The organism is Aliidiomarina soli (genome assembly GCF_003986975.1).
Classification (GTDB): domain Bacteria; phylum Pseudomonadota; class Gammaproteobacteria; order Enterobacterales; family Alteromonadaceae; genus Aliidiomarina; species Aliidiomarina soli.
Map to the genome: position 1 here is coordinate 230,687 of NZ_PIPO01000002.1, position 115,343 is coordinate 346,029.

At 50.3% G+C, this 115,343-nt stretch carries 95 protein-coding genes, 1 tRNA gene and 1 pseudogene (2 of these 97 running past the window's edge); 40 read left to right on the forward strand and 57 right to left on the reverse strand.

Annotated features, from left to right (window positions below; genetic code table 11):
- The 5 genes from CWE14_RS04715 to CWE14_RS04735 all read left to right on the forward strand — a co-directional run.
- A protein-coding gene (locus tag CWE14_RS04715) for an efflux RND transporter permease subunit (RefSeq protein ID WP_126798343.1) crosses the window boundary here: on the forward strand, positions 1-1,525 show its final stretch. It extends 1,649 nt beyond the left edge of the window; the window shows 1,525 of its 3,174 coding nt (coding positions 1,650-3,174); its start codon lies beyond the left edge, outside the window; its stop codon occupies positions 1,523-1,525.
- Positions 1,518-2,900 carry an efflux transporter outer membrane subunit gene (locus CWE14_RS04720; protein WP_126798344.1) on the forward strand — a complete coding sequence of 461 codons (1,383 nt, stop codon included), beginning with the start codon at positions 1,518-1,520 and terminating at the stop codon, positions 2,898-2,900. The genes CWE14_RS04715 and CWE14_RS04720 overlap by 8 nt, the downstream gene beginning before the upstream one ends.
- A gap of 116 nt (positions 2,901-3,016) precedes the next feature.
- Complete coding sequence (locus CWE14_RS04725; protein WP_126798345.1) at positions 3,017-3,322, forward strand: antibiotic biosynthesis monooxygenase family protein; 306 nt, start codon at positions 3,017-3,019, stop codon at positions 3,320-3,322.
- 126 nt (positions 3,323-3,448) lie between these two features.
- Positions 3,449-4,582, forward strand: coding sequence for an efflux RND transporter periplasmic adaptor subunit (locus tag CWE14_RS04730; RefSeq protein WP_126798346.1), 1,134 nt, complete (start codon positions 3,449-3,451; stop codon positions 4,580-4,582).
- A gap of 5 nt (positions 4,583-4,587) precedes the next feature.
- Positions 4,588-7,746, forward strand: a complete 3,159-nt coding sequence (locus CWE14_RS04735) for an efflux RND transporter permease subunit (RefSeq protein WP_126798347.1) — start codon at positions 4,588-4,590, stop codon at positions 7,744-7,746.
- Positions 7,747-8,294: 548 nt separating this feature from the next.
- On the opposite strand, the gene CWE14_RS04740 is transcribed toward CWE14_RS04735, so the two are convergent.
- The 5 genes and pseudogenes from CWE14_RS04740 to CWE14_RS14760 all read right to left on the reverse strand — a co-directional run.
- Complete coding sequence (locus tag CWE14_RS04740) at positions 8,295-8,654, reverse strand: hypothetical protein (protein WP_126798348.1); 360 nt, start codon at positions 8,652-8,654, stop codon at positions 8,295-8,297.
- 328 nt (positions 8,655-8,982) lie between these two features.
- On the reverse strand, positions 8,983-12,120 hold the full coding sequence (locus CWE14_RS04745; RefSeq protein WP_126798349.1) for an efflux RND transporter permease subunit: 3,138 nt from the start codon (positions 12,118-12,120) through the stop codon (positions 8,983-8,985).
- Between the two features lie 10 nt (positions 12,121-12,130).
- Complete coding sequence (locus tag CWE14_RS04750; protein ID WP_126798350.1) at positions 12,131-13,360, reverse strand: efflux RND transporter periplasmic adaptor subunit; 1,230 nt, start codon at positions 13,358-13,360, stop codon at positions 12,131-12,133.
- Positions 13,357-14,604 carry a TolC family protein gene (locus CWE14_RS04755; protein WP_126798351.1) on the reverse strand — a complete coding sequence of 416 codons (1,248 nt, stop codon included), beginning with the start codon at positions 14,602-14,604 and terminating at the stop codon, positions 13,357-13,359. Before CWE14_RS04755 ends, CWE14_RS04750 begins: the two co-directional genes overlap by 4 nt.
- A 524-nt stretch (positions 14,605-15,128) precedes the next feature.
- Positions 15,129-15,218, reverse strand: a pseudogene (locus tag CWE14_RS14760) (cation diffusion facilitator family transporter); the annotation flags it as partial.
- A gap of 258 nt (positions 15,219-15,476) precedes the next feature.
- On the opposite strand from CWE14_RS14760, the gene CWE14_RS04765 reads away from it, so the two are divergent.
- The gene (locus CWE14_RS04765) at positions 15,477-16,025 is read left to right on the forward strand and encodes a YqaA family protein (RefSeq protein WP_241972324.1); all 549 of its coding nucleotides are present in this window, start codon (positions 15,477-15,479) and stop codon (positions 16,023-16,025) included.
- A gap of 16 nt (positions 16,026-16,041) precedes the next feature.
- Here CWE14_RS04765 and CWE14_RS04770 read toward each other — a convergent pair whose 3' ends face one another.
- Genes CWE14_RS04770 through CWE14_RS04780 form a run of 3 tightly spaced genes read right to left on the reverse strand, consistent with a single transcriptional unit; the run spans position 16,042 to position 20,259 of the window.
- Positions 16,042-16,746 (reverse strand): hypothetical protein, encoded by a 705-nt coding sequence (locus tag CWE14_RS04770; RefSeq protein ID WP_126798353.1) that lies wholly within the window; start codon positions 16,744-16,746, stop codon positions 16,042-16,044.
- 58 nt (positions 16,747-16,804) lie between these two features.
- The gene (locus CWE14_RS04775) at positions 16,805-17,491 is read right to left on the reverse strand and encodes a response regulator transcription factor (protein WP_126798354.1); all 687 of its coding nucleotides are present in this window, start codon (positions 17,489-17,491) and stop codon (positions 16,805-16,807) included.
- The gene (locus CWE14_RS04780; RefSeq protein ID WP_241972325.1) at positions 17,488-20,259 is read right to left on the reverse strand and encodes a sensor histidine kinase; all 2,772 of its coding nucleotides are present in this window, start codon (positions 20,257-20,259) and stop codon (positions 17,488-17,490) included. Before CWE14_RS04780 ends, CWE14_RS04775 begins: the two co-directional genes overlap by 4 nt.
- Positions 20,260-20,351: 92 nt before the next feature.
- Between CWE14_RS04780 and CWE14_RS04785 the strand changes: the two genes are divergently transcribed.
- Entirely contained in the window at positions 20,352-21,005 is a 654-nt protein-coding gene (locus CWE14_RS04785; protein WP_126798355.1) for a potassium channel family protein, read from the forward strand.
- The gene (locus tag CWE14_RS04790; RefSeq protein WP_126798356.1) at positions 21,002-22,360 is read left to right on the forward strand and encodes a TrkH family potassium uptake protein; all 1,359 of its coding nucleotides are present in this window, start codon (positions 21,002-21,004) and stop codon (positions 22,358-22,360) included. The genes CWE14_RS04785 and CWE14_RS04790 overlap by 4 nt, the downstream gene beginning before the upstream one ends.
- A 75-nt stretch (positions 22,361-22,435) precedes the next feature.
- Here the strand turns inward: CWE14_RS04790 and CWE14_RS04795 are convergent, their stop codons facing one another.
- A complete protein-coding gene (locus CWE14_RS04795) occupies positions 22,436-23,449 on the reverse strand; it encodes a zinc-dependent alcohol dehydrogenase family protein (RefSeq protein ID WP_126798357.1) in 1,014 nt (337 codons plus the stop codon).
- 112 nt (positions 23,450-23,561) lie between these two features.
- A complete protein-coding gene (locus CWE14_RS04800; protein WP_126798358.1) occupies positions 23,562-24,308 on the reverse strand; it encodes an NADPH-dependent F420 reductase in 747 nt (248 codons plus the stop codon).
- Positions 24,309-24,410: 102 nt separating this feature from the next.
- Here CWE14_RS04800 and CWE14_RS04805 point away from each other — a divergent pair, with 102 nt between their 5' ends.
- Positions 24,411-24,773 (forward strand): winged helix-turn-helix transcriptional regulator, encoded by a 363-nt coding sequence (locus tag CWE14_RS04805; protein WP_126798359.1) that lies wholly within the window; start codon positions 24,411-24,413, stop codon positions 24,771-24,773.
- 31 nt (positions 24,774-24,804) lie between these two features.
- Here CWE14_RS04805 and CWE14_RS04810 read toward each other — a convergent pair whose 3' ends face one another.
- On the reverse strand, positions 24,805-25,257 hold the full coding sequence (locus CWE14_RS04810) for a DMT family transporter (RefSeq protein ID WP_126798360.1): 453 nt from the start codon (positions 25,255-25,257) through the stop codon (positions 24,805-24,807).
- Between the two features lie 9 nt (positions 25,258-25,266).
- Positions 25,267-25,701, reverse strand: coding sequence for a DMT family transporter (locus CWE14_RS04815; protein ID WP_126798361.1), 435 nt, complete (start codon positions 25,699-25,701; stop codon positions 25,267-25,269).
- A gap of 96 nt (positions 25,702-25,797) precedes the next feature.
- On the opposite strand from CWE14_RS04815, the gene CWE14_RS04820 reads away from it, so the two are divergent.
- The 3 genes from CWE14_RS04820 to CWE14_RS04830 all read left to right on the forward strand — a co-directional run bounded on the left by CWE14_RS04820 (position 25,798) and on the right by CWE14_RS04830 (position 30,152).
- Positions 25,798-26,736, forward strand: coding sequence for a LysR family transcriptional regulator (locus tag CWE14_RS04820; RefSeq protein ID WP_126798362.1), 939 nt, complete (start codon positions 25,798-25,800; stop codon positions 26,734-26,736).
- Between the two features lie 137 nt (positions 26,737-26,873).
- Complete coding sequence (locus CWE14_RS04825) at positions 26,874-28,817, forward strand: hypothetical protein (protein ID WP_126798363.1); 1,944 nt, start codon at positions 26,874-26,876, stop codon at positions 28,815-28,817.
- Between the two features lie 435 nt (positions 28,818-29,252).
- Entirely contained in the window at positions 29,253-30,152 is a 900-nt protein-coding gene (locus CWE14_RS04830; RefSeq protein WP_126798364.1) for a LysR family transcriptional regulator, read from the forward strand.
- Here the strand turns inward: CWE14_RS04830 and CWE14_RS14875 are convergent.
- The 6 genes from CWE14_RS14875 to CWE14_RS04860 form a co-directional block, all read right to left on the reverse strand.
- Positions 30,070-30,495 (reverse strand): aldehyde dehydrogenase family protein, encoded by a 426-nt coding sequence (locus tag CWE14_RS14875; protein ID WP_420837095.1) that lies wholly within the window; start codon positions 30,493-30,495, stop codon positions 30,070-30,072. The genes CWE14_RS04830 and CWE14_RS14875 overlap by 83 nt on opposite strands.
- Before the next feature lie 212 nt (positions 30,496-30,707).
- On the reverse strand, positions 30,708-31,346 hold the full coding sequence (locus tag CWE14_RS04840) for an isochorismatase family protein (RefSeq protein WP_126798365.1): 639 nt from the start codon (positions 31,344-31,346) through the stop codon (positions 30,708-30,710).
- 410 nt (positions 31,347-31,756) lie between these two features.
- On the reverse strand, positions 31,757-33,208 hold the full coding sequence (locus CWE14_RS04845) for an aldehyde dehydrogenase family protein (protein WP_126798366.1): 1,452 nt from the start codon (positions 33,206-33,208) through the stop codon (positions 31,757-31,759).
- 118 nt (positions 33,209-33,326) lie between these two features.
- Complete coding sequence (locus CWE14_RS04850) at positions 33,327-34,406, reverse strand: MBL fold metallo-hydrolase (RefSeq protein ID WP_126798367.1); 1,080 nt, start codon at positions 34,404-34,406, stop codon at positions 33,327-33,329.
- A 71-nt stretch (positions 34,407-34,477) separates the two neighbouring features.
- The gene (locus CWE14_RS04855; protein WP_126798368.1) at positions 34,478-35,581 is read right to left on the reverse strand and encodes an NAD(P)-dependent alcohol dehydrogenase; all 1,104 of its coding nucleotides are present in this window, start codon (positions 35,579-35,581) and stop codon (positions 34,478-34,480) included.
- Between the two features lie 229 nt (positions 35,582-35,810).
- The gene (locus CWE14_RS04860) at positions 35,811-37,502 is read right to left on the reverse strand and encodes an MFS transporter (RefSeq protein WP_198676535.1); all 1,692 of its coding nucleotides are present in this window, start codon (positions 37,500-37,502) and stop codon (positions 35,811-35,813) included.
- 205 nt (positions 37,503-37,707) lie between these two features.
- Here CWE14_RS04860 and CWE14_RS04865 point away from each other — a divergent pair, with 205 nt between their 5' ends.
- Complete coding sequence (locus tag CWE14_RS04865; protein WP_126798369.1) at positions 37,708-38,562, forward strand: pirin family protein; 855 nt, start codon at positions 37,708-37,710, stop codon at positions 38,560-38,562.
- A 22-nt stretch (positions 38,563-38,584) separates the two neighbouring features.
- Here the strand turns inward: CWE14_RS04865 and CWE14_RS04870 are convergent, their stop codons facing one another.
- From CWE14_RS04870 to ycaC, 3 genes are all read right to left on the reverse strand, one after another.
- Entirely contained in the window at positions 38,585-40,012 is a 1,428-nt protein-coding gene (locus CWE14_RS04870; protein ID WP_198676545.1) for an aldehyde dehydrogenase family protein, read from the reverse strand.
- A gap of 68 nt (positions 40,013-40,080) precedes the next feature.
- Positions 40,081-41,727, reverse strand: coding sequence for an acetolactate synthase large subunit (locus CWE14_RS04875; protein WP_126798371.1), 1,647 nt, complete (start codon positions 41,725-41,727; stop codon positions 40,081-40,083).
- A 73-nt stretch (positions 41,728-41,800) separates the two neighbouring features.
- Complete coding sequence (gene ycaC, locus CWE14_RS04880; protein ID WP_126798372.1) at positions 41,801-42,427, reverse strand: isochorismate family cysteine hydrolase YcaC; 627 nt, start codon at positions 42,425-42,427, stop codon at positions 41,801-41,803.
- Positions 42,428-43,082: 655 nt separating this feature from the next.
- Here ycaC and CWE14_RS04885 point away from each other — a divergent pair.
- Positions 43,083-43,718 (forward strand): FMN-dependent NADH-azoreductase, encoded by a 636-nt coding sequence (locus tag CWE14_RS04885; protein ID WP_126798373.1) that lies wholly within the window; start codon positions 43,083-43,085, stop codon positions 43,716-43,718.
- Positions 43,719-43,811: 93 nt separating this feature from the next.
- On the forward strand, positions 43,812-45,605 hold the full coding sequence (locus CWE14_RS04890) for a monovalent cation:proton antiporter-2 (CPA2) family protein (RefSeq protein ID WP_126798374.1): 1,794 nt from the start codon (positions 43,812-43,814) through the stop codon (positions 45,603-45,605).
- Positions 45,606-45,737: 132 nt separating this feature from the next.
- On the opposite strand, the gene CWE14_RS04895 is transcribed toward CWE14_RS04890, so the two are convergent.
- The 3 genes from CWE14_RS04895 to CWE14_RS04905 all read right to left on the reverse strand — a co-directional run bounded on the left by CWE14_RS04895 (position 45,738) and on the right by CWE14_RS04905 (position 48,895).
- Positions 45,738-46,388 (reverse strand): MipA/OmpV family protein, encoded by a 651-nt coding sequence (locus tag CWE14_RS04895; protein WP_241972326.1) that lies wholly within the window; start codon positions 46,386-46,388, stop codon positions 45,738-45,740.
- Positions 46,389-46,552: 164 nt separating this feature from the next.
- Positions 46,553-47,173, reverse strand: a complete 621-nt coding sequence (locus CWE14_RS04900) for a response regulator transcription factor (RefSeq protein WP_126798376.1) — start codon at positions 47,171-47,173, stop codon at positions 46,553-46,555.
- Between the two features lie 27 nt (positions 47,174-47,200).
- A complete protein-coding gene (locus CWE14_RS04905) occupies positions 47,201-48,895 on the reverse strand; it encodes an ATP-binding protein (protein WP_126798377.1) in 1,695 nt (564 codons plus the stop codon).
- Between the two features lie 382 nt (positions 48,896-49,277).
- Here CWE14_RS04905 and CWE14_RS04910 point away from each other — a divergent pair, with 382 nt between their 5' ends.
- On the forward strand, positions 49,278-50,177 hold the full coding sequence (locus CWE14_RS04910) for a helix-turn-helix domain-containing protein (RefSeq protein WP_126798378.1): 900 nt from the start codon (positions 49,278-49,280) through the stop codon (positions 50,175-50,177).
- 305 nt (positions 50,178-50,482) lie between these two features.
- On the forward strand, positions 50,483-51,376 hold the full coding sequence (locus CWE14_RS04915; protein ID WP_126798379.1) for a helix-turn-helix domain-containing protein: 894 nt from the start codon (positions 50,483-50,485) through the stop codon (positions 51,374-51,376).
- 120 nt (positions 51,377-51,496) lie between these two features.
- Here the strand turns inward: CWE14_RS04915 and CWE14_RS04920 are convergent, their stop codons facing one another.
- Together CWE14_RS04920 and CWE14_RS04925 are read right to left on the reverse strand one after the other, a co-directional pair.
- Entirely contained in the window at positions 51,497-51,877 is a 381-nt protein-coding gene (locus tag CWE14_RS04920) for a response regulator transcription factor (RefSeq protein ID WP_126798380.1), read from the reverse strand.
- Between the two features lie 375 nt (positions 51,878-52,252).
- Entirely contained in the window at positions 52,253-52,957 is a 705-nt protein-coding gene (locus tag CWE14_RS04925; protein WP_157981778.1) for a hypothetical protein, read from the reverse strand.
- 241 nt (positions 52,958-53,198) lie between these two features.
- Between CWE14_RS04925 and CWE14_RS04930 the strand changes: the two genes are divergently transcribed.
- The 3 genes from CWE14_RS04930 (at position 53,199) to CWE14_RS04940 (ending at position 56,652) form a co-directional block, all read left to right on the forward strand.
- The gene (locus tag CWE14_RS04930; protein ID WP_126798382.1) at positions 53,199-54,104 is read left to right on the forward strand and encodes a LysR family transcriptional regulator; all 906 of its coding nucleotides are present in this window, start codon (positions 53,199-53,201) and stop codon (positions 54,102-54,104) included.
- Between the two features lie 83 nt (positions 54,105-54,187).
- Entirely contained in the window at positions 54,188-54,784 is a 597-nt protein-coding gene (gene wrbA / locus CWE14_RS04935; RefSeq protein ID WP_126798383.1) for an NAD(P)H:quinone oxidoreductase, read from the forward strand.
- 176 nt (positions 54,785-54,960) lie between these two features.
- Entirely contained in the window at positions 54,961-56,652 is a 1,692-nt protein-coding gene (locus CWE14_RS04940; protein ID WP_126798384.1) for an esterase/lipase family protein, read from the forward strand.
- 173 nt (positions 56,653-56,825) lie between these two features.
- Here the strand turns inward: CWE14_RS04940 and CWE14_RS04945 are convergent, their stop codons facing one another.
- A complete protein-coding gene (locus CWE14_RS04945; protein WP_241972327.1) occupies positions 56,826-57,362 on the reverse strand; it encodes an acyloxyacyl hydrolase in 537 nt (178 codons plus the stop codon).
- Positions 57,363-57,935: 573 nt separating this feature from the next.
- On the opposite strand from CWE14_RS04945, the gene CWE14_RS04950 reads away from it, so the two are divergent.
- Both CWE14_RS04950 and CWE14_RS04955 read left to right on the forward strand, forming a co-directional pair.
- Positions 57,936-58,589, forward strand: a complete 654-nt coding sequence (locus CWE14_RS04950; RefSeq protein ID WP_126798386.1) for a Rossmann-fold NAD(P)-binding domain-containing protein — start codon at positions 57,936-57,938, stop codon at positions 58,587-58,589.
- Positions 58,590-58,673: 84 nt separating this feature from the next.
- The gene (locus CWE14_RS04955) at positions 58,674-59,549 is read left to right on the forward strand and encodes a CPBP family intramembrane glutamic endopeptidase (RefSeq protein ID WP_126798387.1); all 876 of its coding nucleotides are present in this window, start codon (positions 58,674-58,676) and stop codon (positions 59,547-59,549) included.
- A 53-nt stretch (positions 59,550-59,602) separates the two neighbouring features.
- Here the strand turns inward: CWE14_RS04955 and CWE14_RS04960 are convergent, their stop codons facing one another.
- The 7 genes from CWE14_RS04960 to CWE14_RS04990 all read right to left on the reverse strand — a co-directional run bounded on the left by CWE14_RS04960 (position 59,603) and on the right by CWE14_RS04990 (position 67,870).
- Entirely contained in the window at positions 59,603-60,511 is a 909-nt protein-coding gene (locus CWE14_RS04960; RefSeq protein WP_126798388.1) for a helix-turn-helix domain-containing protein, read from the reverse strand.
- 71 nt (positions 60,512-60,582) lie between these two features.
- Positions 60,583-63,300, reverse strand: a complete 2,718-nt coding sequence (locus CWE14_RS04965; RefSeq protein ID WP_241972328.1) for a di-heme oxidoredictase family protein — start codon at positions 63,298-63,300, stop codon at positions 60,583-60,585.
- A 554-nt stretch (positions 63,301-63,854) separates the two neighbouring features.
- Complete coding sequence (locus tag CWE14_RS04970) at positions 63,855-64,868, reverse strand: alpha/beta hydrolase (protein ID WP_126798390.1); 1,014 nt, start codon at positions 64,866-64,868, stop codon at positions 63,855-63,857.
- 327 nt (positions 64,869-65,195) lie between these two features.
- Positions 65,196-66,200: a zinc-binding alcohol dehydrogenase family protein gene (locus CWE14_RS04975; RefSeq protein ID WP_126798391.1), complete on the reverse strand. Its 1,005-nt coding sequence runs from the start codon at positions 66,198-66,200 to the stop codon at positions 65,196-65,198.
- Entirely contained in the window at positions 66,197-66,508 is a 312-nt protein-coding gene (locus CWE14_RS04980) for an antibiotic biosynthesis monooxygenase family protein (protein ID WP_126798392.1), read from the reverse strand. Before CWE14_RS04980 ends, CWE14_RS04975 begins: the two co-directional genes overlap by 4 nt.
- 28 nt (positions 66,509-66,536) lie before the next feature.
- Complete coding sequence (locus CWE14_RS04985) at positions 66,537-67,499, reverse strand: zinc-dependent alcohol dehydrogenase family protein (protein WP_126798393.1); 963 nt, start codon at positions 67,497-67,499, stop codon at positions 66,537-66,539.
- Positions 67,500-67,567: 68 nt separating this feature from the next.
- Positions 67,568-67,870 carry an ArsR/SmtB family transcription factor gene (locus CWE14_RS04990; protein ID WP_126798394.1) on the reverse strand — a complete coding sequence of 101 codons (303 nt, stop codon included), beginning with the start codon at positions 67,868-67,870 and terminating at the stop codon, positions 67,568-67,570.
- 249 nt (positions 67,871-68,119) lie between these two features.
- On the opposite strand from CWE14_RS04990, the gene CWE14_RS04995 reads away from it, so the two are divergent.
- From CWE14_RS04995 to CWE14_RS05015, 5 genes are all read left to right on the forward strand, one after another.
- Complete coding sequence (locus CWE14_RS04995) at positions 68,120-68,842, forward strand: ABC transporter ATP-binding protein (protein WP_126798395.1); 723 nt, start codon at positions 68,120-68,122, stop codon at positions 68,840-68,842.
- Positions 68,839-70,272 carry an ABC transporter permease gene (locus CWE14_RS05000; protein ID WP_126798396.1) on the forward strand — a complete coding sequence of 478 codons (1,434 nt, stop codon included), beginning with the start codon at positions 68,839-68,841 and terminating at the stop codon, positions 70,270-70,272. The genes CWE14_RS04995 and CWE14_RS05000 overlap by 4 nt, the downstream gene beginning before the upstream one ends.
- A complete protein-coding gene (locus CWE14_RS05005; protein ID WP_126798397.1) occupies positions 70,269-71,522 on the forward strand; it encodes a DUF3526 domain-containing protein in 1,254 nt (417 codons plus the stop codon). The genes CWE14_RS05000 and CWE14_RS05005 overlap by 4 nt, the downstream gene beginning before the upstream one ends.
- Before the next feature lie 55 nt (positions 71,523-71,577).
- A complete protein-coding gene (locus tag CWE14_RS05010) occupies positions 71,578-72,627 on the forward strand; it encodes a M14 family metallopeptidase (RefSeq protein WP_126798398.1) in 1,050 nt (349 codons plus the stop codon).
- Between the two features lie 74 nt (positions 72,628-72,701).
- On the forward strand, positions 72,702-74,816 hold the full coding sequence (locus tag CWE14_RS05015) for a TonB-dependent siderophore receptor (RefSeq protein WP_126798399.1): 2,115 nt from the start codon (positions 72,702-72,704) through the stop codon (positions 74,814-74,816).
- Between the two features lie 265 nt (positions 74,817-75,081).
- Here the strand turns inward: CWE14_RS05015 and CWE14_RS05020 are convergent, their stop codons facing one another.
- The gene (locus tag CWE14_RS05020; RefSeq protein ID WP_126798400.1) at positions 75,082-75,645 is read right to left on the reverse strand and encodes a TetR/AcrR family transcriptional regulator; all 564 of its coding nucleotides are present in this window, start codon (positions 75,643-75,645) and stop codon (positions 75,082-75,084) included.
- Between the two features lie 88 nt (positions 75,646-75,733).
- Between CWE14_RS05020 and CWE14_RS05025 the strand changes: the two genes are divergently transcribed.
- A complete protein-coding gene (locus CWE14_RS05025; protein ID WP_126798401.1) occupies positions 75,734-76,477 on the forward strand; it encodes an SDR family NAD(P)-dependent oxidoreductase in 744 nt (247 codons plus the stop codon).
- A gap of 163 nt (positions 76,478-76,640) precedes the next feature.
- Here CWE14_RS05025 and CWE14_RS05030 read toward each other — a convergent pair whose 3' ends face one another.
- Entirely contained in the window at positions 76,641-77,870 is a 1,230-nt protein-coding gene (locus CWE14_RS05030) for a S41 family peptidase (RefSeq protein ID WP_126798402.1), read from the reverse strand.
- Entirely contained in the window at positions 77,867-78,817 is a 951-nt protein-coding gene (locus CWE14_RS05035; protein ID WP_126798403.1) for a GlxA family transcriptional regulator, read from the reverse strand. Before CWE14_RS05035 ends, CWE14_RS05030 begins: the two co-directional genes overlap by 4 nt.
- A gap of 234 nt (positions 78,818-79,051) precedes the next feature.
- On the opposite strand from CWE14_RS05035, the gene CWE14_RS05040 reads away from it, so the two are divergent.
- Both CWE14_RS05040 and CWE14_RS05045 read left to right on the forward strand, forming a co-directional pair.
- Entirely contained in the window at positions 79,052-79,618 is a 567-nt protein-coding gene (locus CWE14_RS05040; RefSeq protein ID WP_126798404.1) for a helix-turn-helix domain-containing protein, read from the forward strand.
- A 61-nt stretch (positions 79,619-79,679) separates the two neighbouring features.
- Positions 79,680-80,825 (forward strand): serine hydrolase domain-containing protein, encoded by a 1,146-nt coding sequence (locus CWE14_RS05045; protein WP_126798405.1) that lies wholly within the window; start codon positions 79,680-79,682, stop codon positions 80,823-80,825.
- A gap of 110 nt (positions 80,826-80,935) precedes the next feature.
- Here CWE14_RS05045 and CWE14_RS05050 read toward each other — a convergent pair whose 3' ends face one another.
- The gene (locus CWE14_RS05050; protein WP_126798406.1) at positions 80,936-81,763 is read right to left on the reverse strand and encodes a MipA/OmpV family protein; all 828 of its coding nucleotides are present in this window, start codon (positions 81,761-81,763) and stop codon (positions 80,936-80,938) included.
- 225 nt (positions 81,764-81,988) lie between these two features.
- Between CWE14_RS05050 and CWE14_RS05055 the strand changes: the two genes are divergently transcribed.
- The 3 genes from CWE14_RS05055 to CWE14_RS05065 are packed head-to-tail and all read left to right on the forward strand — an operon-like array spanning position 81,989 to position 86,334.
- Entirely contained in the window at positions 81,989-84,373 is a 2,385-nt protein-coding gene (locus tag CWE14_RS05055) for a TonB-dependent receptor (RefSeq protein ID WP_126798407.1), read from the forward strand.
- A gap of 27 nt (positions 84,374-84,400) precedes the next feature.
- Positions 84,401-85,102 carry a response regulator transcription factor gene (locus CWE14_RS05060; protein ID WP_126798408.1) on the forward strand — a complete coding sequence of 234 codons (702 nt, stop codon included), beginning with the start codon at positions 84,401-84,403 and terminating at the stop codon, positions 85,100-85,102.
- A complete protein-coding gene (locus CWE14_RS05065) occupies positions 85,102-86,334 on the forward strand; it encodes a sensor histidine kinase (protein WP_126798409.1) in 1,233 nt (410 codons plus the stop codon). Before CWE14_RS05060 ends, CWE14_RS05065 begins: the two co-directional genes overlap by 1 nt.
- Before the next feature lie 61 nt (positions 86,335-86,395).
- On the opposite strand, the gene CWE14_RS05070 is transcribed toward CWE14_RS05065, so the two are convergent.
- From CWE14_RS05070 to CWE14_RS05105, 8 genes are all read right to left on the reverse strand, one after another.
- On the reverse strand, positions 86,396-86,674 hold the full coding sequence (locus CWE14_RS05070; RefSeq protein ID WP_126788766.1) for a helix-turn-helix transcriptional regulator: 279 nt from the start codon (positions 86,672-86,674) through the stop codon (positions 86,396-86,398).
- Positions 86,667-87,998: a HipA domain-containing protein gene (locus tag CWE14_RS05075; RefSeq protein ID WP_126798410.1), complete on the reverse strand. Its 1,332-nt coding sequence runs from the start codon at positions 87,996-87,998 to the stop codon at positions 86,667-86,669. Before CWE14_RS05075 ends, CWE14_RS05070 begins: the two co-directional genes overlap by 8 nt.
- Positions 87,999-88,328: 330 nt before the next feature.
- The gene (locus tag CWE14_RS05080; protein WP_126798411.1) at positions 88,329-90,587 is read right to left on the reverse strand and encodes a TonB-dependent receptor domain-containing protein; all 2,259 of its coding nucleotides are present in this window, start codon (positions 90,585-90,587) and stop codon (positions 88,329-88,331) included.
- A 438-nt stretch (positions 90,588-91,025) separates the two neighbouring features.
- Positions 91,026-91,102, reverse strand: a tRNA-Arg gene (locus CWE14_RS05085).
- Between the two features lie 127 nt (positions 91,103-91,229).
- Positions 91,230-91,802, reverse strand: a complete 573-nt coding sequence (locus CWE14_RS05090) for an outer membrane protein (protein WP_157981779.1) — start codon at positions 91,800-91,802, stop codon at positions 91,230-91,232.
- A gap of 157 nt (positions 91,803-91,959) precedes the next feature.
- The gene (locus CWE14_RS05095) at positions 91,960-92,556 is read right to left on the reverse strand and encodes an outer membrane protein (protein ID WP_126798413.1); all 597 of its coding nucleotides are present in this window, start codon (positions 92,554-92,556) and stop codon (positions 91,960-91,962) included.
- A gap of 154 nt (positions 92,557-92,710) precedes the next feature.
- Positions 92,711-93,094, reverse strand: coding sequence for a hypothetical protein (locus tag CWE14_RS05100; protein WP_126798414.1), 384 nt, complete (start codon positions 93,092-93,094; stop codon positions 92,711-92,713).
- A gap of 101 nt (positions 93,095-93,195) precedes the next feature.
- Positions 93,196-93,801 carry a hypothetical protein gene (locus CWE14_RS05105; RefSeq protein WP_126798415.1) on the reverse strand — a complete coding sequence of 202 codons (606 nt, stop codon included), beginning with the start codon at positions 93,799-93,801 and terminating at the stop codon, positions 93,196-93,198.
- A 182-nt stretch (positions 93,802-93,983) separates the two neighbouring features.
- Between CWE14_RS05105 and CWE14_RS05110 the strand changes: the two genes are divergently transcribed.
- The 4 genes from CWE14_RS05110 to CWE14_RS05125 all read left to right on the forward strand — a co-directional run bounded on the left by CWE14_RS05110 (position 93,984) and on the right by CWE14_RS05125 (position 99,920).
- Positions 93,984-96,656 (forward strand): bifunctional diguanylate cyclase/phosphodiesterase, encoded by a 2,673-nt coding sequence (locus CWE14_RS05110; RefSeq protein ID WP_198676536.1) that lies wholly within the window; start codon positions 93,984-93,986, stop codon positions 96,654-96,656.
- A 122-nt stretch (positions 96,657-96,778) separates the two neighbouring features.
- The gene (locus CWE14_RS05115) at positions 96,779-97,768 is read left to right on the forward strand and encodes a Vgb family protein (protein ID WP_126798417.1); all 990 of its coding nucleotides are present in this window, start codon (positions 96,779-96,781) and stop codon (positions 97,766-97,768) included.
- Entirely contained in the window at positions 97,761-98,300 is a 540-nt protein-coding gene (locus tag CWE14_RS05120; protein WP_126798418.1) for a choice-of-anchor V domain-containing protein, read from the forward strand. The genes CWE14_RS05115 and CWE14_RS05120 overlap by 8 nt, the downstream gene beginning before the upstream one ends.
- A 75-nt stretch (positions 98,301-98,375) precedes the next feature.
- The gene (locus CWE14_RS05125; protein ID WP_126798419.1) at positions 98,376-99,920 is read left to right on the forward strand and encodes a leucyl aminopeptidase family protein; all 1,545 of its coding nucleotides are present in this window, start codon (positions 98,376-98,378) and stop codon (positions 99,918-99,920) included.
- A 110-nt stretch (positions 99,921-100,030) separates the two neighbouring features.
- Here CWE14_RS05125 and CWE14_RS05130 read toward each other — a convergent pair whose 3' ends face one another.
- The gene (locus CWE14_RS05130) at positions 100,031-100,480 is read right to left on the reverse strand and encodes an Hsp20 family protein (RefSeq protein ID WP_126788756.1); all 450 of its coding nucleotides are present in this window, start codon (positions 100,478-100,480) and stop codon (positions 100,031-100,033) included.
- A gap of 195 nt (positions 100,481-100,675) precedes the next feature.
- Between CWE14_RS05130 and CWE14_RS05135 the strand changes: the two genes are divergently transcribed.
- The 3 genes from CWE14_RS05135 to CWE14_RS05145 are packed head-to-tail and all read left to right on the forward strand — an operon-like array spanning position 100,676 to position 103,879.
- Positions 100,676-101,095 carry an OsmC family protein gene (locus CWE14_RS05135; protein WP_126798420.1) on the forward strand — a complete coding sequence of 140 codons (420 nt, stop codon included), beginning with the start codon at positions 100,676-100,678 and terminating at the stop codon, positions 101,093-101,095.
- 37 nt (positions 101,096-101,132) lie between these two features.
- Positions 101,133-101,792 (forward strand): alpha/beta hydrolase, encoded by a 660-nt coding sequence (locus CWE14_RS05140; RefSeq protein WP_126798421.1) that lies wholly within the window; start codon positions 101,133-101,135, stop codon positions 101,790-101,792.
- Between the two features lie 14 nt (positions 101,793-101,806).
- Positions 101,807-103,879, forward strand: coding sequence for a S9 family peptidase (locus CWE14_RS05145; RefSeq protein WP_241972329.1), 2,073 nt, complete (start codon positions 101,807-101,809; stop codon positions 103,877-103,879).
- Here CWE14_RS05145 and CWE14_RS05150 read toward each other — a convergent pair whose 3' ends face one another.
- The 10 genes from CWE14_RS05150 to CWE14_RS05195 all read right to left on the reverse strand — a co-directional run.
- A complete protein-coding gene (locus CWE14_RS05150) occupies positions 103,880-105,232 on the reverse strand; it encodes an NfeD family protein (RefSeq protein ID WP_126798422.1) in 1,353 nt (450 codons plus the stop codon).
- Between the two features lie 31 nt (positions 105,233-105,263).
- Positions 105,264-106,466 carry a phosphopentomutase gene (locus tag CWE14_RS05155; protein WP_126798423.1) on the reverse strand — a complete coding sequence of 401 codons (1,203 nt, stop codon included), beginning with the start codon at positions 106,464-106,466 and terminating at the stop codon, positions 105,264-105,266.
- 14 nt (positions 106,467-106,480) lie between these two features.
- Positions 106,481-107,827 (reverse strand): thymidine phosphorylase, encoded by a 1,347-nt coding sequence (gene deoA, locus CWE14_RS05160; RefSeq protein WP_126798424.1) that lies wholly within the window; start codon positions 107,825-107,827, stop codon positions 106,481-106,483.
- Positions 107,827-108,624 carry a deoxyribose-phosphate aldolase gene (deoC, locus tag CWE14_RS05165; protein ID WP_126798425.1) on the reverse strand — a complete coding sequence of 266 codons (798 nt, stop codon included), beginning with the start codon at positions 108,622-108,624 and terminating at the stop codon, positions 107,827-107,829. The genes deoA and deoC overlap by 1 nt, the downstream gene beginning before the upstream one ends.
- 16 nt (positions 108,625-108,640) lie before the next feature.
- Complete coding sequence (locus tag CWE14_RS05170) at positions 108,641-109,090, reverse strand: cytidine deaminase (RefSeq protein WP_241972330.1); 450 nt, start codon at positions 109,088-109,090, stop codon at positions 108,641-108,643.
- A gap of 38 nt (positions 109,091-109,128) precedes the next feature.
- Positions 109,129-110,619, reverse strand: a complete 1,491-nt coding sequence (glpK, locus tag CWE14_RS05175; RefSeq protein WP_126798426.1) for a glycerol kinase GlpK — start codon at positions 110,617-110,619, stop codon at positions 109,129-109,131.
- Positions 110,600-112,834, reverse strand: coding sequence for a sensor domain-containing phosphodiesterase (locus CWE14_RS05180; protein ID WP_126798427.1), 2,235 nt, complete (start codon positions 112,832-112,834; stop codon positions 110,600-110,602). Before CWE14_RS05180 ends, glpK begins: the two co-directional genes overlap by 20 nt.
- 95 nt (positions 112,835-112,929) lie before the next feature.
- Positions 112,930-114,027, reverse strand: a complete 1,098-nt coding sequence (locus tag CWE14_RS05185) for an ATP-grasp domain-containing protein (RefSeq protein ID WP_126798428.1) — start codon at positions 114,025-114,027, stop codon at positions 112,930-112,932.
- Between the two features lie 4 nt (positions 114,028-114,031).
- Entirely contained in the window at positions 114,032-114,517 is a 486-nt protein-coding gene (gene purE / locus CWE14_RS05190; protein WP_126788746.1) for a 5-(carboxyamino)imidazole ribonucleotide mutase, read from the reverse strand.
- Between the two features lie 89 nt (positions 114,518-114,606).
- A protein-coding gene (locus CWE14_RS05195; RefSeq protein WP_126798429.1) for a dicarboxylate/amino acid:cation symporter crosses the window boundary here: on the reverse strand, positions 114,607-115,343 show its 3' portion. The gene runs 436 nt beyond the window's last position; the window shows 737 of its 1,173 coding nt (coding positions 437-1,173); its start codon lies off the right edge, out of view; it ends in the stop codon at positions 114,607-114,609.

Below are 115,343 nucleotides of genomic sequence, written 5' to 3' on the forward strand. Positions count from 1 at the left end.
GATGTATGTTGCCCTGGTCGGCGTAACCGGGCTGCAGTTTGCAACCACACCGACCGGTTACGTGCCAGGTCAGGACAAGCAGTACCTGGTCGCTTTCACCCAGTTACCGGATGCCGCTTCGCTGGAGCGTACCGACGACGTAATCAGAGAAATGTCGCGTATTGCCCTGGATCATCCAGGGGTAGCTAACTCGATAGCGTTTCCTGGATTAAGCATTAACGGTTTTACCAATAGCCCTAACTCCGGCATCGTCTTTGTCGGGCTCGACGGGTTCGATGAACGGGAGAGTGAGGAGCTGTCTGGTAACGCGATAGCGGCGGCACTGAACCAGAAATTTGCCGGTATTGAAGATGCATTTATTGCTATCTTCCCACCCCCGCCAGTCCAGGGGCTGGGCACCATCGGTGGTTTCAGGTTGCAAATACAGGACCGCGCGAACCACGGGTATGAAGAGCTGTACAACGTCACCACGCAGGTCATGCAAAAAGCCTGGGCGACACCAGAACTGGCGGGGGTATTCTCCAGTTATCAGGTGAATGTGCCGCAACTGGATCTGGATATCGACCGCACCAAAGCTAAACAGCAAGGCGTTGCGCTGGATGAAGTGTTCCAGACGCTACAGGCTTATATGGGCTCGGTGTATGTGAATGACTTCAATCAGTTTGGCCGCACCTATCAGGTGAATATGCAGGCTGACGAGCAATTCCGCCAAAGCGCGGCGCAAATCAGTCAGCTAAAAGTGCGTAATCTGCAGGGTGACATGGTGCCGCTTGGCTCCTTTATAAATGTCACTGATTCCGCAGGGCCAGACAGGGTGATGCATTACAACGGCTTCACCACCGCGGAAATAAATGGTGGGGCGGCACCCGGCTACAGTACGGGTGAGGCACAGGCAGCGATTGAGCGTATTTTGGCTGAAACCCTGCCCAACGGTATGACCTATGAATGGACCGAACTGACCTATCAGCAAATTGAGGCCGGTAATGCTGGGATGTTTGTCTACCCGCTGGTTATTCTGCTGGTGTTCATGGTGCTCGCCGCGCAGTACGAAAGTTTGAGCTTACCGCTGGCGATTATTTTGATTATCCCCATGACTCTGTTATCAGCGCTGAGCGGCGTCATGATCTATGGGGGCGATAACAATATCCTGACCCAGATTGGATTGATTGTACTGGTTGGGTTGGCGACCAAAAATGCCATCTTAATTGTAGAGTTTGCTAAAGAGCTGCAAGACCATGGTATGAACGCCATGGACGCAATTCTGGAGGCAAGCCGCCTGCGCTTACGGCCAATTCTGATGACCTCTATCGCGTTCATTATGGGTGTGGTGCCGATGGCGTTCTCCAGCGGGGCCGGGGCAGAAATGCGTCAGGCGCTGGGGGTGGCGGTATTCTCCGGCATGATAGGTGTGACAATCTTCGGTTTAATTTTAACCCCGCTGTTTTATTACATGTTGGCGAAGCGCGGTGACAAAGTGCAGGCAGCTGTAGCAAAGACAAATAATGAGGAGGTAAGTCATGGTTAGTGGACTAAAGCTCACAGTTATCGCCGCGCTGGTGGCATCATTAAGCGCTTGCGCTGTGGGGCCGGATTACCAAACGCCGGAAGCAGTAGACGATATTAGTTTCAACAGTCCCTATCAGCAGGCTGAACAAGCGCAAAGCTGGTGGTTGGCATTCGATGATGTGGTTTTAAACCGGCTCATTAGCCACGCGCTTATGGAGAATCGAACTCTGGCGCAAGCCAGAGCCAACGTAGACCGGGCTTATGCTGTATTTCGCAATGCCGAGATTGACCGTCTGCCTGGTGGAAGCCTGGATGCTGGTTACCAGGCCAGTGAGAATGCGACTCTGGCCACAAACGATAATGGTGTGATCACCCGGGGGTATAGTACCGGAGCCCGGGTAAGCTGGGACCTGGATTTGTTTGGCAAGTTACGCCGCGCCAGCGAAGCGGCTGAAGCACAAGCGCAACAGGCCGACATTCTCTGGCACGATGCTCAGGTGCAGCTTATAAGCCAGGTGGCTACCAGTTATGGTGAATACCGGGGTGCTCAGTTGCGGTTAGTGGTGGCAGAGCAAAATTTGCAGAACCTACAGCAAAGCCGTTCTATTGTGCTGGCGCGGCTAGAGGCCGGTATGGCCTCTGAGCTGGAAGTGGCGCAAATCGACGCACAGTTATATCAGATACATGCGTCGGTGCCAGTGCATCGGGTGGCACTGTTAACGGCTGAAGCGACCTTATCGGCTTTGCTAGCGCAGCAGCCCGGCCAGCTAGACCTTGAGGCGGAGCCCGATTTGCCTGCGTTGAAAAAACCGGTGGCGGTCGTGGATGGTGAAAACTACCTGCGCTATCGCGCTGATGTAGCCAGTGCTGAGCGCTTACTGGCGGCGCGCACGGCACAAATTGGTGTTGCCACTGCGGATCTCTACCCCAATTTGTCAGTGAATGGATTTCTGGGGTTCGTTTCCGGGCCAGGCTTAACCCTTGGGAGTGAAACCCAAAGCTGGTCAGTGGCGCCGACCCTGAGTTGGCAGGCGGCTGATTTAGGATCGGTAAAAGCACGCATTCGCCAGGCCGAGGCGAGTTCGCAAATGGCGCTTGCTCAATTTGAGCAGCAGGTCTTCAATGCCCTTAACGAAATGCAGTTGTCTCTTAACAGCTATAATTTGAGCAGGGAGCAGCAAATAAGCTCCGAACTGCAGTGGGAGGCCAGTAATAAGGCCGTGCAGATTGCCCGTCAGCGTTATGATGCGGGCACCGGAGAGTTTCTTGAGCTGCTCGACGCGGAGCGCGAGCTACTGCGAAGTCGCGACCAGCTGGCACAATTGCAACAGCAAAGCTTTATCCGTTTAGTGAGTATTTACCGCAGCTTTGGCGGTGGTATTGAGCTGATTTAGTACTGACGTCTGAATCTAAAAGCCGGACCCTTGTCCGGCTTGCTTGTTTGACCCCTGCGGCACAGTGAGTAAATGTACTGGATAACGAGTTGAGTACTAGTTAGGGAGGAGACCAGGTGAAATATATTTTTGAAGTACGCATCAAAGACGGGCATACCGCGGAGCAATATGCCGATGCCTGGGTAAAAGCCAGTGCCATTATTCAACGTGCACCCGGCGCGTTAGGTACCGAGCTGCACCGTAAGCTGGATGACCCTAAGGTGTTGATTGCTATAGCTCACTGGGAAAGTAAAGCAGCGCGGGACGCGATGGAATCAGAGCATAATGCAGAGGTCGCAGAGATTATTCGCAGCGCAGCGCCTTATTGTGAAATCCGTCCGCTTGGCGAGTTTGCTGACCCCGAGTGGGTTGTACGCTCATAATAAAGGGTTAGTCGTAGCCCGGTCTCATCTTTCTGTTACAACTTCTAACATTATATTGCTCGCCTAACCGTACAAGAGCCTTTATCCTGCGCTTAATATAACTGAGTTAGTGTACCAGAGGAATGTATGAAAACCTGGCTGAAAATTTCATTACCCGTTGCTGTAATTGTTATTGGTATTACGGGTGCGGCGGTGATAAATGCAACTGGCACACCGCCGATTGAGCCTGTCAACGAAGCCTCACCCGGGCCTGTTGTGACGGTGCGTAACATCAATCCTGAATCTCATCAATTTAGCGTGACGTCTTGGGGCGAACTGCAGCCGCGGGAGAAAACAACCTTAACACCTGAAGTGACAGGGCGTGTTATCGCGTTTCATGAAAATTTCATCGAAGGTGGTTTAATACGCAAAGATGAAGTGCTGGTGAGGCTCGACGATTCCGACTATCGCACCGCACTGCTTAGTGCCGAATCGAATCTGGCTGCAGCACAGGCTCAGTTGCAGGAAGACCAGGCCCTGGCTCGTGTTGCACAGGAGGAATGGCGTAACACTCAGGACCCAACCCCACTTGCTTTACGATTACCTCAGTTACAAAGCTCAGAAGCTGCTGTGAAGTCGGCTGAAGCCGGTTTGCAAAAAGCGCAACGAGATTTAGACAGAACTCAGATCAGAGCGCCGTATGATGCATTAGTCAGGTCGCGCAATACCGGGGTAGGGCAGGTAGTTTCTATGGGAACCACCCTGGGGGAAATTTATAACGTGGAACGGGCGGAAATTCATTTACCTATCGCTAGTTTTGATCTGCAGTTTTTACAGGAACAAGTGGTGGGTAGTCAGGCGTATATCGACACCCTAACAGACCCGCGGCCAGTCAGCATCGTGCGGGATTTAGGCATTGTCGATACTCAGACCCGGATGACACGTTTAGTCGCCAGCCTTGACGACCCTTATGGCTTACATAGCGATAAACCTACCTTACGCTTTGGCCAGTTTGTGGCGGTTAATATTGAAGGGCAATCGCTCAATCAAGTCTACCGTTTACCTCAGGAAGCTCTGGTGCGGGACAGCATATGGCTGGTTAGCGATGACAATACACTGCAGCGCCAGCAGGTTAATATTCTGCGTAAAGAAGGTCGCGATGTATTGATTACAGAAGGCATTTCCGCCACAGATACGCTGGTAGTGATGCCGCCTAATTTCCCGCAGCATGGCATGAAAGTTCGCCCTGTAGCTGAAGATACGCTGACAGCGCAGGAGTAAAAGCGATGACTCAAAACCATGTGACTCAGGACCAGCCGCGGCCTACTGGTATTATTGCCTGGTTTGCCAATAACCCGGTGGCTGCCAACTTATTGATGGTGTTTATCATCGTGCTTGGCCTGATTGGTTATGCGACCGCGCAGCGGCAGATGTTTCCGCAAATGGAAGTTAACTATATTCATGTGAATAGTGTTTTCCGCGGTGCCGCGCCACAGGAAATTGAAGAAGGCATCCTGATCAAGGTAGAAGAGGCACTGCAGGACGTCGAAGGCATCAAACGCGTGCGCAGCGTGGCCTGGCGCGGTGGCGGGCAGGTCTCTATCGAATTGGATGAAGGCGAAGATATAAGCCAGCGTCTGGATCAGGTGAAGTTAAATATCGATTCAATTGCTACCTTTCCTGCGGGAATGGAGCCTTTGACCATTTACCAGGTTGAGTTTCGTCAGCAGGCGGTAGAACTGGTACTCACCGGAAGTGACAACCCCATTGAGCTAAAAGAAATGGGCCGTGATATCGAGCGCGAACTGCTGCAACTGAACAATGTCAGTTTTGTCGACTTCAACAGCATGCCAGCCTGGGAAATAGGGGTTGAAGTTGCTCCCGAAACACTGCGTCGATACGCGATTACGCTACAGGATGTAGCCACCGCGATCCGTCAGTATTCGGATAATTTGTCGGCCGGTAATATACGCACCGAATCGGGCATGATTGCGATTCGTTCTGAACAGCGGGCATACCGTGGCGATGATTTCGCGCAGATTCCGGTGATTGTCGGTAACCAGGGCGAAATCGTGTACCTGGGTGATATCGCCACCATTCATGATGGCTTTGAAGAGCGTATTAACTACATGCGTTATAACGGTCAGCCGTCGGCATTTATGGCAGTAAATGCAAGCAGCTCGCAGTCGCTGCCAGATGTGGCGGGTGCAGTGAATGACTATGTGGAGTGGAAAAATACCGATCTGCCGCCTGGTTTTGAGTTGAATGTACTGGTTGATATGACCTACTACCTCAATGGGCGGCTGACTATGATGCTGACCAATATGCTGCAGGGTGGTGTCCTGGTGTTCCTGATGCTAATGCTGTTTTTACGCATGCGGGTCGCGTTTTGGGTCATGCTGGGCTTGCCGGTTGCCTTCTTAGGTGCATTCTGGTTAATGCCATTCTTTAGTATCAGCATTAATATTATTTCGCTGTTCGCGTTTATTATGGTGCTCGGTATTGTGGTCGACGATGCCATAGTGACCGGGGAAAGCGCTTATGCTGAAACCGAGGCCAACGGGCACAGTATTGATAATGTGGTACGTGGAGCGCAGCACGTAGCGGTTCCGGCCACCTTTGGAGTGCTTACGACGATAGCGGTATTTGCGCCTTTCCTGATGACGCAGGGTATGGACGCGGCTTTCTTTAAGCCGTTGGCCGGGGTGGTCATTCTTTGTCTTATTTTTAGTTTGATTGAGTCAAAGCTGATATTGCCAGCTCACCTTGCACATACCAAGCTCAAGCCACTCAAAGAAAATGATATTCGTGCCCGCTTTAACCGACGCTTCCAGGCGTTTATAAATAATGTGTATCAGCCGTTATTACACCGCTGTATCTCTCATCGTTATATGACCTTTGCGGTGTTCGTAGCCTTATTTATTATCAGTATGAGCCTGATTACTTCGGGCCATGTGCGTAATGTGGGTCAGCCGAAAGTATCCCACGATTACCCGTCGATTAACTTTGAAATGAATCAGAGCGCGTCGGAACAGCAAACGCTGGCCGCACTGCAGTCGCTTGAGCAAATGTTTCATCAGGTCGAAGCGGAAAGTCAGGAAGAGTTTGGTCAGCCGATGATGGTCAATATCCTGGCTTTCCTCAATGGCCAGACCCAGGGACGTATACTCATGACCCTGGTAGCGGAAGACGACCGGCCTTATAACTCGTTTGAACTATCCCGCCGCTGGCGTGAAGCCATGCCAGAGATTGCCGGCCTGCGTGAGTTAACGATTTATGATTCGGTGATGTCAGGTGGGGGCGACGGTGATTTAGGGTACCGTCTGTTTGCTCGTGATCTGAATCAGTTGAATGACGCCGGTAACTGGCTGGCGGCTGAACTGCGCCGTATTCCTGGGTTTATTGATATTAGTTCAACCATTGATAGTTCGGCCCGGGAATTCAATATTGCGCTAAAACCAAGGGCTCATCAATTAGGTCTGACACCAGCCACGATTGTGGCTCAGGTTGGCCACGGTTTTTATGGGGCAGAAGCTCAGCGTATGATCCGCGATGGCGATGAAGTACGGGTCATGGTGCGGTACCCACGTGATACCCGCGAACAAATTTCTGAGCTGGAATACACCCGTATTCGTTTAGCTAATGGCGACTTTGTGATGCTTGGTGATGTGGCTCAGTTGGAGGAAGTGCCAGGCGTTGCCCGGGTAAACCGTGAGTCAGGGTTCCGCACTGTGCGCGTTTTCGGCAGTGTTGACCAGGCCGTAACGACCAGCGGTGAGGTTGCGACTGCCGTAAGCGAGAACATTATGCCGGAATTACTCGAGCGTTTTCCCGGTGTAAGGACTGAGCTGGGTGGGGACTTTGCCGAGCAGCAGCAACAGGCTGCGGAGATGGTGATGTTCTTTGTCGCTGGTTTACTGGCTGTCTTTATCTTGCTGGCGATTCCACTGAAAAGTTACTCACAGCCGCTGATTGTGATGTCGGTGATACCGTTCGGCATGATCGGCGCCGTCTGGGGGCACTTCATTCTCGGCTATGACTTATCGATGATGTCTTTCTTCGGCATTATTGCGGCTGCTGGTGTGGTTATTAACGACAGTCTGGTACTGACCTCGTACGTAAACTATGCACGCAGTCAGGGCCTGTCTATGTATGAGTCAGTCATGGGTGCCGGTAGAAAACGCTTCCGGGCGATTATCCTGACTTCACTGACCACCTTCTTCGGCCTGCTGCCGATTATGTTTGAGAAGAGCCTGCAGGCGCAGTTCGTAATCCCGATGGCTATTTCACTCGCTTTTGCAGTGCTTTTTGCCACCATGATTACCCTGCTGCTGGTACCTTGTCTGTATCTGATACTGGACGATTTTAAAGGGCTGCTAGTCCGGCTATTCGGCCGCATTTTACGACGCCGGGAGCGGCTGGAGGAGTCTTCGACTACCAGTTAAATTACAGCCACGAATGATGGTGGCTGTCGTAGCGGAGCTGGGACGGGCATGACATTAAGTACTAACATCGAGTTGGCCCGGAGGTTCCCAGTTCTACTGGCTACCTCCAGGTCAACTCAGACTAAGCTTTTATAGAACGCACCCCGTTGGTGTCGCAGTGTTAGAAGGGTTCAGCGATTAAAAATCGTGCTTAAGATCATCACCAGAACGTAACAGATGATGAACCCAATGAAGCTCCATTTGGCAATCCACTCTAATCGTTTCTGAGTTCGTAAGGAGCGTTTAACGTCGCCTGAATTGATATCAGGCCAATCTTTTCTTTTGAAAAAACTCTCTTCTCTTTTGGACGTGCTGATACTTTGATGAAGTAGATCCCTGGCAAATACTTGGTCGTATTTCTCATAGTCAGTCTCTTTGAGCTCTTTCTTTATAGCGTTTCTGATAAAAAGAACTGGGATCCAGAGCGCAAAGAAGTTAAATAGCCCGACAAATCCCAATAAGACGAGAGCATTTATTATATAACTCATGTGTTAACAACCTTAGTTATTCTAGAAGGCATTTAACTCTTCGCTAAGTGCCAAGGCTAGCAGGAAGAAAAATTGGGCAATAAAAAAGCTTGAAATTGCCAGGACTTCGATTCGCCTGTGTCTTTTCAGGTGGTGGAGTAGTTCGGGGGACTCTATGTCCTTCCACTTCCCAAAAACAAATAGCCCCAGAACCTTCCATGTACTCACTATACTGGTTTGAGTTGATTCGGTAGGGAAGTAGTCGTAATATTTTTCAAACTCTGCATGCTTGAGCTTTCTGCGGATTACTTTTCTATCCATTAATGAAGCTATTGCGCTAATAATAAAGATCAGAAAAAAGATAAATGTTAAAAAGTACATTATATTTATTAAATTATTCACATCCTATTTTCCGCACTCGGATTTAACTTCGCAGCCTGGCACCGTAAACTTGGTGGCTGCAGTAATACCTCCAGTTGAGGTTGCTGATATACCAGTTGCGTATCCAGCACCTGTGGTTGCAGATAACCCGTTAGAGCCCGCGGTGACGTTGCCCTTCATTTCATTTTAATTAGCAGTAAAAATAGATTTAGTAAATAAAAATAAATTGTTTAGTATGCCGGATAGAATTATTTTTGCCGCTGAATTTCTTCCTCTTGGGAGGTTTCATTCTTCCTTTGACGTTAAAGAGGAAGTTGAGCCCGAAGACCCAACTTCCGTTTTTAAAATATCATGATGACGACGGCAATCGTCGTAACTTATTAATAAGTAGATACAGCGCAGGAAGGACGAGCAGGGTCAGCAGTGTTGAAGAAACAATCCCACCAATCACTACGGTCGCCAGCGGCCGTTGTACTTCAGCGCCAGTACCTGTGTTGAAAGCCATGGGTATAAAGCCAAAACTAGCGACCAGGGCGGTCATGAGTACTGGCCGCAGTCGTTGGCGTGCACCTTCAAACACCGCCTCAATGATGGTCTTGCCGCCGTTTCGTAGCTGCTGAATAAACGATAGCATTACCACGCCGTTTAGCACCGCAACACCGGATAGTGCAATAAAGCCGACAGCGGCAGAAATTGACAGCGGCATTCCTCTCAGTGTGAGCGCCAGAATACCGCCAGTTAGCGCCAGGGGCACACCAGTGAATATAATCAAAGCATTGCTCAGTGAGTTAAAGGCACTGTATAGCAGTCCAAAAATTAGCAGCAGTGTTAGCGGAACCACGATCGCCAGCCGTTGCGATGCAGATTGCAATTGCTCGAACGTGCCGCCGTAGTCAATCCAGTATCCCGCAGGAAGCGACAAGTCAGATTGCAGCTGCTCCTGAATGGCACCGACAAATGAGCCAAGATCACGGTCAGTCACATTCGCACTGACAACCATATTACGTTTGCCGCTCTCACGATTGATTTGATTCGGCCCAACGGTCAGTTCAACGTCGGCAATTTCACCAAGCGGCACATACCGAAGCTCCGGATTGTCGGCTTCGGGAACAGCAACGGGCAGACGCTTCAATGAGTCAATATCGGAGCGCCAGGATTGATCCAGGCGGAGCATAAGTCGAAACCGTTTGTCGCCCTCGAAAATAGTGCCCGCTTCGAGCCCTCCAACAGCGCTTTGCACCGCCCGTTGCACGTCATAAACCGTCAAGCCTAGGAGCGCCAGATGATCACGTTGCGGGGCAATAGACAACGTAGGTAAGCCTGTCGTTTGTTCAGCACGAACGTCGACTGCACCGCTAACCCCCTGGATGATCTGCACCGCCTCATCGCCCAGTCTTTTAAGTTGTTCAAGATCATCACCGTAAATACGCACTGCTAAATCAGCCCGAACGCCGGCAATAAGCTCGTTGAATCGCATCTCGATAGGCTGCGTGAACTCATACTTATTCCCGGGCAGTTGTTCAACCGCTTCACGCAGTTCAGTTAAGAACTGATCTTTAGTTTTCGACGAATCAGCCCATTCATCCCGGGGTTTTAGAATAATAAAGGTATCCGCCACGCTAGGAGGCATGGGGTCTGTTGCGACATCCGGTGTACCTATTTTCGAAAAGACCCGCTTTACTTCATCGAACTCAGCAATGACTGACTCAAGCTGCAATTGCATATCGACGGACTGCTGTAATCCTGTCCCCGGAATTCGGAGTGCATGCATAGCAACATCCCCTTCATCCAACTGGGGCAGAAATTCGGTGCCCATTTTTGATGCTTGATAGAGCGAACCAATAAATAAACTAAACCCGATAACAATGATGAGTAAGGGTTGCTTGAGCGTTCCCCTTAAGAGCGGTTCATACAACCGACGAGCCCCCCGCATAATGCGGTTTTCGTCGTGATTAACCTTCCCTTTTACGAAAATGGCAATCGCGGCGGGCACAAAGGTCATCGATAAAATGAGAGCGCCCAACAGAGCAAATACCACAGTAAACGCCATTGGGTGGAACATTTTACCTTCGACACCACTGAGTGCGAATATCGGCAGGTACACCAACATGATGATAAGTACACCGAAAACCGCGGGGTTGAAAACTTCGCGAGTGCTTTCAAAAACCTCGTTTAACCGCTCTTTGGTGGTTAGTAGCCGACCCAATCGCTTTTGCGCCAGGCCAAGGCGACGCAGTGCGTTTTCAACAACAATAACGGCGCCATCAACAATAATACCGAAATCGATTGCGCCGAGGCTCATCAAGTTGCCGGAAACTCGATTGGCAGTCATTCCGGTAACTGCGAACAGCATACTTAACGGGATCACCAGCGCAGTAATAAGCGCAGCACGCACATTTCCCAGCAGCAGGAACAGCACAACAATCACCAATACCGCGCCTTCGAAAAGGTTCTTTTCCACGGTCGCAATGGTCTTTTCCACTAGCGTCGTGCGGTTATAGACCGGTTCTACGATGACACCGTCAGGGAGACTCAGTTGCACCTCTTGCAATCGTTCAGCAACTGCTTCGGAGACAATCCGACTGTTTTCACCGATTAGCATCATAGCGGTGCCAAGCACCACCTCTTCACCATCTGCAGTTGCAGCCCCCGTACGCAGCTCTTGACCAAAATAGACCTCAGCAACATCCCTTACTCGCACTGGCGCATCATCACGTTTGGTGATCACCACGTCGCCAATATCGTCCAAAGATGCTAGCTGCCCAGGTGAGCGCACCAACCACTGCTCCCCATTTCGCTCGATATAACCGGCACCGACATTGTCGTTGTTTAACTGCAACGCTTCGAAAATATCAGCGACAGACACCTTGTAAGCCAACATGTTGCCGGGAATAGGTGCCACCTGGTATTCGCGCTCATAGCCACCGACGGTATTGATTTCAGTAACCCCTGGCACTTTCACTAACTGGGGACGAATCACCCAGTCTTGCAGCGTACGTAAGGATTCGGCGGTATAAGGCTGGCCCTGTTCGTCCCGGGAGCCCGGCTGTGCTCGCACAATATAGGTGAATATCTCACCCAATCCGCTAGCGATGGGCCCAAGGGCAGGCTCAACATTATTTGGTAATTCACCACGAACCATCTGTAAGCGTTCGCTAATTTGCTGCCTTGCCCAATAAATGTCAGTACCTTCCTCGAACACCACGGTCACTTGAGACAGCCCATAACGTGATATCGAACGTGTGTAATCGAGATTGGGAATACCGGCCATCGCATTCTCCACCGAGTAGGTAATGCGCTGTTCTGTTTCTAATGGTGAATAGCCCGCAGCTTCAGTATTTATTTGTACCTGAATATTGGTAATGTCAGGGACCGCATCAATTGGCAGTTTTAATGTGTTATAAACGCCAAGTACTGCAACAAGCAATGTTGCCGCAATCACCAGCCAACGACGTTGAATGGCGAAACGGATAAATGAATCAATCATAAGTTCGCCCCTAGTGGTCGTGACTTGCGCCGTCTTTCAGCACATCGGCTTTCAATAAATAGCTATTCCCAAACACATAGGGTGTATTGGGTGCTAAGCCGTTTTCTACTTCGATATAAACACCGTCGCTATCACCCAGCTCAAGCATCCGCACCTCAAAGGTATTGCCATATTGAGCAAAGACTACCTGCCTATCGCGAAAGGTTTGCACGGCGTCGACGTTTACTGCCAATGGCACGTCTCTCTCGCCCGTGGTCACATCTGCCTGAACATGCATGCCAGGGCGCCAGTGTCCGTTGTCATTCTCGATCAGCATACGAGCCCGTGCGATGTGTCCACCTGTCATCACGGGCGCAATGTAGATAATCTCTCCGCTGACGCGCTCATGTTGATGTAAGTCAAATACCTCCGCCTGTAACCCAACTTTCAGTTTTTCGATGTTCTCAGGAAATGCGGAAAGCTCGACCCAAACGCTGGATAAGTCCACTATTTCAAAGAGCACTTGTTGATTGGCAATTTCACCAGCGGTAATGAACCGCTCCGTAACTTCGCCGGCAATTGGGCTGATCACTTCATAACTGGCACCGCTGCCAGCGTTGATGACCCTGGCCAATGTCTGTCCTTTTATCACTTGCTCGCCGATAGTAACCAGGACCTCGGACACTGTGCCCCGGTATGTTGCTGTTACGCTTGCCATTTGGCCGTTTACCGGTGCGATAACACCAAATAACCGCTCCTTGAACTTCAATGTTCTTGGGACCGCTCTTTCCACCAGAATACCGGCCTCTTCGATTATCCGGTCCGGGAGAGTTGTTCGTCCCTCAAAACTTTCGTAATGCCATTCACCCCGGTTATGTTGAGTGGACGCGCTAACCGATACTTCGTACGAATGCGGCTCAGTGATAGGGTCGTTGCTAACCAGATAATCGTCTTCAGGCGTAAAGTTAAGCGTCTCATTGATGTTGCCCAGTCGGTGAAGTACCACTTCAAGCTCTACCTGCGCAGGGTCGACAAGCTCATCTTCCGAATAGGTATAAACGCGCATTTTCGGTGAAATGCCTGATTCAAATATGGTTATTTCAACCGCGAAGTCGCCTTCAGTGAGCAGTGTTCCGCCGTTAGGCCCATTTACGTTTGTTTCTGAATGTGCATGACTGGATTCAGTTGAAGCGTAAGTCGGTTGTGCGGCGAACCCAAGGAACAGGTTTAGGAGAATAAAAATTGATTTAATAAGGTTCATAATGCAGATTCCAAAAATGATTGCCCTGTCATTCGCTCAAGTTCAAGAATGTCTTGGTAAATAGCGTAACGGCGATTAAGTTGCTCATACTCCAACTGTGCGAGTTCTTCTTGCGCATCGAGTACCATCAAGAGGTTATGAATACCTTTAACGTAACCAGCGGTGGTCTCTTGCTCTAATTGCTCAGCAAGCGGGAGTAAATCGAGTTGAATACGCTCCAGGTAGTTTTGATTCATTTGCAACCGCGCCAAAACAGCGCGGGTATACACTCGTAGTTGTTCGCGCACTATTCGTTGTTGGTCGAGGAGCAAATCCCTCTCAGCCTGGCTCGATCGAATTAAGCCGCGATTGGGATTGGTCAGTTGAAGTGGTATAGATGCCTGAAGAACCAGGCTAGATTCATTGAACTGATTGTTGTAACGGACGCCAACTCCAAGTGTTAAGTCGGCGACTGCAGCTGCTTCCAGGGCATTAGCTTTAGCTGCCAACAAGCGTTCTGAGTCAACCAGGCGGAGAAATTCCGGGGCATGATTCACTGCATTTTCAACATCAGCATTTGAGGGCAAATGAATAGAGCCGTCAAACTCGCCGACAACTCGGGAAAAGTGAGGTTCTGCAGCCCACATGGCACTGAGATCGGATCTAGCTTCCGCAATTTTTCCGGTTATTTCTTCCGAAGTGGCAACAGTTTGACGTTGTTGTAGGCGAATGCGGGTAACTTCTGAAGGCGGTACCACACCAGATTCCACGCGCTCTGTCGCTATATCAAGTGCATCTTCCAGCCGTAGCTCTTGTTGCTGACTCCAGTTCGCCAACGCCTGCAATAGAACAATTCTATAGAAACGACGGGCGGTCTCAGCCAGAACTTCAACTTTTTCGTAGTTAAATTCAGCATCAAGTTGCTGCTGTTCAGCTGATGCAACGTCAACGCGCCGACTCCGTTTGTCACCCAGCTCAACTAACTGGCTGAACGATAAAGTTGCCTCGGCGCTTTCAATTCCCTGGTTGCTGGCGCTACCCGCAATATTTTCGAGCTCAAGGCCAAGTGTTGGATTAGGTAGTAAAGACGCCTGCAGTTTTTCTGCTTCAGCCATGCGTTGTTGATACGGGTACGTTTGTAAGCCCGGATTGTCTTGCACTGCTCTTTCTAAGGCATCGCGCAGGGTCAATTCATTTGCGATTGCTGAAAGGGGCACAAACATTGAGCCCACTAATGCAGCAATCACGAAATAGAATAATTTCATGATTCATCTCCACAATAAAAATGGTTGTGCGTAACGCACAGACTTTAAGGGTGAAGATTAAAAATTCGGTGGGGGTACTGGTGGTTGGTGGTCGTTACTATTGAACGTTCGACCTATGTGCGCTATCGCTGGTGCTGGTGAAGGTCCTTCCGAACGCAACGCCGCGTAGCCGATAATGCAGCTTACATGGGAGTGAAATTGATGTTCATGATTCAGATCGGGGCTTTCAGGTGAGCTTGTGTCGTGGTCAGTGTGGCTGTGGTTTTGATACGCATAATCAAATGTATGCTGAGCATCCTCAACGTGCCCAGCCGCAGCCGCACAGGTGAAAAAACTGTGAAGAAGCATAACAATAACCAATGACCAGACAAGTTTTGACAATCTAGCTACCTGTGGATACAACCGGGATCGGGTTTAACAATAACAGGCAGACACCAGTAAACTCAATGGCGAATGACATTTTAAAGAGACCTAAGCCTAATCAGTTAGCATCACGGCCGGAATAAAAGTCTCAGAGTAGGTCATAGATTGCGAAGCACATTGGCGAGTATAAATAGTGTAAAACCTATAGAAAGGATAGGGTCAAGAGCGGGCCAATCAACAAACATCAGAACTGTACCCAGCCTAGGCGGGATGAGGATATATCTTTCGAATGATCATGACCATGCTGGTGATTATGTCCCATGGCAAATAGCTTCTTGATTCTTTATTTTAAAAATCAGGGGTTGAGTACTGCCAATACACTCAATACTACAACCGTTTCCCGGAAAACCTGCGAACCAAATCTTTTGGGCACTGGAACCGGGTAGGCTTCGATACGACACTCAGGAAAAGGCGCGACTATGGGTAAGCTGAAAGAAAAGACACACAAGATGATTCATTCAAAAAACATGCTGACGGGCATTACTGTAGCGTCTTTTCTTGAATCGACGATAGTCCCCGTGCCTTTGGAGGCGATGCTTATCCCTCTGATGCAGGCGCGGCGTGAGCGCCTGTGGCTGATTGCCTTAATGGCGACCCTTGGGTGCATAGTTGGTGCTGTTTTCGGGTATGCCATGGGGTATTTTCTGTTTGACCTGGTTGGCGACTGGTTCATTCAAACATTCTCTAATCCGGAGCAGTTTGATCGGGTTAAGCAGCAGATGCAAAGTCAGGGATTCTGGTTCGTAATGACCGTGGGTATTTCTCCGGTGCCGTTTCAGATAGCCATGCTGGCAGCAGGCGCTACCCAGTTTTCGCTACTTTACTTCTTGCTTGCTACAGCGGTTGCCCGTTCTGTTCGTTATTTTGGCCTGGCTGCGGTGGTCTATATTGCTGGTAATAAGGCCGAGGCTTTAATTAAGCGCTATAAAATACTCGCCGTTATAGGTTTGACCGCGGTGGTGGTTTTACTGTGGTGGCTTTTCAATACCTTCGCATAATGCGGAGAGTTTTGCTCTATGTCCCGCGGTTTGATGTCTTATCTATCGACGAGCTGGACTGGCTTTGACTCTCGTCTGCGGTGTCCTGTTCCTGCCAGGGGTCAACTCCGGCCTTGACCCATTCTCTGACAGTATGGCGGTGCTTGCGGCGTACAAGCTGCTCAGTGAAAATACTGTAGGCGTGAATTTTAGTTTTTTCGTCGAGGTGCTCGAGGAAAAAGTGCCGTCGAGCACCAATGTGGTGTTTCTTGGATGCGTATACCACAGCCACACATAGCTCCAAGCTAGCAATTTGCGAAAGTTGGTCAGTCGTTGATTCGCTGCTGCTTTCGTCCGCCGACTGATTGCCAAGCATGATATCAGCAAAGGAGCCTAACACTAAGTATCCGCCCGGTTGAATCGGCCCCTGCCGCAACTTTGACTGAACATGCTGTTCGGTGGCCGTGATGCGTTCATAATTTGTGATCCGATACGACGTACATTCATCGCCTCTATGAACACGGGCAATGACCGCTTGCAGGTGAACAGGCTCCTTACTCAGGTTAACAAACAGGCACAGCGCCGAGGGGTCGTTTTCATGCGCATGCTGAATCACTAAAAAAGGGCGGTTGGCCCGCATATATTGAGTGAGCGCAAGGTGTAGATAAGCAACCCAGGCGAGCGTCATTACCACCGAGGCAATAGTAGAAATAAGGCGGTAGTCGAGAGAAGAAAAATCCATACTATTTAAAGTAGTGGTGTTTAGACGCGAAGGCAAAGATGTAGCGGCGGGAAACAGGCTATTGGGCGAAGATAAGCCGATAGCCGACGCCCGGGTCAGTGAGGATATACCGCGGTATGGTCGGGGAATCGCCCAGTTTCTGGCGCAGATGGCTAATGACAATGCGTAAGTAATGGGTATCGTGAATGTGGGTTTCGCCCCAGATCATTTTTAGAATTTGCTCCTGGGTAACCACACGGTTACGCAGCCTGGCGAGTAGGGAGAGAACAGCGTACTCTTTCGGCGTGAGCTCAACAGGTTCGCCATGAATAATGACTTCACGTGATGCAAAATTGATGTAGAGATTGCCATCGTCTATTTCTGTGACAACATCGTTCTTCTTGCGGTAATCACGCAGGCATCCCCGTAATCTTGCAAGCAGCTCTTCGACACTGAATGGTTTGGTGACGTAGTCCTGGGCACCATTGTCGAGACCTTTGATCTTCTCCGCATCCGCATCGCGCACCGAAAGAATCAGAATTGGTACGTCGGTGAATTCTCTTAGTTTTAACAACACCTCCTGACCATCCATATCAGGTAGCCCGAGATCCAGTAAAATGGCCTCAGGCTGATATCGGGCAGCGAGTTTGATACCAGAGTTGCCACTGTCGGCCTCGACCACTGAGTAATTCTCGCTTTGCAATGTAATACTGAGGAGCCGACGAATTTTCGCTTCGTCATCAATGACTAAAATTTGCCCGTTCATGATATCGCCTTGCTCACTTTCGCTGTGTTGGGCTGGTTCCGTTGATCTAAAGGCAGCCGAATAACAAAACAGGTGCCCTGGTCGCTGATACGTTTGTTGTCGACCAAGACTTCGCCGCCGTGTGCACCAATCATACCCCGACAAATGGCTAAACCCATCCCTGTGTTATTTTTCTTTGAATCCCCGTCAGCAACCACATAGAACATATCAAACACCTTTTCTGCAACCTCGTCCGGGATACCCGGGCCCGAATCTTTGATTTCTATCTCCAGGTATTCATCAGTCCAGAGCTGTTCGATACACACAGGAGCGTCGGGAGGCGAAAAGCGCGCTGCATTTTCGAGAATATTAAAAAGCCCTTGTTCGATCAACGCGCCGTGGACATAAATGGGGGCGTGTTCGCCAGATACGGTGAGTCGCAATTGAATATCTGGGTAATAACGCTTGAGCCGGCTTGTTGCACTGGCAATGATATCATCCACCTCTACCCAGTCGCGCTCAAGCTTCAGTTCGCCGTAACCCAGCCGCGTCATATCCAATAGGTTTTGAATATAATTTTCAAGCCGCTTACTCTCACTGATAATGCCGTCTATTAGTTCGACCCGGTCACTTTCGCTGATTTGTTGGAAACGAAAGCGCAATAGCTCTGCAGACCCCATCATGGAAGAAAGCGGTGATTTGAGGTCGTGGGACACGGACGACAGCAACGCGGTGCGAAGTTGCTCCACCTCCATGGATATCTTGGTATTTTCCAGCGCATTGGCCAGATGAATACGCTGCAGCGCGGTACCACATTGTTGCTGCATAGACTCAAGCAGTTGTTGCTGAAACAGGGACAACTGACGATCCGATGCCGGTACCTTGAGAACCGCTACTGCATCCGGCCGAGCGAGTGTTCCTAAGGGCAGCAAAACTTCCTGTAGTGACGACAGGGTATTTGAAAAGCGTCCTGCAGCACTGCCATTTGCGAACACCCAGTCTATTCCCGCGCGCAGTTTTTCAGAAATAGTGATGCTCCCCTCGACACACCTGATCTCCCGGCTATCGTCACGAATAACGACAGCTGCCTCCAGCTCCACCATGTTCTGACATACCTGGTGAAAGGTTTTGTAGACTTCGCCATCGGTGGTGACCTTGGTGAGTGTTTCAGCGGAGTCGCGGAGAGTGTCCGAGAAGCGACTCGATTCGTTTAACAACATGAACTGACGGCGTAACCGGGAAGCAGCCGGACCGCTGATGGAGCCGATCAGGAGCAGGAATACCAGTGTGGCGACATCGTTCTGGTCGTCTACCGCAAACGTATAAAACGGCTCGGTGAGGAAAAAATTAAACGCGAGGAATGCGAAAAATGCGGTTGCTAGCGCTGGCCTGGAGCCGAATTTTAAACCTGTGGTGACAATCGCAGCAACGTAAATTAAAGCCAGATTTCCGGTACCGACAAAAGGTAGCAATGCGATTGCCACGACGGTGGCCAGTATAGTTAACAGTGCCCCCACAAGGTAGCCTGGCTTTTGGCCGAGAATAGGTGCCTGCCTGGGTTTTCGTCGGGTGCGTACCGACGCTTGCGGTGGATGATAAATTGAAACTTCAATGTTTAAACTTGACTCAATTAACCTGCGGTACAAAGGCTTCGACCAGAGGTTAAACCGCCAGCGGCGCCGAGCGCCTACGAGCACCGTACTAATGCGCTGTTCTTCTAAAAACTTTACCGCTGCGTCATAGCTGGTGGCACCTTTTAAGGTGATAGTTTTTGCACCCAGCTCCCCGGCAAGCTCAAGATCTCGCCGCAATTGCATGCGCTGCGAGGTGCTTTGCGGTCTGCCGGTATCAATCCAAACCACATACCAGGGCATATGGCGACGGTCAGCGATTTGGCGGCCAAGGCGTACTAAATAGTCATGCGCCGAGTTAGCGCTAATCAGTACAGCCAGTTTGTCCTGGATGGTGTAAGACGGTGTCTTATCTTTTAAAATAAGTTCGTCTGATAAGTTCGTATCGACCCGCACCAGGACTTCCCGAATCGCCATTTCCCGCAGCGCGATAAGGTTTTCGAGGGAGAAAAATTGCTCCAGAGCCGAACGAGCGTATTCAGGCAGATAAACCTTACCCTCCTGCAGACGTTGCACTAACCCCTCAGGAGGCAGATCTATCAGAATGATGTCGTAGGCCAGATCAAAAATATAGTCAGGCACCAGTTCAGTGACGCGCACGCCCGTTACCTGCCGGACGACATCATTGAGACTGGCCATATGTTGAATATTGATCGTGGTGTAGACGTCAATGCCTGCTGCCAGTAACTCTTCTACGTCCTGGTATCTGAACTTGTTGCGGCTATTGGGTATATTGGAGTGCGCAAGCTCGTCGACGATAATCAACTCAGGTTTTCGTTGCAGTGCCGCGTCGATATCAAATTCTGTCAGTGCTGTACCCTGATACTCAATTTGTCGCAGAGGCAGGCGTTCCACACCTTCAAGCATGGCCTGGGTTTCTTTGCGTCCATGGGTTTCAACCACGCCCAGTGTCACCGAGATACCCTGGTTCAGCCGCTCCTTCGCTGCGCTTAACATGGCGTAGGTTTTTCCTACACCAGGTGCTGCGCCGAGAAATATGGTGAGCTTGCCTGATTCGGACGATTTTAGTTTGCGTAACAAACTTTCGGCTTTCGACTGGGCGCGCATATTCAGAAACTCCGGGATACGTTCAATACGGAATACCGCAAAGGTAAAGCTTAACTGAGTGTTCAGCGTAAGCGTTATTGAAATACACAAATATATGTCTATTGCGCATAAATTTTACGGATTCTTTATAGCCTGATCAGTCAGTTGCCAATAGTATTAAAAAAAATTGAGGTAGCTTTGATATGGCATATTTTGCAGTAATAGGACTAGGCCGCTTCGGCACAACAACGTCACGAGAGTTGATGCACTTGGGGAACGAGGTTCTCGGTATTGATACAGATCCACGCGCAATCGAGCCGTTGGCTGACCGTTTAACCCATACCGTGATTGCAGATGCGACCGATGAACGAGCATTAAAAGAGCTTAACTTGCAGAGTTGTGATGGTATCGTCGTCGCTATTGGTGAAGACCTAAGAGCCAGTTTGTTATGTACGCTTAACTTAATCAACATGGGCATTACGTCAGTCTGGGTGAAAGCGGGAGACTCGTCCCATCACGCGATTTTGTCGAAGCTTGGGGTCAAGAACATTGTTCACCCGGAAGAAGAAATGGGTATTCGGGTCGCACAATCGCTCAACTACCCTATGGTGAATAGCTATATTGGGCTTGGTCACTACACGTTTTTGGTCGATGTTCACTTCACCGGGGCGGTCACCAACAAGACCTTAGCGTCGATTACTAAGCGGGCTAAGGATGAAGTACGGGTCGTGTTGATTAAGCGCGATTCTCACATTGAATACTCACCGGCGCCAGATTTCGTCCTGGAATATGGTGATCACATGGTGCTAGTAGGCACCCGTGAGGCCTTGACCAAGTTGAGTCCGGTGCTTAAATGAACTCACGCCCGATAGCACTGCATTCTAAAGTTCATTTTAAGAGTCAAAAAGTGCGCATGAGCCCGCCGGCCGTGCTGGCTTGTGGCTTTTTGGGTCTAATTGTTCTGGGTGCCTTGTTGCTGAAGCTTCCTTTTGCCACTACTGATAGCATTACTGTGCAGGAGGCGCTTTTCACTGCTACGTCCGCGGTAACAGTAACAGGTCTGGTGGTAGTCGATACGGGCACCGACTTTACGCGTTTTGGCCAGACCGTGATTGCGCTTTTAATTCAGGCAGGTGGTTTAGGCCTGATGACGTTTGCGGTCGTCGCACTGTTGGCAATTGGCGGAAAGATTGGTTTTCGCCAGCAAATTATCGCGACCACGGCCTTTAATCAGACCTCGTGGGCGAGTGTGGCGCAAACTGCGAAAGCAGTTTTGCTGTTCGCCTTGGTGGTAGAAGCTATCGGCTTTGTGATTCTCTTTGCCAGGTGGTGGCCTGATATGGCTCTGCCTGACGCTGCCTTTGAAGCATTTTTTTACACTATATCAGCTTTCAATAACGCTGGATTTGCGTTGGCCGCGGATAGCCTGTCCGGATTTGTTGGGGATGCAACCATCAACCTCACCATCACCTTACTTTTTATAGCAGGAGGGTTGGGCTTTGGGGTGTGGATGGAGCTCTGGCAAACACGTTCATGGCGCAGGCTAAGTATCTATAGCCAGGTGTTGATTGCGAGTATTGTTATTATCAACGTGGTCGCTATGGTTTTAATTTTGCTTCTGGAGGCCAACAACCAGGCTACCCTGGCAGGCCTTACCATGAGTGAACAGATCTGGGCAGCTTGGTTTCAGGCAACCACCCCGCGCACCGCCGGCTTTAACACCATAGATATTGCCAGCCTGGAAGACAGCACTACGACCTTGATGCTGCTCCTGATGTTTATCGGCGGCGGGTCGCTGAGTACCGCCAGCGGCATAAAAGTAATGACTTTTGTGGTGCTGGTGATGGCAACCTATGCGTACCTGCGTCAGCGTGATGAAGTGGTCATCAACTGGCGCTCAATTCCACGTCATACGGTGCGTAAAGCATTGGCCGTAGCCCTTATATCCGCGTTCACGATTTGGCTCAGCATTTTTTTACTCACCGTTACTCATAAAGCGCCTTTTTTAGATATCGTATTTGAAGCCGTGTCGGCATTTTCGACAGTTGGCTTGTCCCGCGGCATGACCGGCGAGCTTTCCCTGGCTGGCCAATGGATCATCATGCTACTGATGTTTGTGGGGCGATTAGGGCCGCTTACCATGGCGTACTTTCTCGCCAGACCTAAGCCTAAGCATCTGAAGTACCCAGAGGCTAAGTTTCCTATCGGGTAGTGTATACCTGTAAACCAATACGCTACCGTTAAGTAGGATCTACTAATCAGCATCCCAGACTTGAGAGTCTGGCGGTTAATGTGCCACATCAATAACTATCTTCCCGACATGCTTCCCGCTGGCAAGATGCTGATACGCATCATGGTATTTCGCGAACGGAAAAACCTTATCAATGACCGGTTTCATTTCATGCTGAGCCATGGCTGCGAGCAACGCTTCGAAATTAATCCGCGGGCCAATGGCCGTGCCGGCAACCCGCAGAGAGCGTGCCAGTACGTCGATAGGTGGCAAGCCTCCTCCGATGCCGCTGGTAAACCCGACTTGCGCAATTTCTCCGCCAATTCGGCACGATGCCGCAGATTTGACGATGGTTTTCTCTCCCGCGATATCGATCACCTTGTCGACTCCCTTGCCATTGGTCAACTTAAGAATTTCGCGTTCCCAGTCTGGGGAGGTGCTGTAGTTGACCATCGATTCTGCGCCCAGCGCTTTTAGCTTTTCAGCTTTTTCCTCGGTAGAGGTGATTGCGAGGACACGAGCGCCAAACATCTGTGCTACCTGAAGAGAAAATAACGCGACACCGCCCGTCCCCTGAACCAATACCGTTTGCCCGGGTTGAAGGGGCGACGATAAATTCAGAGCGGTCCAGGCCGTAACCGCTGCGCAAGGCAAAGACGCCGCTTCTATGTAAGACAGGTAATCGGGCAAGTGCACAATAGCGTTTTCATGCACAACAATATACTCACCCAACCAGCCGTCTGCTGATATTCCATAGCTGTTCAAATGGTATTCCGCCAGCATAGGCCCGCCAATCCAGAATGGGTTGCAGCTTGCCGAAACACGGTCGCCGACTTTAGTTCGGCTTACACGATTACCAACCGCAACCACTTCTCCCGCTCCATCAGACAAAGGGACACCGTTTTCCTGGGTGGGGCCGCCATATTGGCCATCCAATATCACCTGATCACGAAAGTTCAGGGAGGCGGCGTGGACTCGAATCAGCACTTCATGATTTCCTGGTGAAGGTGTCGATTCGTCGTGTAGCTCCAGTTCTGGTTTGTCGCCATTGGTCCATCTTACAGCTTTCATTTTTCGTCTCCTCTAGTGGAATAAGTCGGGTAGTGGGTTAATGAGCTATGCCTATACACGGCAGCCTTTGGCGCCTGAGTGCCAGGATTACCTGAAATCCCGATATGCCAGGTCAGTCAGGCCAGTTCAAGGAGCGATTGAGGGCGACGATGTCAGAGTGGGTCGGGTTCTCCCCAAGGGTTCCAAATTGTTCGGGCAACTGAGCGCGCTTGCGGGGTGCTTCGTTTTCCACCGCAGCGGGTAGAGCTCTGCGCATTGTCTCGGCACCCCAGTCGCAACAGTAGGCCGGCGTTGATGGCTGTTGTCGCCATGAATCGTCCAAACTACCGCCGTCCACCGGATCAAAGCCTGTCTCGTTGACAAGTCCCATGACAATACGTTTTTGCTCAACATCCTCTCCGGCCACGGCAACCGCAAGTCGGTCTTCCGCCCCTTGGGGGCGGCTGAGCTCGGCTAGGGAATAGGCAAGAATGTTATTGAAGGCTTTGATCACGGGGAGACCAAGCTGTTGCGAGACCCATATGCTCTCTACCTGGCCCGCATCAATTTCAGGAATGCGTGGATCTCCCAACTCTGGGTAGTAGTTGCTTGTGCTAACGATGGGAACCGTTCCTGGGGTGCTTTCGAAGAGCGATTTAGGGAGTCTGGCAATGGCAGCGAGCGGGATCGCAAGGATAATTAGCTCTGCGCCATCGACCGCACCACGAATGTCGACAGCTTCAGCGCCGATTTCGTCCGCGAATGGCCGAACGCCCTCGAGGCCCCTGGAGTTTGCGACGCGAACCTGATGCCCCGCAGCAATTAATTTGCGGGCAAGTGTGCCGCCGATATTACCTGTACCTATTACGCCGATTTTCATGTCCGTACCTGGTTTGCGAAGTTTCTTTTCAGGTACAATAGGGGCGGACACACATAAGAGCAAGAACCCACAAAAAAGTGCAGTACCCACCAAGAGGTAAGTATGACTGATCGAGATTGGCGTTGCGAAGACCCTGAACAGCAGCTTGTCTGGGCTTCCGCGACAAGCGAAGCGCTACGAGTGCTTGAGGGCAAGTGGAAAATTGTCATTATTATTCAGCTCTTTGCTGCCAAATCGCCTTTGCGTTTTTCTGAACTGGAACGACGTATCGAGGGTGTTAACCAGAAGATGCTAATCCAGCAGCTCCGACAGTTGGAAAAGGACGGCATTGTCACACGAACGATTTATCCGCAAGTGCCGCCAAAGGTGGAGTACGCGTTGACCGAAATGGGGATAGCCCTTGGCCCCTCTGTGGAGGCCTTGATTGACTGGGCCTTTATGCGACGTGAAACCCTTGGAAATTGAGATACGATCAGTTTTTATTCGAATCCGAGAGTTAAGCACTCTCGTTTTTAATACTCGAATGTATGAAATACAAAGCAACGCCCAGGCACAGCACAGCGCCAACTCGTGAAAGCGATAGTGTCACTTCTGAGTTACCAAACCAGCCAAGGGTGTCAATCAGAATGCTCATTGCGAGTTGACCGAAAATAACCGCCACTGTCGCGACGGCGGTGCCAATTTTCTGTACGGCCATCACCATGATGACAATGTAGGGAACGCCGCATAAGGCACCGAGTAATTGCCATTTCGGCACATCTGCCAGTGTCGTTGCGTAAGTCGGTTCAAAGTAAAATATGAGCAACCCGGTAATAATGGCACCCAGGAGGAAGGTCAAAAAGGCACTTCTGAAGACGCCGACTTTACTGCCTAACTCGCCGTTTACGGCGGCCTGAATACTAAGTGCTGCACCGCCAGCAATGGCGATAATAATCATTATTAAAGTCATAAAAGTTCCTTAATCGAGAGCCATGAGAGCGAGAGCGGCAATAATGAAACACAAAGCGGCGATGCGTCTGCGGTCGACTTTGCGTGGCGGTGTACCGAACAGACCATAGTGGTCGATAATAAAGCTCTTGGTAATTTGCCCGACTAGAATCCCAATCATAGTCATGGCAATGCCAATCACCGGAACGGTTACGGTCAGTGCGACGACATAGACGGGTCCTAGCAAGCCACCTGAAAGCGTCCACGCGGGCTGGGACGAGAACGAAGGACTATTTCGGGGACTGAAAAACAGCATGAGGAGGAAGGTCAGCGCGGCACCAACTCCGAAAATACTGAATGTGGCCCAGAGCTTTCCGACCTGTTCTCCAAGCGGCCCCAATAGACCGGCTTCGACTGAGAGTCCCATTCCGGCCAGTACGGTCAATAAAACCATGATAATTTGCATACGCTACTCCTTACTTTTCAAGAGCAGCAGCCTACCCTAGACTCATCAACTGAAAAATGGGAAGGTGCACTAAACACCTTTGCGAATATTGCACAAATGAATTCAGTTAACGCAATCAATATCAGAGCACTGAAATTTTTTATTGCCGTGTACGACAGCAAAAGCTTTTCAGTCGTGGCAAGACGGGAAGGGGTCTCGCCGTCCATGGTTTCCCGTGTGATCCAGCAGTTAGAGGACGCATTAGGGCAGCAACTGTTCTATCGCAATACCCGAGCGATCATGCCAACCGAGGCGGCTCGCCTATTTATTGAATTTGCTCGTGAGACGAGCGAGCAGTTGCTTGATGTACGTAATAAACTGCAGGACCGAAAGGAAGAGCCGGAAGGGGTTGTCAGAATAAATGCGCCTGTCTTTTTTGGCCAGCGGCATCTCGCACCCTGGTTACCGGGTCTATTCCTGCGCCACCCCAAACTTCGTGTTGAACTAACGCTAACAGATGACTACATTGACCCACATATCGAGCCTGCGGATGTTATCTTTCGCATTGATACACTGAATGATTCAACACTGCATGCGCGGGTTTTAGGAAGTCAGATTTACCATCTGGCGGCCAGCCCTGAGTATGTGAAAATGCATGGGCAACCTGAAGCTCCAGAGGACTTAACCCAGCATAACTGTCTGGTTTATAGCGGCTCGTCAGGGCCGAACCGTTGGCTTTTTAAGGCTCCAAATGGAGCCTGGGAACAGCAGATGGTTGACCCCATTTTAGCGTCCAACAATGCAGAGACCTTACTTACTTCTGCATTAAACGGTACGGGTATAGTGCTTTTTCCGGACTGGCTCATCGGCGACTATTTAAAGGATGGGAGTTTGGTCAAGCTACTTAAAGACCTACCTACCGCGATTAAAACCACGCCGCAATATATTGCCGCTATTTATCCTGATTCGCGGCACCAGCCGCTCAATGTCAGGGCGGTCATTGATTACTTCGTTACGGTGTTTGGTTCGCCGCCGTATTGGCAATACAGCGAATAGCCAATCAGGCATCCGAAAATATCTGTTAACACATTGTAAATTAACGGTTTATAAGTCATTTCTGATGTCACTTATTCGGCTTACCTGATAGTCTTTTCAGAGCAAATCCACAATTGACCGGATCAAGGAACTCGCTGATGGGCGCTTTGAAAATCATCCTTACCGTAGCTGTATGCACCCCGCTACTATTCAGTGCTATTGCGAGTACCGCCAAACAGGATAACGTGATGGTAGAGGACATGACTGAGGCAGAGATCGTGCAGTGGTACGAACAACGCGAAGCGCTCTACAATGCTCACTATGACATATTGGAATCGCTGGCTGATCAGGATTTAGCACAATTATTGTGGCAGGAAGAACGGGCTAATTATTTCCGTGGATTGGAGCGTATGAGTTTTTATGCGCCAGCCTATAACATCGAGTATCAATCTGCAGAATTAAGCCGGATGAATGATTATGCCGGCACAGAAGCGCTCATGAACGCCTACCTGGACAGCTTGACCGCTCTGCAAAACAATTTCGAGCCGCACTGTTCACCGCTTGGTTCACAGCAAGCCTTGCAACTTGATGAAGGCTTTGAGTTTCCATTTCGCTATCAGTTGCATTACGAAACGGCCACACTAGCCAATGGCGATACGCTTCCATTTTTTGACCAAAGCAATCCAGACCGAACCTACCCATCGGTGGTAAAGAGCGGTGATGCGTATTGTATACTCAACAGTGAGCAAGAGGAGTTAGCACCACAGTCTGTAAGTGCCAACTTTACGGCACAACTGCCTGCTGCCTTCATCGAATTTGAATTTAGCGCTCAGGATCTTGGCAAAACCCTCACCCAACAAGGTTACTCGCTGACAGTGCAGGCCTGGCAGAATAACCGCTTCGAGATTTATATCGATAATCCAACCAATGACGCCGGGCAGCGTTTTCGTCCGCGTGATGTTGTTGCCGAAGCACAAGCAAGCAATGGTCACCATTTAACCTGGCACGCGACGCGGCGACGACCCATGGCTGAAGTACTGTTGGTCGATGAACTTGTTCATGATCTGATTCGGCGCGCACAAGAGAACGACGTCAACGTTGATGAGGCGCGCGCTGAACTGGAAGCGTTGAAGCGTCAGTTTAGTCAAGAGCAGAGCAACGGTGTGTATTTCGCGCGGGCCTATAATGGTGATATCGATAAAGTGCGGGTGACCTTGATGATCTATGAGGAGGGGGACTCTGTCATCGAAAAACAGCTGCAACTTCCAGTGCAACAATTGGTTACCGAAGTGCCCGCAGATGCCGCTGTTGAACAGGCGTTAGCGCAACTCGACATCACCTCAGCCGTTTACGATAAACGTATAAGTGTGAATGCTGAGCACGCCGAATTAAGCGCAGCAGAAATGAATGACCAGATTGAACAAAGCAACTTTTCGGTGTTTGACCCAAGCTCTCTGCGCCCCGGAGATTACCCGAAACAGATCGCTTGGTTTTACCCGCCGTTGCGTAGTGACCTATTGTTGAACCGGCAGAAGCGCGTGATAAAAACCAGTGCCGCGATGTTGCTGTTTTTGGACGACCAGGGTAAGCCCTTAATTGACCCTGGTATTGAGGCATTTTATGCGGACCTTGATGGCGATATTCATTATGCGTCGGAGCTCAACTTCGGCGGCATTGAAGCGCCATTTATGGCTGCGCGCCTTGATTACGACCCTGAACTCTGGCCGAATCGTCCAGCCAGTATTACTGGCAAAATATCCTTCGTCACCGCACCCAACATGCGACAAGTACAATACGCGATTGATGAATTACCTAGCGGATTAACCTTTTCAGGCAACCGCTTGACGGTCGACTTGAATGCTTTTAATGCGCCAGAAGCCGAGCCGATGAAGAAAGATCCCGCGTTAATGACTGACTATCAACTGATGGCCAAAGATGAGCATGGCTATCTGGCTTTGTTGCACAAACAGCCTGTTTATGTTCCTGAGGAGCGTGAACCACGCTATCAGACCTACTACTTTTATGGTCAACCTGAGACCATCGAAGTCTGGTATCCGGGCGAACTGGACATCGTTGATTTCACGGTGGAAACGGAACTGTAACGGACGAGAAACCAAGCCAGTTAACCGGATATTCCAGCGTTTTGCTCGAGACACCAGCAAAAGTTGGCATAAAGGCGCAAAGCATTGAAATTAGACCCCAATGGCGAAATTCCTCCGAAACCATTCTGGAACATCTTGTTCGCTCGCGGCGATATCGTGAATACTAAATGAGTGGCTGGTTTGAGAAAGCTCACTCAAATACTCCACAAGAAGCTCTAATTCACTCAGTACAATGGTTTATAAACAACAGGATATGTTTAATAAACGAATGTTACGTGTCATTTATTTCAATTTGTTGGGTTCTACATGTGTCCTATATTGCATGGTAGTAGTCAATTTATTCCCCCAAAAGCCAGGAACAAAATAAAGCAGACCCTGATGTTAGCGATTTTATATCGTCGCACTAGATAGAACGCTTAGAGCTTGGAGTTTCTGATGCAGGAACACTCACGCATTGATTTGTTAGATGTAATTGCCTTCATCCGTGTGGTGGAGTTGGGGAGTATTGGGACTGCTGCCACACGTCTTGGTATTGCCAAGTCTATCGTGAGCCGCCGGGTAAGTCGTCTGGAGACGGTTCTCGGCGCTCAACTGCTGACCCGAACGCCCAGAGGTACCACGCCGACCGATATCGGGCGCGAGTACCAGGCACGCGCTGGCGCAGGTCTGGCTGAATTAGAATCGGCGCAGGAAGTCGTAAACAAATTAACGAGAGACGTTTGCGGCCACCTTCGTGTTCAGGTCCAAACTGCGTTTGGCGAGTTTGTACTCGCGCCACTGCTCGCCGAGTTTGCACTATGCCACCCGCGCGTTCAGTTCGATATTATCTTCGATGATCGTCTAGCCGATATGACTTCGGAAGCTTATGACCTGTCCATCTGGGTGGGTGCCGTCTCAGACCAGACACTAATCACACGCAAACTTGCCTGTGTCGATTGGGTCGTTGTCGCCAGCCCAGGCTATCTGGATGCACGAGGACGACCAACCAAACCCTCTGAAATGACCTCGCACGATGCCTTACTCCATGTTTTGGATACCGGGCAATGGCGCTTCCAATGCAGGGAGGGCTGGGAGACTGTGCGCATGAACTCCGACTTTCGCACCAGTAACGGGCAAATGCTGCTGGCCGCTGCCCGAGCGGGTTTGGGTATGACTCTCATTCCGCGGTTCATGGTTAAGGATTCGCTGGCACGGGGCGAGCTGGAAGTAGTGTTACCAGCCTTTCCTAATGAAGGTGCCGGTCTGCATATCTTCATGCCGGCGGCCCGGTCCCGGGTCGCGAGGGTGCGAGCGCTAATAGATTTCCTCTATGAAAAGATGAATGCGGCAGTGTGAGTGGGTTGAATCCCCCCTCTTCTGTGTCGTCATACACTTGAGTCCAATCGTTCACGAAGACGCTGCCCGCCTCCAGAGCCCCGGCGACGCGCAGCGCGCGGTTGATATCGCGCGTCCAGACGCTGGCTGACAATCCGTAGTCGCTGTCGTTTGCCAGTTCGATGGCTTTAGCCTCGTTGTCGAAACGATGGATAGTGAGAACGGGCCCGAAGGTCTCTTCCTGCACGATCGCCAGGCTGTTGTCGGTGACTTCGAGCATAGTGGGGCGGAAGAATGCTCCTTTTGCTAGTGGACCGCCCATCACAGGACCCCCGCGAACTGGGGAGTGCTGATTCCCAACCATCCTGGAACCGCTCTGCTTATTATTGGATGATTACCTTAGATTTGGATAAGGCTGCGATCAGCGACGCCCGAACAGTGTTCGTGCGCCGAAAATCTGAACAACGAATGAACGCCGGCATGTCAGTGTTGAAATGATCAACATCAAATTGACTCCCCCATCGGGTGAAAGCGGCCAGCCGTGATAGAGGAATATCGACTGACCAAAGACTCGACTCAGCGCGTACCCTCTTGCAAGTCCAACAACTGCCATTCCCACATGAGCCCCTGACCAAAAGTGCCGCCCATTGAGGCAACCAGGTTCACCACTTGCGATGCAGTCTTCTCATTCTTCCAGTCGCGCTGCAATTCAGAGATATAGGCTAACGCATTTATTGGCCGAGCGCCGGCCTGAGTCATTCGCAGCACGGCGTCGTCATGTGCCCGCACACTGCTGCCACCTGAGGCGTCGGTTACGATGTAAACCTCATACCCTGCAGCCAGGGTAGAAAGAACCGCCATGTTCAAACAAACTTCGGTCCATAGACCAGCAATCACGAGCTTTTTCTTACCGGTATTTTTCACCCACTCCACAACCCGTGGGTCGTCCCAGGAGTTCAGGCCAGTCCGGTCGATTGGCACCTGATTAGGGTCAACCGCTTGAATGTCTTTGATGAGTTCCTGGCGTTCGGCAATTGCGGTGGTGAAAAGAAATGGTACTTCGAAAATCTTTGCCGTTTTGGCAGTCAGAACGGCGTTCGACACGACCTCTTCCGCGGTGTGGGAGCGTACAGAAAGCAATTGAAGATATTGATGGTCAATAAAGAGCACCGCGTGGTTGTCGGGGGTGAGCAAAGTATCATCACGGGAAGTCATAGCTATATCCTCTGGTGTTGTTGCGAGTAGATGTGATTTCCTTGGAAAACCTGCACCGGTTACGGAGACGTTTTCTGGAAATTAAACTGTACTGGCCACATACGCAAAGCGGTAGTGCCATTCTGCGGAAGTCTGTGTTGCGAAACGGGCAACGCTGCATTGAACGGACAATGCAATTCATGAGCTGCTTTGCCATCGACGAAATTTACATGTTTCTGGACGAGGTGCATAAATTTTAGAAGTGTGCACCGTCCGAATGAAATTCGGGCGGCGCAAAAGTCAGCTGCGGATAAACGCCAGCACATCCCTGTTGAACTGATCGGCATCAACCTGCGCCAACCCATGTGAGCGGTTGCCGACTGTGTCGAGCCCCTCAACCTTCCGCCTCAGTGCACTGACACTGCCGGGTATCAGGCCAGACCAGGACTTAATGCTATGTGCTTGTACTCGATAAAGTCATCAAGCGCGGCGTGTCCGTTGAGCCTGCCCAGGCCCGATAGTTTGAACCCTCCCTCTTCTGTGTCGTCATACACCTTTGCCCAATCGTTGACGAAGACGCTGCCCGCCTCCAGAGCTCCAGCGACGCGCAGCGCGCGGTTTATATCGCGCGTCCAGACGCTGGCTGACAATCCGTAGTCGCTGTCGTTCGCCAGTTCGATGGCTTCAGCCTCGTTCGAGAAACGATGGATAGTGAGAACGGGCCCGAAGGTCTCTTCCTGCACGATCGCCAGACTGTTGTCGGTGATTTCGAGCATAGTGGGGCGGAAGAATGCCCCTTTTGCTAGTGGACCGTCCGTGACAGGACCTCCGCGGACAATCACGTTGGCCCCGGCGTCGATCGCGTCTTGGACGACCTTGTCGACCCGCCCGACATTCGCTTTGTCGATCAGTGGGCCCATGTCACTCGATGGATCAGAAGCCGGACCCACACACACCGCGCGTAGCCGCTCGGCAAGCTGATCCCGGACAGTGTCGTACAACGCGTCCTGAACGAGTAGCCGCGAACCCGTCATGCAGAATTGACCAGCGAAAACAGTTAGTGCCTTCTCAAGCACTGGCAGCATGGATGGTACTTCAGCGTCATCAAACACGATCATCGGTGCCTTGCCGCCCAGTTCGAGTCCGAGCCGTTTCATCCGCGCCGCGCCAATGGCGCCAATTGCGGCGCCAGTCTGCGTGCTTCCGGTGAAGCTGATCGTTGGCACGTCCGGGCTTTCTACCAAGAGCGAGGCGCCGTCTGATCCACTTTCCGCGAATATGTTGATGACACCGTCCGGGAGGTCATTTACCTCGGCGAGGATCTCTGCCAGCACGGCTGCAGTCTGTGCGACCTGGCCTGGCATCTTCATAACCACTGAGCATCCTGCAGCCAGGGCTGGCGCGAACGACCGAACTCCAAGGATGATCGGCGAGTTCCAGGGCACGATAACGCCAGCTACTCCCATGGGCTGGCGCAAGACAATCGACAGGCTACCCGGTCGTGGCTGCGTGGAGCGGCCCGCTTCCGTGCGCGCCATCGCGGCCCAGTAGCGCAACTTGCCGGGGGAGCCTTCTACTTCCATTGCAGCTTCGCCCCGAACCTTACCGTTCTCGAGCGCCAGGATGTCGATCAGCCGCTCTCGGTTCCTTTCTATCGCCTCGGCCATCTGGTCCAGAACCCTGGCGCGAAGTATTGTGTCGTGTGCCCAGCCTGTGCCACGAAAAGCGCGGGAAGCGGCGGTGATGGCGGCAGCGGCAGCTGCGCCGCCGTCATCGGAGTAGTCTCCAATGGATTCATAGGTCGCTGGGTTGATGGAATTGCTGCGCTTCAACGAAGAGACGAAGCTGCCATCGATCCAGTTCTTGGCAGAATAGATAGTCATTATTGGTTATTCCTGATTTTGTATAGTAAGACGCAATGCGATAGCGCCTCAACAGTGAGGCGCTATCCTTATGCTGCGGTTAGCGCTATCATCCTATCCCGCCCGCGCGAGGTGGAGCTTAGGCTTGAAACGGTGGTGGATTCTCGCCGCGCAACCGGTAGTTGGGGTTCGGCCGCTCGATGCGGATCGATTCCATCACGGTATAGGCGTGATACTTTGTCATCGTAGTCACACCTGCCAGACGCTCAGACCAGAGCTTGCCATTGCTGGTCTTTTTTTCGAGTACGTACTTGGTCGTGTAGTTAACCATCGAGTTGATCCAGTTTTCGGTACCGACCCAGAAGCGGTCAAGACCTGGCTTCAGAACAATGTCCATCAGCCGGTCGGATCGCGCGTAAATATCTACGGCCGCCTGCGCACCTTCGAGAATGTCAGCGAAATACTCGATGGACTCCTTGACCAGTTCGGGCGTTCCGTACTTCATATGGTGACCGGCGACGAGAAAGTCGAAATCGTATTCCATGATCTGGTGTTGAGCCTCGTACCAAGCGGTGATGTTCTGCGAGGCATCGCAGTGCATAAAGGTGGCGCTGCCAGGGCTGACGATATCGATGCAGGTCAGCACCTTCTGAGCCGGTGCGTAAATAAAGATGTTGCCGGGGCAGTGATTTTCGCCCTTGTAAGACAGCTCCAGGGTCACGCCGCCTAGCGTCAGCGTATACTCTTTCGAAAAAGTGATCGTCGGCAGCGGCCGATCTGGATCAGGAAAGCGCTCCAGCAGTTCTTTGGTGATCTCGTGGGCGACAATCTCGACATCCGGTCCGTAGACTGAGGCGGCACCGATATGGTCACTATGCCAGTGACTGTAGATCACATGTGTCACCGGCTTGTCGGTGACCTCTTCGATCGCGGCCAGCATGTTTTCGCCAAGCGTTGGCGGGGCATCGATCGCGATCACGCCTTCGTCTGTCACCACGAACGCCGCATCATAGCCGCCGCTGGTTACCCAGTAAAAACCGTCGCGCAGTTCCTCACAGTGATAGCCGAGCCTTTGGAAGCGCTCGCCCCAGAAGTACGCTGGGTAGTATTCAGCTGGATCGAGCGGATGCTCGCCCGCCTCTGGGAAACCGTAACGGTCGATGCCGAAAAAGTCAGGCGTATCCGATGCCGTAATCGGCTTTTGATGGTTGTCGCACATAGTTTGTTTCCTTTCTCTGTTAAATATTGCGTTTGTTAGTGTTGAGAGCTGAGCAATAACTCCGTCAGTGGTCAGAAGCGCAGTACTGCCTTGATGACTCGGCCTGCAGCAACGTCGTCGAATGCCTGGTTGATGTCCGAGAAATCGTAGAAGGTGATGAATTGGTCAAACGGGAATCGACCGCTGCGATAGAGTCCGATCAGCTGGGGAATCATCAGCGCAGATAAGGCATCGCCTTGAATAATGCCTTGGAGCGTCTGCCCGACAGCCAGGCGCGACGCGTCGACCATTGCCTCCGAATGAGCACTAAAAGCAACGAAGCCGAAATGCCCTAGCGGTGCTAGTGCGCCAATCCCGGCGTCCAGGTTTGACGCCCGCCCGCTGGTATCGAGCACGAATTCAACGCCCCGTTGCTCAATCTGTCGAATGGCGACGGAGACATCCACCCCACGAGCTGCGTTAATGACATGCGTTGCACCAAGCTCCTTGGCAAGCGCCAGTCTTTCCTCATTCACATCAATGGCAATGATGGTAGCGGCATCAGCGACCTTGGCGCCCATGATCGCGGCAAGACCGACCGCGCCGACTCCGAAGATAGCAATAGTGGCGCCGACCGGTACTTTCATCGCTTTCAGAATTGCACCAGCCCCGGTTTGCAAGCCACAGCCAAGCGGTCCAAGGATTTCCAGTGGAATGTCACTTGGCACCTTGACGGTGTTGCGTTGATGGGCAAGTGCATAAGTGGCGAACGAGGACTGGCCAAAGAAATGGGCATGGAGATCGTCCGCGTCTTGCGCCTTAACACCTATGGAACCATCCAGTCTGGCGCCAGCAAAGTTGGCCTCTAAGACCTTGTCGCAATAGGCCGGGTGGGAGGATAGACAAGGCTTGCAATGCCCGCATGAATTGTAGGACAGCACGACATGGTCGCCGGGTTTCAGGTGGGTCACCGTTGAACCGACGCGTTCAACAATGCCCGCACCCTCGTGACCCAAAATTGCTGGCAATGGGGTAGGCAACAGCTGATGCCGGACATGTGCGTCGGTCGCGCAAATTCCTGTCGCAACCATCCGTACAAGTACCTCGTCCGGACGGGGGTCTTCAATGCTGACATCATGCATGACGAAGGGGTCATCCTTACGTTCGATCACGGCTGCTCGTGCTTTAGTAGTCATAAATTGTCCCGCGCGTCTGGTAATCAGGTGAATGTTTAGATGCTTTTGAGCTGCTCATGGCGGTCTCCGTTGGAAAGTGAAAAGGGCTTGCAGGCAATGTCTGCGCACCTCTTATCTAAGGGTAGAGACTCCTAAGGGTTAGACTAGCTAGTACAGAAAGAACTTAGAGTTGCTAATGTGGCAACACTCACGCGTTAACTTGCCAGATGAAATTGCCTTCATCCGGGCGTCAGACCGGCAGGTACCAGGCAGCTACAACCAGCACAGCACCAAGCAATGCAATGGCGGTAAATGTAATCGCCATTGCGATACCAGGGCGTGGTGGTCGCCAATGACTGTCAGCTGGCAGGGCAATAGGAGTGTTTGCCGGGCCCGTTAGAAAAATCGGGTCTGTTTTGTTTTGGGACCGCAGTTCTGCCAGCTTCCGCCGGATCCGCAGGGTCAGTAGGAATGCGAGGTAGATTGTCGTGCACCCGGCAATAACGGCTACCAGCCGCGACGTCTCCAACATTGCGTCCAATGTGGTTCCGCCCACCGCCCGGCTCCAGTCATGGTGACTTCCCAGCAGCGCCGGACCCGCGAGCGCGCCAAGTGCGTTGACGATCCCGAACAGAACGATGAAGCTGATAAGCTCCCTGTTGCCGTGTCGCAGTGCGTTGATGATACCCAGTAGTAATGCGGGTCCCAGAAAGAAGGTCCCGGCAAAAGCGATAGCGGCCTGAGTTATGTAGAAGCGCTGCAGATGATGTGGGCCACCCGACACGCTTTCGACAAGAGCGGCAAGGGAGATGATTCCTACAGATAGCATTATGGGCCTGGCAAGCTTCTCGACATTCACTGTGAGGGCGCTACTGAGAACCCCAGCGATGGCTCCGCCCAACATAGCCATCGATAGTGTGGTAAGTTGCTGCGCTGTGCCGCCCAATTCCCTCACTACACCGATCGCGAATGCCTGCTCTGCCAACACGATCCGCGCCATAAATATTGCTACGGCGAAGCGCGCAACGTCGCCACGGCCAAGCCAACGAAGGTTCAACAGGGGCGTCTGGCGGAACGTCTCAATCGCACCTGCTATTAGCAACGCCGGTATGGCGATGAAAAGCGACGTGACTATCCATGTAGCCTGAAACCACCCCTCCCATCGGCCCAGGCCCAGCACAGCGGCAATCAGTGCCAGGCCGCTGCCCATCAGAACGAAAGTTAATAGGTCGAGCGGCTGGAAAACGCGAACTCGCTCTGCCGGCGGCAGGCGGAGCATCCCCAATGCCGCAAGTGAAAGTAATGCGAGTCCCGCCTCAAGTAGAAACAATGAGCGCCATCCTTCGCTGGCAAGTAACGATGGCGACAGGACGTGGGCTAAAGGTATGGCGCATTGCGTCACTCCGATGCCAAGTACCAGACCCCGCATACGCCATCTTGCAGGAAAAGCCTGCATCATGTTGAATAGACAAAGCGGTATCAGTGCTACGGCGACGAATCCGCTGATTGCGCGTACCAACAACGTTGCCTCAAAGCCCGGCGCGAACACTAGTATCAACGCCAGGACGGCATGCAGACTTAGGAATGCCAGAGTGAAGCGACGCAGGCCATATTGCTGTCGAACCTTGATCAACAGTAAGTTAGCCGAGACAGCGGTCATTACATAACAGGTCGATAGCCACGCCACTTGATATGCGCTTAGGTTCATTATTTGTTGCAATTGAAGCGTGTTGACACTCACCAGCGCGTTACTTAAACCTACAGTAATCCCAACCAGTACTGCGACAAAGGCGTAGGCCAATCGAGTAGCGGGCCCATGTGTCGGCGTTGCGGGCGACCCGGGTACGGGAGAACGCTCATGCTCGGGGAACTCTGTGACTTCCTCATTCAGGTGGTCGCGGATCTTTGTCGTATTCAGAAAGTTAAGGATCTTATTTATCAAGAGCTACTCACGTTGGCTATCGAGGTGATATGACATCAGGCAAGTATAAACGGCCGGCCGCCAACCTCGGGATTGTGCATTGAGCAACACTGTGTTTCCGAATACGCATCTAGACTCGGTCAGGTAGGTCCGTAATTCTAGGCTAGAATGTAAAGGCGCTGTCAATTCATGACGAGCCGCCCATAACTGGATAAGGACTTGCCCAATGCTTGAAAGATCAATTGAACGTGTCACCCGGATACCCGCGCTGGGTCCGGGGTTCGACGGAGAAAGACATAAGGCCGCTTTGGTGATAGCACCTGATAATCTACCCGCAACTGACCCGTTTTTCCTTATGGCCGATGACAACATCACGCAGGGTGGAAGGTTTGGCGCGGCGCACCCCCATGCCGGTCTCGAAACAGTGACCTTCATGCTCAATGGCTCGATGGAAGATACCGGTGGGCGGTTGGAGGAGGGCGATGTCGAATGGATGACTGCTGGCAGCGGCATCGTCCATTCTGAGAACGCGACGGTCTCCACCGGAATGCGTTTGTTCCAGCTTTGGCTGATCCTGCCAGAGGCGCAACGCAACATGCCACCCCGAGTGCAAATCCTACGCCGCACTGAGATGCCGGAGCATACTGAGCCTGGCGTCCAGGCGACAGTCTACAGCGGCAAGTTAGGTAACGCGGCGGCACCGACGAAGAATGCTGTGCCGGTGACGTTGGTTGACATCCGGCTGGAGTCCGGAGCTAACTTCGCATCGCATTTGCCTGCTACCTACAACGCATTTGTGGTGGGAATTGAAGGTGAAGTAGAGGTTGGTGCCACTGCCGAGAAACTAGCTAAGAATAGCGTGGGCTGGATGGGCCCCATGGGCGATGGCGACAGTCTGCTTAAATTGCAGGCGGGGGATAAAGGCGCTCGGCTACTACTCTACGCTGGTCAGCCGCAGAACATTTCGGTGGTTGCAAAGGGACCGTTTATTGCGGGGTCTCAAGAAGAACTGGCCGGCTACTATGCCGCGTATCGTCAAGGAAAGTTCCCTCATGCCGGCAAGATGCGGTCTGACGATTAATCAAGTGTCTACGATGTCCAGTTTATGCCCGTCGGATAACCAGATTGCGGATTTCGGTCATGTCTTCCATGGCGAAACGCACGCCTTCACGGCCCAGCCCCGAATCTTTGACTCCGCCATAGGGCATGTTGTCAACGCGGTAGCTGGGCACGTCGTTGATCACCACGCCGCCAACATCGAGATGGTCCCAGGCGTCGAGCACCTTGAACAGGTCGCGGGTGAATATACCTGCCTGCAAGCCGAATTTGGAGGCGTTGACCTCGGCGAGAGCAGCATTAAAATCAGTGAAACTTGATAGCAAAGCGATCGGGCCGAACGCCTCTTCAGTGACGATTCTGGTATCGGCAGGAACGTCTTCGAGCAGAGTAGCATCGAGCATCGCGCCGTCGCGGCTGCCACCGCAGAGCAGAGTGGCGCCAGCGGCGACCGCCTCGTTGACCCAGGTTTCGAGCCGCATTGCTTCTTTGGCGTGGATCATCGGACCAATGAATGTATCGCGCAGCTTAGGATCGCCTGCCACCAGCGATTTGGTCCTGGCGACTAGCATGTCGCGGAAGCGGTCGTAGACATCGGCATGTATGATGATGCGCTGCACCCCGATACAGCTCTGCCCAGACTGGTAGAAGGCGCCGAAAATGACGCGTTCGAGCGCATCGTCGAGATCAGCATCAGCGTCGACGATTACCGCAGCATTGCCGCCCAGCTCAAGCACCACCTTCTTCTTGCCGCAGCGCGCCTTGAGGTCCCAGCCGACATCGGGCGACCCGGTAAACGAGAGCAGTTTGAGTCGCTCGTCGGTGGTAAACAGGTCGGCCCCATCGCGGCTGGCGGGCAGGATTGAGAATGCGCCCTTGGGCAGGTCGGTCTCGGCAAGCACTTCGCCGATGATGATCGCGCCCAAGGGGGTGCGACTCGCCGGTTTCATCACGAACGGACAGCCCACCGCAAGCGCCGGGGCGATCTTGTGCGCGGCCAGGTTGAGGGGGAAGTTGAACGGCGAGATAAACGAGCACGGTCCAATGGGCACGCGCTTCCAGATGCCCTGGTAGCCCCTGGAGCGCGCCGAAATGTCGAGCGGCTGGACCTCGCCGGTCATCCGTACCGACTCTTCGGCGGCGATGCGGAAGGTGTCGATCAGCCGGCCAACTTCACCTTCGCTATCTTTGATCGGCTTGCCTGCCTCGACACACAGCGCGTACGCGAGCTCATCGAAGCGCTCGGTGAAACGGGTGACACAATGGGTAAGCACCGCTTGGCGCTCGTAGCTCGCCATCTGCGCCATCGGTTGTGCCGCTTCGACCGCTCCTTTGATCGCCGCATCGATCGTCGCCATATCGGCCTGCGCGACGCGAAACGCGACCTCGCCGGTAAACTTGTCGGTCACAGCAAGATCGGTATTCGGTTGCTGCGCCACGTTGTTGAGATAGAGCGGATAGACGGACTTGAGCATGGTCATTGGAAACTCCCGGTGTACGTGCTTTTCCCCCGACGCCGGGGGCCGTGGAAAAGGGACAACGATTACAATGCCTTTGATAGCATCTTGATGTCGATGTTGAGAATCTGGTCATTCTCCGAATAATCAACCGGGCAGTCGATCAGATGGACGCCCGGCGTGTCGCAGGTAAGCGTGAGCAACTGCTTGAGATGCTCGGCGCTTTCGGCGCGATGGCCGAAAGCGCCGTAGCTTTCCGCATACTTAACAAAATCGGGGTTGTTATAGGTCAGTCCCCAGTCTTTGAAGCCCATGTTTGTTTGCTTCCAGCGGATCATTCCATAGCTGTTGTCATTCAAGATCAGCACGGTAATGTTGAGCTTTAAGCGAACGGCGGTTTCCATTTCCTGACTGTTCATCATGAAGCCGCCATCGCCGCAAATCGCCATCACCTTACGCTCAGGATAGACCATCGCCGACGCCATGGCCGAGGGCAGGCCAGCGCCCATAGTGGCGAGCGCATTATCGAGCAGCACGGTGTTGGGGCGGTAAGCCGGATAGTCGCGCGCGAACCAGATCTTGTACACTCCATTGTCGAGGCAGATGATGCCGTCTTCGGGCATTGCCGCGCGAACCTGTTCGACCAGAAAGGGCGGGAAGATGGGGAAGCGTGCATCGCCCGAGATTGACGCGGTGTGCGTAACCTGACCTTTACGCGCCGCCAGCATCGTGTCGAACGTCCAGCCCCCATTGGGAACGATGTCCTGTTTGATCTGCCAGATCGCGTTGGCGATGTCGCCGATAACCTCGATCTGCGGGAAATAGACCGGGTCGACCTCGGCGGTTTTTGACGAGATGTGGATCACCTGCGTGCCGCCGGCCTGCATGAAGAACGGCGGCTTCTCTATCACGTCATGGCCGATATTGACGATAAGGTCGGCGGCCTCTACCGCGCGGTGAACAAAGTCGCCCGCCGACAGGGCCGCGCAACCGACAAATCTGGGGTGACGTTCGTCGATCACGCCCTTCCCAAGCTGAGTGGTAAGGAACGGAATGCCAGTCTTCTCGATGAGCTGGAGCAGCATCCGGCTGGTCATGGTGCGGTTGGCGCCTGCGCCGATCACCAGGATTGGCGACTTGGCCTTTTCGAGCGCATGCACCGCAGCGCGGACCGACTTCATATCGGCATTGGGCCGCCGAGTGTGGCTGCGCTTGAGCGGCACCGATTCGGTCTGCTCGGCAGCAATATCTTCGGGAAACTCGATATGCGTTGCGCCGGGCTTTTCCTCTTCGGCGAGCCGGAAGGCCTCGCGCACACGGCTGGGGATGTTGTCAGCGCTGGCGAGCTGGTGGGTGAACTTGGTCAGCGGCTGCATCATGTCGACCACATTCAGGATCTGGAAGCGACCTTGCTTAGACTTCTTGATCGGCTTTTGCCCGGTGACCATCAGGATCGGCATGCCACCAAGCTGGGCATAGGCCGCGGCAGTGACCAGATTAGTAGCGCCCGGTCCCAGCGTCGCCATGCATACGCCGGTCTTGCCGGTATGTCGGCCATAGGTGGCGGCCATGAAGCCTGCGCCCTGCTCATGCCGGGTAAGAATCAGCTGGATCTTGGTCGAGCGGCTGAGGCTGTCGAGCATGTCGAGATTCTCCTCGCCGGGAACCCCGAAAATATACTCTACCCCCTCTTCCTCCAGACATTGGATGAACAGATCAGATGCCTTGCTCATGTTGAGATTCCTCTATACTGGAGTGCTAAGTACTTTCGCACCGGCATAACCTGGATAAGTACCCTCAATATCTTTACTTTTCTGGTTGGAAAGTGGTGTAGCTGTTGATTAAGTTTCGGTAATCTGGAATATGGTTAGAAAAAAGATTGCCTAAACCCTCAATATCATTTCGCCAGTCACGGTGAAGCTCACACGCCAAGCCAAACCAACTCATCAATTGGGCACCAGCCGCAGACATACGATCCCAAGCTGCATCACGAGTGATTGCATTGAACGTTCCCGATGCATCAGTAACGATGAAAACATCAAAATCTTCTTCAAGTGCAGAAAGTGCAGGAAACGCTACACAAACTTCAGTTACAACACCTGCGATGATGAGTTGCTTCTTCCCTGTTGCTTTAACTGCCTTAACAAATTCCTCATTATCCCAAGCATTGATTTGTCCTGGACGTGCAATATAGGGTGAATCAGGAAACATTTCTTTTAACTCGGGAACTAATGGACCATTTGGTCCTTGCTCAAAACTGGTTGTTAGTATAGTTGGTAGCTCGAAATACTTTGCGCAATCAGCTAGAGCTAAGACATTGTTCTTGAATTTATCTGGATCAATATCGCGTACCAGAGATAAAAGGCCTGCTTGGTGGTCTACCAAGAGTACGGCTGCGTTATTTTTGTCTAAACGAGTATATGGTTTACTCATTCTATTTCCCCTAAAAAGAATAGTGCTTGATGCACATTCAACACTTAGGTGTATTCCTAGGTGTGTTCCGAGTTGCCAAACTTTCCTGTCGGAAAGTCATGTAATAGCTTGCTTTACTTCTGCCTCGCTATTCATGACTAAAAAGGTCCATACCCGATAGCAGTAAGTTTATGCCAGCCCCCCCCAAACACCATTGACAAAAAACGAATCAATATTTCGTTTTCCTTGAGCGACTCAATACCGTGGCTGTATATGGGTTGTCATTATCTGACCCGAAATCGGAAGCTTGACGATCTCTCGCCAGCACAATGCTGGAAACTCTGACTTTTGCGGGGAGGTGTGTCAGACCAGGTCGGGTCTGATGTAGATAAATGGATACTATCTGAATGTATACTACCGCCATCACTATTTGGGATGGCATTCTCTTCTTGTCCAGGGGTGAGTGTCGTCGTCGACACTCGTTTATCGGTAAATCACCCTTCCTCAAAATATCAGAGGTATCATCATGACTTCTGGTCGACATGACCTTGTTGCTATTCGTGGTCGCATCAGCGGCCGGGCAGAGGTGCCGAACATTGGGGCTATTGCAGAACGAAGTATCGGTAAATGCACGACTTAATGCTATTTCAATAGGTGATTCAAAGGAGCAACGCTCATGAGTAAAATCCTGGTTATAAACAGCAGCTTGTCAGGTGGCACATCGGTGTCACGAACTTTGGCGGAGGACGCTGTACAGCGGTTACTGGAAGTAGCCCCCAACGCCGAGATTATCTATCGTGATGTTGGAGATGCAGCCATACCGCATCTGACATCCTCCACCGTTGCCGGCATCAGAGCAGTTGCTGAAACACAAGCCGAATTGGCAGCACAAGCCCTTTCGGACGAGCTGATTGCTGAATTAAAGGCCGCTGATGTCGTTGTGATTGGCGCGCCGATGTACAACTTCAGTATACCGTCGACGCTACGGGCTTGGTTTGACCATGTGCTCCGGCCGCGGGTTACTTTTGCCTATAAGGACGGTTCTGTGCAGGGGCTACTGCAAAACAAACGTGTCATAGTCATCGAATCGCGGGGCGGGATCTATTCTGAAGGGCCTACTAAAGCAATGGATTTCCAGGAACCCTATCTGAAGACGTTGTTGGGCTTTATCGGTATAACCGATATCAGCTTTGTGCATGCCGAAAAAGTTGGTTCCGGAGCCGAATCGCGCGAAAAAGCACTAATGACTGCAAAATCTCAGCTTGCGAACATGATTACCCCCGACTTTATGGGCGTACTCCATAGTTCATAAGCTAAAGAACAGGACCACATTGTTGATGAACAGTGCTATGCCGGAGAGACACCATGATTGAAACAATTATAAAGCAACACCATCGGAGGTCTGATGACAGACGCATCTGGTTTTAGCCTGGTACAGGCTGTGGTCTTATTGGGGGCTGCTACCGTTGCTGTACCACTGTTCAGGCGTTTTGGATTAGGCTCCGTGCTTGGCTACCTTGCGGCCGGTCTTGCAGTAGGTCCTTTCGGCTTGGGATTGATTAGCAACCCTGAAACGCTTTTGCACACCGCGGAGTTAGGCGTTGTCATGTTCCTGTTCATCATTGGCCTGGAGATGCGGCCATCCAAGTTGTGGACGCTGCGACGGCAGATATTCGGGCTCGGCGTAGCGCAAGTCGCCACCTGCGGTATCTTGCTGACGCTGGTCGCGATGGCGGCGGGGGTTTCATTTCCCGTTGCCGTGGTCGGGGCTATGGGCTTTGTACTGTCATCAACCGCGGTCATTATGCAACTGCTGCAAGAGGAGGGCGAAACTGCGTCTCCTGAAGGACAGCGCTCAATTTCCATCCTGCTACTGGAGGACCTGGCGATTGTACCTTTATTGGCACTGGTTGCACTGTGGGGCACATTAGCCAACTCGGCAGACGCGAATACCGCGCCGGTATGGCAATCCGCTGCTATCGCCGTTGCGGGATTGACGACATTGTTGGTAGCCGGACATTGGCTGCTTGACCCGTTTTTCCGCATCATCGCCCGCACCGGAGCACGAGAAGTACTCACTGCTGCTGCATTGCTGGTAGTCTTGGGGTCAGCCGTGCTCTTGGAAAGTGTAGGTTTATCGATGGCGATGGGGGCTTTCATCGCAGGCGTGCTGCTTGCTGAATCTAACTTCCGGCATCAGTTGGAGGCGGATATCGAGCCGTTTCGCGGCATCTTGCTAGGTTTATTTTTTCTGAGCGTAGGCATGTCGCTAAACCTACAGATTGTTGCCAATGAATGGCGCATAGTATTAGGTGGCGTCATCGTCTTTATGGCAGTGAAGGGGCTTGGCATTTATGTTATCGCACGTTTAACACGCTCCACACATGCTATTGCAATGAAAAGGACGGCGTTGTTTGCTCAAGGCGGCGAGTTTGCTTTTGTCCTTTATGCAGCCGCGACAGCAGCGGGCATATTCGATGAGCGCGCATCCGCTATTATGAGCGCGATTGTGATTATTTCGATGGCGTTCACGCCCATTATACTGCTCGCTCAGGCGAAAATGCACCGGGGGGGCGCTATTACGGATTTTCATGGCATCGATGAGGCTGACGGCCTACGTGGACAGGTGCTCTTTATCGGTTTTGGCCGATTCGCTCAGGTAGCTAGCCAGGCGTTGCTGGCGCGCCGTGTCGAACTCTCAGTGATCGAGAGCAACGTAGATATGATCCGATCGGCCGCTAACTTCGGGTTCAAGGTTCATTATGGAGATGGTACGCGTCTCGATGTGTTACGTGCATCGGGTGCAGAAACAGCCGAAGCTATAGTGGTGTGCGTTGATACCCCTGAGTCTGCGAACCGAATTGTGGAGCTGTGCCAGTCAGCTTTTCCAATGACTAAACTTTATGTTCGTTCATACGATCGTGGCCATTCACTGCAGCTAATCAAAGCGGGGGTGGAGTTTCAGATCCGCGAGACCTTTGAATCTGCATTGGTGTTCAGTCAGGCTGTGCTGACGGGATTGGGCTTTGGTGAGGAGCAGGCAAAAGATGCTATTAATGAAGTGCGTCACCGTGACTCAAAGCGGGTGGAGCTGGAGCTGGTTGGTGGCTTGAGAGAGGGGCGTCAGTTGTTTCATGGCAATTTGGAGAAACCGGAACCCAGGCCTTTTTTTAAACCGCGAGCCAAGAAGGAGGAGTAGAAGCGCCTACTGTCCGGTTTCGGTGGTGCAATTTTTTGACGAACACAGGTCTCTGCCATTGTGATGTCGCGACCAGAGACGGCCTACAACTGTAGGCCGTGCACCAGATAGTGCAGGCTCTACGTCGTTAACTCAGAAAAATGTCGACCAGGATAGAAAAGCTGACAACCCTTTATCGCGGTCGGTTAGCGGACTATCGCTGATATTGCTCTCGTACCAATGGTGCTCTATACCAAGCCTGGTCCAACCGCCAAAAAATATTGGCGTGCTAAGAGAGAAGCCGGCGTTGTAGTTAACTGCGCTGCCGGGCTGGTAAAACGAGCGTTGAGCTGTCGCTTCGTCCGGGCGTACACCGTAATAGTAATTAACCAGCTTGCTGTCGGAATAACTGATACCAAACGTAGGTTCAATCATTACCACCCCGGCAATGTAACTGTAACCTACGGTCAGTTCCGACTCCCTGCCGTTGGAATTACCTAATAGGTCAAACACTGTATCGGCTTCCAGCCGCCAGCCTTTGTGACGTAATTGCATACTAATGCCGCCATCCAGTGAATCTTTGCGTTTAGCCATGCCGTTAAACACACTACTGTCAGACTCGTCAAAGCCGGCAAACCGTGGTGTCAACTTAGCGCTGAAACTGATGTTGTCTAGCGCCAGCAGTTGATAACTGATAAAAGGGCCGGAAATGGATAACTTTTCGCCGTGATAGCCCAGTATGGGTACAGGTATCGTGCGGTTGCTATAGCCGCGGTAGATCTCCTGATTTACTCCTATACCCATACCGTATAAAAAGCCTTTAGGAGCAGTTTGCTGTGCCGATACCGTAGTACTACATAATGTAGCTACAGATAACACCGCAGCAGAAGAATAACGACAAACGCGCATCTGAGAACCTTATTTAGTTAATCTTAGAATATGATATTAAAGAGTGAATAACCTGAAACTCAGATCCCTCTGGCCTGGGCTATATGTAAGCGTTCAGTAATCCGCACCAGATCGGTAATCGTTTTGGTACGCATTTTGTTCATAATATGCTTTTTATGAACCTTGATGGTTATTTCACTGACAGCTAGCTCCGCCGCGATTTGTTTGATCATCAAACCACCAATAATAAATTTTAGTACTTGTTGTTCCCGGGGGGTTAGCAAGTTATAACGCGCTGTAAACTCGCACTGCTCAATACGATGCTGTAGGTTAGCCCGATCTGATTCTAACGCCTCATCAACTGCAGCTAATAATGCTTCAGGAGACACAGGTTTGGTTAAAAATTCTCTGGCGCCTGACTTCATCGCTTGCACACTCATAGGAATAGAGCCGTACCCTGTTATAAAAATAACCGGCATATTCACGTCAGTGCTGGCTAGCTTTTCAATAATTTCCATCCCTGTTATGTCCGGCATTTGCATATCCAGCAACAAGCACGCCGGAGTTTCTGGCATGGGATTATTGAAAAAATCTTTGCCTGATGCAAAATCACGAACTGTATAGCACGCTGACTGTAGTAGCCTGACCAACGCAGCGCGCACCGGATCTTCGTCTTCCACTATTATCACCATGCCGTTCATTTACTTTCTCCATTTAAGCTTTGTGTTTTATTTTTTCGCTATAGGTATAGAGAATGAAAATACGCTACCTACAGGTTGACGTGCCGCTGCAGATAATTTGCCACCGTGCATATTAATAATAGAATGGCAAATTGCCAGGCCTATGCCCATGCCGTCTTTTTTAGTAGTATAAAAAGCATCAAACAAATGGTCCTTTATTTGATTACTGATGCCAGGCCCTGTGTCTTCAATCTTGATAAAAATAACCTGATCCTTTTCTGTAAAAGTAGATATGATCAATTCTCTTGATTTGTTACTTACTTCACTCATAGCTTCTATCGCATTCATTACTAAGTTCAATATCACCTGTTGTAATTGCACCATATCACCGCGAATATGTGACAACTTTGAGTCCAGGTTTAGTATTAGTGATACATGGCGTCGTTCCATTTCCCGACGAGCGATGGACAAACTAAATTTCAGCACATCATGTATATCCAGAACACTTAGCACTACTTTCGTGTTTTTAGTCAAAGTTCGCAGGCTTTCCACAACTTGTCCTGCCCTTTGTCCTTCGGTTGCTATAGCTTGCAAACTGGCGCTGACTTGTTGCAAGTCAGGAACGGGTCGGTGCAGCCAGCGCAACCCAGCTCCAGCATTGGCGACAATAGACATTAAAGGCTGATTAATTTCATGAGCAATAGACGAGCTTAACTGCCCTACAGTGGTAATCCGTGAAACCCGGGCTAGCTCCTCTTGTGCGGCACGTAGCGCATTCTCTGCGGCGCGCTGCGCAGTCACATCATTTACCGTTCCAACATAGTCAATGTGTTTGCCAGTGCTGAATACCGGACATCCTTGCCCCGTTAGGTACAAAACACTACCGTCTGCTTTAAGAAAACGGTACTCCACATTGATGGCTGTTCCCGTCTGTATAGAGTGGTTAATTTGATCCAACACAGCATCTTTGTCATCTGGATGAATACAAGCAGCGAATTCAGTAAACAAGATAGAGCGGCGCTGAGGATCTAAACCAAAGATATGACAAAACTCTTTGGAGCAAACTAAAGTGTTCTTATGTAGATCCCAGCGCCAGCTGCCTGTTCTGCTTATTTTCTCACCTAAAGCTAACGATTTATCGGCCAGCCGCAATGCGCGCTCTAGCTGCCGGTGCTGTAGGCTCACCTCATCGATACGACGCTGTAAGCAGGCGGCTTCTATCGCTGCAGCCGCGTGTGTAGCCAAAAAAGTGAGTACACTAAGGTAACTCTCACTAAACGATTCCTCTTTTGAGTTGAGTTCCATGTAAAATAAAGCAATTAACTTATTTTGTTTAATCATTGGCAGGCAAAGAGCAGTGAAACCGGAAAAGCGTTGAAAATAAGGGTCGAGATCATAAGGTGTGCTTTGCTGACCGATGTTCGCATACAGTAGTTTTTGTGTCTGTATAGCTGTATTTATCAGGGATTTTGGTAACTCATCCCAGTTCGCTTCACAACGGACAGGTTCGATCAAAACCCCTTCAGAGGCAGAGTGTGCTCTAGCTTCCAGTATCAGACTATCGCGTTGTGGTTTTAGTATCAGTACCCGCTTCGCACCAGTCTGTTCCACAATGATGGATAACAGGGTGTGTAATAACGTTGCATAATCCACTGCTTCAGCGATTGCTTTGGATGCCCTAAGCAGCTTAGATAACTGTTGGTTACTGACGTCGTCAGAAATCTGTAGTTTTTGGTGCTTCATGAGGTAATAATCTAATGTCCGCGGGAAAACAAAATTTCAAGTGGCCGGACGCCGACCAACAAAGTTTCAAAGGCTCGCGGAGATTCGTCCGAAATAAGCTAACTTTTATTACTATAGAGCGAGGCGAAAAATGGTGCGGTGCAGAAATTGCTGTCACCGTGCGGATCTTGCGCAAAGTCATTAGGAGCACAACGTTTGAGTGCGAACTTGGCTTGAATTAAAAAGGGCAATGCATAGGCAATAGACCTCCACCTATACGCCTATCATCTTGTCGTCCGGGGAATATATTCTAAAATAGTAGTAGGTGAACGCTTAGTATCGGATTGTTGGCCGGAAGGGCTGATTGAAAGGATGGCTAAGACATTCCATATGAGATAGACCAATGATTTTAAATGATGTTCGCTCTTTCACCCAATGGTACTGCGAGGGTCGGCAGGCATCATATTTGCGAGCGCGTAAAAGCCCGGGTGGCATTCTCGATTTGATCGAGATTGAGCGGCCAGCCGGTGATATGTCTCGCCCCGCGCTGCCAGAACTGGTTTTGTATCAGGATCAATTAGGTGGCGGTCGTGTTCGGGGTAATGCCGGAGGTGGTTGTTTTGAGACGTTGAGTGAGAAAGGCTCTCTCTATCTCGCCGCGCCAAACTTTGCCAATACGGTCATTGCCGGCACGAGGCATAAGCTACGTAGCTTATCTTTCCCCCTGGCTCACTGGCAGAATATACTTGACGAAGCTGGTGGTGGCTCGGTCGAAGACTTACGACTTTATAAAGGAGCATTTCATTCGCTCATCATCCAATCAACGCTACGAAAATTGTGGGCGTTGTCGGAAGAAGAGGGAGCGCCTTCGCAACTGTTGGCTCGGGCAGGCGGTTGCGAGATTCTTGCTGAGTTGTGCCGGTTGAGTGGGACTTCATTTACTGCGGCAAAGGGAGGCCTTGCTCCAGGAGTAAAGCGGCGTTGTCAGGAACTGATGCGCGCGCGATTATCGGAAGATATCAGCCTTGATGAGTTAGCTGCCGAAGCGCAGCTGTCACTTTTTCACTTCGCACGCATGTTCAAGCAAAGCGTTGGTGTCTCTCCTCGAGTTTACCTGACACAATTGCGGATAGAGAAAGCCTGCGAACTTCTCGCATTAACAGATCTTCCAGTCACGGATATAGCCACTAAAATTGGATACTCGTCCAACCAGGTACTTGCCCGGGTTTTCTTCAAATATCAGCATATGAGCCCTTCCGATTATCGCCGGGCAGTTCGTGTACGAACCTGCTTTAGCACTTAGCGCTGATTTATTGCAAGTAAGGAACAGGGCGTGTCCAGTGCTCCTGTAGAACAATCGTCATTCGAGATGTAAGGAAAACTCTGTTTTGCATGCACGTCGGTTATGCTAAAAGGGTTTATCGTTTCTCACTGTGTTGAAAAAATAAACGTTGTGCAGAGGTCATTGACCTTGTTCGACATTATTTTTTGTTAACTATTAAGCACTATGCAGCAAATCGAAATACTTTTTTCAGGCCAGGCTGGCATATGGTTGGGCGAGATACGTAACCAAAATTTTGTGATTTTCATTTTGCGGGAGGTATCACAGTGATCAAACCTACCCAGTTGTCTTTCACCCAATGGTACTGCGAGGGCGGACAAGCCTCTTATTTGCGGACGAGGAAATCCCCAGGTGGAATCCTTGAACTGATTGAAGTAGCTCGACCGGCCGGAGACATGTCCCGCCCTGGACTGCCAGAGATCGTCCTCTATGAGGACTTGCTTGGGGGGAGTCGTGTCAGTGGCAATTTAGGCGGGGGGCGCTTCGATTTGAAAAGCGAAAGAGGCGGACTCAACCTCGCTGCGCCAAATTTTTCTACTTCGGCTGTTATGGAAGAAAGCCATCAGCTTCGCAGCTTGGCGTTCCCTATGGAGAAATGGAAAAACTTGCTTGACGAAGCCTCAGATGGCAAGTTCTCATTCGACACTTCCTTTAGTTACGGTCGGCAGTTTGATTCGCCAGCTATTCGAGCATCGCTACGGCGACTATGGGCATTGTCTGACGAAGAGGGCGCTCCATCGCGTTTGTTAGCTCAAGCTGCGGGTTGTGAGATTCTTGCCGAGTTGTGTCGGATTAGTGGAGCACAATTTACTTTGGCAAAAGGCGGCCTTGCTCCGTGGGTAAAACGGCATTGTCAGGAACTTATGCGCGAGCGGTTGGCTGACGACATCAGCCTGGATGAGTTGGCCGCGGAGGCGCAGCTGTCACCTTATCATTTCGCACGCATGTTTAAACAAAGCTTTGGTGTACCACCACGGGTCTACCTGACGCAATTAAGGATGGAGAAAGCCTGCGAACTTCTCGCATTAACGGACCTTTCAATCACGGAAATAGCTTTGAAAGTTGGATATTCTTCTAGCCAGGTGCTGGCTCGGGTGTTTTTTAAATACCAGCATAAAAGTCCGTCTGCTTACCGTCGAGCAGTTCGTGATTCGCTTTAGCTTCTCTTCGAGTTCGACCGCTCCCCATGAGTACGCAAGAAGTGGCAGCAGAGGCTATCCGAACGCGCTAAAATTCATTACCCTTATTACCCAACGCCAACTATTGAGAGGTGATAGAGTTTAGACCTTCAGTGTTTCGTCGATAGTTCTCAGCAAAAGCTCCACATCCACAGGTTTTGGTAGAAATAGCACGGCCCCGCCACGAGCTATACGCAACTGGGTATTCAGATCTGCATTACCCGAGATAAACACAGTTGGAATATTTACATCGACAGCACTAAGCTGTTCAAACAACTCAATGCCACTTGCACCCTTTAGTTTCACGTCAAGCACCATAAAACTAATGTTAGATAAAATATCGCTTTGCAATACGGCTTCGGCTGATTCAAACAGCAGGGTCTTATAGCTCGCTGAACTTAATAAGTTGTTTAACGCTGCGCGGACAGACGGGTCATCGTCGACAATCGCAATCAGAGCTTCTGTACCATCAGGTTTCTGCATATGACTCCTATACCTTTAGGCGCGTATAGGCCCTTTTGAGTGCGGAGCCTTAAGTTAATTGCTGCAGCCATATAGCGCTGGCCGAATTATTACCTCAGGTGCTAGACATTGTCTTTGGGAATGGTGTCTGTTCTATTTTCTTTTCGCGACTAATATTATGCGGGAAGAAGTGTCTCTCTGGAAAACATTTTAAAATTCAACGTGTTATGCTGGTAAGTGGCCATCAGGCCGTTACCTTATTGGTCTTCATAAATTGTCAGAGCTACCCGCATAATAGAATTGCGCAGCGTCTTAAACCATTATCCGTTTGTATAGCTATACAAATTGACGACTCTTTCGCATGCTTATAGGCTCATATATGTAGCTTAGCTTCGGTTAATAAAATAGGTGGCGATATTGCTCAGAGCTAGGTAACGAGGTCTTTGATAACGCCGTTTTAATCCTTTCCAGATAATTCGACTCGTTCTTATTTACATAAAGTAAAATCGGTAGGCTATGCTCCGATAAAATCTCCGTATTTTTGAAAATACTATCTGCCTTGTTCTCATATATATAACGCGGGATGATAACGTAAGCTAACCTGTTTGCTTCTATCATCATATCCATCTGACGATAATCATTGACTTCAAATGGCGTAGCATCAACAGAACTTGCAATTTCTTTCTGGACATCAGCCCCTCTGAGGTAAGAAATTGTCCTGCCTTCCAATGAAACTTCCAATCCCATACTGACTAAGTAAAAGTCTCCAGAATACAGCTCAATAACATGTGCTTGTTTCATCAGTCGCTTATTCGTTAATGCAATGAGTATCGGGGATTGTCCTGTCTCGAACATGTTTAATGCCCTGGGATAGGGGAAGGCTTGAATAGTATCGGTTTCGTCATCAATCGCGTTAACGACGATTTGGGTATATTTAGTGTTAATGCATTCAACATTACCTGAGGGCTGGCACCCGAAAGGAGGCAGGTCTATAACCGCATATACTGTGTCTGCCGGGTAAGCCTTAGAAGGAGCGTAACAAATGATTATTAATACCAGAATGCTGATCAGAGCATTTGAATTATTGTGCATATTTCTCATTAGGTCTTCCGGTAATATCGTCTTCACAACGCTTGTATCGAGATAGTTCAGATGCCAGAAGGCACTCGTGGTTGTGAGTCGCTCTCAGTAGCAAGAAATTCTAAGAGAAACGACCTGAGACCGAAACTATGCTTATGTATAGGTCTCATTTTACTGAGTACTGGTTAGAATAATATTCGTAGAGATAACTTGTTAAGTAGACAGTGCGTAGGGCTATATCGGGTGGTTGAGGGCTAAAACTATGAACAAAGTAACACTCAAACAATGGCACATGTTCCAGGCAGTTGCAAAATATGGTGGTTTTGTTCAGGCCAGTGAAAAAGTGTTTAAGAGCCCATCTTCAGTGCATCACTCAGTAACTAAACTAGAGGAAATGCTAAACGTAAGTTTACTGAAGGTAGAAGGCCGAAAAACCCTGTTAACGTCGGATGGCAAGAAAATACTCTGCCTTGTAGAAAAGCTATTATCAGATGCTAATAACCTTGAATCTTACATTTCTGGACTGACGAATCTGCAAGACTCAAATATAAAAATAGCGGTTGATGAATTGTTTCCAATCGGGATCCTAAGAAGCGTGCTGCAATCAACGAGCAGCGAACTCTCGTTGAAACAGCTTGAGATCACTCAGGTATCAACAGCATCTTTTGACGATGAATATTATTCAGATGTCGTTCTATCAGTACTTAATTCGGCGGAGTCGGGATTCTCGGTAAAAAGCGTACTCAGCGTATGCTATGTGGCGGTTGTTGGCACAAAAAACTTAGCTTTTGATAGCACCAATGTCGTTTCGACGAATGCATTAAGGAAGCACACTGAGGTTAAGGTAGACCGGGAGGCTGCAACCCAATCGGGAGGTGCATCCGCCACTCATAATTGCTGGACAGTAGATAAATTGAGTTCAGCGATTGAGTTAGTGTGTGACGGTATCGGTTATGCCTGGTTGCCCTATCCTGACGTGCAGCACTTAATTGCTGAAGGTAAATTGCGCAAAATTGTCTTTTTCGATCAGCCAAACACCCGAGCAGTCGATTTTTATCTGAATGTAAGACAAGACTTTGGCTTAAAGCCAGGAGTTGAGAGAATAGTTCATCACTTCAGAAGTTTCGACTCAAGCCATAAATTGGAGCTGACGGCACGCTCTGTATAACGGACGCGATTTCAACTAGCGCGTTAATACCGCTAAATTTAATTTTTGAAAACATTGTTAGATAATAAAGAATGGGGGATTTTATGAAGCGTATACTAGTACTTTACTATTCATCATATGGGCATGTCGAAATAATGGCGAATGCCGTTGCTGAAGGAGCGCGAGAAGTATCTGGAGTTAGAGTAGATATAAAACGAGTTGCAGAACTTATGCCGCCTGAGGTTGCAAAATCTGCTGGTGTGAAGTTAGACCAAACAGCGGAAATTGCGGAACCGGCAGATCTGGAAGACTACGACGCAATTATTTTCGGCACACCCACTCGCTTTGGCAATATGGCGTCGCAGATGCGTAATTTCCTCGACCGAACTGGCGGTCTTTGGGCACAGGGCAAGCTTATTGGTAAAATTGGTAGTGTATTTACATCGACTGGCACAGGTGGAGGCAATGAAACCACCATTCAGACATTTCATATTTCACTGTTTCACCATGGCATGGTGATAGTCGGTCTACCATATAGCTGTGTTGAATTGGCGGATATAACAGAATTAAATGGCGGTTCGCCGCTTGGTGCTGCCTGTATCGCAGGTGCAGATGGTAAACGACAACCGTCAGAAAAAGAGCTTACCATGGCTCGCTTCCAAGGAAATCATGTCGCGAAAATTGCAGTGCAGTTAAATTAACCATAAGTGATAGGCATTCAATGCGGGTGACGGTTACACCAGTCTTGGTGTTTTAAGTGTGTACTATGTAAGTGACCGTCTATCATAACGATAAGCGGTCGCTTACATAATTATAAATTGTATAAGAGTCCGCTTCTATTAAGTTGAATATTCCCAGCTTCGGTGGATTATTCCCAATGTTTCGGTTTTTTTTGATTTCATCACTATTTTTGTTAAGTGCTTGCAGTTCACCAAGGTACATCGGAATCGACTCTTATGAGCTATTAACTAATAGCGAATTGGATCCTCAGTTTATAGAAAGGTTTACCATTATTACCTCAGTGGTTGATAATGAAATTCCGGTTTTATGCAGGCAATTGGCGGAGCAATCATTTCAGACATATTCAGCTTCGTTTTTAGTTTTTACATGTGCTAAACGTTGGCTCTCACTTGACCTAACAGATGAGCAAGCTGCTGAAGCCATTCTACTATTTAACCAATCATTAGAGCCTTTAGTTCGACTGGCTTTATCTGATACACATACCCAGCCCATAAATTTCAAAGTCAGAATTGATAGATCGTCTTATGATTACAAAGTCTTTGATAATATTAATTTTTCCTCAGACGTTCGATCTCTTGATGCATTTACAACGACTACGCCGAATGACACCTCTGTTGGTGTAGCTTTAGTAGGGCAACGAGCGAATAACGGTGAAAACTTAGATAAATTTTATCCGCAGGAGGGTGTTTTCAGGCCATTAGCCGCGATGCCACTGAGCCTGGACGTTAGCAACCCTAATCTGCCTGTACTAAATTTAGAACTTAAGCGACCCCACAATTCGTTTTGGAGAAGTGGCAGTAGACTTTATCCAGTAGTTAACGACTTGGCAACAAGCTACCTATTGCTAGCCGAAGCAGCGAAGATCGGAGAATACGAACTAACAGGTCTGTTTTTATCCGATCAGGTAGAAGACAAACTTGGTATTTATGCCATAGAGCAAATCGTACCGCATAAAATACCGATACTGATGATTCACGGCCTAAATTCAAGCCCGATGATTTGGCGCAGATTAAGTTGGGCGCTTTCCTCAGATCCCAAATTAGCAGAGCGATACCAGATTTGGCATGCATTTTATCCTTCCGGCCCCCCGCCATTTTATAGTGCCATGCTGCTAAAGAGTAAGTTGGCGGAACTTAAATCCGAACTTAATTTTCCAAGCGAATCTTTGGTCAATAATGAAATGTGGATCATCGGTCATAGTATGGGGGGAATTATAAGCCGACTCTTTGTGGTTAATAGTGGCATGCACTTGTGGGACAGGACTTTCAGTGTAGGGCCTGACGATCTTGGACTATATGAAGATGACGTCGAGGCATTTAAGGAGATTTTTCTTATAACTCCTGAGCGCAATGTTAAAGGAGTAGTATTTATCGAGACTCCCCATAAGGGAAGCGCCATTTCAGAGCGCTTTTTTGCAAGAGTAGCTAGTGCGATAATCAGACTTCCAATTAGTATGCGGGAACTATTCAGTTCAATCTGGAAAGGAGGTGTCGAAAAATTCGTTAAGCCCGAAATGAAACCTTATATGACAAGAACAGGGCCTGACAGCGTTAGAGTTCTTTCACCCCAACATCCACTTATACAAGAACTTAGTAAACTACATCCAGTGGTACCTTTTTTTTCTGTGGTTGGTAACAACAACCCAGCCACTTGCTCCGACGTTTTGAACTGTCCTGACATGACTGATGGTGTAGTCGAATACAGCAGTGCGCATATGAAGAATGCTCAACAAGAAGTTGTCGTTCACTCAGCCCATAATGCCTATCAATCACCCGAAGCAATAGAGTTTATCCTGGAAATTTTGGCGGGAAGTATATCGAATGATTAAAAGCGTGAGTTGATGCCATATATAATTATTCCAGAGCAGGATTAGCGAGTGCAGATTTCAGTTATCACCTTAAAAAAACCGCCCGCCAGGTAAGAATAGGGATGTGGAACTTTCCTGGCGGACAGTTGTAAAAGAATACTAAAGAGTCTCTGACAAGTAACATGCTGATAGCATTAAAATTGCCAGCTGTATGCTAAATTCAAAAAGTCCATTCCCGGGTTGTTGTTTGAAAATCCGCCGTTTGAGTAATGTATATACCGCAAAGCCAAATGCTTTGAGTCGTCAAGGTGTAAGACTAGACCCAGTCGGTCTTCAAATTGGAAGTATGACCCAAGATCTTTCCCACCAAACTGTCTTTCACTCAATACACTGATACCAATTCCAAGCTCCCAGGAAACCGGGTAATCAATAAGGGTAGTAAATTCCTTGCGTATCACTGGTGAAAACGCCAGGGCGATATTATTGTCATAGAGAGTCGGCTTGTCGTGGCGCCATAGGTTCAAACTAGCTTCAAGGTAGATACTGGCCCGCCCTACGAACGCTATATCTGCCAGATGGGCCAACCATGGTTTATAGGCAACACGTAATCCCTGGATACTGCCACTACCTTTCAAAATCTCTATTGAGGCTTCTTGTACATTGTCTGCCGCTACAGCGGTATTTAAATAACCTGTTACCGTGGCAAAAATGACAACAAAAAAATTATTCATGGATATGTTCTATTCACTTGATGGCTGGTCTTAATGATAAGGGAAGTGCCAAGTCAATAAAATTCAGAAATTCAGCATTACGTATTCTAAAATTTAAATGGTCTATTTAAACAACCTTACTATTATTAATCCTGTTGAGACCATCCTGTGCAAGAAGATCATCAGGCAGTCTTCCTGGGTTCGGCAACTGTATTCGGGAATAAACCATTGTTGCCTTTGAAACTCCTTTACGAGCGAACAGTAATAATCTTATCGCCATCTATGAATTGCCAATTTTCAGTCTCTATAGTACGGCCCTGTCAACCACAAAGGGGATACTATACATATGGATAGTACCGCATCGCCATTTTGAATGGCAGTCTAATAGGAGTAGGGGAAAGTATTGTCGTCGATGCTCGTTTATTAATTCAAACTTACTCGAAGTATCTAACTTCAACTATTTGTCCTGAAAATTTAGTACAGGTTCTGATTGATTACCAACCATACCAACTCGCAAACCTGGCTAGAGATGATCCGCAGGTGGTGGTCAGCGATACTACAGCTCTGACGAAAGAAGAGTAAGGTGAAAGAGTAATGTACAGATACTTATTGATTAACAGTAAAACGTTATTTGCTCAGCAGTTTCTTCGAACGATTCAAGCTCCTGATAAAGCCGTTTGGGAATTAAACTTTGCAGACGATTATTTTACTGATGTCGAGAGTAATAGAAGCTCCACGTCTAGCATTTGTAACCACAAAGATGATTGGAGCTTGAACTATGAAATTGAGCGGGCCTTTTTGAATTTTAAGCGTTTTGATGAAGTTATTTTCTTTCCGGGTAATCTCATCTTTGGTCCTCTCGAGGCCATTTCCTCAAATGCTATAGAGGAATATATTTCAAGGCAAATAATTGCTGTAACTGAAATATATAGAATATTGGCGGACAGACTAGCGTCGCAGCATGGTTGCAAAGTAACTCAAGTTATTTACGAAAAATCGTATGAGTTTACTGCTTTGTCGTCATTGCCTTGCATGATTAACTCAGCGCTTCAAGGACTTATAGAAGGTTTAGGGCGAGAATTTTCAGAAATGGGTATAGAGGTAACAAGTAAGAATCAGGAGTCTTTTTATAAAGACTTTATGAATAAGGAATGCTTGTTTATAAACGACTTAAAACTAATTCATTATCAACCGTTGGTGACTCGTCACCTGGAAGGGGTGGGTAGGTTGTTTGAAGGTAGAAAATAAAGATGGAAGTCTTGCAGTAACTGACAAGCCTCTTGATAGAAATCGTTATTCTTAATATTAAAGAATGGATCCAGGAGAAATAGTTTGAAGCCTAATGCAATAGCCTTATATGTTTTGTTGTCCCTCGTTGTAAGTTGGGGAGCACAAATACCTGCAATCATGATTTTCGGTATAGAGAGCAGTTTTACCGCTGCTGTATTCTTTTGTGTCATGTGGTCCCCATCAGTGTTAGCGCTTATTTTTATTGCTCGTATTCCTAAAGTTCGAGCGCAGGTGCTTTGGCGTTTGGGTCAGGTACGCTATTTACCGTTAGGTGTTGTAGTGCAAACAGCTATTGGATTTGGTGTAGTAGGATTATTGGTTGCTACGGGATTGGCATCCTCAGGTTGGTTTAGTTTTGAATTGACCGGTGTCGATGTTTCAGGGGAGGCCTGGATACTGGGCATAGGGTTTCAAGGATGGTTATTGTTTTTAGTAAACATTCTTGTGACTAGTATTGTATTTTCCATCATCAATTTAGTAGCTGCTACTGGAGAAGAGTTTGCCTGGAGAGGATTCTTGCAAGGGCAATTAACTCGTCAGTATGGCGTTTTGACGGGCATAATGGTGCTTGCTTTAATCTGGTGGGCTTGGCATCTTCCTGGCTTGCTTTTCGGATATAATTTCCCAGACTATCCTTATTTTGGCGCTTTTGTTCTATTCCCACTGCAGATGATCGGTGCTTCGCTTTTCCTTGGTTGGCTTACTATCAGGAGTGGAAGCTTTTGGCCCGCTGCCCTGGCGCATGGGGCGGTAAACTCAATTCAACAAGGCCTGATTGATAATCTTATTTTATACATACCTCAGTTGTACGTAGATCTATTGCGCACAGGACTAATCTTAACGGTTGGTATTATTTGTTGGCTTTTACTTCGCTCTTCACCAACGCAAATAAAACTAACTGATCCGTACTTAAAATAAAGTGATTCGCTCATAACTTCGGCTAAAATCACTGGTACTGGTATAATTTATTGCTAGATGCTGATGCAAACCGGGACGCGGATTTTTTTACGATAATCGGACGGGCTCATGTGCAGATGTTTGCTGAATACTCTGGCGAGTACCTGGTTGGACGAGTATCCCACTTCAACGGCAACCTCCGTGATTGAAAGGTCCGTTTGCTCAAGAAGCTCGCAAGCTCTCTCCATCCTTAGTTGCGTCAGGTAAACTCGTGGTGGTACACCAAAGCTTTGTTTGAACATGCGCGTGAAGTGAAAAGGTGACAACTGCGCCTCGGCGGCTAACTCGTCGAGGCTGATGTCTTCCGACAGCCGTGCGCGCAGCAACTCCTGACAACGCCGCTTTGCCCAAGGAGCAAGGCCCCCCGTTGTCTGCGTGAATGGTGCCTCGTTCAAACGGCAAAGCTCGGCAAGGATCTCGCAACCTGCGGCCCGAGCCAACAAACGCGACGGCGCTCCCTCTTCTTGGTCGCTCAGAGCCCATAGATTCCGAAGCGATGATTGAATGGTTGCCGAATGAAATGGCCCTCTGTGGATCTGTATGTTATCAAACGAGAGCTTGCCTTCGGTGGCTTCGTCCAGCACATTCCTCCATTTTGCCACTGGAAACGACACACAGCGAAGTTGATGGCTGATGTCTACCATGAGCGTATTGGCAAAGTTCGGCGCGGAAAGATAGAGACTATTTTTTTCGCTAGTGACGTCAAAATCCCCCCCGCCCGAACTACCGCGTACACGGCTGCCACCGAGCATGTCCTGAGTAAGGACCAGATCCGGCAGACCCGGGCGAGACATCTCGCAAGCCGGGCGCGTTACTTCAAGCAAGTCTAAAATGCCTCCCGGAGATTTCTGTGTACCCACATAGGGTGCCTCTTTGCTCTCAGAGTACCAACGGGCGAAAGACGGATGGTCAGGTACGGTCATCGCTGTGTCTCCTGTGAAGAACTGTTCCCGAGAAGTTTGCGTCGTGATATTTTTTTGTCTCACGCTTTATGCTACAACGACTTTAAGAAAGCCAGTAGCGCTTCACGCTCATCTGTAGGGAGGTCCACAAAACGATTTTTAATAACCTCAGCTTCTCCGCCATGCCATAATATAGCTTCGGTCAGCGTGCGCGCGCGGCTATCGTGTAAATAACCGACAGGTATACCGTCAGCAACGTGTTCAGCGTATCCCAGACCCCACAATGCTGGCGTTCGCCACATGCTTCCGCTTGCCAGACCTTCGGAAAAATTATCGGCCAGCTCTTCGCCCATATCATGCAGTAGCATGTCAGTATAGGGTCGAATAGTTTGATTGCGTACTTCATCAAACGGTGAGCGGGCGCTCGTTTGCACTTCGCTGATATGGCAAGCATTGCAGCGGATAGCTTCAAATACTTGCTCGCCCTGAGCTATTTGTGCTGGGTTAACATCTAAATACGCCATTGGCGACACACTTCCAGGAAAGCCGCTAACCAAGCTGCGCTGTGCCGGTACGGCTAGCAGATGCAGATATTCTGTCATTAACTGTAGCGCATCATCTGGTAAACCTGGTTCTGTTCCGCTTGCAGCATCACAGTATTTGGGGCCAGCCAAACAGTCTCGATTCGGGTAAATGGAAGAGGTAACAGACATGTCCAGTAAAGCCGCATTCGCGACCTGATGATGCAGACTAACTTTAGCGGCCTTCCAGCCGTAACGTCCTAAGCGTACATCACCGGTTTCCGGATCGTAAGCATAATTAGCGGTACCAAGAACGCCATCAGAATCAGGAGTGGTGCGAACACGCTCTAAAATAGTTTCATCTGCGATTGCTTCCAATAGGCCCATTCCGATTAATGGTTGAGCTGATCGCAATGAATAGGCTTCAGGAGTGGGACCTTCAAAGGCAATTTCTGGTTTGCGTAGCTCTACCACCGTGCCGTCGGCAAGTTGCACATTTTTCGTTTCGAAGCCAGTAACAGTTACGGCATTCCCCCAATTTTGCGCGACCCCTGTGGTGGTGGAGCGTGCGTTCATCTGTACTGCCTGACCGTAAATTGGATGTGGCAGGTAGTTACCGTTAGCATTGCTACTGATCGCGCCAACGCGCACAGCCATAGTATCCAGCCGTTGGTTCCGTAGGACGGGCGCCACGCTGCGGCCATTGCTAATGTGGCAGCTTAAGCAGGATGACTGATTAAAATGCGGCCCTTGCAGGAATCGACCTGCATCATTGCGGTCATTGCCATCTTCATTATGTTCGCCATTCCATAAATTAGTATGTAGCCAACGCCGCCCTTCCATAAAGCGCTGAATATTTTGCATACCAATATTGTTGTGTGGCTGCTGAAATATAAAAGTGGCATTGTCCGCGTAATCGTAAGACACAGAGCCCAGGCCACCTTGCAAGGTTCTATCAGGCAAGGGATGATTCATTAACCTGGGTTGCACACCATACCAAGGGCGTAAGCCCTGACCCATAACATATGTTAGCTCGTTGGTGTAATAGCGAAAACCACCGTTATCGCCAATAGAATCCATAACTTCACGAGTAGAAAAAAATGAGCCCGTGAATTCAATAATATCGCCTTTTTTCAACGCTCTCGCTGCCACAGTATCCCCATTTGGCACCAATACGCCATCGGCATTGGCAGACAGCGCTCGATGGGCTGGGTAGGTGTCAAATACCACACTGCAGCCATCATTAGCCCCAATGACACCGTCATAGCCGCTGTTAGGATTTAATAGTACGCCATTGGCCGGTTTTTCAACGACCGGGCAGGGAGCGCCGTCACTAAGGTATGTTGAATCATCCAGCAGATTACCTGGGCTCATCCAACCGAAACCCGTTACGTTCGGGTCATCAAACCGGCGTACAAAGGAGTGCCCTCCGCCTTTTTGCGCTTGCTGATAATACTGGTTAACAATAATTTCCGGGGCAGTGACACCAGCAACGTTGCTGTTGTCGATAAACTCCACACCCCAGGTACGATTATTAAAATAATTAGCGACAAAATTTAGATGTGCGCCAGGCCCCAGATCAACCGGGTTACCATATGTATCAACGGTTTCATTCGGGCCAAATCCGTATTCGTTCCATTCCTCACCACGTTCTCGAGCGTGACGTGAACGTCCCACCATACCAAACCGGGTAACCAAAGTGCCGTCAGCTAACGTGAAACTTAGGCGTTCAACTGGTTCGGCCGGGGCTGGCAGCGGTTGTCGACCACTACCACTTAATGGGAAGGATTGATAAGAGGTATCCAGCACTGGCATTGAGGTGTCGAGGCCCGGTGTTTTAAATTCAACCTCAAACAATGAATACCCATATTGAGTGTGCCGGTTGATACCTTGTAGACGAACATAGCGAACATCAATATCTAGATTAAAAAACTCCTCTGTACCCCCTTTAGCGCCGGTGATGTAACGCAATTGGTACCAGTTTTGTGCATCATCAGAGACATAAATAGCATATTCGTCAGCGTATGCATTTTCCCAGTAAAGCTTCATATAACCAATCGCGGTTTTAGAGCCAAAATCAAACTGCAACCAAGCGTCGTCAGCGCTATCACCAGCGTCGCTCCAGGCACTTTCCCAACGGGTAGTTAAGTCCCCATCGATTACTTTATCTGGGGTGTTAGTGGCATTTTCATCCTCAGAAGAGCTTACCGTAAGACCGCTAATCGGCTGAGACTGATCACTCTTAACATAAGTCGAAGAGAGTCGAAGCTCGGCGGGCGGTGGTGGCAAGGAGGGACCATCCGGTCTCGGCAACGATGGAGTGTTTGCGCTAGGGGCTGATTCAAAATCCGGTTCTGGTAGGTAACCAGTGGGGGGCGGTGTTTCCTCGGGTGGAGGCGCGACTGATTGTCCATCGTCTGTGTTGCTATCACCACATGCCGATGTAGTTAACGCCAGAAAACAGACAAGCAACCAAGCTAATGCAGTGTCCCTATTTACGATCGGCTTAACAAAAAAACAAACACTCATTAGTTAAATACTCCGTCCAAAAAACCTTTCTACGGGTTCACATGACTTCAGTTAGAATTTTCGTCGCACTCGGTGTCATCAGCTTATGTATCGGCCATCTACCTGAAATTTCAACAAGTTTTTGCTTATCTGGCGCTGTTATATTTTGCCAAAGAATTTCAATTTAGCTTTAATAACATACAAATGGAATTTTTTTGTTTTTCGCACACATCATCACCGTGATTACTTTACACGCAGCTAAAGATGCATAGTATGAATCATTCGGATCTGCCGAATTTCTGTTCCCACCGGAGGCTTTAAGATTGCTTGACCACTTATTTCAGGTGGTCCTTTAATTCACGTCCGGCCTGGTCTAAGGCATCCTGCACCGCCGGTACATCGCTTAACACATTCAGCAAGCCAAAGTCGTGGATCATGCCGTTGTAGCGTACTGTGGTGACTGCAACGCCCGCGGCATTCAGGTGACGGCCGTAAGCTTCGCCTTCATCGCGCAACACATCCATTTCCGCGGTTTGAATTAACGCCGGGGGCAAGCCCTGTAACTGCTCAGTAGTAGCACGCAACGGTGAGGCGTAAATCTCGTTGCGTTGCTCAGCGCTGGTGGTGTAGTTATCCCAGAACCACTGCATCATATTGCGGGTTAAAAAATGGCCCTCCGCATAGGTCTGATATGAGGTATTGTTAAAGTTCGCATCGGTTACCGGCCACAACAATAGCTGGAATTTCAGCGCCGGCGTACCTTCAGCGTTAGCTCTCAATGCCACGACCGCGGCCATGTTACCGCCTACACTGTTACCGGCTACCGCTAAACGCGTACCATCCACACCAATGTCGTTACCATGTTGCGCTACCCATCTGGTTGCCGCATAAGCTTGGTTAATCGCTGTAGGATATTGGGCTTCCGGTGACGGGGTGTAATCAACATAGACCGCCGCCGCACCAGAGCGCTGCACTAAATCACGGATTAACCGCTCGTGGGTCGGGAAATCGCCTAATACCCAACCACCACCGTGGAAGAACATAAAGGCCGGTAAAGTCCCTTTAGTGCCAGGTGGTTTTACAACCACCAGTCTGATGCTCTGGCCATCTACTGTAATAGTTTTTTCGGTGACATCTGCCGCTGGCAGGCTGGCCCCTTGCTGAGCGTCAACCAGCACGGCACGGGCATCAGCTACTGATAACTGCTCCAGCGGTTTACCGTCGCCTTCGGCTAAGGCATTTAAAAAGCCCTGAGTTTGGGTCTCCACACCCGGAGAGCTGCTGGCAAACGCGTTGCCGATACTTAATGCTAAAAGGCTGGCAGAGACGATTGTGTTTACTATTTTCATGGTCGTGTCCTTTATATATTCAATCAATGACAACGTTTTAATTGCCAGTTCACTGGTCCGCATGGCTCCGAACCTTCTAAATCTTTAACCACTAAACTTCAGTACTTACTTGTAATATAGAGCGCGTTTAGGCACGAACAAATTGAAATAAATGAACCCTAACATTCGTATATTCAGGGCTTACGCAAGTGGCTGTCGAAGCTCAGTCGACGAGTTTTAGAGATAGCACAATTGACGTTTCCGCTGAGGGTTGAATTTACAGAGAAAAGCGGACAATAAACGTGTCCGCTTAATCAGATATTGCCAAAAGATAATAAACCGTCTGTGCTAAAAGCCCGATAAAATTAGCTTACCTATAGTATTACCTGCTTCCAGAAGCTGATGCCCTTTTCTGATACGACCAGCGCTCATTGGACCAAGTATTTCGCTTAAAGTCGGTTTTAGTTCTCCCGCATCTACAAGATCTCTTACTCTTTTTAATAAAGCGTGTTGTTTAGCCATGTCCTCAGTCTGGAACATTGGCCGCGTAAACATAAACTCCCAATGAAAACTGAGTGACTTCAGTTTCATTTTGGATATGTCTAATGCGCCCGGGTCGTCAATCATTGCGATTTGCCCTCTGGCAGGCAAAATGTCAATTAAAGGTTCAAAATGTAAATCAGAACGTGTCAGTGCAGCCACATATTTGGGCGTTTTACCCAGCAGTGAAAGCTGCTCTTTGAGTGACTGACGATGATCTATGACGTCATCGGCACCTAAGTCTAAACACCATTTTTGTGTTTCAGGTCTTGAGGCTGTTGCGATGACATGCAACTTGGTCAATTGCTTTGCCAGTTGGATCAGCGCAGAACCGACACCTCCTGCACCGCCAACAATGAGCAGACTCTCATCTTTTCCGCCACCCTCAGGTATTTTGAAGCTGTCAAACAATAATTCCCAAGCCGTTATGCTGGTCAAAGGAAGAGACGCTGCCTCTTCAAATGAAATAGTGCGTGGCTTAGGACCCACTATCCTTTCATCTACGACATGAAACTCGGCATTCGTCCCTTGGCGGCTAATATCTCCGGCATAAAACACCTCGTCGCCGGGTTGAAACAAAGTCACCTCTTCACCGACAGCTTCGACAACACCGGACGCATCATAACCGAGAATACGATGACCAGAATCAGGTACGCCATTACGGCGTACCTTTGTGTCTACTGGATTGATTGATACAGCTTTAATTGCAACCAAGAGGTCACGAGGACCTGGTTTTGGTTTTGGCGCTTCAAAAGCGACCAGTGCATCCTCAACATCAGCAGGAAGATATTCTGAGAAACCTACCGCTTTCATTTCTCACCTCCAATTGATGCTGGTGCTGTATTAAAATGAAAGACCTCGACTTCCCCTTGGAAGAAGGGCATCAGTGCATTAATAAAAATTTCATGCGCTTCACTGGGCTCAAAAAGGTCAACATGATCTTCGTAGCTTCGCCATTTCACCATTAAACTGATACGAGACGGGTCTTCAATCTCTTGGCTAATTATGTGCGATTGATAACCTTCAGCTTTTTCAACATAGGCTTTCACATCGGCAAAGGCATCAAAGAAACCTTTTTGTTGTTCGGGCGCTACCTGAAAGCGGGCAATTTCAATAACCATTTGTTATTCCTCCAGACGTATGACTCAATTAAGCAGTTACATCGATAGCAATTTTGCCGCGTAAACCGTTTGATTTTTGCTCAAGTCGAGCATGTGCAAGGCCTATTTCAGATAACGGATAGGTTGCACCAACAACGGGCTTGAGCAGACCTCGCTCTACCAGGCGCGAAAGATCATCTAACTTGCCCCGGTTTTGACGGGTGAAGACAAAGTGATAACTGGCATTGCGTCCCCAGGCTTCAACAAGGTTTTGAGGGGTGGCAATGTCGACGATGCTGACAACGCGTCCCAGCTGCTCTAATACCAATGGGCTTCTCTCGAGGGTATCGCCACCTACGGTATCAAGCACAACATTCACACCTTTTCCATCCGTTGCTTCGAGCACGGCTTCAACATAGTCGGTTTGCTTGTAGTCAATGGTGACATCTGCACCTAAGCTTTTTACAAACTCAGCATTGTGCGAAGACACCGTGGTTAGCACTCGTGCACCCGCCGCCTTAGCAATCTGAATCGCAATGTGTCCAACACCACCAGCACCACCATGAACCAGAATTGTTTCACCGACCTGCAGATTGACTCGTGTAATCAGTGCTTCCCACACGGTACCGCCGACTAAACTCAGTGCCGCTGCTTCAAGATGACTAAGTGCATCAGGCTTGAGGCCAACTATTGATTCATGAGCAACATGATATTCGGCATAGCTACCCTGACCGGCAAAGATTTCAGGCGTGTACCATACTTCATCGCCTGGCTTGAATGCCGTCACACCAGGACCAATTGCCTCGATTACACCAGAGACGTCGTGTCCCGTAATGGCCGGCAATGGTACATACTCTTTATAATCTCCGCGTCTAACCTGGTAGTCCAACGGGTTGATGGAGGTCGCATGGACCTTCACTAAAACTTGCCCCTCACCAGGCTCTGGTTTGGGTAAAACAACTTCACTAAAACTCTCTGGTCCACCAAAAGACTCTATAATCATTGCACGCATAACTTCACCTATCTAGATATTTGCATATCGATATATAACGATATACGGGGTTTAAAAAAAAGAGCTTTTCACAACTCTTTGCTAAGAAGCTCAATCAACTTTTGGATATTTGCTTCATTTCGTTTGTAGTAGGTCCATCCACCCATTCGCTTGGAAGTAACAAGCCCAGCACGTTGTAACGAAGCTAAATACGTCGACGTAGTCGACTGGCTCATTCCAATGCCTTCCTGAATACTACCTACACAAACACCATCAATAGTCACATCGCCTTCATCCTGAGGCGGAAAATGCTTTTCCGGCTCCCGAAGGTTTTGCAGTATTGATAATCTTGTTTGATTACTTAACGCTTTCATTGCTTCTAATATGTTCATGTGGATCATTATATCTGCATATCTAGAATTGTCAATATAGTTTTTTGTTTTAATCAAAAAAAAGTGTCGTGGGTTCGATACAGCTCCCCCTTGGCACTCTCTAGGGTTGTAGATTTGCTCTCATCCAGACAATTAAAGTGGCAGATAGCATCTGCACCAATCAGTTGATCACACCTTTCATTAAGAATTCCAATGTTATAACATAACACCAAATCTACTTGTTATTCTAATTATTGGGATCCACGCGACATGTCTGACGTTGTTATCTGTGCTTCAAATCTGTGTGTTGAAGTGCAATCTAAGAAAATCTTGAAACATGTGTCTTTTACTGTCCATAGAGGCGAAATTCTGGCGCTACTGGGCGGCAACGGTGCAGGCAAATCGACTACGATCAAAACCTTTCTGGGCTTGCTGACACCAACTTCAGGCTCCGCCACTCTTGCTGGTGTCAATGTGCACCAGTCGCCAGCAATTGTGCGTGAAAAAGTGGCCTATTTACCTGAATCCGTGATGCTTTATGGCCACCTGACGGCTGTTGAGAATATTCGATATTTTTTATCGCTGTCTGGCAAGCCAAAGACGGATGCAGACATTATTGAGTCGCTTAAACGTGTTGCTTTGCAGGAATCGGCCTGGCACACCGTGTTGAATGGCTACTCCAAGGGGATGCGGCAGAAAACGGCGATAGCCCTGGCGTTGTTGCGTGAAGCGCCGATTTTGTTCTTAGACGAACCCACGTCAGGTTTAGACCCAGTAGCCATTGACGAGTTTAATCGTTTAGTCACTCAGCTTGCGGAGCAGGGCTCAACAATTTTAATGGTAACCCATGATGTCTACGGGGCTTGCCATGTGGCTGACAGAATAGGTTTGCTTCGGGAAGGCGAAATTGTTGGCATGTTTGATGCGCCCGACCACGGAAACATCGACTCCGAAACCGTGCACAATGCCTTTATCGAGGGAGTGGTGGCATGAGCAACATTGTTTTAGCCATTGCCCGGGACGAGTGGCGATATTGGCGGCGTTCCAGCCTTGCCCAAACCGTCTTAGTGATTGCGCTTACGCTGGCTATCGCATCGGTGTGGGTGACGCATTCGTCAATCAGCCAAAGCGCAGAGCAGCGCCAACATATGCAGTCTGCAGCTGAGCATACTTTTACTGACCAACCGGATCGCCATCCTCATAGGATGGTGCACTACGGTCATTATCTATTTCGCTCACCCCCTCCACTTGGCACGCTGGACCCGGGCGTCGATGCTTTTACCGGAAACGCGATTTTTTTAGAAGGTCACCGCCACAACAGCGCTACCTTTGCTGATCAAAAACAAAGCAGCGGGTTAACCTGGCTGAGTAAGCTGACTCCCGCTTTTGTGATGCAGATCCTGACTCCGCTACTGTTGATTGTGCTGGGCTTTGGCGTGATGACCCGCGAACGCGAAGCTGGCACCCTGGATTTTCTTAAAGTTCAGGGTGTGTCCCCCTCTGTTTTGCTAGCAGGTAAAGGGGTGGCGCTGGCCGGGGCAGGGATATTGGTGCTGGTGCCGCTCGTAGTAGGTGCCGTGATGACCTTGTTAAACGGGGCCGCCTTGCTTATGGTCGTCTCGTTTATCGCCAGTTATTTGCTTTATCTGGCTATTTGGTGCGGTGTGGTGTTACTGGTTTCTACGCTAGCCACCTCTAACAGCACCAGCTTTAGTGGGCTGATTGCTGTTTGGATTTTGCTTTGTCTTGTGTTACCCCGTGTTGCCAGTAATACAGCCAGTGTGATGGTGGCCTCGCCGGGAAAATTAGAAACAGATTTCGCGGTGTTGCAGCAAATGCGCCAAATAGGCGATGGCCATAATGCGAGTGACCCCGCCTTTAAAGCCCTCGAAAGAAGCCTGCTGGCTGAATACAATGTCGATTCCGTGGAAGATTTGCCAGTCAACTTTAGAGGCGTGGTGGCGCAATACTCAGAGGCAGAGCAGACCAAAGTGCTCAACGAGTTTGCCGCTCAACAAATGCGTCAGCAAACGTCTCAGGCTGATATTGCACGTCAGTTTGGCTGGTTATCACCGATGATAGCTATTCAAAATGCCTCTATGAAGCTGGCCGGTACCGACCTTGAAAATTATCATCGCTTTTTGCGTGAAGCTGAAAAGGTGCGGTTTGATTTTGTCCAGTCGCTCAATACGCTGCAGGCTGAAGCCATGACCACAGCCCAGGACACCAATAGATACCGCAGCGCAGAAGCCAACCGCGCGGCTACCGTTAGCGCTGATAATTGGCAGATCCTGAATAACTTTCATTTTACACCACTGTCACCACAACAGCGCTTTTCCGGGAGTTTACTCGCCTTTGTACAGCTGTGCTTTGTGCTCGCTATGGTGCTGGGATTCACTTTACTTGCAGGTAGACGTATATGAGCTGGTTAGATATCCGTCGTGAAACCACGTTTGTTTTACGTCGAAAAAGCGTTGTTATTTTACTGATATCCGGGCTGGTGTTATCACTATTTTCGGTCTGGACCGGCAGCATGGATGTGGCTCAGCAACGAGCAACCATTGAGCGCCTGCTCGAAGCAGATAAACAGGATCGCGAAGAAGTCATACAAAAGCATAGCGGCTATGGCGAAGCCGCTTATTACAGCTTTCATTTAACCTATGCCGAGCCCTCATCTTTGGCATTTGCGGCATTAGGTGTAAGAGATGTCTATCCCTGGAAACACCGGGTAAGAATGCTTGCATTAGAAGGGCAAATTCACGAATCTGATACGCAAAACCCAGAGCTAGCATTGGCTGGACGAATTGATTTTGCCTTTGTTATTGCAGTATTTGCGCCGCTACTGTTGATTCTTCTACTCCACGATATGCGCGCCTCAGAACGCGCGGCCGGTCGTCATGACTTTTTGACGGTTACCGCCAGAAGCAGCTTTTGGCTGCTGCGTGCTGGCTTTATCGTTACAGCACTATGGCTGGCATTAATTATTCCCTTTATTGGCGGCGCCATAGTAAACGGTGTTTCAGCTAGCCTTATCTCGTTAGTCGCATTAACGGTAGCTGTTTATCTGCTCGGCTGGGCAGCTCTGTGTTACTGGGTATCGCGTTTTAGGTTCCCGGCACCGGTGTTGGCTTCTTTCCTGTTGGGCGTTTGGCTACTCACGAGTTTTATCATACCCGCTGTGGGTGATGTGGTTATCGAAGAAACTTATCAGGGCCCAGCAGGTGGAGATATATTAATGACCCAGCGCGAAGCCGTGAATGCTGCCTGGGATCTTCCCCATCACATAACAATGGATGCCTTTGAGGCTTCTCATCCGCAGTGGGAAGGTAAAACACAGACCAGTAGCCTGTTTGAATGGAAGTGGTATTACGCCTTCCAACAAATTGGCGATGAAAAAGCGCGACCACTTTCGCAAGCCTACCAACAAACCGCTGAAGATAGATACAACGCCGCCGGATGGGTCGCGTGGCTATCGCCTGCGACGCTTCTGCAGCGCACACTTACCCATTGGGCGCAAACCGATGCACCTGCTGCGTGGCAGTACGAACGGGATGTCAGAGAATTTCATGCTGAACTCCGTCATTTTTACTACCCGCTTTTATTTAATGGCAGGGAATATAGTGCGGCAGCGTTAGAAGAAAGACCCACATTTAAACCTAACGCGGATGATTAACTTACAGCCGACCCATGTGGCATTTATCAGCATTATTTCAGGAGTTCCAAATTTTATGGTTAGTCTACAACTGTCCCGCTTATTAAATACATGCGCTATTGTCGTACTCTGTGCTTTTAGTCTCAATGCCAAGGCAAAGGAGCCTTTCGAGCTAGTCGGAGTAACCACCGCGGCCGGCGAAAAACAATCGTATATCGCGGAAGAAGGTAACGTCAGACTACCGGTTACGGTGGTGAATGGCGCTCACCCTGGGCCCGTACTCTTGTTAGCAGCCGGGACTCACGGTGACGAGTTTCCAGCCATGTTCGCGTTGCAAAAGCTTGCTGAGGAGCTCGATGCTAACACTGTTAAGGGGACGGTGATTCTATTGCATCTGGCGAACCTGGATGGCTTTCATGGCCGCCGGCTCGCACTCAACCCAAACGATGAAAAAAACCTGAACCGAGAGTTTCCAGGCAGTAGCACCGGTACTGCAACGGAGCAGATTGCGGAGCTGTTGACTCGTGAGTTTATCAGTCGAATTGATTTCTTTGTCGATATGCACTCAGGCAGTTCAAACCAGAAGTTACTTAACCATGTGTATTCGCCATTTGTCGGCGACGACGAACTGGACGAGCTGACCTTCGAGTTCGCCAAAGCGACGGGAATGCAGCATATTGTTATGTACGGCGACAGACCAACCGATCCCGCAAACTCAATCTCTTTTCCCAACACCGCCATGACTCGAGGCAAGCCCGGCCTCACGACTGAAATTGGGCATCTTGCCGAGCGCGATCAGGAATCGATTGATTTCGCCTACGAAGTGGCAAAAAACAGTATGTTCTTTCTTGATATGTTACCTGGTCAAACAGCGCCTCATCAGGAAGCTGTGATCTATGAAGATATTCAATATACGCAAAGCAACTATGATGGTTTTTTCACGCCCCTGGTGACTATAGGGGATAGCGTAACGCGCGGCGCTGAAGTTGGTGTGGTCATTGATTATTTCGGTAATGAGGTGCAGACGTTAGCAGCACCTGTGGATGGCACAGTGTTGATGATTAATGAAACGCCGCCAATAAGAAAAGACGAATCGCCAGTTGCTATCGGTGTTCCTCAGCAATAACCCAGTCAGACTCATATTTTTAAGTGAAGCGGTATCAGGTAACGCTTCTCCCGTTCCTTTATTGAGAAGAAGACATGAAGAAGTTGTGTATATACTCACTGTTGCTCGTTGCTGCGAATGCAACTGCCCAAAGCGATGTCAATCAAGAGCCAGAAAGCAACCAGGCTATTGAGCGCATTCAAGTTAGAGAACACCGAATGCCGTACCGCGGCAATGTTCCCCTGGTTGAGACACCGCAGGCGATCGACCGTATTAATGCCGACACCTTGAGTAACGAGGGCATTACGCGGTTTATCGATGCATTAGATTTTTCACCGAGCGTTGTTAGACAGAATAATTCGGGCGGTATGTTCGACAGTTTTGCCGTTCGTGGCTTTTCCGGGGACGAAAATAACCCTACCGGCTACCTGATAAATGGTTTTAACGTACGCGGCTATAGCGGGAACAGAAGCACCGTTAATATTGAAACAATAGAGGTAATGAAGGGGCCGGGTTCAGCGTTGTATGGTCAGGGCGAACCAGGTGGCACCATCAATATTATCACTAAAAAACCACGATTCGCTGAGCAAGGTTATATTCAGGGGACTTTGGGAAATTACGATAAGAAACAGTTTGAGTTCGATTATACTAACGGTATCAATGATGTGAGTGCTTTCCGTATTAATGGCTCATACGAAGACTCTGATACCTATCGAGACAATGTTTTCATTAGAAATTTAAACTTAAGCCCCTCCTTACTATGGAATATTTCTGACACAACTAATTTAACTTATGAAATGGAAATTCTTGACCAGGAAAAGCCATTAGACCGTGGCGTTTATATTTTAGACAATGATTTTGATGCGGCTAACCCTGGAGACTTTTATGGTGATATTCGGGATGGTGCTCATGAAGTTAAAGCCTTGGGTCACCAATTCACGTTAAATCATACACTGAACCAAGACTGGCATGTGTTAGCTGGTTTCTCGTATAGAGATTCATCTTTTAAAGGCGTCTCCTCAGATACTGAGCTTTCTGACGGCAGACAGTTGATCTATACCGACCCTAACATCTTATCAAGACAGAGAAGAGAGCGAGACTATCAGGCACGCGATCTATCTGCACGCTTCGAAGTTAGTGGTAACCTAGAACTTGCAGGCTTCATAAACAATGTGTTGATCGGTTTAGATTATTATAACTATCACTTAGATACCGATTATAGAGTATGGAGAACAGCTTGGGGCGCGGGTGACACAACCTATAGCATCGATCCTAATAATCCAGAGTACAGGATGGAGCGCCCTGAAGTGTCACCGACGACATTCACCTCTGAGGAGCAGCAAGGTCTCGGCTTCTATGCTCAGAACCTGATTGAAGTGACTGAAAAGTCGAAATTGTTACTTGGTTTCAGGGTAGATAGATTTGAACAGGATATTTTGAATAGACTGACTGATGTCACGCAAACTCAGGATCAGACTCAAGTGACACCACGCGTGGGTTTTCTGCATAAAATAACCGACAATATTAATTTATACACCAGTTATGCTGAAGGGTTCAGACCCAACCCAGGGTTGGATTCGGATAGAAATGCATTTAATCCAGAAGAAACAAAGTCTTTTGATATAGGTGCTAAATGGCAGAATATAGCAGGCCTGTTCTCTGGCAGTCTCGTACTATTTGACGCAGAAAAAACCAATATGCTAACAGCAGAACCTATTACAGGCCTTTCAGCAACTTTAGGTGAAGTCGAAAGTCGGGGGATAGAGTTCCAACTAAGCACTGATTTAACCAGTAATACAAGTATTCACTCGGGGTATAGTTATACCGATGCCAACACAGTCAACGAGGTTATAAATCCCGAGTGGGGCGTGACGGTTCCTGCGGGATCACGGTTAATCAATATTGCGAAACATTCAGGTTATGTTTCCCTGAATCACTATACTCAATTAATGCAGAAAAACACTTTCTTCGGAGCTACTGTGCGTTATGTCGGTGAGCGTTTAGGAGAAACTACTGACCCTGACTATATTTTACCCTCATATACCCTGCTTAACTTGTCTGCTTCTATAGAGTTAAACCAACAATTAAGTGTGAAATTAGATATTAACAACTTATTTGATGAAGAGTACTTCGAAAATTCATATCACAAGCTATGGACGATGCCGGGCGCTCCTCTCAACTATGGCGTCAGTGTGAAATACCAGTTTTAAAAGCTGCTATTTGACTTCAATTCACGACAAAAGCTTTATTTAAGTCTCAAAGACCTGGCCCTTAGTGTCGAAAAACTTCGACACTAAGGCTTCTGTTTGAGAGTGGTTATGTAGTTGCTGAGACGGATGCCGAGACTTTGACGGGAGATGGTATAACAATTAACAAGGGCCCGCGTGAGGTCGTGTCAGATGATCCTAAGATCGACCGAGAAAATCGGTTCGGTTCAATTAAATGGCTGGCGGAGATAGAGAAGTATATCGGTGGCTAATCCGAGCCTTTTACGCTTATGCCATTCAGAAACAAATCTACCAGATGCCCAATACGCGATTTCGGTGAGAGGTCATTTTCGATAGCGATGGAAATGGCAGTTACCATGTAAATAAAATCCTCGTAAGTCACATCGCGACGAATGGCACCCGCTTCATGTCCACGCTGAAGCAGCCGATGCCCTTCGGCGGTGATAGCATTACAACCGGGCGTTCCGCACTGGATAACAGTGCCAATCGAAGTAGCAAGGTTCTGATAAGTGCTCATGTCCCTAGCAAGATCTTCAAGATAAGCTCGTACCGCGTCGCCTGGAGCCAAATCCGGGTCGCGCGCACGGCTGTTCTCCGCCAGCGATAAGAAACGCTCATTACTAGTAGCGGCCAAAAGTGCCTCACGCGTGGGAAAGCGACGATAAAGCGTACCGATACCGACGCCGGCGCGCTTGGCAACTTCTTCCAGCGCAACCCCCGCTCCTTTTTCCTGAAAAAGATCTTCGGCGGCAGTAAGTATAAGTTCGCGATTTTTCTTCGCATCAGCCCGGAGGGCAGGTTCATTATTCAATTTTTTTCCTCTGTTCCTTGTTAAGTGGAGCTTACCTCCATATATTAAGTGGAGCAACACTCCACTTAATTAAGAAAGGTACTAGAAAATGACGAAACGCTTCGAAAACAAAGTCGTGGTGATAACGGGCGGCAGCGACGGCATCGGCCTCGCAACGGCGAAACTTTTCGCCATCGAAGGTGCGCACGTGTACATCACAGGGCGCCGACAAGAACTACTCGACGAAGCTGTAAAAGAGATCGGCCACGGGGCGGTCGGCGTGCCGGGTGACGTGACCAACTCTGCCGACGTCGCTCGGCTTTACGAACGGATCCAACGCGATCACCAAAAAGTCGATGTCGTGTTTGCCAATGCAGGCATTTACGAGGTCGTTCCACTCGATGTGATTGATGATACGCATTTCGACTCGACCTTCAACGTCAATGTTAAAGGCATGGTGTTCACTGTGCAAAAAGCACTACCGCTGATGACAGCGGGAAGTACTGTCGTCCTCAACGGCTCCATCGCTGGCAGTAAAGGCCTGCCAGGCCAATCTCTTTATAACGCCAGTAAGGCAGCAGTGCGCTCTTTCGCCCGAAGCTGGACGAATGACCTTAAGGAGCGAGGCATCCGCGTGAACGTGGTCTCGCCCGGTGGAACAGAAACACGCCTGATACGAAGCTACCTCGACTCGCAACCGGAAGTCGAAGAGGCGCTAAATAAAAGCGTCCCGCTTGGGCGGTTGGGGGAACCTAATGAAGTAGCAAGAGCAGTCCTCTTCCTTGCATCAAGCGAGAGTAGCTTTGTCGCTGGACATGAACTTTTTGTCGATGGTGGCGTTGCTGCGGTTTAGGCGTCGAGCAATTCTAGTCACTCAGCAAGCGGAATAGACTGCAGAGGCTGAAACACTTCTATCTGTGCCTGCGGTCCGCAGCAACAATCGCGTATATAAAGGAACTTCTGACTGGCTTCCCCCGGAAATAACTCATTTTATCAAAGAGATTTCCGGGGGAGTTTCACAGCTGAAAATGTTCCAGTGCCCTCACTAAAACGACATCTAAACCTTTTTCATACTCTTCCCAAGACTGGGTAACTAACTCCTCAGGATATACCGCGTCCGTTGGTTTTTCTAAAAAGGGATAGTAGCGAATCGAGAGACTCAGTTTCCGCTTAGAATTGGGTAATTCAAAACGATAACTTTCAGAAAAGTGATTCGGATCTCCGCCTGTCGGTTCACCTATTACCGTTGCATTAAAAAGCTGTTTAAATTGAACGACGTTGCTCATTGCGGCTGAAAAAGTGTGTCCATCTGTCAGCAGAACAGCGCCTGTGAGCCAATCAAATTGCTTCAGTGGCAACAGGCAGGACGAAAAAGCTAACCCGGTGTAAAAATTACCACCACCGTTACCACGAAAATCAATGATTAGGTACCGGGCATTGCTGGATTCAAGCCTTGATTGCAGGGCATCACAATTATCAAGCACGTCCGCTAAATCAGGATAGCGCCGAAAACGAAAATATGCGGTAGTTTCATCGACTATATCAAGCTGTATCCCAGGCATAGCTATGTCCTGCATTGCGAGAGCAGGCGTACGGGATTGATAAGGAGACTCTATTTGCCCGAATAATGCCATTGAAATTGGCTCGATATGATGCGTAGAAAATGAGTTACCTCTCTTAGTGACGAACTCTGCTTCCTCACCATCAGCCACAATTCCCAGGCCTGCTAAAAGTTTGGCCAACGTCAGATGGAATTCAAAACTGGTTTTTTCACTAAACTGATTATCTACTCCGGAAAGGTGATGTTTTAGTTGCTCATACAAGCCGGCTGTGGGCACGTTATTGATGCTAACCAGCTCACTACCAAGTAAGTGTTCATAATCTTCAGTTGCCGCTATTATCCGCAGCTCGTCGCCAAAGTACTTAAATCGCAGAGGAAAATGGCGGTGAGGGCCTGACATCATAAAATAGTTACTGTGGCCGTCACCAAGCGCAGATGTTATGCCCATTAACCTGGTTTCTATTTGAATTTCGGAAAGGGTATCGAGTTCTGTTTTTAATGTTGCAATCCGCTGATCGAACTCTTCTTCAGATAGTGTATGGAATGGATTTAGGTGCTTTGTTTTAACCTGTTCAACGTAAAAGTCGATATCGTCCGCCCATTCCGTCACTTGCTGTGTGGGCAATGCAATCGCTTGAGTGCAGCAGAGTGTAAATAGGCATATTAGACTGAGAAATCGTTTCACGAGTGAATTCCTTTTGTGAAGGTTGAAGGTGAAACAGAGAACTGCCGATAGAATGCCCGACGGAAACTATCATAACTGTTAAAGCCTATGCGATGAGCAACGTGCTTTACGCTTATGTTTTCGCTTCCCAACAAGTCCCGAGCATAGTTGAGCTTCAACTGTTTAAAGAATGCGCTTGGCGTGCAGTTCAGGTGTTGTTTGAAGATACGGGTAACCTGTCTTTCACTGAGATTAATAAAGCTTGCCATGTCACTGACACTTACTGGTCTGTCTACATGTTGAGCGAGCCAGTCAAGAAGAGGGGAGAGTTTAAAGCTTTCGCCTGATTGTAGCTGTAGCATGTCGGAAAACTGGTTCTGTGACCCAGCACGTTGCACATATACGACCAACTCTTTTGCTACCTTAGCGGCCACTGCATTGCCATGATCCTGACGAATGATAGCAAGCGCTAAATCAACTCCGGACAATACTCCTGCCGACGACCATATGTTTCCGCTATTCACAAATAAGGGTTCCGTTTGGACGTCAATTCCAGGACTGCGACGCGCCAAATCATCACAGTGCCGCCAGTGAGAAGTGACTGTAAGCGGCCGGTCTGGAAACAACTTCGCGAGGACAAACGCACCGGTACAAATACTGAATACTCGCTTTGCTTTAACAGCGACTTCGCGCAGTTGTGCAAGCTGTTTTACGCTCACGGGTAACGTACGCATGCCATTACCACCACAAATAATTAGGTCATCTAATTCAAACTCGTCATCCAGGCACAAATCAGCTTGCAACTGCTGTCCATAAACGGTTTTCACCGTGCCTTTTTGTAAGCCCAATAAGCTGGCCTTGTATGCATTGGGTACAAACGTGTTTGTCTCCATAAAAGCATCCAGAGGACCGAATAAGTCCAATGCCTGAAAACCATTTGCGATAAAAAATACTTGATGAACTGTCATTGATCTCCTCCATAAGCCCAATGTACGGGAAATAGCGGTGGCAGTTAATTCCTAAATACGACAAAAAAAGACATCAGAGGAAAAGTCTGCTGTGGGAGAGTCTCGCGGGTGAAGTTTGCTGGGGTATCAGGACGAGAAATGGCACCTACATGACAGAGTAATGTCGTGACAGTGTCGTGGGTTCTTCGCTATGGTTTAATTCAAATAAACGGGCGAAAAAGCTGAGCAACATCTATGAACCATTCTCACATTGCCAAGCGATTAATTTATCAACGCAAACTCAAAGGCCTCTCGCAGGAGCAGTTGGCGGATCGTACGAATGTGACCGTGCGAACCATTCAGCGTATTGAAAAAGGGCAGGTCACGCCTCATCTGAGAACGGTAAAGCTGTTAGCAGCCGTTTTAGATATTGAAGTAGATGATTTGCTGCAACTCACTACGCCAAATGCCAGCATAGCGCAAACACCCGAACTCAAGTGGCTTCTACTACTGCATGTTTCTCCGTTTGCGGGGTTTGTTCCTCTGCTGAACATTATTGCGCCGCTGCTACTTTGGACCTATAAGCGCGGCGACAACCCCGTTTACGACACCCATGGCCGCGCCGTCGTGAACTTTCAAATCACCAGCACTTTGCTATTTATTCTCTCGTTGGCGGCACTGGTGACTGTGCGGGGATACGGGTTTTTGTTCTTCATGAGCGTTATTCCGATTGTCGTAACAATCATGCTGATCAATATCATTGCCGTCATCCAAAAGCAGAAATTCTATTACCCAGCTATTCCATTCCTAAGGAGCGGCTAGCAGGCCGCTTCGTTCCGCGAACGACGACACATTCATAACTCTTAAATTTAAAGGAAGCATTATGAAAGCAACCATCTATGGTGCGCTGCTGACGGCGGCTGCCTGTTTTTCAGTGAGCATTTGTTCCATCAATGAAGCCGTCGCCGAGTCGGCCACAACGCAGCAACAACTGGAGGAGTTTCAACGGTACTTACGAGCGTTTCGCGAGGAGAAGCACATTCCTAGCCTTTCTGTGGCCGTAGTAAAAGACGGCGAAATCATTTTAGTGGAAAGCATTGGATTTCAGGACCACGATGCCGAAGAAGCTACCACGGAAAACACCTCTTACCTGGCCGCTTCGATTACCAAAACCTTCACCGCCGCAACCTTGTTAGGCATGGAAGCCGATGGTCACATTGACCTCGATGCGGATTTCACGACCTTAAGTGATTGGGGCCGCCGCTGCCATTGGCTAACCACCAGCGGCAACCTGTTTGGCGGTGGCACACTAGAAAACGGCTATCAGGTGCCCGAGATTTCCTGTGATCAAGTGATAACGTTGCGCCATGTGCTGCAGAACCAGGTCAATGGCGAACCGGGTAGCAGCTTCTTCTACAACCCGATTGTATTTGGTCGACTATCGAATTGGGTCGAAGAGAACACCGACAAAAGCTGGCGTTATTGGATGAGAAAATATGTCATTGAGCCGGGCGAACTGGAGCATATAGCAGCCGGCTGGCGTGATGCTAATGCCAGTGGGGTACTAACCCATTTCGCACCGCCGTTTAAAAATACACCCGACGGTTCAAACTGGGCCACACCATGGGTACTGCCAAATACCGAACTCAACGCAAGTTCAGGAATTATCGCCAGCGCCAAAGCACTCGCTGAGTATTCCATTGCCCTGGATGACGAGCGGATCATGTCGGCAAACTTACGTGAGCACATGTGGACACCAACAAACGACACTGAAGGCAATCCAATGCCCTACGCCTATGGTTGGTATGTGCAAAACTGGCAGGACCATCGACTCGTCTGGCACAGCGGTTGGTGGCCAGATGCCTATGCCGGGCTCTTGCTAAAGGCCCCAGATGATGGCCTCACTTTAGTTGCACTTAGCAACGGCGACGGGCTGCGACACGAGATAGACACTCTCACCCAAGCGCAAATTGAGGAGAATCCGCTAGCGTTGAAGTTTTTGCAGGTATTTGTCGGAGGGGCTGAGTAGCAGAGCGGTGGAAACGTGCCGCGAAACCGCCGCTGGCGAACAGTATTGCGTGTGCGCGGGGCGATTATCTGGGTCCCCCCGAGCACGCGCAGTCTGACAATGTAACCAACCTAGAATACGTAGATGAACCCGACGCCTATTTCAGTCTCATAGTTGCTGCGAGCGATTGGGCTAGAGCGAACATCGCTGCTAAAGTGCTCGTACAGTGCTTCGCCGTATATCTGCCAGCTGTCGTTGATATGGTGACGATAATTGAAATCGATCCCCACAGAGCGCAGACCGCTGCTGATTCGTGTTTCATCCAACCCTGATGCCACCGATTGCTGGGCGGTAATGCCAAAACCATTGTTGGCATAGTCGCTATCGTGGAATACCGCAACAAGGTTCACCTCCAGGCCAGAACCGTCTAGCTGGTCACCAAAGCGGCGACCCACGCCAAATAGCCCAAGGTTGCCGTTCTCGCTGGCAACTACGCGGCTAACCAGCCAGTAGCGCCAGTCTTCGGTGAACGCATGGCGAGCTTGCAAGACAAGTTCTAGTCCCTCATCGCTTTCACCGAGCCCATCTAAATAGCCTTTGTCGGAATCATTTTCTTCGCGGCCTTCCTCGAAACCGACTAAGGCTTCCAGTAGCCAGGTGTCGGCGCGCAGGCCACGCCAGCCGAAAGCTTCACCGGCGAAATAGAAAATGTTGTCGCCTCTGCGCCATTGCAACGCACCGGCTGGGTCAATCTCAAAGCCGAATTCGTCCGACCCTTCGTAGGCGGTTTCATATTCGATACCAAGTCCCAAGCCTAAGGCCCAGCCGTCTTCGCCCCGGGTGAAGTCGTCCTGCGATGGCAAGGGCACCATCACTGTTTTTTCTTCTTGCGCTAAAGCTGTTTGAAACAAGAAACCTTGTAGAAGCAAGGCCAGCATTAAACTTGTGACGTTTTTCATGAAAAATTTTCCTGAGTGTAACCGGGCAATGGATGCCCGGGATATGGTTGTTCGAAGGTATATACGAGCAACCTCGGAAAAGAGATCTCAGATTAGCGTTATAGGGGTTATGCAATGTACTCCTGTTGGTTCTCCATATTTCAGCGACTTTTTAGTCACATTGGCTTTGCTAACCTATCAGCGCTTCATAAACTCACTAAGGCTGATAGTTAGAGGAATGCGAATATGAGCAGGTACTTGAAACAGGTATCGTCGTTAATGCTGTGTGGGCTTCTAATAAGCTTCCCGTTTTTTACGCACGCAGCAGAGGCATCCGGTGCGCTGACTTTTATCATCAAAAATCAGAAGACTGACCGGCCACTTCCAACTGCGCAGATTACGCTCACGGAACGTGAAACCAATGCTATACAATCGGTAGAAACCGACTCACAAGGCCGCGTTGTCGTCGACGGTCTCGATCCTGGTCTCTACTCCGTTAGGGTAGCCAAAAACGGATTCGCTCCAGCGTATGAGCCAAGCATCCGCGTGATCACCCGGAAAAATGTCCGAGTAGAGTTCGAACTGGTAGAGCAGACAATTGAGCGAATTCTAGTTCAAGGGCAACGTGCTGAAGCATACGGATCAGGGAGCAGTACCTATCTGGATAGAGAAGCATTACGAAGTGCAGTTGGTGGTGGCGCAGATCCCCTCCTGTCGCTAGATGGTTTACCTGGCTTGGCTTCTTCCAGTGAGTTCGCGAGTTTCAGCGTGCGCGGCCGTGGTCCGAGAGACAATTTGCTATTGGTCGATGACTTTCCGTTTGATAAAGCGATTCATTTTGATGCCACCCTGGGTGAAGAAGAAGATGTCGGTGGAGGTGGCCGTTTTTCGATTTTCGCACCGAACGTGATCAGTGGCGCAGAGTTTTCGCCAGGCGGATGGAGTGCGGCTTATGGGGGGCGGGCTGCATCTTTGCTTAAACTTGAAGTCGCCGATGGTAACCCAAGTCCTTCCGCTAGTTTTCGCTACGATCTTGCGGGTTATGAAGTGGGTTATGACGGTCCGAGCGGCATCACCGAAGACGCTACCTTGTTGGTTTCTGCTCGGAGACTCGACTTCGGTCAATTATTTGAAACCATCGAAGAATTAGACATTGGTGAGCCCGTATTGCGAGACATCCTCGTAAAGTCGGTCACACCTATTAATGACAATCACACTTTAGAAGTTTTGCTGATAGATACACACGAGGATTACACCCGCGGCGTGACACACGTTGCAGAGTCGCCTAACTTCGAAGATGTGTCGCTGCAAGACTCTGAACAAGATAGTAATTTGTATGGTCTGACATTGCGGTCATGGATTGGTGAAACCGCGATCTTGACCAATCGGGTGTACTACCGCAAAAGCGATAAAGTCAGCTCAGAAGGTGAAGCATTCCCGGATCTTGTACCAGAAGGTTCTCCCCCATCGACTTTCCCGGTAAGAGAAAACATTATTACCCTCAGTGAGGGGGAAACGGAGAGCGGTTGGCGTAGCGACTTTGAGACTTTAAACCAATGGGGTGTGTTCAAAGCTGGTATTCGATTAACGCAACTGGAACTGAATTACGACACCTTTTTAGACGGCGACTGGATCCGATTCGTTTACGATGACGAAGACTTTAGACCCGATCCTGATCAGAAATATATTGTACTGACACCTGAGAACATCAACTCGTCATTTAATCAAAAAGAAACGAATTACGTAGGGTACGTCGAGCAGATTTTTGAGCGCGGAGATTGGGATTTTAGCACCGGGCTGCGGTTAGAGCGGGATGGCTTTACAGACGAAAGTTTAGCGTCGCCGCGTTTCAGCGTGAATTGGCGGCCGAGCACAACCATAAGATACTTTGCCACCGCTGGACGTTTCTATCAGTCGCCCCGGTTTTTAGATCTGGCTGCAAATGAGTCGAACAACCTTGAAAACGAAGAAATTACCCATAGCAGTGTCGGCTTTCAACTATTCCCGAGCGACCGCTGGTCGGTGTTGACAGAAGCCTACTATCAAAGCCTCGACAATTTGGTGATCGATCTTGATAGAGCCAGCGGGACATTTGCAAACAGAGGTGATGGCGCTTCGTATGGCCTTGATATCGTGGCCAACGGTATGATTACCGAGGGCGTTTACGCTACCGCAAGCTATTCGTATAACGATGCCGTAGTCGACCGGAAAGACGGCCGCGGTGACGTGGCCGCAGAGTTCAACCGTCGGCATGTCGCTACCATTGGTTTGACCTGGGAAATTAACAATCGCTGGAAGGTTGCTGGACGCTACAAATATCTTTCCGGCAGACCTGACAACGACTTTATTATTCACGCTGACGTATTAGGACCAGGGGAGCCTTTGCGATACTCTCAAGAGCTCACAGAGCGTAACGTCGGTCGCAAAAGTGGATCCGGTTCGTTTAACGTTCGCGTTGACTATCGGCGTGCTCTTGGCCCAGTAGATGTAACGGCATTTCTCGATGTTATCAACGTAACGGCAGCGTCTTCGAGCGATGATACCGAGTTTGATTATCGTCGGGGTGTGCAAGTGAAAGATGATAGTGAAGCGGAACCTCTCATTGGACTGCGATTCGATTACGCCTGGTAAGATTACGCTTGGTAAAGGGAGCAATGAATGGAACAGGTGACTGCGCCGCCGATTAGAGCATTGATTGTCGAAGACAACCGAGACATTTGCGGCAACATCGCAGAGTACCTTGAAAGGCATCATTATGTTTTAGATTTCGCTTACGATGGTATGAGCGCGGTGCAACTCGCCTTGACGAATCCTTACGACGTGATTGTTCTGGACTTGATGCTTCCGAAAATGGATGGCCTGAGCGTTTGCCACAAATTACGCACGGATGCGGCATTAGAAACGCCTATTCTAATGCTAACAGCAAGGGATACGCTTGATGATAAGCTCAAAGGCTTTTCGGTGGGAGCAGATGATTATTTAAGTAAGCCGTTCGAGTTGCAAGAGCTGCATGCGAGACTGCAGGCGCTTTACAAACGAAGTCACAGAAAAGCCGCCAACCTGTTAACCGTAGGGGATTTAACGATGAACAGGTCCACGCTGCAAGTGCATCGAGCGGGGCGTCGTATTGATATTACCCCTGCAGGCATGAAAGTGCTGCAACGATTAATGGAAGCGGCGCCGTCCGTCGTGGCCCGCGATGAGCTGGAAACGCTATTATGGGCTGATGAGCCTCCCGATGGTGATGGGCTGCGCTCGCATATGTACAAGTTGCGTCAGATTATCGATAGGCCGTTTGATAGCCCGCTTATTCATACTGTGCATCGTATCGGCTATCGAATTGCGGAGGAACCAGAGTAATGTACCGTCACAGTTTGCGCAAACGTGTCGCCATTGCATTTGCGGTCTGTGTTGCGGTACTGAGTGTGGCTTGGGGATTCGCCTTCTTCGCTGCAATTAAGTTGAGCGAAGACCGTGTGATGACCCAGCAATTGGAGCATGCTGCTGAAAGCTATCCGGCGTTGACGATGAACCTGCGCGGCTACGATGAGATTGAGAGCTTGCCGGAAGCGCTCAGAGAGTGGGCGCTAACCAATCCCGCTGATGGAACTTACGAATTCACTGCCGAAGAGTTTCATGTCGCGGTCATACCCACCGACAATGAGCAGGGGCGTGCATTTGTAGTTTTTGATGTTGCTGGAATTGAAGCTGAGTCGTCAGAGGATTGGTGGTGGTTGCTGGTCATCACCGGTGTCGTGGGTACGCTTGGTTTGCTTGGCTTTGGGCTCGGCATGGTGGTGATCCGCAGGGCGGTCGCCCCGGTCGCGGAACTCGCTCAAGTGGTGGCGAGCATCGACCTGAAACATCTATCCGCCGGAGACCATAAACGCATCGAGTCTGGCCGTTTCGGCAACGATGAAGTGGGTATGTTGGCTGGTACCATTGAGAAGACACTTGAGCGTATCAGTGCATTTATTGTGCGGGAGCGGTACTTTACCAGCTCAGCCAGTCATGAGTTGCGCACGCCAATCACGGTCATAACCGGCGCGCTTGAGTTGTTGGAGCAAAGCGATTTATCAGCGGCTGATGCAAAGGTGCTAGATCGAGTTCGGCGTGCGACGCACGAAATGAAAACTACGATTGAAATGTTCCTGTGTCTTGCGCGCGAAACCGATGACGGACTGTATGAAGAGCAGTTTGCCGTGATGCCGGTGGTTAGTCAGGCGGTCGAGCAGCAGCGCTACCTGTTGAACGGCAAGTTCGTCGATGTTGATATCGATGCTCGCGCAACGCCCAGAATCAGCGGACATCCCCAGGCTTTTTCTATCGCAGTTAATAATCTAGTGCGAAATGCGTTCGAGCATGCCCATGAAGGGGAGGGCCCGATTACCATTCTGCTTAACGAGCACGAGTTGTTAGTCGCCAATCATGTGAGCAGTGATGCTGATGGGCAAGATACGCCAACAGAGGCATCGTCGTCTCACGGGTATGGGTTAGGCCTGGGGATCGTTCAACGACTGTGTGAGCGCAATGGCTGGTCGTTTGTCCTTAATGTGGATGGAACACGCGTCGCCGCTCGCCTTTCGTGGTAATGTTCGCGTATTTCAGGATGGGAAAAAGCTGGCAAAGCGTGGTTACTGAAATATTTCGACACTAAATGACTCTTTTGACTACTCTAGCACTGACCTGAAAACTCCCCGGTGCGAGTAACTTGTTAACTATTGATAGTCGCGGATCGGTGTTTCCTTTCTCGACATCGCGCAGGGTTTTGTCGGAAACATTGATAAACCTGGCGTAATCGTTCTGATTCATGCCATAGAGCTCCGTTCTAATTTGCTTCACTGCCTCACCAATGGAAATGCTATTGGAAGCCAACGCCGCTTCTATTTGTGCTATCAGTGCTTTGCGCTCATCAGCAGATAGGTCATGCATGATAGACTCCATAGCTCACTAGTTTTTGGTGGATATTGGCAAACCCAATTGCAGGGTACTCAAGTATCTCTTCTGGACAATTTAGCTTGGTCAGCAAATTAGGAAGCTCAATGAGAGGTGTTGCGAGGTTTTTCAAATACGCCAAAAGCGAATCAGGTTCACCAAAGTCACTAAGCTTTTCGACAACCTGGTCAAACCTGACAGTACCGCTACGTTCACAGTCGTCGCTCCACTTAAATAAACGAGTCACCATTTCTGGATCTGCTTTCATCGGGGCAAAGTCGTAAATGGGTGCGAATTGGATATCATTTTCGAACTTTAAAAAGGAGATATTACGGCCATGATTATCGGAGTTACCAAAAACCAAATTCAGCAAGTCTCGCGCAAGGTATTGTGTGGCAAACTCGAAACTAGACATCTGTGTAGTGCTTCTAATTCTTTCCCACACTGTGTGCATAACGGTCAGGTGATTTTGATAGCTACCAGGCGCGGCATTGATGATTGAGTAAATACTTTCCAATCCAATACGAGCGGCAACTGAATTTTCTATGGTTACATCAAACCGAGGCAACCATAGGCTTACTTGGCCTTGATGCTCTTTTAACATGAGACGGTCTACATCAATGGTTTCGATGTCAGTCCCTTGGAGTATTTCTGCGAGAGCCTGATAAAACACCCCTTCAGCTTTAAGCACGTTATTGTCTCGAGGAGAGCGCGTATTTCTGGCGAATTTAGTGAGGTATGGAGTTGCAGAGAGGGCTTTTCCAGCAAAGTCACCGTCAATGAATACTTGGTTATTTTCAACCATCAGCAGTAACTTCGGCGCAGCACCGCCGGCGCCGGTTGCCCCTCCAACAGCCGCACCTTGCTCATGCGCATATTCTAAGAAATCGTGTTGCAACTGAACGACAGATTCGATAGGAAAACGGTGAGCAGTATCGTAATTAATCTGCTCGATGGCTTCTTGAATTCGCAAGTTACCGATAGGCGCCATGCATGCTTTCGTGAGAAGCGCGTAGTTTTGCTCAAACACACTGCTTCTGCTGACATTGAGGTAATTGAGCCACCAAGTACGAGATTCACCTGCAGGTAGTAAATCGTCTAATAGCGCCGGCCAACCTGGGTAATCAATGGGCACGATGCTGACCGGTGCATTTACACTACATGCCCAGCTATCGCGCAGGTCGTAGCGTGGTACATGCCGTATATAATCGGGGAGATATGATAAGGTCACATGGCTATTCATTTTATCTCCGCCAAAGCTAAGCTCAGCGGCATTCCACCATTGCCCTCGATTAAAAAGCTGCAGGGTTACGGTTTTCATAGTCGGACTCGGTAGTTTGATACTGGTATTAATTCAATATAGACCATGAAACGGTAGTATTCTACCTTATATATAAGGGTTTACGGGTTTTTCCGGAATCAAACTACCGGTCGCTAGCCGATGCTAAATTGAAAATTGATGACAGGCTCCCATTATTAGAACCACTCGCGGAATGAATTGAGCTGATCTATTTTCAATGGATACCACAAACTTGTCACAGATCTGGCACTGTAGTGGTCAAGAAGAATTGGCCACAGGTTTGCTATTCAGGCGTTAAATTAAGCCCAGCGAAGTTGCTGGACTCGTTAATTTCCGAAGCGCTCTAACGGGTCAGAACTTCATGCGAGCACCTAATACAAGGTTCCGGCCGCGAAGTGGTGACTGGTCTTTCACAAAAGATGTGTGTGCAAGGGCTAGTTCATTAGTTAGATTGGTTCCTCGAATATAGAATTCGAGATCTTGTCCTTCAGCCCGCTTGACACTGTAAGAGAGCGTGACATTAACCATATTGTACCCTGCAGTCTCCGTTTCGTAAGAAGCGACTCGATCCTGATCAAAGGTACGGTAATATTCGAGGCTGGCTGAAAGCAGTCCCCAGTTCCTGTCGTAGCGAGCTCCGAGCCGTCCTGGTGAAATGCGCGGTAGGTTATCATTTACGTCTTTCATTTCAGTGCGAACATAATCACCGAAGATGGTCAGAAGCGTCTCAGAGTCGATCTGGTGACTGATTTGGCCATCGATTCCGGTAAAACGGACATCGGCTGGAGTATAAATAAGATAACGAAAGAGTGCCCCAGACTCGAGTGTTTCTTCCTCTACCAGGTTGGCGAAGATATAATCATCGATATCTTGACTATACAAGCCAATTTCAAATTGGGTTGGCCCTGTCTTCTTGCGGAATGTCAGGTTTATCGTATTGGCTGTTTCTATTATATCGTCATAGACAGGAAACTCGCTGGAGAAGGTGTTTGCACGAAGTAAACCACCTTCGAGGCTATTGGTGGCGAGATTATTCCCTTGGGCGTACAGTTCCCGCACACTCGGCGAGCGCTGCGAACGACTCAAAGACAGAGCCGCAGAATAGTCATCATCAAAATTCCAGGTTCCGGCAATGGAGGCTGAGAAAGGATTCGATTTTCTCGGTAAATAAGTATCTTCGTGGCGAGTTCTTGCATTATCTATATCCATTTGGATGCCATCTTCTCCAAACAAATCAATGAGGAAGTCCCAATATTCGGGACTCTGGGCTGCGTACATATTGAAAGGTACTGTAACTTTTCTCCAGTCCTGCCGTATTGCCATTTCCAAATCGAATGCACCTATCGAGCGCTGTTCGCTTAGAAAGATCCCAACATTTTCCGTGATGTACTCCAATAGCTCACGGTTATCGGTTGGGTCGGTGCGGTTCAACCCGGTAAAAGTGCTCTCGGTGTATTGAATCCCGAATGTACCAATAAAACCCAGGAGCGGGACGTGGGTCAGTTCGATGCGCCCTTCATATGCATTGTTCCCGTAGTTGGAAAATAGAGTATCACCATCAATTTCATCGTGACCGTAATCTGTATGAGAAAAGCGCAAGCGGGTATGAGTAAATCCGGGCAGAAGATCATCATAGTCCCCGCGTATGTCTATACGCTCGCTACGCAGATCAATATAGGCTGTGTGGCTGTTATCCAGCCCTTCGAAGGGGTTGTTATACTGGTTATGCTCCTCACAATGTAGGTCTAATCCATGAGTGTGGCAGATGCCACCTTCATGAGAGTGGCCGGGGAGCCCATATTCGGCCTCTTGACGCGTATAAGCCAGACCGATGTAACCCTTGTCCGTTATCCAGGATGACCCGACACTGAAGGATGAATTTTCTGAGAAAGAGTCAGCCAGCTCATCACTGCCGAAGTCGCTCGGAACATTGTAATTTTCCGCATCCCGGGTTGCCCCCTCAGCGTGAAAAGCAAACTGACCAAGACTGACAGTTGATCTGGCCGCGAATGACTTCTCCTCGTCGCCAACCCCATAGCGGAGTTCCGCTGCCCCGGTTGCACCATTTTCAGGAAAAGCTTTTGGTATTTTGCTGTCAATGAGATTAATGGCACCATTCATTGCACTGCCACCATATAATGTCGCTACTGGGCCACGCACAATTTCAATTGCATCAAGCAGGAGCGGGTCAGTAGTCACGGCATGGTCAGGGGAAGCTGAGGATGCGTCGAATAGCTCAGCCCCATCCGAAAGAATCTCGATTCGCGGCACTGTTTGTCCGCGAATCACTGGCCTTGAAGCTCCCCCTCCAAAATTGTCCATATGAATACCAGGGAGACCTTCCAGTGTCTCTCCTAGTGTTCCTTGGCGGCGATGCGCAAGCTCATCCCCCGAGAGTATATTCATGGGAGTGGCAGGGCCTGAATTCCGTTGGCCAATTCCTGAATAGGTTACCAAGATTCTTTCAATTTCCGAGGATGACGATAACTTTTTCTCATTTGATGCCGAAGAAGCTTCTTCCTGCGAAGTTTCACTGTTGGCCGCTATAGAAAATAGAGTCGCTACAGAAACTGAAATAACAACACTAATTCTCACCCGTTTATTTGTCATAGATTTCTCCGAATTGCTAGATTGATATGTTATAACATATCAATCTAGCAGGTGACAAACTACGGGAGTGTAGACTCCGAAAGTTTGGGTCGAACCCGATTAGTATTTGATAGACTGCCGATATCGCAATGAGACAAGGTTTTGCCGTCAGTGGATTCGAGAGATAGGAGTCAACAATCGAGAGCTGTCAGCCTGCTTGTGTATTCCTATGCTTTAAGGCAATTGAATGTTTTTTCAGTTGTTTGATAGGTCTTGATAGCATCAAATACCCGTAACGCAGATATTAGAGTGCCAGCTTCTCTAAACGACCGTAACAGGCTCATCTTGGCGCTTTTTAGGCTACTATCGATAAGCGGTTCGACTCAGCCCGCTAAGTTAACGGTCAAACCGAAAAAATAGCAAAGAAAAGAATTGAGAATAAATATGGAAGGAAGAAAATGGCGCGCCCGAGAGGATTCGAACCTCTGACCTCTGCCTCCGGAGGGCAGCGCTCTATCCAGCTGAGCTACGGGCGCATTTTGTACTTGGCGACGGGTTGCCGCAGGGAGCGGCGAGTCACGAAGCGTTGCGATTGTAGGGAAAATGACTGAGGAAGTCCAGCTTCCTCAGTTAAACAGCGATTACTATTGTATTCGTCGTGATTTAAAAGTGGTAAGCAACACCCACTGAGACGGTATCAGCGTCATCAAACGCTAAGCTGGCGCTCAACGAGAACTGCTCATTTAAGTGCAACCGAGCCCCAACAAATGCATCAGTATTCGAGCCATCACCGATGTTGGAATATTGAAGACCACCATTCAATTCAAATTGTTCGGAGACCATATGGCGCACCAGGCCTAGAATACCGAATCCAGTTTCTGAGTCGCTGTCTGAGAACGACTGACCGCCGATATTGGCACTTACTTTGGCGCGCGCATAAAGTAATTGTGGGCCTGCTACGAGAACGGTTTTCTCACTGATTGCGTGGCGGTAGCCAACACCACCAGATACTGAAGTCACGTCAATATCGGTGTCCATAAAGCTGTCACTGGCATATGCAAAATCAGCCAGCATCACAAAGTCGTCGGAGAGTTCTTTAACTAGGGCGGCAGAGATTCCATCCAGACCATCGGCATCAAAATAACTTACTTCAACGTAGTTGAAAGAAGGCGACTGGGCGAGGCTAGGAGCCGAAATTACGCTGGCTAATAATGCAGCTAGATAGGCTTTTTTCATAGATTTTAAGTCCTTATATACTGATTCCATGCACCAAGCAGAGCGCTTGAGCGGCGCTAGCATAGCAAATCGTGCGCATTGATTACAATACGGTGGGATGAAAGAGAATATAGAAAAGCCCGGCGCTAGGCCGGGCTTTGTGGTGGTTACGACGCACTTAGAATGAGTAGTTTAAACCGACGGCGAAGCCGTCAAGGTCACCCATACGTAGCTGGCCTGTGGCTGCCAGGTTTGGCGTCAGGTAGATACGCGTACCAGCCGTGTATGAGGTGAGGCTCTCACGTTCGAAGTCGATGTAGCTGACTTCACCGTTGATCTCAACGCGCGGTAGGATCATCGCACGTACGCCTGCAAAGGCGCCCCAGTCGGTGGTGCTGTCGTCGCCGAGCTCCCAGTCACCGTCAGAACCGAGGCCGTATGTGCTTTGAATGTAGCTGACCTGCGGACCTACATAGGCTGCAACGCGCTCGTCCTGACCAAAGATAAAGCCGAGCCGGCCGGTTGCGATATCCAAGTCGACATTGCCTAACTCGGACCAGTTGCCAGATGTTTCCCCGTAGCTCCCAGAGATAAACATGTAGTTACCTAGGCGCCCGGAAACTTCAGCTTCATACCCATCGAATGTAGTCTCCGCTTCATCCATTTCGACATAGCGGCCTTCGATATAAGAAAATGATGGTGTTTCTGCCATCGCGGTGGTGGCGGTAGCACCCAGTGCAAGGGTGGTAGCAATAACAAGCGATTTAATCTTCATGTGGTCTCTCCTTTTATTCAAGTCCCACACAAAGTCTTGTTGATATGCTGGTTATCGCAAGTAAAACGGCGGCTAAAAGGTGTAAAAATGTCGTTAAAATGCGTAAAGACGCCAGATCTTTACATGATTTGGCGTCTTTTTAATCGTTCGTCATTTACCCGTGACCAGTATTTTGAAGATTCAACATGGCGGATAAGATCATAATAAAGCCGACAACCGCGACTAAACCATGGCCCCAGACAATAACCGGGGGGATTAGTTGGTCGTTGCGGTGATAGCGAAAATACATCCAGAGGCCGAAAAACGCAGCCAACGCTATCAGTGCGACGCCAATGTTTGCCAGCATCGGGTAGCCGACGAAAAAGCTTCCATACAACAAGATAAGAAACCCAGTGATTGCGAAGCCACCATGCCACCAGACAAGAACAGGTGGTGGATTCGCTTCTTTGCCGAACCGCGCAAAGGCCAACATAATACCCAAAAGGACAGCCCATAAAAAAAGTATACAGGCGAGCCCGAGAGCTAGAGCTGGGGTCATAACCTTCTCCTGACTAAAAATTCACCATTAACGTTAGACGAAAACTTTCGATCTGTCAGGCGCTTATGCGGTTTGGTATAGAAAACATACAGGGGCCCCAGTTAAAAGTGAAAACTCACTCCCACTTGAAAGCCGCTCCATTCACCAAACTTCGCGGTGGCGTCTAGCGTTAGATGTTCAAACAGGAAAAATCGGGTGCCCGCATTGTATTGGAGTAGGGTATCGCCGCTGATGGTGTCAAAGTGAATGTAGCTCAGTTCCCCATTGAGCTCGATATTGAGGGTCGCCATATACCGAAGCGTGACGAAGGCCCCAAAATTTGTTTCGCTGTCTTCGGACATACTGCCTTCATCCTGGTAACTGATATACAGAGCCTGGGGCCCGCTGTACAAAGCAACACTATCGCCTTCATAGAGCATGTAGCCAAGGCGTGCCGATGTTATATCCCAGTCGGTTTTTATGTCTCCGGCTTGCGCCGAGACCTCTGCATAACTACCAGCAAGTAGCCAGTGTCGACCGAGTCGGCCTGAAACGTCGAAGCCAGCGCCATCAAAGTCGAATTGATCTTCAAATTCCTGGTAAGTCGCCGATACATAACGAGTAGAAGGTTCAGACCCGATGGCCTGAGCATTGCCCGACCAGCTAACTAAGAACAGGGTGACGAGAGTAAATAGGGTGGAACTGAAGTAGGGTATGCGAATAGACATAGTAACCTGGACCGTATTGTTATTATTCCCACCTTCAGTTTAGCTCAAGATTTTGCACTATTGGTAAACAGGCAAGTTTGGCTTGCTGGCTTTCGCTTTTTGATTCTATTACTGTGAGCCTGCTGAATAATAAAAAATACAAACACCTATCAGAGAATTATATGTCGCCAAGGGCTTCTTTAGTGAGTGAGAACCGTGAGTCTGTGCTACGCACGTTTGCGCGGCTGTTTTCCGTGATTCTTATTTTGACTGCGCTGCTACTTGCGTTTCTGACCTGGCAGCGCACCGTTAGCAACGAGCATCAACGACTGGCTCATACCGGACAATTGATGGCTCAGGGCATGCGCAGCCACCTCAGCACATTCGAATTACTGCTGAACAGCATGGCGGATGAATTGGTCTATCGGGATGTGTTTACCAATCCGGCGGCGGGCGATGCGTTTTTAGCGCGTGCGCAGGAAACGGATGTGGGGCTGGTCGGTTTTGGTCTTGTCGGGCTCGACGGTGAGTTTATTTCCGCTAGCACCCGGGAACTGCGCGCACCTCTGCCCAATGTCGTGACCCATGGTGAAAGCAGAGAAAGTTTTCAGCGAGTGGTGGAAGAAGGACGCTTTCATATTGGGCGGCCCTATTTCTTTGAGGCGGTTGGCGAATGGATTATCCCGATGCGGGTGCCGGTTTACGATGACCAGGGGCAGCTTCGTGCCGTCCTCACAGCCGGCAATCGCCTTGATGGTGGCCACGCTAGCTGGGCGCGAATGCCAATCTCTTCAGCAACTTACCTGTCGGTAGTACGTGCGGATGGCTACCTCAATTACCTTCATCCATTGCCCCTTGAACAGCAGCGCCGGAATGAGCTTTTTACTGAGGTCGTGCCATCCAGTTTGCAGGATATTCTGACCCAGGGGCGCGGCTTCTACCATTATCAGGATACCGCATTAACCGGCCCGGGAGCGTCCTACCTTTGGATCGAGCCCGTAGCTGACTATGACCTGGCAGTCATCTCTGCAACCTCCAGAAGCGCAGTTGTGCAACGCTGGATGACCAATATGGTCATGCCATCGCTGTTGTGGCTTATATTTGCCCTGGTGACCTGGCTTGGTTACCAACGCGCCGCGCGCTTGCTGCGCCGGGCTGACCGTGAGGTTCAGGATAAACGAGAAGCATTGCAGCGTTCGATTTCCCAATACCATGAGCTTACCCGCTTGATTCCTATCGGTGTCTATCAGTTTAAACTGACTCAACAAGGTCGCCATGAAATGACCTACACCAGCGAACGTTTTCGTGAGTTGCTTGGCCTGCAGGATGCCCTCGAACAGTCTGACAGCCTTGCGCAGTATGTATATAACCAGCTTCACCCTGAAGATGCGCTGGCATTTTATAAGCAACAGGAACGCGCCACCAAAGAAACCCGCGACTTCTATTGGGAAGGGCGATTGATTCAGGGGCAGAAGGAGCGATGGGTCAGCGTGCACTCGGTACCGAGCAACGAGCCTAGTGAAAATGGTCGTCTATGGAATGGCGTGGTAGCCGATATTACTGAACGTAAAGAAGCGGAGCATCAGATAAACCTGCTGGCCTTTTATGATGCTCTAACCCAGCTGCCAAACCGTCGTCTGTTGCGGCAACGGCTGGAGAAAGCGGTGCGTATTGCGACTGCGAAAGAAGAATTTGCGGCGCTGCTGTTCATTGATGTGGACAAGTTTAAACAACTCAATGATAGCTATGGTCATGCCGAGGGTGACCGCATGCTGCGCGAGATAGGCGACCGGCTGGAAGAACTGGTTCGCGATTACGATACAGTCGCGCGGCTGGGGGGCGACGAGTTTGTAGTTTTGTTGAGCAGGCTTAGCAACCAGAGTGACAAAGCGGCGGCTGAGGTCGAAGTTGTGTTGCAGAAGATAGAACGCTTGCTTAACGAGCCATTTCGGATTGGCCAGCAAACCACCCGTATTACTCTGAGCACCGGGATTACGTTGATTGATGGCAGCGAAGACGACATTGATATCATTTTGCAGCAGGCGGATCAGGCAATGTACCGGGCGAAAGATGCCGGGCGCAACACCCAGTGTTTTTACGACGCCAATATTCAGCAGATGATTACCGAACAGCTTGAGCTGCAGCAGGATCTGCGGCATGCGATGAACCACGACGAGTTAGAGCTCTACTATCAACTGCAGCTCGACCGGGAGCAGCAGGTGGCAGGTGTTGAAGCATTGATCCGTTGGCACCATCCAACCCGTGGCATGGTGATGCCCGGTGTGTTTATTCATATTGCGGAACAAAGTGGCGAGATAGTCGCCCTTGGTGACTGGATCCTGCAACGTGCCTGTCGCCAGCTGGTCGAATGGCAGAACCATGCAACGCGGAGCGACTGGACTATTGCGGTGAATGTTAGCGTACGCCAGCTACGGGCCGAAGATTTCGCTGAGAAAGTACTGATTACGCTGGCCGAAACCGGGGCGAAACCGGACAAGCTGGTGTTGGAAATCACCGAGTCGATGTTACTTGTAGATACCGAGCAGGTGATCGAGAAAATGGCCCGCCTGAAGCGCGTCGGCGTTAAATTTTCACTGGATGATTTTGGTACCGGGTATTCATCGCTGGGGTATCTGAACCGCTTGCCTATTGATGAGTTAAAAATAGACCAGAGTTTTGTTCGTGACATGAATCAGGGGGAGCATCACAAAGTGCTGATCCGCACCATCCTGTCGCTTGGACATACTTTGTCACTGACGACTATCGCCGAAGGCGTCGAGAGCGAAGAGCACTTCCGCAGTTTGCTGGCGCTTGGCTGCGACCGCTTCCAGGGCTACTATTTCGCTAAACCGGTGCCGCCGGACCAGCTTCCCTGATGAGCAAATTTTACCGTTTTCAGGTCGCAAACTGTGCAAATATGAACCACAGTTGTAATCAGAGAATGCAAGGTTAGCGTTTTGTAACCTCGTTTGAATTGGTTAATCAATGGAGTTAACAGATGAAAACTGCGATAAATTTAGTGCTGACAACGGCGCTGGCGATCGTTGCTCAGGCCGCTCATGCTGAAGAATTGAATATAGACCTTACCATTGAAGAATGGGAGGTGCCGTTTGAAGGCTCACGTTCACGTGACCCCTGGATTGTTAACAGTGACGAGATTTGGTTCGTTGGCCAACGTTCTCATTACGTCGGTACGTTCACCCCGTCGACCGGAGAATTTACCAAAATCGATCTTGAAGACGGCGCCGGACCACACACCGTGGTGGTCAATGACCGGGGTGCGTGGTACGCCGGTAACCGGGCTGCACATATCGGACATATCGACCGCGAAACCCATGAAATCACCAAAATCCCATTGCCGGGTGATGGCCCCAGAGACGTACACACCTTTGACTTTACCAGCGACGGTGACTTGTGGTTTAGCGTTCAGGGTGGAAATCAAATCGGCTTTATGGACACTGAAACCTACCAATTTACCATGTACGATGTGGAAACAGAGCGAGCCCGGCCGTACGGCGTAATCGTGCATGATGACCAGCCATGGTATGTGCTTTTCGGCACCAATAAACTCGCGACTGTGGTTGATGGCAGCGTGCGGGAAATTGATCTGCCGAGAGAGAATACTCGTCCACGCCGCCTCGCGGTGACGGACGATGGCATGCTCTTCTATGGCGATTATGCAGAGGGCTATATTGGCCGCTACAACCCGCAGACCGAACAAATTGATGAGTGGCGTGCACCAGGCGAGTCTGACTCAAAACCCTATGCGGTGACCAATGACTCAGAAGGCCGTATCTGGTTTGTGGAAACGGGCATTCAGCCGAATCGCTTTGTTGCCTTTGACCCCGAAAGCGAACAGTTCAGTCGGCCATTTGAAGTGCCGAGCGAAGGGGGCAGCGTACGCCACATGGTGTTTGACGAGGAAACCAACTCGATTTGGTTTGGTACCGACAAAAACACCATTGGCAGAGCGACTATCAGTGATTAACCGAGTAACGCTTATAGTCGCAGGGTTGCTAGCAAGCTCTGCGGTGTCTGCCTTTCCGGAGGGTGCCGAACCTGGTTATACGGGCGGCTGGGAGCAGCCTGACTGCAGCGCCTGCCATTTTGCAGGTCCGCCGCAATCAGAACGAAGCGGGATTGAACTCGCAGGCCTTGCTCAGCAGCTCGTGCCGGGGAAGACCTATCAGCTGGAACTCATAGTGCTCGACCCAGAACAACAAGTTGGTGGCTTCCAGCTAGCAATTAGAAACGCCGGGACTGGCGCATCGAGTGGCGAGTTTGAGCCTCAGTCCGGCCAACAGCAGCTTGAGGCGGATGGGATAACCTACCTCAGCCATTCTGAGCCAGCAGAAGCCTCGGCGGACGGAGAAGAACAACGTACTCGTTGGTATATCCACTGGAAAGCCGGCGCTGACCAGGCGGTTGAGATCTCGGTTGCAGCAGTTGCCGCGGATGCCGATGCCTCGCCGTTAGGTGATAATGTTTACACTTTAAGTCGCAAAATCACGGCGGATTAACGCGGCGAACTTGTTTTCATTTTGTAAAAAACGCATGCTATAGCCTTTGTTGTTTCAGACAAGGGCTATTTTTTTATGAAACTTGCACGATCATTAATGTTTGGTGCTGCGTTAGCACTTACCTCCACGCCGGTGCTGGCAGATTCGTACCTCAACACCAGTATTGCGTTTACTCAGCAGGCTGAGTTAGAGCAGGCAGATACCGTGGTTGTACTGGTTCCGGCTGACACTGAACGGCTCGATGTTCCCGGGCTGGCACGCTCCACCCGCGAACATCTTGAACGCGTGATGCAGGTTTCTGAATTTGATGGCAGTGTGGGCAGTGTGCTGGATGTGATGGCACCAGCTGATTCGCAGGCAGATCGTATCGTGCTGTTAGGTGTTGGCGATGTCACCATGCTGTCGCGGACTGATGCTGAAAAAGCGGGTGCGTCGCTGGCCGCTCACCTGGCCGATACCAGCGCCGACACTGTCGTTGTCGACACTCAAATGATCAACGCGGCGTCCAACCCGGCACTTTTGATTGCCAACATTGCGCATGGCGTCGACTTGCGCAACTACCGTTTTGACCGCTATCGGAGCGAACCAGAGGAACGACCTAAGCAGAACTTTACCTGGCGTGCTACCGAACAGGCCGAAGGTGAGTACAATCGCCTCAATGGTTTGGCTGAAGGCGTATTTTTAGCGCGTGAACTGATTAATATTGCACCCAGTGATTCAGCGCCAATGGCTTTTATTGAGCGTGTTCGCCACTTGGAAGAGCTAGGCGTTGAGGTTACTGTCTTAGGCCCGGAGCAGGTTCGTGAAATGGGTATGGGCGCGCTGTATGGCGTGGGTCAGGCAAGCCGCGATGGGGCTCACCTGCTGGCAATGCAGTGGCGTGGCAGTGACGATGCGCCTCTGGCGTTGGTCGGCAAAGGAAACACCTTTGATACGGGCGGAATTAATGTAAAAAGTTCTGCAGGCATGCGCTCAATGAAAACGGATTCAGCCGGCGGCGCCGCTGTAGTGGGTGCTATTAAGGCATTGGCGATGCAGAATGCTGCAGTGAATGTGGTTGGTGTAGTTCCATTGACTCAAAACATGATCTCACGCGACAGCCAGGTACCGAGTGACGTAGTCACCACGGGCAGCGGTATTACTGTCGAGATCAATAACACTGACGCAGAAGGACGTTTAATACTGTCAGACGGTCTTTGGTACGCGCGCAGTCAGTTTGAGCCGCGTGCAATGGTTGATATCGCAACACTGACTGGCGCTAAAGTACGTGCAATCGGTACTGAGTACTCAGCGATTTTCAGTGATGACGAGCGTATTCTTGCGACACTGAAATCAGCTGGTGAAGCGGTGGATGAACTGGTGTGGCAGCTGCCGATGCATGAGAACTACATGGCATCGATTCGCAGTGATGTGGCTGACTTGATCAATGGCGGTTCGCCGGGCGCGTCGGCAGGTGCCATGTTCCTGCGTGAATTCGCCGGTGACACGCCTTGGGCGCATATTGATATGGCTGGCAATGCGATGATTTCGTCACCGAACGGTATTCATCCGGCGGGTGCAACTGGCTACGGCGTGCGTTTGCTGACCGAATGGGTTTATCAGTATTCAGCGCAGCAGTAAGGCGTTGGTTAGCGCTCAATGCTTAGACAAATAGAAAGGCAAATATAAGACAAAGGCAGCTCGGATGAGCTGCCTTTTAGGTTACACAAGGTTAGTACTGCGGGTTGAGGTTAGCTTTTATGCTCAATCGCTGCGTCGGCGTTTTTAATGCTGATGCTGCGAGGCTTGTGTGCTTCCGGAACCTCTTTAACCAGATGGATATTGAGCAGGCCGTTGCGCATTTCTGCCTCGGTGACCTTAACGTGCTCTGCCAGGTTAAATTTACGTTCGAATGCACGTGCCGCAATACCCTGATATAAGTAGTTGCGCTCTTGCTCGTCGTCAGACTTACGTCCGCGTACGGTCAGTACGTCACGTTCGACCTGAATGTCGAGCTCGTCTTCCGCGAAACCAGCTACGGCAATGGTAATGCCATAACGGTTTTCACCCAGCGCTTCGATATTGTAAGGAGGGTAACCTCCAGAGCTGGTGTCACTGCGTAACGCGTTGTCGAGCATCGAAGCAAGGCGGTCAAAGCCAATGCTGCTGCGGTAGAGTGGAGTTAAATCAATTGTGTTCATAGGTCTATCCTCTTTTGAGCGATATAAATTGTTTCACCTGTGCAGGCTGGCGCTCTCTCAGAGACCCGCCGCCTACACTCTTTAAATGTGCGCAGACAGCCAGGTTTCAAGACTTGGGCGACTGAGAATTATGTTACTAATTGATTTATAAAGATTTATTTTTCCTATATTCAGAGCGTAAACGCGGAGGTGAATATGTCCAGCTGTCGATTAAAACCCGGTGTGGTGAAAGTGTCTGAACAGACCTTACCCTTCACCAACCAGGTAGTTACAGCGAAGCACGAGTGGTTGGCCGATGAGCCGGAAGACATGGGTGGTGCGGACCAGGGGCCAGCTCCCTTTGAAATGGTGCTGGCTGGACTTGGTGCCTGCACCAGCATGACGATGCGGATGTACGCACAGCATAAAAAGTGGCCGCTGGATAAAGTCTCGGTGACCTTATTGCATGTGAAAAAAGGCGCTGCAGATGGCAACAGTGATAAGTTCATTCGCCATATAGAGATTGAAGGGGATTTGAGCGATGAGCAACGCGAACGGCTGCTTGAGATTGCGAATAAATGCCCGGTGCATAAGTCTCTGACTGGGGCGCTGGAGATTGAATCCAAGTTGCTTTAGCATGCAACGTTGCTTTATTAGAACAGGATCTAGCACGATGACCTATTTACCTTGCGAAGAAGTGGTAAGCCGCGAACCCGTTAATGCCTCAGTCATCTGGTTGCATGGGCTGGGCGCGGACGGCAATGATTTTAAACCGGTGGTACCACATCTGGCGCAACCCGCTGGGGTCAACATCCGTTATGTTTTCCCGCATGCGCCGCGGATTGCGGTAACTATTAATAACGGTATGCAAATGCCGGCGTGGTACGACATTCTGGAAATGAGCCTCGACCGTAAGGTCGATAACGAACAGCTTTGTAAGTCTGCCGATGCGGTGATTGCCCTGGTTGAACGTGAAATTGAACGCGGTGTTCCGGCGGAGCGTATTATTCTGGCTGGCTTTTCCCAAGGTGGGGCGGTGGCGTACCAGGCGGCGCTGAGTTACCAGAAGAAACTCGCCGGGGTGATGTGTTTATCGACCTACCTGGCGACGCGTGAAACTATCCGCCTGAGCGCAGAGCAACAAACCACTCCCTTTCTAATCCACCACGGCTCGATGGACCCTGTGGTTCCACAGTCACTGGGCGAGCAGGCTCGCGACTGGCTGCAGGCGCGTGACTATCAGGTGGAATTCAAAAGTTATCCAATGCAGCATCAGCTATGCGCTGAGCAAATTGCCGATATCCGTGACTGGCTTACGTCGCGACTAGCTTAACAAAGAGGTTTTTTATGCGTTCTTTATTTACAGCAAGCTGGCTTGTACAACTCGCTGCGTTCGCCATGCTGGCAACCGCTGGCCTGAGTCTGCCCGCGACTGCCGAGGAAAAGCAGGTATTTAGTGCTGAGGATATCTTTGCACTGGAGTACGCCAGCGATGTGCAGGTGTCACCGGACGGCAGCCAGATTGCCTATGTGCGTAACAGCAACGACATTATGCAGGACAATACACGGCGTAACCTGTGGATTGTCGATACCGCGACAGGCCAGCATTATCCGTTGTACGCCGACGATGCCAGCTACACCCAGCCAACCTGGTCACCTGAGGGCGACCGACTAGCGTTTGTCAGTAACCAGAGTGGACGCAATCAGATCCACGTGCACTGGGTTGAGCAAGAGCGCAGTGCTGCGATAAGCCAGCTCGACGCCGCGCCGGCGAACCTTAGCTGGTCACCGGACGGACGCCAACTCGCATTTAGTATGGAAGTTGAGGCACAAGCGACTGAATTTGCCAGTTCGGTGCATCGGCCAGCTATGCCGGACGGGGCACAATGGGCTAAACGACCAGTGGTTGTAGAACGGGCTCAGTATCAGGCAGATGGCCGCGGGGTTATGCGCTCAGCGTATCGGCACATCTTTGTATTACCGGCGGATGGTGGCAGCGCGCGTCAGCTGACTGAAGGCAACTTCAATCATGGTGGGACGCTTGCATGGACGCCGCAGGGCGATGCCATTGTGTTTGCTGGCAACCGCAGTGAGAATTTTGAATTTGAGAGCCGGCTTAGCCACCTGTACCAGGTGAGCCTGGACGGCGACATTGAACAGTTAACGGATGAAGCCGGGACTAAGCGCAATCCGGTGTTCTCGCCGGACGGCCAGCATCTTGCTTATATTCAGGGAACTGGCGAAGCCGTGCCTTATGCCAATAGCAAGCTGCGGGTAATGAATTGGGGGAGTCAGCAAAGTGACGAACTGCTCAGTGATTTTGACCGTTCAGTCGGCAACCCGCACTGGCTTGGAAACGAGACTCTGGTTGTGAGTTACCAGGACCGCGGGCGAACAAAAATTGCCCGGGTGACCTTGCGTAGTCGCATTCTCGATATCCTCGAGGATGTATCAGGGCTGCCGTCCGGTCGGCCATATAACAGTGGCATGTTTAGCATGAATGAGCAGGGTGATATTGCTTACACCCGTGGTCATGCGACCCGCCTGGGTGATGTCGGTTTTAAGTCGGCAGACACCGAGCCTCGCTACCTGACTGACCTGAATGGCGATGTGTTGGGACAACGAACCCTCGGCGAAGTACATGAATTTACCTATCAATCGCAGACCGATGATAGTGAAATCCATGCCTGGTACATCACACCGCCGAATTTTGACCCGGACAAGAGCTACCCGCTGGTGCTTGAAATTCATGGTGGTCCACATCTGAATTACGGTCCCCACTTCAGTGCTGAATTGCAGCGCTATGCGGCAGAAGGCTACGTGGTGGTATACAACAACTACCGCGGCAGTACCTCTTACGGCGAGGATTTTGCCATGCTGCTGAACAACAAGTATGCCTCGGTGGATGACTTTGGCGACCATATGTCGGCGGTTGATGCGATGCTGGAAATGGGCTTCATTGACGAAGAGAATCTGTTTATTGCCGGTGGGTCTGCGGGTGGTATCGCAGCGACCTATGCGGTTGGTCTGACTGATCGTTTCAATGCGGCGGCCGCGACCAACCCGGTGATCAACTGGGTTTCCAAGGTTTTGACTGCTGACAGTTATATCGGCCAAATTCAGAATCAGTTCCCGGGCACCCCCTGGGAAGCGCACGACCATTACTGGCAGCGTTCACCGTTGTCACTGGTGGGCAATGTGACCACACCGACCATGCTGTTTACCGGTGAGTCGGACCGGCGCACACCTATCAGCGATACGGAACAGTATTATCAGGCCCTGCAGTTACGGGGTGTTGATACGGCGATGGTACGAGTGCCGGACGCCTATCACGGCGTGTCGGCGCGGCCCTCTAATATGATCGCTAAAGTGGAACATGCGCTGGCCTGGTTTGAGCGTTATAAAAAAGACAACGACTAGTTAGCGTGGTTTGGGTTTCCAGAAAGGCCGGGCAGGTTGCTGCTCGGTCTTTTTTATTTCCTCAACAAATGCCATGGTGCCCTGCTGGAACGTAACCCGGACCAGTTTGCCATGGGTTATCAGGCGGCTTGACTCGGCGGTGGCTGGCCACACCTCATCGCCTAGCTGAACCAGCCCTTGCGGATTAAGATTTTCAATCACCTTGCCTTGTTCGCCGACTACATTGCGGTCACTTGGCTTGCGGTTGCGCATCCGGCTGCGCGCCATCACCAGGGCGATAAAAGCGACTGAGGCCAACGCCACCAGTGCGACTGCGTAAATTAAATTCATCGATAACTCCATACCCGGGACTGAGCTGTCGAAGAGCATCAGTGAACCGGCGGTCAGCGCGATGACTCCACCCACGCCGATGATGCCGAAACTTGGTACAAAAAACTCGGCAACTAGCAGAATTCCACCGAGTACGATCAGCAGCAGGCCCACGGTATTAATAGGTAGTATCTGCAGCGAAAATGCGGCTAAAAGCAGGCAAACGGCACCCGTAATGCCGGGAACTAGTACGCCCGGGCTCATCAATTCAAAGATTAAACCATAAATCCCAACTAACAATAGTAAGTAGGCTATTTGTGGGTTTGCAAGCAGACTCAGGATCCGGTTGCGGGTGTCCGGAGCGTATTGACGAATCTCAAGGTCAGCGGTACGCAGGGATATAGTTTCGTCTTGCAGGCTAATCTCATGGCCATCAATATCGGCCAGCAGTGCTTCTACCGATGCGCTAACGTAATTGACTACATTCGCCGCCAGCGCCTCGTCGGCGCCAAGGGTAGCCGCCTCGCGTACCGCCTGCTCAGCCCAGTCGGCATTACGGCCGTTGCGTTCCGCCAGCGACCGGATGTGGGTCACAGCGTCATTGGTGACCTTGTCGCGCATGGCACTGTCCAGGTCATCGGCTTGCATCTGTACCGGTGTTGCTGCCCCGAGCTGTGACGATGGAGCCATCGCTGCAATGTGACTGGCATAGACCAGAAAGGTGCCGGCACTCGCCGCTCGCGCGCCTTCCGGGGAGACGTAGGTGACTATAGGTATGTCAGACTGCATAAATAACCGGGTGATATCACGCGTGGTACTGAGCAGGCCGCCGGGGGTGTCGATAGTAATCACAGCCAGTCGGGCGCCCTGATTCTGCGCTTTTTTCAGACTGCGTTCGAGGTAATCCGTGGTCGCCGGGCCTATAGGCCCTTCAATCAATAACTGGGCTACATGGGGCTGGTTGGCGTGGGTACTGGTCAGCCACAGACTTAGCGACGCTACACCGAGCAGGAGCATACTAGCGAGCAAGCGAAACCTTTTCACAGCCTGTCCTCTTAGCTAAGGAATACTAGGCTTAGCTTGGCAAAGTTAGAAAGCTTTTTCCATAGTCCAGTGGCGGCAGGTTGTGGTGAGTCGCAATACTCTGGCCAATGTCGGCGAAGGTGCCGCGTCGGCCTATATTGGCGCCTTTAATGCCCGGTCCGAAGCAAATTACCGGAACAAACTCACGGGTATGGTCGCTGCCGGGGAAACTGGGGTCACAGCCGTGGTCGGCCGTAATGAAGACCCGGTCGCCTGGTTTTAACTGCGCGATCAACTGTGGTAACCGCGCGTCGAACTCGTTAAGCGCATTGGCGTAGCCCTGGATGTCACGACGGTGGCCATACTGGCTATCAAAGTCGACGAAATTCGGGAATATGAGGCTGTTATCAGGGGCTGAACGCATCGCTTCCAGAGTGGCCGTGAAAATATCGTCATTGCCACTGACTTTCACTTTTTGGGTAATACCCTGATGGGCATAGATGTCGGCAATTTTGCCGATGCTGATAACTTCGCCGCCTGCTGCTTTTAACCGGTCAAGAACGGTGTCAGCTGGTGGTAAAACAGAATAATCGCGACGATTGCCGGTGCGTGTATAGTCACCGCTATTGCTGCCGCCAACAAAAGGCCGCGCAATAACCCGGCCTACATTCAGTTTCATGTCATCGAGTAACTGACGGGCATCCTCGCAAAGCCTGAGCAGGCGGTCGAGGCCGAAGTGTTCTTCATGGGCAGCAATCTGCAGCACGCTATCGGCCGAGGTGTAAACGATCGGCATGCCGCTCTGACAATGGCGGTCACCGAGCTGCTCCAGAATGGTGGTGCCGGAGGCGTGACATTCACCGAGTACCCCGGGAAGCTGATTACGTTGAATCAGTTGTTCAATAAACTCCGCTGGAAAGCACTTTGCTTGCTGTGGAAAATAATGCCAGTCAAACAGTACTGGCACGCCGGCCATTTCCCAGTGCCCGCTTGGGGTATCTTTACCGCGACTGATTTCAGCGGCGTAGCCGTATAAGGCGTCTACCGGGCCGTTGTAGGTAAGGCCTTGCGGGCGTTCGCCACTGGCTTGTTCGGCCAACAGGCCGAGCCCTAGGCGCTCCAGATTGGGCAGGGTAAGCTCGGCATGCCGCGCTATGCTGCCGAGTGTATTCGCCCCGGTATCGCCAAATTCCGCGGCGTCCTCACTGGCACCTACGCCAAACGAATCCATCATTAAGATAATACTGCGCGGCATGGCTCACCTCGTCGCTAGTCGATGCGGATCTGCTCCGCTTGCTGCGGGCTGATAGTGGAATAGACAACCGGGGTTGGCTTAGGTTGCGTGCTGGTTATATCAATACAGGCACGGAGCTGCCGGGCAGCCAGTTGTGCTGCTTGTTCGGTGCGTGCATGCACGGTGGCGATTGGCTGGCCTTTTTCAACCCGGTCGCCCACTACAGGTAATTGAGTGAGGCCGACTGCATGGTCAACCGGGTCTGCAGGGTTGGTGCGACCGCCGCCTAACTCGACGACCACCAAGCCGAGATCGCGGGTCTCAATGCGATGAATGAAACCGCTTTGCTCGGCGAGGATTGGCACTACCACAGGGGCAGCTGGCATTGAGGCCATCGGCTTGTCAATAAAGTCGGCGGGGCCACCTAATGCATGCACCATCTGCGCAAAGACTTCAGCGGCTTTACCATTGTCGAGCACACGCTGAAGTTGCTGATGAGCGTCTTCGTCGCTGCTGGCTAAGCCTGTCAGGGTCAGCATTTGCGCGGACAAGGCCATGGTCACCTGGTGCAGACGAGGATTACGATGTTTACCGGTCAGGTAGTCTACCGCTTCAAGCATCTCCACCGCGTTGCCAGCGGTACTACCAAGCGGTTGATTCATATCGGTTATGGTTGCAGAGGTGCGAACACCCGCCTGATTTGCCACTTTAACGATGCTTTCGGCCAGCCCGCTAGCGTCATCAAGCGTGGACATAAAGGCACCACTACCAGTTTTCACATCCATCGCCAGGGCGTCGAGGCCAGCGGCTAATTTCTTCGACAGTATCGAGGCTGTGATCAGCGGCATTGAATCCACGGTCGCGGTGACGTCACGGATGCCATAGAAACGTTTGTCCGCTGGCGCCAGATCGCTGGTCTGGCCGATAATCGCCACCCCTACGTTCTTCACGATATCGCGGAAGGTCGCTAAATCCGGGCTGGTGTTGTAGCCATGAATGCTGTCGAATTTATCCAGAGTGCCGCCGGTATGGCCAAGCCCACGTCCTGAAATCATCGGCACATAGCCGCCACAGGCTGCGACCATAGGCCCAAGCATAAGGCTGACCATGTCACTGACACCGCCGGTAGAATGTTTATCCACCACCGGGCCAGGCAAGTCGAGATCATCCCACTTGAGGACACTGCCGGAGTGCATCATATTGCGCGTTAGAGCGACTCGCTCCTGCAGGTTCATGCCGTTAAAGTACACTGCCATAGCGAACGCAGCGACCTGGCCTTCGGTCACGGTGCCTTTGGTGATGCCGTTGACGAAGAAGGCAATTTGTTCATCTGAGAGGTTTTTTCCGTCTCGTTTAGCGCGAATAACTTCCTGCGGTAACATTAGTAGGCTCCTTGCTCGGATGACTTGGTTTCGGCACCCGTCAGCTCGTCTTTTAAGGCGTTCAACAATGAGCTGGCACCAAAACGGAACAGGGCTGGGGTCAATTGTCCAGCTCCTACGCTGTTTTCTACCAGGTTAAAATAGGTTGTGACGTCATCCAGGTTGCGCACTCCACCGGCAGGTTTGAAACCGACCTTGCGTGGTTGTGCTGCGATGCACTCAAGCATAGTACGGGCTGACTCAGGGGTGGCATTGACGGCTACTTTACCGGTGGATGTCTTGATAAAGTCTGCACCTGCCTGGATGGCGAGTTCACTGGCGCGCTTAATCAGCTGAGCGGATTCAAGTTGACCCGTTTCGAGGATAACTTTTAGCTGGGCCTGGTTTCCGCAGGCCGCTTTGCAGGCTGCAATTAAGTTAAATACAGTTTTCTCATCGCCGTCGAGTAGCGCCTGATAGGGCATTACGACATCGACTTCATCAGCGCCATAAGCAACGCACGCTTGGGTCTCTTTCACGGCCGTATCAATATTAGCGCGGCCATGGGGGAAGTTAGCGACCGTCGCTATACGCACCTGATAGAAACCGAGTGCATCCAGGGTCTCACGGGCAAAAGGAATGAAGCGCGGATAAATACAAAGCGCCGCCACACTATGCGCCTGACCGTTGTGGTCGGTTACCACGGCCTGTTCACACAGCGCGCGAATACTAGCCTCGTTGTCATCGTCGTTGAGGCTGGTCAGATCGAGTAGGCTGACGGCTTTTGCGGCAATCTGTTGTCTGGCTTGCTGGTTCATAGAGGTTCCTTGCTGGCTAATCCGCCTGCGCGACGTTCAAATGCTGCGGACCAAATGAATAGGGTAGTAGCTGGTCAAGCAGAAGCGACTTACGAATGCCTTCCGGACCGCAAATATGGACGGTGGTTGTGCTATCGGCAAACTCGCGGATACGCTGACGACAGCCGCCACAGGGGCTGACCAGGCCGTCGCCGGCGCCGATTACGTAGATAGCCTGAATTCGCTGTTGTCCCGCCATCACCATTGCTGAAATGGCACCGGCCTCGGCACAGGTACCTTCCGGGTAGGAGGCGTTCTCGACATTGCAGGCACTGAATACGCTACCGTTGCGGGTGACCACCACCGCGCCTACTTTAAAACCTGAATAGGGCGAATAGCTTTTTGCCATAGCCTGACGCGCGAGCTCTACCATAGCCTCGTGATCAGGACCGGGCTGCCGATCTTGTTGCGAAAGTTGTTTAGTCACTTTCAATCAACCCTGACAATAAAAAAAGGGCAAGTAGTTTAGCGGATTTTGGCCACTGCGGCTAACCATCTTTGCCGGATCTCATCGCGAATTAACGCGTTCAGATTGCTGCTAAACTCAATGTCGACCTTATGCAGCGCTGTTATATCTTCAAGGCTGTTGAAAACCCCGCTCTGCAACCCGGCCAAAAAGGCAGCGCCAAGCGATGTTGCCTCACTGATAGCGGCCCGCTCCACCGGCAGTCCGGTCATGTCGCTTAAGGCCTGTAAAAACCAGCGGTTGTCTGTCATGCCGCCATCGACCCGGAGGCGGGTTGCGGGCTGACCGTCATCGGCCATTGCCTGCAGTAAATCCTGGCTTTGCATGGCGACACTTTTTAACGCGGCAGCCGCCAGTTCTTCACGACCGGTATCGCGGGTCATACCGAATAACGCTGCGCGTGCGTCCGGGTCCCAGTAGGGGGCTCCCAGGCCAGTAAAAGCTGGCACCAGAATTTCGCTTTGCTGGTAATCAACTCCTTCGGCGAGGGTTTCGCTCTCTGCTGACGTACTTAGCACGCCTAAGCTATCGCGGAGCCACTGAATAATGGCGCCGGCCATAAAAATACTGCCTTCCAGGGCATAGGTTGGTTCGCCGTTCAGCTGATAGGCGAGCGTTGTGAGTAGTCGGTTGTCCGAAAATATCGGGCTCGAACCTGTATTGAGCAAAGCGAAGCAGCCTGTGCCATAGGTGCTTTTTAACATGCCTTTATGAATACATGCCTGCCCTATGAGTGCGCCTTGCTGATCGCCAACCATGGCTGAGATTGCGATAGGGTGGCCAAAAAATTCAGCGTCGGTATGGCCGAAATCACTGGCATTATCTCTGATTTCAGGCAACACCGAGGGAGGTATATCAAGGATTTCGAGCAATTCGTCATCCCATTGCCGGGTCGCTAAGTTCATTAGCAGTGTGCGTGACGCGTTGCTGGCATCGGTCGCATGGACCTTACCGTTGGTCAGGCGCCAGAGCAGGTAACAGTCGACGGTACCAAAACAAAGTTCGCCGCGCTCCGCGGCTTCGCGAGCGCCCTCCACGTTGTCCAGTAACCAGCGCAACTTGGTCGCCGAGAAATAAGGGTCGAGCAGCAATCCGGTACGTTCGCGGAACAAGGGCTCCAGCCCCTGTTGTTTTAAGCTGTCACAAAAGCGGGCGGTGCGTCGGTCCTGCCAGACAATGGCGTTTGATAAAACCTTGCCGGTTGAACGTTCCCATAGCAAGGTGGTTTCACGCTGGTTGGTGATACCCAGTGCTTTAATGTGTTGTGGTTCGATACCACTGTCGCGAATAACCTGCTGACAACTTTGTAGCGTGGTTTGCCATAAATCTTCGGCATCATGCTCCACCCAGCCGTTGTGCGGATAATGCTGTTCGAACTCAAACGCGGCACTGCACTGAGGTTGTAACAGCGAATTGTACAAGATGGCACGGCTGGAGGTTGTGCCCTGATCGAGGGCCAGAAGGTAAGTGTCAGCTTGAGCGTTTGCCATGGGTGAAGAGGTCGCCTATTGGTTGAGGTTTGCCAATACCATACCCTTGCGCGTAGTCTACGCCAAGGTTTGCCAGGCGATCTGACAATTCAACATTCTCCACAAACTCGGCAACAGTTTTGAGTTGCATCGCGGCCGCTACCTTACAAATTGCGTTGACGATGCTCTCATCGACGTCGTTGTTTGCGAGTTCACGGATAAAAACCCCATCGATTTTTATCTCGTCAAAATGGAATTGGCGCAGGTATTCAAACGACGCCAGGCCAGTACCAAAATCATCAAGGGCGACTCGGCACCCGAGGGCATGCACATCAAGAATAAATTTGGTGGCCTGTTGGGTGCTGGTTATGGCTTCGGTTTCTGTTATTTCAAAGGTTAGTTTGCTCGCCGGTATTTGAAAATAATTCAGTTGCTGGGCAATGTAGTTGGCAAGGTCAGGATCTGACAATGATGCCCCGGAGAGGTTGATCGCACATTTGCAGGTGCCCTCAAGGCGAGCGCTATCGGCGGCAAGAAATGCCATCGTATGGTGGATAACCCAGCGGTCGAGTGCGGGCATCAGGCCAAAGGCCTCGGCGGCTGGCATAAACTGGGCCGGGGACAAAAGCTCGCCCTGTTCGTCGCGCATCCGCACCAGGACTTCAAAGGCTCTGCCTTCTTCCGGCTCCCGTAGAGCACGGATTTCCTGCGCAAAGAGTTCAAGTTCATCGTTCTCGATGGCGTCTTTTAATAACCCAAAGCGATTCAGCTTGCTGTAGTGGTCCGCTGCCACCTGTTTGGGGTTGTCTACCCAGTACACATTCAACGAATGCTGCTTGGCAATATTAGCCGCCTGAGCAGCCACACTGACATACTGTTGGGGGCTATAAAGCTGGCCATTAACCGGCGTTACTCCTATCGAGATACGTAAATTAGAGCGCATCCCGGCTTCGTCCACTGGCCGCGACAAGCGTTGCTGCAATTCATTGACTGCTATCTCCGCCTGCGTTTTAGTGCTGTTTGGCAGGAGCACGGCAAAGCGGCCCTCGCTTAACCGGGCGATCACGGCGTGGTCCACGGCAAACTGCTGCAATTGCTGGGTCAGCACGCTCTCAACGGTTATGGCACCGTCCAGTGCTAATAATTCTTTGATGATTTGAATATCGATCAGGCTAATGTAAGCCAGGTAATGCTGACCGTTACGGTTGGTTTCCAGTAGCTCTTTTATTTCCTGATATAACCCACGGTCATTTGCCAGGCCGGTACGATAGTCTTGGTACGCCTGGCGGCGAAACCGGTCGAGCAGCAGGTGGCGCTGGTGATTAATATTAGCGACCAGCTGTGCCATAACTGCCAGAAAACCAACCTGGAGTAAGACGCGGAGTAATCCGGTAATGTCCTCAACGGCAGGTAAACCACCCCATTGGTAAATAGAAAAAACGACGAAGATAGCGGCAAAAATTGGAATGATACTATCCAGGGATGGTGGGCTCGCTTCGGCGGCAAACCAACATACCAGCGGGAATAGCGCGAGAGCGAAAATGGGCGCGTAACGGTCGTCGCCCAGTTGGCCGAGAATAACCGACAAGGTGATCGCGAGGAGGACCATGACGGCCCAGATAAGGATCGGCTTTTTCGCAAAATCGACGCGAATGGACTGCCAGGTAAACGACGGTCGGCGCAGCATAAAGAAGAACAGTGGGGCGAAGAGAATAACGCCAAGGCCTTCGAGCAGCCAATAGACTAGCCAGATATCCTGCCAGGCGAATTCGGCGGCGGCAGGCACCGAGAAACGGTAGCCAAGGGAGCCGATTAACGATGAAATACCGCTTCCGACAAAAGCGCCCTTAAAATACAGATTAGGAAGATAATGCAGCGGGGACAAGGTGCCGCGAGCACTGATGCTATGTTTGCCGCGTTCAATCAGTAGTCGGGCAACGAGGCTTCCGCAGGCAAGTCCGGCTGCACCGGAAACCGCCATGGCCCAGGGTTCATTCATCAACATGGATGACCAGAACACCATGCAGGGGACCAGCAACCATAATGGGCGGTTACCCAGCGCGAGCACCGCACCAAGGAATATACCAGAAGCGGGCCACAGGGCTGAGAAGGCAACCCCGGGTAAGGTTAACCAACGCGATGCAGCGGACAGACCTAACGTGGCAACGGCCAGAAAGAGCCACTGCCAAACCGGTAATCGGGCAAAGTGGCGCTGAAATATGGAGGCTGCGTTCATGAACCCAACTGAAAAAAAGAGTGTGCTATCTAAACGTTCATAAATACTGAATGGTTCATTCGACAGCCAGTTTTTATTTACTGCGCAGGCAGACCTCAGTCAGCCAGTTGTTGTGCCTGTGGCTGCTCGCGATCGACGAACGCCAGTGCTTCGCCACGGCTCGTGGTGCGCCAGTTAATATGGCCGACCTTACGTCCGGGGCGAGCATCTTTGCCATACCAGTATGGGTCGGCGTCGCTTGGCCACAGGTGCTCGGCGATTTGACTGACCCCAATCACATTTAACATGACCGTAGCCTGAGTATTCAATGCTGCCGGAAATGGCATGCCGGTAATGGCCCGAATATGCAGGTCAAACTGGTCGCAACTGCTGCCTGTCAGGGTCCAGTGGCCGGAATTATGCACGCGAGGGGCGACTTCATTCACTAACAGGCGTGCGCTACTCGCTTCTCCCACCACAAAGAATTCAATCGCAAGGGTGCCTACATACTGCAAATGGTCGGTCAAACGTTTGAAGAAATCTTCGGCCTGCGCCTGTAAATGCTCTGGCAATTCGGTCATTCCAGCCAGGGTATGACTGAGGATGCCCTGGCGGTGGACATTCTCGACCAGCGGGAAGCAGCAAATGTCGCCTTGTGCATTGCGCGCGCCGACAATGGAAACTTCACAGGTGAAGTCGATCATGTCTTCGACAATACCGCGCTGGGCGCCGGCTTGTTGCAGCAACTCAGGTGCGATGTTGCTATCCGCTTGCGGGCGGTGACGCCATTGGCTACGTCCATCGTAACCGCCCTGGGCTGCTTTAATGACCACCGCATTTTGTGTCTGCTGCAGGCAGGCCTGCAACTCATCCCGGGTTTTGAAAGACTGCCAGGGCGAGGTCGCCAGAGCGAGTTCATCGCACAGCGATTTTTCTAACTCGCGATCCGTTAATGCCAGGATGTTGTCGGTGGGTGACAGAAACTTAGCTTTACAAATGGCAACGTGCGCAGGGGCCAGTTGTTCGTGCTCCCAACTGACTACGTCGGCCCATTCAGTCGCCGCGGCGATATCCATGGGTAATGGTTCGTAGGCGGCGACCGGCATGACCTGGTCAGTTTTGGTATCGACTAACAGGCATGCGTGTCCATAATGTATCGCGGCTCGGCCAAGCATTTGCCCCAACTGGCCATTACCCAGAATAAGGATATTCACTACGTTATAACTCCAGCTTTGAGTTCTGCATTACTTTGTCACGTTGCGCTGCGCGGAAGCTCTTAATACGTCCGGCTACATCGCTGTCATGGGTGCCAATTACCTGTGCGGCGAGCAGGCCAGCATTGGCAGCGCCGGCATCGCCAATGGCCAGGGTGCCAACGGCGACACCTTTGGGCATTTGCACAATCGACAATAAGCTATCAATGCCTTTTAGGGTGCGGCTCTGCACCGGAACCCCAAATACCGGCAGGTGGGTGAAGGCTGCTAACATGCCCGGCAAATGCGCGGCGCCACCAGCGCCGGCAATGATCACCCGGACATTGCCCTGTTCGGCTTCCTGCATCGTGCTTTGCAGCAGGTCCGGGGTGCGGTGGGCCGAAACCACGCGGGCTTCCCAGTCGACACCCAGATCATCCAGCATGGTTGCTGCATGGCGCATGACTGGCCAGTCGGATTGCGAGCCCATTAAAATCAGTACGGATGCCATGATTCTTGCCTCTTTGAGCGCGAAGTGCGCTTTCCAGTTAGATTTGAAAAGCGCTGGATTTTAGCAGATTTATTGAACAAAAGCACTGCTTAGGCAATGTCATCTGTTGCGTTTGTGTCTTTCTTCGCAAACTTATTCACCCACAGGGCAATGGCGCCGTCACCGGTTACGTTGCAAGCAGTGCCCAGGCTGTCTTGTGCCATATAGAGTGCGATCATTAGCGCCACGGCACCTTCGCCGAAGCCAAGCATACTGGTGAGCAGACCAATGGCAGACATGACCGCACCTCCGGGGACGCCTGGCGCGGCGAGCATGACTACGCCGAGCATCAACAGGAATGGCAGCATGTCGAAGAAGTTCGGGATAGCAAGCCCTTCGCGCATTGCCATGACAGCAACAGCGCAGGTGGTGATGGTAATAATTGAGCCCGACAGGTGCGTGGTTGCGCACAGTGGAATGGTAAAGTCGGCAATGCGTTTGCTGACCCCATTTTGCTTGGTTGCCTGCAATGTGACTGGAATGGTTGCGGCACTGGACATGGTCCCAAGCGCGGTAAAATAGGCTGGCAGCATATTTTTGATCAGGCGCAGGGGAGATTCGCCCAGAGCCAGACCGGTACTGACAAACATAATGCTGAGCCAGAGCCAGTGCATGGCGACGGCCAGCACCAGGATAATGCCAAAGGTCTGCAGGGTCGCGAATACGGTGCCGGAGAGCGCCAGATCAGCAAATACACCAGCAATATAAAACGGCAGCAGTGGAATAATCACTCTGGTTAACAGCAGCTCAATCACGTCACGGCCTTCGTCTGAAACCTGACGCAACG

Bases quoted from the DNA above. Each gene is read 5' to 3' on its own strand.
- CWE14_RS04720 (WP_126798344.1), top strand. From the start codon at position 1,518: ATGGTTAGTGGACTAAAGCTCACAGTTATCGCCGCGCTGGTGGCATCA.
- CWE14_RS04730 (WP_126798346.1), top strand. From the start codon at position 3,449: ATGAAAACCTGGCTGAAAATTTCATTACCCGTTGCTGTAATTGTTATT.
- CWE14_RS04735 (WP_126798347.1), top strand. From the start codon at position 4,588: ATGACTCAAAACCATGTGACTCAGGACCAGCCGCGGCCTACTGGTATT.
- CWE14_RS04745 (WP_126798349.1), bottom strand. From the start codon at position 12,120: ATGATTGATTCATTTATCCGTTTCGCCATTCAACGTCGTTGGCTGGTG.
- CWE14_RS04750 (WP_126798350.1), bottom strand. From the start codon at position 13,360: ATGAACCTTATTAAATCAATTTTTATTCTCCTAAACCTGTTCCTTGGG.
- CWE14_RS04755 (WP_126798351.1), bottom strand. From the start codon at position 14,604: ATGAAATTATTCTATTTCGTGATTGCTGCATTAGTGGGCTCAATGTTT.
- CWE14_RS04765 (WP_241972324.1), top strand. From the start codon at position 15,477: ATGATTCATTCAAAAAACATGCTGACGGGCATTACTGTAGCGTCTTTT.
- CWE14_RS04770 (WP_126798353.1), bottom strand. From the start codon at position 16,746: ATGGATTTTTCTTCTCTCGACTACCGCCTTATTTCTACTATTGCCTCG.
- CWE14_RS04775 (WP_126798354.1), bottom strand. From the start codon at position 17,491: ATGAACGGGCAAATTTTAGTCATTGATGACGAAGCGAAAATTCGTCGG.
- CWE14_RS04785 (WP_126798355.1), top strand. From the start codon at position 20,352: ATGGCATATTTTGCAGTAATAGGACTAGGCCGCTTCGGCACAACAACG.
- CWE14_RS04790 (WP_126798356.1), top strand. From the start codon at position 21,002: ATGAACTCACGCCCGATAGCACTGCATTCTAAAGTTCATTTTAAGAGT.
- CWE14_RS04795 (WP_126798357.1), bottom strand. From the start codon at position 23,449: ATGAAAGCTGTAAGATGGACCAATGGCGACAAACCAGAACTGGAGCTA.
- CWE14_RS04800 (WP_126798358.1), bottom strand. From the start codon at position 24,308: ATGAAAATCGGCGTAATAGGTACAGGTAATATCGGCGGCACACTTGCC.
- CWE14_RS04805 (WP_126798359.1), top strand. From the start codon at position 24,411: ATGACTGATCGAGATTGGCGTTGCGAAGACCCTGAACAGCAGCTTGTC.
- CWE14_RS04810 (WP_126798360.1), bottom strand. From the start codon at position 25,257: ATGACTTTAATAATGATTATTATCGCCATTGCTGGCGGTGCAGCACTT.
- CWE14_RS04815 (WP_126798361.1), bottom strand. From the start codon at position 25,701: ATGCAAATTATCATGGTTTTATTGACCGTACTGGCCGGAATGGGACTC.
- CWE14_RS04820 (WP_126798362.1), top strand. From the start codon at position 25,798: ATGAATTCAGTTAACGCAATCAATATCAGAGCACTGAAATTTTTTATT.
- CWE14_RS04825 (WP_126798363.1), top strand. From the start codon at position 26,874: ATGGGCGCTTTGAAAATCATCCTTACCGTAGCTGTATGCACCCCGCTA.
- CWE14_RS04830 (WP_126798364.1), top strand. From the start codon at position 29,253: ATGCAGGAACACTCACGCATTGATTTGTTAGATGTAATTGCCTTCATC.
- CWE14_RS14875 (WP_420837095.1), bottom strand. From the start codon at position 30,495: ATGGTTGGGAATCAGCACTCCCCAGTTCGCGGGGGTCCTGTGATGGGC.
- CWE14_RS04840 (WP_126798365.1), bottom strand. From the start codon at position 31,346: ATGACTTCCCGTGATGATACTTTGCTCACCCCCGACAACCACGCGGTG.
- CWE14_RS04845 (WP_126798366.1), bottom strand. From the start codon at position 33,208: ATGACTATCTATTCTGCCAAGAACTGGATCGATGGCAGCTTCGTCTCT.
- CWE14_RS04850 (WP_126798367.1), bottom strand. From the start codon at position 34,406: ATGTGCGACAACCATCAAAAGCCGATTACGGCATCGGATACGCCTGAC.
- CWE14_RS04855 (WP_126798368.1), bottom strand. From the start codon at position 35,581: ATGACTACTAAAGCACGAGCAGCCGTGATCGAACGTAAGGATGACCCC.
- CWE14_RS04865 (WP_126798369.1), top strand. From the start codon at position 37,708: ATGCTTGAAAGATCAATTGAACGTGTCACCCGGATACCCGCGCTGGGT.
- CWE14_RS04870 (WP_198676545.1), bottom strand. From the start codon at position 40,012: ATGCTCAAGTCCGTCTATCCGCTCTATCTCAACAACGTGGCGCAGCAA.
- CWE14_RS04875 (WP_126798371.1), bottom strand. From the start codon at position 41,727: ATGAGCAAGGCATCTGATCTGTTCATCCAATGTCTGGAGGAAGAGGGG.
- ycaC (WP_126798372.1), bottom strand. From the start codon at position 42,427: ATGAGTAAACCATATACTCGTTTAGACAAAAATAACGCAGCCGTACTC.
- CWE14_RS04885 (WP_126798373.1), top strand. From the start codon at position 43,083: ATGAGTAAAATCCTGGTTATAAACAGCAGCTTGTCAGGTGGCACATCG.
- CWE14_RS04890 (WP_126798374.1), top strand. From the start codon at position 43,812: ATGACAGACGCATCTGGTTTTAGCCTGGTACAGGCTGTGGTCTTATTG.
- CWE14_RS04895 (WP_241972326.1), bottom strand. From the start codon at position 46,388: ATGGGTATAGGAGTAAATCAGGAGATCTACCGCGGCTATAGCAACCGC.
- CWE14_RS04900 (WP_126798376.1), bottom strand. From the start codon at position 47,173: ATGAACGGCATGGTGATAATAGTGGAAGACGAAGATCCGGTGCGCGCT.
- CWE14_RS04905 (WP_126798377.1), bottom strand. From the start codon at position 48,895: ATGAAGCACCAAAAACTACAGATTTCTGACGACGTCAGTAACCAACAG.
- CWE14_RS04910 (WP_126798378.1), top strand. From the start codon at position 49,278: ATGATTTTAAATGATGTTCGCTCTTTCACCCAATGGTACTGCGAGGGT.
- CWE14_RS04920 (WP_126798380.1), bottom strand. From the start codon at position 51,877: ATGCAGAAACCTGATGGTACAGAAGCTCTGATTGCGATTGTCGACGAT.
- CWE14_RS04925 (WP_157981778.1), bottom strand. From the start codon at position 52,957: ATGAGAAATATGCACAATAATTCAAATGCTCTGATCAGCATTCTGGTA.
- CWE14_RS04930 (WP_126798382.1), top strand. From the start codon at position 53,199: ATGAACAAAGTAACACTCAAACAATGGCACATGTTCCAGGCAGTTGCA.
- wrbA (WP_126798383.1), top strand. From the start codon at position 54,188: ATGAAGCGTATACTAGTACTTTACTATTCATCATATGGGCATGTCGAA.
- CWE14_RS04940 (WP_126798384.1), top strand. From the start codon at position 54,961: ATGTTTCGGTTTTTTTTGATTTCATCACTATTTTTGTTAAGTGCTTGC.
- CWE14_RS04945 (WP_241972327.1), bottom strand. From the start codon at position 57,362: ATGAATAATTTTTTTGTTGTCATTTTTGCCACGGTAACAGGTTATTTA.
- CWE14_RS04950 (WP_126798386.1), top strand. From the start codon at position 57,936: ATGTACAGATACTTATTGATTAACAGTAAAACGTTATTTGCTCAGCAG.
- CWE14_RS04960 (WP_126798388.1), bottom strand. From the start codon at position 60,511: ATGACCGTACCTGACCATCCGTCTTTCGCCCGTTGGTACTCTGAGAGC.
- CWE14_RS04970 (WP_126798390.1), bottom strand. From the start codon at position 64,868: ATGAAAATAGTAAACACAATCGTCTCTGCCAGCCTTTTAGCATTAAGT.
- CWE14_RS04975 (WP_126798391.1), bottom strand. From the start codon at position 66,200: ATGAAAGCGGTAGGTTTCTCAGAATATCTTCCTGCTGATGTTGAGGAT.
- CWE14_RS04980 (WP_126798392.1), bottom strand. From the start codon at position 66,508: ATGGTTATTGAAATTGCCCGCTTTCAGGTAGCGCCCGAACAACAAAAA.
- CWE14_RS04985 (WP_126798393.1), bottom strand. From the start codon at position 67,499: ATGCGTGCAATGATTATAGAGTCTTTTGGTGGACCAGAGAGTTTTAGT.
- CWE14_RS04990 (WP_126798394.1), bottom strand. From the start codon at position 67,870: ATGAACATATTAGAAGCAATGAAAGCGTTAAGTAATCAAACAAGATTA.
- CWE14_RS04995 (WP_126798395.1), top strand. From the start codon at position 68,120: ATGTCTGACGTTGTTATCTGTGCTTCAAATCTGTGTGTTGAAGTGCAA.
- CWE14_RS05000 (WP_126798396.1), top strand. From the start codon at position 68,839: ATGAGCAACATTGTTTTAGCCATTGCCCGGGACGAGTGGCGATATTGG.
- CWE14_RS05005 (WP_126798397.1), top strand. From the start codon at position 70,269: ATGAGCTGGTTAGATATCCGTCGTGAAACCACGTTTGTTTTACGTCGA.
- CWE14_RS05010 (WP_126798398.1), top strand. From the start codon at position 71,578: ATGGTTAGTCTACAACTGTCCCGCTTATTAAATACATGCGCTATTGTC.
- CWE14_RS05015 (WP_126798399.1), top strand. From the start codon at position 72,702: ATGAAGAAGTTGTGTATATACTCACTGTTGCTCGTTGCTGCGAATGCA.
- CWE14_RS05025 (WP_126798401.1), top strand. From the start codon at position 75,734: ATGACGAAACGCTTCGAAAACAAAGTCGTGGTGATAACGGGCGGCAGC.
- CWE14_RS05035 (WP_126798403.1), bottom strand. From the start codon at position 78,817: ATGACAGTTCATCAAGTATTTTTTATCGCAAATGGTTTTCAGGCATTG.
- CWE14_RS05040 (WP_126798404.1), top strand. From the start codon at position 79,052: ATGAACCATTCTCACATTGCCAAGCGATTAATTTATCAACGCAAACTC.
- CWE14_RS05045 (WP_126798405.1), top strand. From the start codon at position 79,680: ATGAAAGCAACCATCTATGGTGCGCTGCTGACGGCGGCTGCCTGTTTT.
- CWE14_RS05050 (WP_126798406.1), bottom strand. From the start codon at position 81,763: ATGAAAAACGTCACAAGTTTAATGCTGGCCTTGCTTCTACAAGGTTTC.
- CWE14_RS05055 (WP_126798407.1), top strand. From the start codon at position 81,989: ATGAGCAGGTACTTGAAACAGGTATCGTCGTTAATGCTGTGTGGGCTT.
- CWE14_RS05060 (WP_126798408.1), top strand. From the start codon at position 84,401: ATGGAACAGGTGACTGCGCCGCCGATTAGAGCATTGATTGTCGAAGAC.
- CWE14_RS05065 (WP_126798409.1), top strand. From the start codon at position 85,102: ATGTACCGTCACAGTTTGCGCAAACGTGTCGCCATTGCATTTGCGGTC.
- CWE14_RS05070 (WP_126788766.1), bottom strand. From the start codon at position 86,674: ATGCATGACCTATCTGCTGATGAGCGCAAAGCACTGATAGCACAAATA.
- CWE14_RS05075 (WP_126798410.1), bottom strand. From the start codon at position 87,998: ATGAAAACCGTAACCCTGCAGCTTTTTAATCGAGGGCAATGGTGGAAT.
- CWE14_RS05080 (WP_126798411.1), bottom strand. From the start codon at position 90,587: ATGACAAATAAACGGGTGAGAATTAGTGTTGTTATTTCAGTTTCTGTA.
- CWE14_RS05090 (WP_157981779.1), bottom strand. From the start codon at position 91,802: ATGAAAAAAGCCTATCTAGCTGCATTATTAGCCAGCGTAATTTCGGCT.
- CWE14_RS05095 (WP_126798413.1), bottom strand. From the start codon at position 92,556: ATGAAGATTAAATCGCTTGTTATTGCTACCACCCTTGCACTGGGTGCT.
- CWE14_RS05100 (WP_126798414.1), bottom strand. From the start codon at position 93,094: ATGACCCCAGCTCTAGCTCTCGGGCTCGCCTGTATACTTTTTTTATGG.
- CWE14_RS05105 (WP_126798415.1), bottom strand. From the start codon at position 93,801: ATGTCTATTCGCATACCCTACTTCAGTTCCACCCTATTTACTCTCGTC.
- CWE14_RS05115 (WP_126798417.1), top strand. From the start codon at position 96,779: ATGAAAACTGCGATAAATTTAGTGCTGACAACGGCGCTGGCGATCGTT.
- CWE14_RS05125 (WP_126798419.1), top strand. From the start codon at position 98,376: ATGAAACTTGCACGATCATTAATGTTTGGTGCTGCGTTAGCACTTACC.
- CWE14_RS05130 (WP_126788756.1), bottom strand. From the start codon at position 100,480: ATGAACACAATTGATTTAACTCCACTCTACCGCAGCAGCATTGGCTTT.
- CWE14_RS05135 (WP_126798420.1), top strand. From the start codon at position 100,676: ATGTCCAGCTGTCGATTAAAACCCGGTGTGGTGAAAGTGTCTGAACAG.
- CWE14_RS05140 (WP_126798421.1), top strand. From the start codon at position 101,133: ATGACCTATTTACCTTGCGAAGAAGTGGTAAGCCGCGAACCCGTTAAT.
- CWE14_RS05145 (WP_241972329.1), top strand. From the start codon at position 101,807: ATGCGTTCTTTATTTACAGCAAGCTGGCTTGTACAACTCGCTGCGTTC.
- CWE14_RS05155 (WP_126798423.1), bottom strand. From the start codon at position 106,466: ATGCCGCGCAGTATTATCTTAATGATGGATTCGTTTGGCGTAGGTGCC.
- deoA (WP_126798424.1), bottom strand. From the start codon at position 107,827: ATGTTACCGCAGGAAGTTATTCGCGCTAAACGAGACGGAAAAAACCTC.
- deoC (WP_126798425.1), bottom strand. From the start codon at position 108,624: ATGAACCAGCAAGCCAGACAACAGATTGCCGCAAAAGCCGTCAGCCTA.
- glpK (WP_126798426.1), bottom strand. From the start codon at position 110,619: ATGGCAAACGCTCAAGCTGACACTTACCTTCTGGCCCTCGATCAGGGC.
- CWE14_RS05180 (WP_126798427.1), bottom strand. From the start codon at position 112,834: ATGAACGCAGCCTCCATATTTCAGCGCCACTTTGCCCGATTACCGGTT.
- purE (WP_126788746.1), bottom strand. From the start codon at position 114,517: ATGGCATCCGTACTGATTTTAATGGGCTCGCAATCCGACTGGCCAGTC.